This is a genomic window from Achromobacter pulmonis (genome assembly GCF_021733725.1).
Taxonomy (GTDB): Bacteria; Pseudomonadota; Gammaproteobacteria; order Burkholderiales; family Burkholderiaceae_B; genus Achromobacter; species Achromobacter pulmonis.
Map to the genome: position 1 here is coordinate 2,152,297 of NZ_JAIFOT010000001.1, position 110,741 is coordinate 2,263,037.

Genomic DNA, 110,741 nt, shown 5'->3' on the forward strand with positions numbered 1-110,741 from the left:
CGACGATATCGGGCGCCGTCAGGCCCGCCGCCGGTTCGTCCAACAGCAACAACTGCGGATCCAGCGCCAGCGCGCGGGCGATCTCCAGCAGGCGCTGCTTGCCGTAGGGCAGGTTGCGCGCTTCTTCGTTCGCCAGGTCCTCCAGCCCCACGAATTCCAGCAGTGCCAGGGCGCGGGCGCGGGCGCCTTGCTCTTCGCCTTTCCACTTGGATGTGCGCAGCGCGATCCCGGCCAGGCCGGTGGTGAAGGTGTGGTGCAGGCCCACCAGCACATTCTCCAGCGCGGTCATTTCGCCGAACAGCTGCACGTTCTGGAAGGTGCGGGCAATGCCCGTGGCGGCGATGTCGGCCGGCGCCAGGCCGACCAGCGACTTGCCCGAAAATTCCACCGCGCCGGCCGTGGGCACGTAGATGCCGGTAAGCACGTTCATCATGGTGCTCTTGCCCGAGCCGTTCGGCCCGATGAGGCCGTGGATGGTGCCGCGTTCGACCGTCAGGTCAACCTGGTTCAAGGCCTTGAGGCCGCCGAACTGCATCAGCACCCCCTTGGCCGCCAACAGCGTCTCGCCCTTGCCCTGGATTGCATCCGGGACCGCGTCGCGTTCGTTGATCAGGTCTTTCTTGACCGCCAGCACCGCGCGGCGGTTCGAGAAGAACAGGTTGCGCACAAAGCCGACAATGCCGTCCGGCAGGTAGTACACGACAAACAGGATCATGGCGCCGAAGATCGTCAGGCGCCAGTCGGTCACCGCATCCAGCCAGTACGAGAACACCGCCAGCAGGATGGTGCCGGCCACCGGAACCGCCACCCGGCGGGCGTCGGTGCGGCCCTTGGACATCGCGAGCACGCTGCCCACTGTCACCAAGATCGCCACGCCCAGCGCGATCAGGCGGAAGGTATCGATATCGTCCAGCATCTTGGGCAGCAGCACGATGATCGACGCGCCCAGCAACGCGCCGGTACGGCTCTTGCGCCCGCCCATGATGATGGCCAGCAGGAACAGGATGGTCAGCTCGAAGTTGTAGGTATTGGGCGAGATGTACTGCTCGGAATACGAATACAGCGCGCCCGCCAGGCCGGCGAAGCCGGCGCTGATGACGAAGGCGAATACCTTGTGCCGGTACACCGACACGCCCATGCAGTCAGAGGCGATCGGGCTGTCGCGCAGGGCTTCGAACGAACGGCCCAGGTGCGATTTCAGGATGCGGTGCACCACGATCAGCGACAGTACCAGCAACGCCGCCACCAGCCAGAAGTACTCGCTCTTGGTCAGGATGTGCCCGCCGATCGACGGCTTGGGGATCTTGATGCCGAGCGGGCCTTCGGTCATGAAGGTCATTTCGTTGATCAGGATCTGGATGATGGTGCCGAACGCCAGCGTCACCATGGCCAGATAGGGCCCGGTCACGCGCAGCGCCGGCAATGCCAGCACCACGCCAAACGCTGCGGCGATGACGATGGCCGCCGGCAGGGTTACCCAGATCGGCAGTTGCAGATGGAAGAACAAGACGCCGGCCACGTAGGAACCGATGCCGAACAGGCCCGCATGGCCGAGCGACACCTGCCCCGTATAACCCACCACGATATCGAGCCCGAACAGCAGGATCGCGTAAATCATGATGGTTTCGATCAGGTGCAGGTAGTACGTGTTGGTCACGCCCAGCGGCACGGCCGCCAGGCAGGCGACCGCCACGACGGAAAGCAGAAGGTGCAGGGGTTTCATCGGTTACACCTTCTTGATGGCGGTCTTGCCGAACAGGCCGGCGGGCTTGAACGTCAGTACGAGCAGCAGCAGGACCAGGCCCGGCACATCCTTGTACCCCGTGGAAATATAGAAACCGGTGGTGGTCTCGGCGATCCCCAGGATCAGTCCGCCCACCACCACGCCCATGCCGCTGGACAGGCCGCCGATGATGGCCACCGCGAAGGCCTTCAGGCCCAGCACCGCGCCCATGGTGGCGCCGGTCAACGTCAGCGGCGCCACCAGCACCCCCGCGAAGGCGGCGGTCAGTGACGACAGGGCATACGAAAACGTGATCACCATGCCGGTGTTGATCCCCATCAAGCCGGCGGCATCGCGGTCGTTGGCGGTGGCGACGAAGGCCTTGCCATAGATGGATTTGCGGTTGAACACTTCCACCAGCAGCATCATGGCCAGCGCGCCGAACACCACCAGCAGTTCCATCGGCAGCACATTGGCGCCCATCACCTGGATCGGCGCCTCGGGCAGCGGCGAGGGAAAGCGCAGGTCATCGCGGCCCCAGACGTTCTCGGCCACGTTTTTGAAGATGATGCCCAGCGCGATGGTGGCCATGATCCAGCCGAATTCCGATCGCGTTTTGATGGCCGGCCGCACGCCGACCCGCTCGACCAGCGCGCCTTGCGCGAAGCCGAAGACGCAGACAATGGGAATCATCACCCAGTAGTTCACGCCCAGTCCGACCAGTGTGAGTCCGACCATGGCGCCCAGCATCAGGGCTTCGCCCTGGCCGAAGTTGAGGGTGCCGGAGGTGGCGAAAGTGAGCTGGTATCCGAACGCGATGACGGCATAGATCATGCCCAGCGCGATACCGCTATAGATAAGCTGTAGAAGAATCATGGTGTGTGTCGTGAGGCGCTGTGTTCCGTCCCAACCCCCTTGGGCAGAACGCTGTTGTCGGGCGACGGCGTGCCGGTGTCCCGCGCGCGGAGACACCGGCTGCGGCAGGGCCGCCGCCGCGCGCTTGCTTCGGACGAACTCAGTTGGCCTTGACCACGCGGCCGCCCTTGACCTCGCCAATCAGCACTTGCTTGGTGGTGATGGCGTCGTGGTTGTCGTGGGTGAACGGCTTGTCGTAGGTCATCACGACACCTTCGACCGGCGTTTGCAGGTTCTCGAGCGCCTCGCGGATCTTCGGGCCGTCGGTGGAGTTGGCCTGCTTGATGGCCGCGGCCAGCAGGAACACCGAGTCATAGCCCTGGGCCGCCGAAACCGGCGAGTCGATGCGGTCGTTCTTGGGCTTGAATTTGGCCAGATAAGCGTCGATGAAGGCCTTGCGCTTGGGCGTGTCGGGGTCCTGGATGAAGGTCTGCGGCATGCGCGCGCCTTCGCCGTTGGCGCCGGAATTGTCGATGTAGTTGGCCATCGACAGGGTCCAGCTGCCGATGATCGGCACCTTCCAGCCCAGCTTGGCCATGCCGTTGGCGATCTGCGCCAGTTCGGGGCCGATGCCGTAGGTCAGCACGGCTTCGGCGCCGGCGGACTTGGCCTTGAGCAGTTGGGCCGTCATGTCGACGTCCTTGATGTTGAACTTTTCGACGGCCACCGGCTTGATACCCTTGGCGTCGAGCGCCTTTTCCAGGTCCTCGCGGCCCAGCTGGCCATAGTTGGTGGAATCGGCCAGGATCGCCACCTTCTTGAAGCCACGGCGGGTGACGGCTTCCTCGACGATCATCGGCGCCTGGATGCTGTCGTTGGCCGAGTTGCGGAACACGTAGTTGTCTTTGTATTCCGGCGCCTTGAACTGATGGGTGATGACGCTGCCGGTGGCCACGTTGTTGAACACCGGAATCTTGGCATCCTGGTAGAAACGCTGCGAGGCCAGCGCCACGCCCGTGTTGATGTAGCCGACCGTGGCGGTGACTTGTTCCTTGTTGATCAGTTCCTGGGCGATCTGCACACCGCGCTCGTTCTTGGCTTCGTCATCGCGCTCCACCGCGACCAGTTGCCGGCCAAGCACGCCGCCGCTCTTGTTGATTTCCTCGATTGCCAGGCGCACGCCATCGCGCATGCTCACGCCCATGGAGGAAGAACCGCCGGTATAGGGGCCGGTAACGCCGATCTTGATGGGGTCGGCGGCGTAACCCGCGGCCGAGACAGCAAAAGCAAGGGTTCCTGCAAGCAGCTTCAAACGAAAATCCATGGATGTCTCCGTTGTAATTAGTAGAACTGCGTGGAAAACCGTGTGCCGGCGCCAGGCGGCAAGGCAAAGTGGATGGCGCGCTCCTGTGTTGCGTGTTGTGACTGTCTGCTTAATCGCTTACGCGAATCTGACCCGACGGGGTTATTCCGTGTAAATACCTAGTACGCGCGCACGGGTTACAAAATCGGATGCTGCGACGCAGCATAGGTCGGCAACCCGGGGCAAGGACGCTTGCGCGCGCCGGCCGGCGCGTGCGCGACCGCGTTCGGCGCATGCTAGCCACGGCGGCGCCACGGTGCGCGGAATTTCCTTCCGGATGGGGCTGGAAATTTATTCCGGGTGGGCCGCCAGGCCGCGTGGCCATTGGGCGGCGCGTTGGCAGACGCCGGTCAGCCATAGGGAAAACGCTTGCACCGCGCCGCCGGGCGGGCGCGAGGTTTCGGTGCACAGGTAGTACTGCGATTCTCCGGCGGTCTCGATATCGAGCACGCGCAGCAATTTGCCTTCGTCCAGCCATTCGGCCGCCAGGGTGCGGCGGGTCAGCGCGATGCCCTGGCCGGCGCGGGCGGCCGCCAGCATCATGCCCAGGTCCACCAGCCAGACGCCGCGCGTCGGCTCCGGCCAATCCAGTCCGGCGGCCGCCAGCCAGGGGCGCCATGGTTCCATCGGGCAACGCAGCAGGGCGGCGCGCGCCAGGTCTCGCGGTTGCCGGAACGGCCCGTGGGCGTCACGGTACGCTGGCGAACAGACCGCGAAAACCGGGTCGGCGGTCAAGGGGCGGGTGTGCAGCCCGGGGTAGCGGCCACTGCCGAAACGGATCCAGACATCGGCATTCGGCGGCATGATGTCCAGGTATGGAATGGACAGCATGATTTCCAGCTCGACCTCGGGATGGGCGGCCGTGAAGCCCGGCAGGGCGGGGATCAGCACCTGGCGCGCGAAGGTGGGGGTGGACACCACGCGCAGCGGTTCCGGCTTGGGCTCGCCGCGCTTGTGCAGCGAGGCGTCCGACAGCAGGGCCAGGGCGGTGCGCACCTGTTCCAGGTATTCGCGTCCGGCCGCGCTCAGGGTGATGCCGCGGCTGCTGCGGATGAACAGGGTGACGTCGAGTTGCGCTTCCAGCGCGGCGATGCGCTTGCCGATGGCGCTGGCGGTGACGAACAGTTCTTCGCTGGCGCGCTCGAACGAACCGAGCCGGGCGGCGGCTTCGAACGCCTGGATGGCGGCCAGCGGCGGCAGGCGCACGTCTTTGGAGGGAGAAGGTCCGCGCATGATCGTCTGGCGGGCCGGCCATGCGCCCGACGAAGAAGTGGCAACCCGGCGATTATAAAAGTGTGGGACCAGAAAGTCTGTCCCCGTATTCCGGCGGCATTTGGGAGATGAGACCCGGGAGGGCCGTCAGACGCCCTTGAGCGCCAGGCTGACGGCCAGGCCGGCCATCACCACGGCGATGACGCCATCCAGCACGCGCCAGGCCGAGGCGCTGGCGAAGAAGCGCGCGAACAGCCGCGAACCGATGCCCAGCACGGCCAGCCACAGCAGGCTGGCGGTGAGGGCGCCGGCGGCGAACGCCATGCGGGCGTCGTCAAAGCCATGGGCCAGCGATCCCACCACCACCATGTCGAGCCAGAAGTGCGGGTTGAGCAACGAGAAGCCCAGCGCGCCCAACATCGCGGCGCGGCGCGATGGCACCACGGCGCGCGCGGCGGCCAGGCCGCCGGTGGCGGTCCAGGCGCGGCGCGCCGACTGCAATGCATACCAGGACAGGAATGCCACGCCGAACCACAGCACGGCCGTGGTCAGCCACGGAAACCAGGAAGTCAGGGCCTGCAGGCCCGACACGCTGGCGAAGATGAAAACCGCGTCGATCAGCGCGCAGATCGCGACCACCGACAGCAGGTGGGCGCGCATCAATCCCTGGCGCAGAATGAATGCGCTCTGCGCGCCAACGACGGCGAACAGGCCCAGCCCGGTGGCCGTGCCGCTGGCCCAGGCGGTAAGGAAGAGGGGGGATGACAACGTGGTGAACATGACGGCGAACCTTGTGACTGCAACGCCTTGTGGTGGCGCTTGGATAGCGGGCCGGCAGCGTTGCGCATGCCGGCAATGCAATATTCTCGCTTGCCATGCATATGAAATACAGCTAATTTTCCTTCACTATATTAAGTAAAACTAATTTCATGAAAATCGATCACGGCAACCTGCGCGCCCTCGCCGCGGTGGTGCGCGAAGGCAGTTTCGAGCGGGCGGCATTGGCCTTGAGCGTGACGCCCTCCGCGGTGTCGCAGCGAATCAAGGCGCTGGAAGATCGCATGGGGCGTCTGCTGGTCCAGCGCACTGTGCCGGCGGCGGCCACCACCGACGGCCAGGTGCTGGTGCAACTGGCCGAGCAGACCGCGCTGCTGGAGCACGATGCCTTGAACCGGCTGGGGGTGGCGGACGACGACGTGCCGCATGCCAGCATCCCCATCGCGGTCAACCACGACAGCCTGGAAACCTGGTTCGTCGACGCGGCCCTGCAATTCTCCAGCCGTACCCGCGCCACGCTCGACATGCAGTCCGAGGACCAGGACCACACCGCGGCATTGCTGCGCAATGGCGCGGTGCTGGGAGCGGTGACGACGCTGGCCGATCCGGTGCAGGGGTGCCGCATCCATGCGCTGGGCAGCATGCGCTACGTGGCGACCTGCACGCCGGCTTTCCACAAGCGCTATTTCGCCCAGGGCGTGAATGCGCAGACGCTGGCACAGGCGCCGGTGTTGGTGTTCAACCGCAAGGACGCGTTGCAGGCGCGGTTCGCGCACAAGATTTCCGACCCGGCGCCGTGGCAGCCGCCGGTCTGGTGGGTGCCGTCCACCCGCGCCTTTGTGCAGGCGACGCTCGGCGGACTGGGGTGGACCATGAATCCGCTGCCGCTGGTGCAGGAACATCTTGACGCAGGTCAGTTGATGCTGCTGCGGGGCCGCGCGTGGGAGGACGTGCCGTTGTACTGGCAGCATTGGCGGGTAAACTCCGAAGCGATGGAAGCTTTGACCGACTCGGTTCTGTCAGCCGCCCGCAGCCTGGTCCGGCGGCGTTAACCCCATAGGAGAACACCCCCCATGAACATCCGCAAGTTCGCCGCTGTCGCCGTCCTGGGCCTGTGCGCAGCCGGTTCGGCCTGGGCCAAGGATTACAAGGTAGGCGATGTCGAGGTCGACGATCTCTGGGTGCGCGCGTCCGCCCCGGGGCAATCCAACGGCGCGGGCTATATGGACATCGACAACGATGCCAAGACGCCTGATCGCCTGTTGTCGGTCACCTCCGAGGCCGCCGAACGCGTCGAGTTGCATACCGTGGAGACGGCCAACGGCGTGGCCAAGATGCGCCAGGTCGAAGGCGGCATCGCGCTGCCGGCCAGTGGCGAGGTCAAACTGGCCCCGGGCGGCTACCACGTCATGTTCATCAAGCTGAAGGCGCCGTTTGCCGAGGGCGCCACCGTGCCGGCCACGCTCAAGTTCGAGAAGGCGGGCGAGGTGGCGGTGCAGTTCAAGGTCAAGCCGGCCTCGCACAACCCCGGCATGAGCCACGAGCACGGCGCGATGAAGCACTGATCGCGCCGGACTGTTCGGCAATGAAGAAAGGCGGCGGGCGATTCGAGCCTGCCGCCTTTTTTGTCGCGGTGCGCCGGCGCCTGGCGCGCCGGCCTGGCGATCAGTACAGGCCTTGCTGGCGCATTGCGTCGGCGACCTTGACGAAACCGGCGATGTTGGCGCCGTCCAGGTAGTTGACGTATTCGCGCTCGCTGTGGCCGTGGCGCACGCAATTCTCGTGGATGTCGCGCATGATGGCGTGCAGGCGCGTGTCCACCTCCTCGCGGGTCCATGACAGGCGGGCCGAGTTCTGGGCCATTTCCAGGCCCGATACGGCCACGCCGCCGGCGTTGCTGGCCTTGCCCGGCGCGTACAGCACGCGGGCGGCGATGAAGGCCTTGGCGGCCTCCAGGGTGGCGGGCATGTTGGCGCCTTCGGCCACGCATTGCACGCCGTTCTTGATCAGCGTTTCCGCGTCGGCCAGTTCCAGCTCGTTCTGGGTGGCGCAGGGCAGGGCCACGTCCACCGGCACGTGCCAGGGGCGCTTGCCGGGCTCATAGACCAGACCGAATTGGCGGGCGTAGGCGTCCAGGCGGCCGCGCAGATCGTTCTTGACGTGCATCAGCGCCACCAGCTTCTCGTGGTTGAAGCCGGCCTCGTCCACCACCGTGCCGTTCGAGTCGGACACCGTCACGACCTTGGCGCCCAGCGCCATGGCCTTCTCGATGGCGTACTGGGCCACGTTGCCCGAGCCCGAGACCGACACGCGCAGGCCGTCGAACGACTTGCCGACACGCTTGAGCATTTCCTCGGCGAAGTAGACGGTGCCGTAGCCGGTGGCCTCGGGGCGGATCAGGCTGCCGCCGAAGGTCAGGCCCTTGCCGGTGAAGACGCTGGCGGTGGAGTTCGACAGCTTTTTCATCATGCCGGCCATGAAGCCGACTTCACGCGCGCCCACGCCGATGTCGCCGGCCGGCACGTCGGTGTCCGGGCCCAGGTGGCGGTACAGCTCGATCATCAGGGCCTGGCAGAAGCGCATGACTTCCGCATCGGACTTGCCCTTGGGGTCGAAGTCGGAGCCGCCCTTGCCGCCGCCCATGGGCAGCGTGGTCAGCGAGTTCTTGAGGGTCTGCTCGAACGCCAGGAACTTCAGGATCGACAGGTTCACCGAGGGGTGGAAACGCATGCCGCCCTTGAACGGGCCGATGGCCGAGCTGTGCTGGATGCGGAAAGCGCGGTTGACCTGCGCCTGGCCCTTGTCGTCGGTCCAGCACACGCGGAACTGGATCACGCGTTCCGGTTCCACCAGGCGCTCGAGCAGGGCGTGCTCGGCGTAGTGGGGGTGCTTTTCGATGAAAGGCCACAGGCTCAGCATCACCTCTTGGACGGCTTGCATGAATTCCGGTTGCTGCGGATCGCGCACGGCGACGCTACGCAGGAAGTCGTCCAGACGCTGCACTTTCAACATGATCTCCTTGGGGGCGCTTCGAATGAGTGCGGAGATGCGCCGTATTGGGGCGTTGTTTCTCCGTTTTGGTGCGAGTTGCACCGGCTTGGTGCGGGATTGTAGGGCTATTTTGTTGCCCTGCGCAAAGCGGGAAAGTGCGCCATCACCTTGATATCAAAGCACTTTTTTATTGTTTTATCGGGGACGTATGGTGTTTGGGGTGGCGCGCCGGGAACCTTGTCTGTCATGGGGCGCCGCGGGAGGCATTGAATTCACAGGGAAATTTTATGTGTCCCCAATATTATTCAATCCTGGCGGGCAGCGCGCAATCGCCATCTCATAGGGGAATCCCGCGCATGAGTGAAGCATGGTCTTATTCTGACGGAGCCATTTCCTATTATGTGTCCCTAATTATATTTTGATCCGGATCAGGCACGGGCGGCGCAATGATGATTCCGCCGCCGCGGCTTTTCAGAGTGTGGCGTCGTAGTCGATGGTCAACGGCGCGTGGTCGGAAAAGCGTTCGTCCTTGTAGATGGCAACGCTGCGGGCGCGGGCCGCGATCCCGGGCGTGGCGATCTGGTAGTCGATGCGCCACCCTACGTTCTTGGCCCAGGCCTGGCCGCGATTGCTCCACCAGGTGTATTGGTCGGGACGGTCGTCGATGGCGCGGAACACGTCGACGAAGCCGCGCTTGTCGAACACGTCGGTCAGCCAGGCGCGTTCCTCGGGCAGGAAGCCGGAATTCTTCAGGTTGCCCTTCCAGTTCTTCAGGTCGATTTCCTTGTGCGCGATGTTCCAGTCGCCACAGATGATGAATTCGCGGCCGGTCTTCTTGTGTTCGCGCATCAGCTCGTCGATCCAGGGGCCGAAGCGGTCCAGGAAGCGGTACTTGGCCTGTTGGCGCTCGTCGCCGCTGGAGCCGGAGGGCAGGTAGGCGCTGATGACGGACAGGTTCTTCCAGTCGGCGCGGATGATGCGGCCTTCGGGGTCGAACTCTTCGCAGCCCAGGCCGATGCTGACGCGTTCGGCCGCATCGCGCAGGTAGATGCCGACACCGCTGTAACCCTTCTTCTCGGCGTGATGGAAATGGCCGGTATAGCCCGGCGGGTGGCGCAATTCGTCGGTCAGGTCGCCGTCCGAAATCTTGATTTCCTGCAGGCAGAGCACGTCGGCCGCGTGTTTTTCCATCCAGGGTTGCAGGCCCTTGCGGAAGGCGGACCGGATGCCATTGAGGTTGATCGACGTGATGCGCAGCAAAGCGGGACTCCTGTAGAGCGGCCAGGAACGGCCGGAACCATGCCAGGAATTTAACCGACTCGACGACGTTGTCCGGGAATGGCCCCGACACCGGATAAAATGCCGGGGTTTGTCACCTCCCGGATCCTGCCCGCATGTCTGCCGCCCACACCGCCTCCGCCACCTCGCTCGATTTCGTCCGCTTCGCCCTGAACGAAGGCGTGTTGCGCTTCGGCAGCTTCAAGGTCAAGTCCGGCCGCATCAGTCCGTACTTCTTCAATGCGGGCCTGTTCAACAGCGGCGCGTCGGTGGGCAAACTGGCCGGCTTCTACGCCCAGGCGTTGCTGGATTCCGGCGTGGCCTTCGACATGCTGTTCGGCCCGGCCTACAAGGGCATCCCGCTGGCCACCGCCACCGCCGTCGCGCTGGCCAATCATCCGGCCATGCAGGGGCGCAACGACGTGCCGTTCGCCTACAACCGCAAGGAAGCCAAGGACCACGGCGAAGGCGGCACCCTGGTGGGCGCGCCCCTCAAGGGCAAGGTCGTCATCATCGACGACGTGATCACGGCGGGCACTTCGGTGCGCGAGTCGGTGGAGATCATCCGCAACGCCGGCGCCGAGCCGGCCGCCGTGCTGATCGCCATGGACCGCATGGAGCGCGCCGGCGCCGATGACGCGCTGTCGCCGCATTCGGCGGTACAGGACGTGGCCAAGACCTACGGCATCCCGGTGGTGGCGATCGCGTCGCTGGCGGACATCATGGCGCTGCTGCAGGACGACGCCGCATTTGCCGAACACCGCGACGCAGTGCAGGCGTACCGGACGAAGTACGGGGTGAAGTAAACCCGGACCGGTGTGACCTGGCCTGCCGGCTTCCGTATCGGGCCGCCGGGGACTCCAGCCTGCTGGCCGGCGCTTCAGGGCCGATGACGACGACATCGCAGGCATATGCCGCTTGCGCCAGGCGCTTGTCGAAGGTGGCCAGTGCGGCAGCGTGCCAAAGCGCAAGTTCCAGGTACGACGCGTCATACACCCTGAGGGCGTGTTCCCGGGCAAGGGCGACACAGGGCGGCAGCCAGGTGGCGGCAGGGCGGCTTTCGTTGACCACCGGCGCCATCTTCAACCGCGTCGAGAATTTTTTTAGCATGTCTGGCGTGGCTTGCCGCAACCGTTCGATGCGTAAGGCTCCCTGGGCGACTTCCAGCTTCCAGATCAATGGGACAAGCGCGGGCTTGTCAATCAGGCCTTCCAGTATCGTGAGCGCTTGCCCACTGGGGTCTGGCTGGGCAATTGCAGCCAGCTCAAGGCAACCGACGCATCGAGCACGAGCGTCATTCGCGTATCCCCTTCACGGCATACCACCAGGTGGCGTCGTCCACATACGGGATGCCCTTGAATTGCTTGAGTTCCTCGATCACGCGGTGCGCCTCTTCGGTCAGCAGCGGGTTGACCCGCCAGAACTGGGCATACGCCCTGCCGTCCCGGGTGATGACGACGCGGGTCCAGGTATGGGCCGCTTCAATGAGTTCATCCAGTCGCTCGGCGACCTGTTCTTGCGGAACGGATAGATAGGGGGTGGTCATGGCCAAGTCTCCGGCGCAAAATCGACCAGACCATTCTTGGCCAAACAAAAAGCCGCGGCAAGATGCCGCGGCCTTCGGTTCGGTCTGATACTGCGCCGGCCCCCGTGACAGCGGGCCGGCCGGGGATCAGCTGTCCAGCTTCTGCTTGAGCAGGTCGTTGACCTGCTGCGGGTTGGCCTTGCCGCGCGCCGCCTTCATGATCTGGCCCACCAGCGAGTTGAACGCCTTCTGCTTGCCGGCGCGGTATTCCTCGACGATGGCCGGATTGGCCGCCAGCACGTCGTCGATCATGGCGCCGATGGCGCCGCTGTCGCTGATCTGCTTGAGGCCGCGGGCCTCGATGATGGCGTCGGGCTGGCCGCCGTTCTCGCCGGCCCACATGGCGCCGAACACTTCGCGCGCGATCTTGTTGGAGATGGTGCCGTCGATGATGCGGTTGATCAGCGCGGCCAGGGCCGGGGCCTGCACCGGGGATTCGGCGATGGCCTTTTCTTCCTTGTTCAGGGTGGCGGCCACTTCGCCCATGATCCAGTTGGCGGCGAGCTTGGCCTGGCCGGCCGGCAGCGCGTGCGCCACGGCCTCGAAGTAGGCGGCCAGATCGCGGCTGACGGTCAGCTGGGCGGCGTCGTAGGCCGGCAGGCCGTACTCGGATTCGAAGCGGGCGCGCTGCGCGGCCGGCAGCTCGGGCATGGCGGCGCGGACTTCGTCGACCCATGCGCGCGAGATCACCAGCGTGGGCAGGTCGGGATCGGGGAAGTAGCGGTAGTCGTGCGCGTCTTCCTTGCTGCGCATGCTGCGGGTTTCGTCGCGGTCGGCGTCGTACAGGCGGGTTTCCTGCACCACGGTGCCGCCGTCCTCGATCAGTTCGATCTGGCGCCGCGCTTCATAGGTGATGGCGCGTTCCAGGAAGCGGAACGAGTTGACGTTCTTGATCTCGGTGCGGGTGCCGAATTCCTTCTGGCCGACCGGGCGCACCGACACGTTGGCGTCGCAGCGGAACGAACCTTCCTGCATGTTGCCGTCGCAGATGCCGAGCCACACCACCAGGCTGTGCAGGGCGCGGGCGTAGGCCACGGCCTCGGCGGCCGAGCGCATTTCCGGTTCGGTGACGATTTCCAGCAGCGGCGTGCCCGCGCGGTTCAGGTCGATGCCGCTGGCCGGCGCGCCATTGGCCAGGGTGAAGTCGTCGTGCAGCGACTTGCCGGCGTCTTCTTCCAGGTGGGCGCGCGTCAGGTTGACGGTTTTTTCTTCCTCGCCCACGAAGAACGACAGCGAGCCGCCCACCACCACCGGCAGCTCGTACTGGCTGATCTGGTAGCCCTTGGGCAGGTCGGGGTAGAAGTAGTTCTTGCGCGCGAACACCGAGCGCGGCGCGATCTCGGCGCCGACCGCCAGGCCGAAGCGGATGGCGCGTTCGGCGGCGCCGCGGTTCATGACCGGCAGGCTGCCCGGCAGCGCCAGGTCGACTTCGTTGGCATGCGTGTTGGGCGCGGCGCCGAATTCAGTGCTGCTGCCCGAAAAGATCTTGGAGTCGGTGGAAAGCTGCGTATGCGTTTCCAGGCCGATGACGATTTCCCAGTTCATGCTTAGGCGTCCTGCTGGGCCGGCGTGGCCTTGTGCCACGTCGTGACTTGTTGGTAGCGGTCGGCGATGGCCAGGAGGCGGCCTTCGTCGAAGTAGTTGCCGATGATCTGCAGGCCGACGGGGCGGCGGCCTGCGCCGCCGGGCCGCCCCAAGGCGCTGGCAGCCCCCTCGGGGGGCGTCTGTCCCGCGTCCGCGCCGGTGCCGAAGCCGCACGGAACCGACATGGCGGGTAGGCCGGCCAGGCTGACGCCCAGCGTGTAGACGTCGGCCAGCCAGTCGGCGGTGGGGTCGTCGCGGTTGTCGCCGATGTTCTTGGCCACCGTCGGGGTCACCGGGCCCATGATGACGTCGCATTGGCCGGCGAAGGCGCGCTGGAAGTCCTGGGCGATCATGCGGCGCAGGCGCTGGGCCTGCAGATAGTAGGCGTCGTAGTAGCCGTGAGACAGCACGTAGGTGCCGATCAGGATGCGGCGCTTGACCTCGTCGCCGAAGCCTTCGGCGCGCGAGCGGCTGATCATCTCGTTCAGGTCGCCGTACTGCGCGGCGCGGTGGCCGTAGCGCACGCCGTCGTACCGCGCCAGGTTGCTGGAGGCTTCGGCGGGAGCGATGACGTAGTAGGCGGGGATGGCCAGCTCGGTGCGCGGCAGCGACACCGGCACGCGCACCGCGCCCAGGGCCTCGAACTGTTCCAGGGCGGCCTGCACCGCGGCGGCCACGTCGGGCGCCAGGCCGGCGCCGAAGTATTCCTCGGGCACGCCGATGCGCAGGCCCTTCAGGGGCTGGCTGCCGACGGCGTCGAACTTGCCCTGCGCGGCGTCGAAGTCGCGCCGCACGCGGCCCGGTTCGTTGACGGCGGCATCGCATTTTTCCAGGCTGGTGGCGTCGCGCGGATCGAAGCCGCTGATGACGTCCAGCAGTTCGAGCAGGTCGCGGCTGCTGGGGGCCAGCGGGCCGGCCTGGTCCAGGCTGGAGCCGAAGGCCACCATGCCATAGCGCGACACGGTGCCGTAGGTCGGCTTGATGCCGCTGACGCCGCACAGCGCGGCGGGCTGGCGTACCGAGCCGCCGGTGTCGGTGCCGGTGGCGGCGGCCACCAGGCGGGCGGCCACGGCGGCGGCCGAGCCGCCCGAGGAGCCGCCGGGCACGGCGGTGGGGTCCCAGGGGTTGCGGACCACGCCGTAGGCCGAGTTCTCGTTGCCCGAGCCCATGGCGAACTCGTCGCAGTTGAGCTTGCCCAGCGACACGGCGCCGGCAGCCTGCAGGCGCTCGACCACGGTGGCGTCGAACGGGCTGACGTAGCCGTCCAGCATCTTGCTGCCGGCGGTGGTGCGCCAGCCGCGGGTGACGAAGGCGTCCTTGTGGGCAATGGGCACGCCGGCCAGGGGGCCGGCGGTGCCGGCGGCCAGCGCGGCGTCGGCGGCGCGCGCCTGGGCCAGCGTCAATTCGGCATCAATATGTAAGAAGGCGTTCAGGCCGCGGGCCGCCTCGGCGGCCGCCAGCGAGCTTTGCGCCAGTTCGACGGCGCTGACCTGGCGTTGGGCGAGGGCCGCGCGCAGGGCGGCGATCCCCTCGAATTGGGTGTGCAGGGCGGGTTGGGTCATGGCTTAGTCGAGAACCTTGGGGACCAGGAAAAGACCGTCCTGGGCGTCGGGGGCGTTGGCCAGCAGTTCGGCGCGGCGGGCCTCCGAGGCGGTTTCGGTGACGGCGTCCTGGCGCAGGCGCAGCACGATGTCCTCATGGGCGGACAGCGGGTGGGCCAGGGGTTCGACGCCCTGGGTATCGACGGCCTGCAGCCGTTCGATCAGGTGGAGGATGCCATTGAGTTCGGCCTGCGCGTGGGCGCGCTGGTCCGGGGTCAGTTCGATTCTGGCCAGCCTGGCAATGCGGGCCACATCTGTGTCATTGAGCGCCATGGGGATTGCAAATATCGAGAAGCGGAGGCCGAGGGGAGGGACTGGGCAGTATGCACATGCCAAACCCGTTACAAAGCTTGAATAGCCTGCATTTATGCGCTATTTCCGGGGAAATTATAAGTTATGATTCACGGTTTAATCGCCGTGATGACAGGCGCACCCAGGGTTTCCCGGGTGGCACGCCCCGCGGCATGACCCCAATTCCCCCCAGAATTTAGCTGAGCTCCCATGTTCGGATTCCTGCGCAGTTATTTTTCCAGCGATATGGCGATCGACCTCGGTACCGCCAATACGCTGATCTACGTCCGCGGCAAGGGCATCGTGCTCGATGAGCCCTCCGTGGTCGCGATCCGTCATGAAGGCGGGCCTCACGGCAAGAAGATCATCCAGGCCGTCGGCCACGAAGCCAAGCAGATGCTCGGCCGCGTGCCCGGCAACATCGAGGCCATCCGGCCCATGAAGGACGGCGTCATCGCCGACTTCACGGTGACCGAGCAGATGCTCAAGCAGTTCATTCGCATGGTGCATCCCCGCAACATGCTGGCGCCCAGCCCGCGCATCATTGTGTGCGTGCCCTGCGGTTCGACCCAGGTCGAACGCCGCGCCATCCGCGAATCGGCGCTCGGCGCCGGCGCCTCGCACGTGTTCCTGATCGAGGAACCCATGGCCGCGGCCATCGGCGCCGGCCTGGCCGTCTCCGACGCCAGCGGCTCCATGGTCGTCGACATCGGCGGCGGCACCACCGAAGTGGCGGTCATTTCGCTGGGCGGCATGGTCTACAAGGGTTCGGTGCGCGTCGGCGGCGACAAGTTCGACGAGGCCATCGTCAACTACATCCGCCGCAACTACGGCATGCTGATCGGCGAGCCCACCGCCGAGCTCATCAAGAAGGAAATCGGCTCGGCCTTCCCGGGTTCCGAAGTCCGCGAGATCGAAGTCAAGGGCCGCAATCTGGCCGAAGGCGTGCCGCGCAGCTTCACGGTTTCGTCCAACGAGATCCTGGAATCGCTGACCGATCCGCTCAACCAGATCGTCTCGGCCGTCAAGATCGCCCTGGAACAGACCCCGCCCGAGCTCGGCGCCGACATCACCGACAAGGGCATCGCCCTGACCGGCGGTGGCGCGCTGCTGCGCGACCTCGACCGCCTGCTGCAGGAAGAAACCGGCTTGCCGGTGGTGGTCGCCGATGATCCCCTGACCTGCGTCGTGCGTGGTTGCGGCGAGGCGCTGGAACACCTTGAGAAACTGGGCGCCATCTTCATCAACGACTAATCCCGCCCGCCAGCCCGGAGCCCCGCTTTTCCACGGCTCCGGCCGCTGCGGGAGCAGCGGGCGCGGGTGCCCGGGCTGAGATTCATGCAACGACAAGGGACTCCTCCCCTATTCAGGCGCGGCCCTCCGGCAGAGGTGCGGCTGGTCATCCTGGTCGTCCTGGCATTGGCTTTGATCATCATGGATTCGCAGTGGCGCATGCTGGAACCGGCGCGCCGGGCGATGTCCGTGGCGTTGTATCCCTTCCAGCGCGCCGTCATGGCGCCGCGCGATCTGGTCCAGCAGGTCAACGAATGGGTCAATGCCGCCAATCTCATCCGCAGTGAAAACGAAGCCTTGCAGCGCCAGCGCATCGAGCTGGCCCAGGTGGCCACGCACGCCGCGCAGCTGGCCGCCGAAAACGCCCAATTGCGCCGCCTGCTGGGCGTGACCGACACCGTGGCGCAATCGGCCGTGGTGGTCGAGGTGCTGTACGAGCCCTCCAATGCGTTCAACCAGCGGCTGGTGTTCAACAAGGGCAGCAAGGCCGGCCTGGCGCCCGGTATGCCGGTGATCGACGAAGGCGGCGTGGTGGGCCAGATCGTGCGGGTGACGCCGATGACGGCCGAGGCCGCCCTGGTCACCGACGAGCAGGTTTCGATCCCGGTGCAATTGCTGCGCAATGGCTTGCGCCTGATCGCCTTTGGCGGGAACTCTCCTGGCAAGATGGAGGTCCGTTATCTGGCCGCCAATGCCGACATCAAGGAAGGCGATACCATTGTCACCAGTGGTGTCGGTGGGTTGTTCCCGGCCGGCTTGCCGGTGGCCAAGGTGACCTCGGTCGAACGCGATACCGCTTCGGGCTTCGCGCGCGCCGTCTGCGAGCCGCTGGCCCACCCTGAACGCTATCGCCACTTCCTGGTCCTGCAGGTGGATGTGGAACGCGCCGAATCCAACCGTCAGGAGGTCGATTCCGGTGGATCGGACTAACCAACAAGCCTCCGGGCAACCCCGCCGCCGCCTGGGGACGCCCAGCAATGTGCAGCCGGAGCGCCTGTCGGGCCCGGCGCACGGGGTGTTCGTCTGGGGCAGCATCCTGCTGGTGTGGCTGGCGTCGCTGCTGCCGTGGCGCCTGTGGCAGGGCGCGCCCGATGTGCTGATCCTGATCATCGCCTTCTGGTGCGTGCATGAACCGCGCCGTGTCGGCCTGTTCACCGCATTCTGCTTCGGCTTGCTGATGGACGTGCACGATGCTGGCCTGCTGGGCGAACACGCGCTGTCCTACACCCTGGTCGCCTATGGCGCCGTGGTGCTGCATCGCCGCCTGCAACGCTTCGATCTCTGGAGCCAGGCAATGCATATGTTGCCGGTCTTCCTGATCGCGCGGTTGCTGACCCAGGTCATCCATGCCTGGCTGGCCGGCAAGTGGCCGGGCTGGGATTGGGGCGTCAGCGTGGCCATCACCGCCGCCCTGTGGCCGCTGGCGGGCTGGGTGCTGCATTTGCCGCAGCGCGCCGACGACGACGCCGAATCTTCCTCCGCCTGACGGCGGCGCCGCGTCCCATGTTCGAATTCAAGAAAACCGGTCAGCAGCAGAAGCAGCGCTTCCGCCTGCGCGCCTGGGTGGGCGGCATCTTCGCGCTGGCCTGCTTCGGCGTGCTGGTGGGCCGGTTCTGGTATCTGCAGGTCGACCGCTACGAAGGCCTGTCCGAGCGCGCCGACCGCAACCGTATCGCGGTGGTGCCGATCCCGCCGCGCCGCGGCGAGATCCTCGACCGCAACGGCGCGGTGCTGGCCCGCAATTACCGCACCTACACGCTGGAAGTGGTGCCGGCGCAGGCCGGCAACATGAACGCCCTGTTCGAGCGCCTGACCCAGGTGGTCTATATCAGCCCGGCCGACCAGCGCCGCTTCAAGCGGCGCGCGGCCGAATCCAGCCGCTATGCCAGCCTGCAACTGCGCAACAATCTCAATGATACCGAGGCGGCCTGGTTCGCCGCCCACGCCTTCCAGTTCCCCGGCGTCGAGTTGCGCGCGCGTTGGGTGCGCGAGTACCCGCAAGGGCAGTCCGCCGCCCACGTGGTCGGCTATATCGGCCGCATCGCCGAGGGCGATATCGAGGAACTCGAGCGCGGCGGCCAGTTGGGCAACTATCGTGGCACCGACGTCATCGGCAAGAAAGGCATCGAGAAAACCTGGGAAGAAGCGCTGCATGGCCGCACCGGTCTCGAAGAAGTCGAAGTGACGGCCGGTGGCCGGCCGATGCGTACCTTGCGCCGCATCGACCCGGTGCCCGGATCGGACATCATGCTGTCGATCGACATGGGCCTGCAGAAAGTGGCTGAGGACGCCTTCGAAGGCCAGCGCGGCGCGTTGGTGGCGATCGATCCCGATACCGGCGAGGTGCTGGCCTTCGTGTCGCAGCCGTCGTTCGACCCGAACCTGTTCGTCGATGGCATCGACGTGGACAACTGGCGCATGCTGAACGAGTCGCCGGACCATCCGTTGATCAATCGGCCGCTGTACGGCACCTATCCGATCGGTTCGACCTACAAGCCCTTCGTCGGCCTGGCGGCGCTGGAGCTGGGCAAGCGCCGCGCCACGGACCGCATCTCCGACCCGGGCTATTTCGAGTTCGGCGGCCAGAAGTTCCGCAACGCCGGTGGCGCCGCCTATGGCATGACCGACATGCACAAGGCCATTGTGGTGTCCTCGGACACCTACTTCTATTCGCTCGGCCCCGAGATCGGCGTGAACGCGCTGCACGATTTCACCAAGCAGTTCGGCTTCGGCCAGATCACCGGCATCGACCTCGAGGGCGAAAAGCGCGGCGTGTTGCCGTCCACCGAATGGAAGCGCGCAGCCTACAAGGACAAGGAACGCCAGCGCTGGTACGCCGGCGAGACCATTTCGGTGGCGGTGGGCCAGGGCTACAACGCCTTCACCCTGTTGCAGTTGGCGCAGGGCACCTCGACCCTGGCCAACAACGGCCTCTACCGCCGTCCGCACCTGGTGCATGCGGTGCGCGATCCGCGCTCCGGCGTGGCCAACCCCACCGAGTCCACGCCCGACTACCGCATTCCGCTCAAGCAGGCCAACGTCGACGTCATCAAGAACGCCATGGCCGATGTGGTCCGGGTCGGCACCGCGCGTCGCGCCTTCGCCAACGCGCCCTACCAGGCCGCCGGCAAGACCGGCACGGCCCAGGTGTTCAGCCTGCGCGGCGGTCACTACCGCGCCAGCGCCATCGACGAGCGCTTGCGCGACCATGCGCTGTTCATGGGTTTCGCGCCGCTAGAGCATCCCCGCATCGCCGTCGCGCTGATCGTCGAAAATGCCGGCTGGGGCGCCAGCGTGGCCGCGCCGGTGGCGCGCAAGGTATTCGACTATTGGCTGGCCAAGGAGCGTCAGGACAAGAGCGCGGGGCCGGACCACAACCCGGCCCTGGCCTCTGTCGAAACCATAACTTCCGACGTGGTGCGCCAACGATGAAGCGTCTCGGCCTGATCCTGCTGCGCGTCTTCACCGCCTTCGACTGGCCGCTGCTGGCCATTTTGCTGATGTTTGCCGCGCTCGGCCTGACCGTCATGCATTCGGCGGTGGGCGGCACCGACTGGCGCTTCGCCGAGCAGTCGCGCAACTTCATCATCGCTTTCTTCGCCATGTGGATGATGGCGCTGATTCCGCCCAAGTGGCTGATGAAACTGGCGCTGCCATTCTATGTGGTGGGGGTGGTGCTGCTGCTGGGCGTGGAGTTCTTCGGCGAAACCAGCAAGGGCGCGACGCGCTGGCTCAACCTGGGCGTGACCCGCATCCAGCCTTCCGAGATGATGAAGATCGCCGTGCCCATGATGCTGGCCTGGTACTTCCAGCGCCACGAGGGCGCGGTGCGCATCCGCGACTTCCTGGCCGCCGCCGCGATGCTGGCGGCGCCTTTTGGCCTGATCGTGCTGCAGCCCGACCTGGGCACCGCGCTGCTGGTGTTCGGCGCCGGCTTCTTCGTCATCTACTTCGCCGGCCTGTCGTTCAAGCTGCTGGTCCCGGTGATGTTGGCCGGCGTCATCGCCATCGGCACGCTGGTCTACTACGAAGACCAGTTGTGCGAGCCGGACGTCAGCTGGGTGGTACTGCACGATTACCAGAAGCACCGCGTCTGCACCCTGCTAAACCCCAGCTCCGACCCGCTCGGCAAGGGCTTTCACACGATCCAGTCGATGATCGCGGTGGGTTCGGGCGGCGTCTACGGCAAGGGCTATATGAAGGGCACGCAGACCCACCTGGACTTCATCCCCGAACGCACCACCGACTTCATTTTCGCCGTCTACGCCGAGGAGTTCGGCCTGTACGGCGGCATCGCCATCCTGGTGCTGTATGGCCTGATGATGGCGCGCGGCCTGACCATCGCCTCGCGCGCCTCATCACAGTTCGGGCGATTACTGTCCGGGGCGCTGACGATGATGCTGTTCATCTACGTGTTCGTGAATGTGGGGATGGTGACGGGGATCCTGCCGGTCGTCGGCGTGCCGCTACCGTTCATGAGTTATGGCGGCACGGCGTTGTTCACCATGGGGATCGCGTTCGGGATCATGATGAGCATCAGCCGGCATCGGTCGGTCAAGAGCTGAGCTTTTTTCTTCGTAGGCCGCCCGGGGCGGTGTTCGCTGTGCGCCAATTTCTCGACGCCACACATCGCGTATGCCCAAAAAGGCCGCCCGCGCGGCCGGCTTTGGGCGGGCCCCGCAAGATCCTCCTATTCCCCTCCGCTGCTGGCCAAAACGCCAAGCACACAGTCCGCCCCTGCAACGGTGAAACCGAGATGACGTGAGCCCGTTGCGTTGGCGGCCGGGGACGGCGGGGCGTGTAGATGCGCCCGAGGGAAACCGTAGGGAGCCGAAGGCGTACGAGGTTGACGCAGGGGCAGTCCGGAGCGAAGGCTCCGGACCGCAATCGTAGCCCCGCCGTCCCCGGCCGCCAACGCAACGGGCGGCTCAAGAACCCTCAAGCCGCCCGCAAACACAAACACCCGACAAACCCTCAAGGCAACGCGTCAGCCACCCCAAGGTCCACAGCCAACTTCTTCAACCCCTCCCAGATAGGCGGAGCGAATTCCAGCGAGTCGGCGTTCAGCTCCCGATTGCGAGCCTCGTACTCGCCCGGGTACTGAACCCCATCCACGCCCGGTTGCGGCGGGCAGGCATGCAGGTAGTCGATGAACGCGCCCACTTCCATCGAGCGCCAGTCCGTATTGAAGTCCACCTGCGGATCCAGCAGCAGCGCGAACATGTTGTTCGTCGCCACCCCGTTACGGGGGTGCTCCGGCTGGATCGTGCCGCCGCCGGACAGCACGCCCGCCAGCAGCTCGGCCACCAGGCCCATCGCGTAACCCTTGTGGCCGCCGAACGGCAGCAGCGCGCCCGGCGGATCGGTGAACAGCGCGCCCGGGTCCGTGGTCGGATTGCCATGCGCATCGATCAGCGACCCCGGCGGCGCCTGCTCGCCCTTGGCCGCCAACACGCGAGCCCGGTTGACCGCGATCGAGCTGGTCGCCATGTCGACGATGAACGGCGGGCGGCCGCCCGGCAGCGGGCCGGCGAAGCACAGCGGATTGGTCGTCAGGCAGGCGCGCGCGCCGCCGAACGGCGCCACCGTGGGCGCGCGGTTGACCACGTTGGTGAACGCCAGCAGGATCAGGCCGTTGGCCGCCACCATCTCGCCATAATGGCCCATGCGGCCCAGGTGATGGCTGCGGCGCAGCGTCACGATGCACTGGCCGTGCTGCTGCGTGCGCTCGATGGCCTTCTCGATCACGACTTTGCCGACGTACTGGCCCAGGCCGTTATGGCCGTCGTAGGCCAGCATGGCGCCGCGGTCGTTGAGCAGTTCGGGGCGGCCGTCGGCCTGGGCCAGGCCTTCGCCCAGCACGCGCCGGTAGTTGGTCAGGATCGACAGGCCGTGGCTGGTGTAGCCGACCCGGTCGGACTCCACCAGATGCTCGGCCACGTCCCGGGCGATGTCTTGCGGCACGCCTTGCGCCATCAGCACGCGGCGGCCGTATTCGTTGGCTTGGGCAATGGAGATCTTCATGGCGCGGCCTCTTTACAGCCAGCCCAGCCAGCGCCAGTAGGTCATGCCCATCAGCATCATCAACGCGTAGCCGATGATGGTGACCAGGATCCCGACCTTGGCGAACTGCTTGGCGTTGAAGGTTTCCGTGCCCAGGCACACCATGTTCTGCGGCGCGTTGATCGGCAGGATGAAGCCATAGCTCACCACGAAACCCAGCAGCATGGTCATGCCCAGGCGGCTGAAGTCGCCGGGCAGCGTGGCCAGCACCGAGATCAGGATCGGCAGCATGGCCGAGGTCAGCGCGGTGGCGCTGGCAAAACCCAGGTGGATGATGATCAGGAAGGCCGACAGGATGGCGAAGATCGCCAGCGGGCCGAGATGGTCCAGCCCCGTGTGCGCCACCACCTGGTTGCCGAGCCACTGGCCGGCCTGCGTGGTCAGCAACGCGGTGCCCAGGCTGATGCCGACGCCGAACACGATTACCGTGCCCCATGGGATGCGCGACTGCACGTCTTTCCATGTCATCACGCCAAAGCGCGGCAGCAGCAGCAGCACCAGGCCGAAGTAGGTGGTGGACGTGGTGTCGAACTTGTGCAACTTGCCTTCGGTGGACCAGAACAGCAGCAGCATGACGGACACGGCCATCAGGCGCTTTTGCGCACTGGACATGGGGCCCAGTTCCAGCAGCGACTTCTCGACCGCTTCCTTGCCCCCGGCGATGCTGTCGCTTTCCGGCGGCAGCAGCTTGAGCACGATGATGATCAGCACGGCCGACATGATCAGCGACCAGGGGGCGCCGGCGATCAGCCAGTCCGACCAGGCCACGCGCTGGCCCAGCATCTTTTCCATGAAGCCGACCGTCAGCAGGTTCTGCGCGGCGGCCGTCTGGATGCCGACGTTCCAGATACTGGTGGCCTGCGCGACGATGATCATGATGCCGGCGGCGATGTTAGAGCGCCGGTCCACGCCGAAGGCCGCGATCACGCCCATCATGATGGGCACCACGGCGGCGCTGCGGGCGGTGGCGCTGGGAACCACCAGACTCAACACGATGGTCACGGCGATACATCCGACCAGGATACGGCGCGTGCTGGTGCCGACCTTGGACAGCGTCACCAGCGCGATGCGCCGGTCCAGCCCGGTGAAGGTCATGGCCGCGGCGATGAACAGGGCGCCGGTCACCAGCGCCAGCGCCGAATTGGAGAAACCCGTCAGCGCCATGCTGATGGCGGCCGAGGTGCCATAGACGACCTGTGGGTCCTTGATGGTGGGCGCGGTGCCCAGCAGGAAGGCCATCAGCGTCGTGATCATGATGGCGCTGGCTTCATAGGAAACGGCTTCCGTGATCCACACCACCACCGCGAACGCCAGGATGGCCAGCATGCGATGGCCGGCAACCGGCAGATCGGCCGGCAGTGGCAGCATCAGCACGCCGATCATGACGAGGAAGCCGGCCACCAGACCGATCGGAATTTTTGTTTTCTTGGGGGCTTGCGAGGCAGGGACAGCGGTTTCCGCGGTCATATCCATCTCCGGTTGAGGTCAAACTGACGGTACGCCGCTCTCAAGCCTGGGGCTCAATCAAAGCGAAGTACCGGCGCTACAGAATGATCGTGACGGCAGTAAGGAAAACCCGTATTGATGCGTGTCAATCCGAGGGGGAATCGTGCTTGTCGGAAACCTGTCAAGGGGATTATGCTCGTCGGCCCTCGATACTCGCAACCCTGCGAATGTTGCGTAAAAACAAACAAATAAGCGAACGGCAGGGATTCTTGAGGATTAATTCGCTCGTGTTAATAAGCAAATCGGCCGCCTGCCGGCATCAACCCAGGGCCAGGCGCAGCTGTTCGTCCAGATGCAGCGTGGGGGCGACGCGCCATCCGCTCTGGGCGTAGCGCAGCCAGCGTCCCAGCACCAGGTGGGTCAGCAGGCTTGCATGCGCGGCCACATTGGCTTCGGGCGGCAGGCCGCCGTCGGTGACGGCGATGCGCAGCGACTGCTTCAAGGATGCCTCGATGCGGTCATTGATGTGATTGATCCGTTCCTGCAGGCGGTTGTCCTCGGTGACCAGGGCGTCGCCTGTCAGGACCCGCGTCATGCCGCGGTTGCGTTCCGAGAACGTCAACAGCATCGCCACCGTCTGGTGGGCCTGTGACAGGCCATAGGGTTCGGCGCTGGCGATCTGATTCACAAGCGTGAAGATGCTGGTTTCGATGAATTCGATCAGCCCTTCGAACATCTGCGCCTTGCTGGCGAAATGGCGATAGAGAGCCGCTTCCGAGACCGCCAGGCGCGCGGCCAGCGCCGCCGTGGTGATGCGCGAGGCGTGCGGCTGCTCCAGCATCTCGGCCAGGGTCTGCAGAATCTGGGTCTTGCGCTCGCCGGGTTTGCTCGCCATGGACGGGTCTGGTGTTACGCAGGCTGACGGTGGAAGTGGGAAACGCGCCGGCGCTCAACCCCGCAGGGGGCGCCGGCGCAGCAGCAGATCACTGACGGAGTTTACCCGCAAGTCGACGTAGGCCGGCCGCTGCGAGCGGCCCCGGGCGAAGGGCGTGCCGGGATGGAATACATGCACGGTGCGCAGCCCCGCGCGGCGGGCGCCGCGCAGGTTGGCGAGCGTGTCTTCGACCAGCACCGCCTGGCGCGCCGGCACGCCTTCGCGCGCCAGCACGTGGCGCAGCAGCGCGGGCGAGGGCTTGGGGCGGAATTCGCCATGCAGGCGCATGTGCTCGATCGCCCACAGACTGTCGAACTGGCGCAGGATGCCCAGGCGCCGCAGCACGGCGCGCGCGTAATGCAGCGGCGCGTTGGTCAGCAGCACCTTGCGGCCGGGCAGTTGCCGCAGCTTGTAGGCCAGCGCCTTCTCGGCGCGCACCAGCGGGCCGACGTCGAAGTCATGGCTGCGGTGCAGGAAGGCGTGCGGGTCGATGCCGTGGTGGCGCACCATGCCGATCATCGTTGCGCCATAGCGCTGCCAGTACTGCTTGCGCACGGCGTTGGCGGTGTCGATGTCCACATCCAGCGCCTCGGCCACGGCCATGGTCATGCCGTGGTCGATCTGCGGAAAGATGGCGTGGGAAGTGTCGTGGAGCGTGTTGTCCAGATCAAACAGCCACAGGCGCCCGGGGGCGCCCGTGGCCGTGCGGCGCGAGCGGCGCTGGCGCACCGCCGGCCGCAGCAGGGTGCGCAGCGCCCGCATCAGTGCGAACTGATCATCGTGCCGACGCCTTGGTCGGTCAAGATTTCCAGCAGCAGGCAGTGCGGCACGCGGCCGTCGACGATGTGCACCGAGTTGACGCCGTTCTTGGCGGCGTCCAGGGCGGACGAAATCTTGGGCAACATGCCGCCCGAGATGGTGCCGTCGGCGAACAGTTCGTCGATGGTCTGGGCCGACAGGCTGCGCAGCAGCTTGCCGCCCTTGTCCAGCACGCCCGGGGTGTTGGTCAGCATCAGCAGCTTTTCGGCGCCCAGGACTTCGGCCATCTTGCCGGCGACGACGTCGGCATTGATGTTGTAGGCGGTGCCGTCCTCGCCGTAGCCGATGGGCGAGATGACCGGGATGAACTGGTCATCCTGCAGGGCCTTGACCACCGCCGGCTCGACCAGGGTGATGTCGCCGACGAAACCGATGTCGATCGGCTCGGCGGGATTGTCCTTGTTGGCCATCAGCTTTTTCTGGGCCTGGATCAGTCCACCGTCCTTGCCGGTCAGGCCCACGGCCTTGCCACCGACTTCGTTGATCATCATGACGATGTCCTGCTGGACCTGGCCGCCCAGCACCCATTCGACCACTTCCATGGTCTCGGCATCGGTGACGCGCATGCCCTGGATGAACGTGCCTTGCTTGCCGATGCGGCGCAGCGCATCGTCGATCTGCGGACCGCCGCCGTGCACCACGACCGGGTTCAGACCCACCAGCTTGAGCAACACCACGTCATGCGCGAAGCTGCGCTGCAGGCGCTCTTCCGTCATGGCGTTGCCGCCGTACTTGACCACGATGGTTTTGCCGTGGAATCGTCGGATATAAGGCAGCGCTTCGGAGAGCACGGCGGCTTTGACAGCGGGAGACGAGACGGCAGCAGGGTCGGGGGTGTCGGTCATGGCAGCGAAGTCGGCAATAAGTAGGTATGAGAGTTAGAGGTTGAAAGCCCGCGCCGATGATGGCGCCTAGGCATTGCCCCCCATGGGGGCGTGGGGTCCGGCAGTAAAAAATGCCTGCACAGGAACGCGTTGGCAACGCGGTAGCGCAAGCATACGACGGATTGTAGTACCCGCAGGTTGCTTATGCTTTAAACCCATGTCTTTATGCCCGACAAATAACCGGCATTCGGGTAAATTGGGGGCGTTTTCGCAACGGAGCGCCCCTCACGAGGGGGCCTCTCCCTCCCGGCTGGGCATATGCCCCTAATTTCTACTTATAAAAGAGGCAACTCATGCGTTTGAATTTCGTCCGTTCCGCCCTGGTGGCGTCGGCCTTGCTGGTGGCGGCCACCGCCGCCCATGCCGAAAAAATCGTCGTCGGCGCCACCCAGGTCCCGCATGCGGAGATCCTGGAAGTGGTCAAGCCGCAGCTGGCCAAGGAAGGGGTGGAGCTCGACATCAAGGTGTTCAACGACTACGTGCAGCCCAACCTGCAACTGGTCGACAAGCAGCTCGACGCCAACTTCTTCCAGCACAAGCCGTACCTGGACACCTTCAACAAGGACCGCAAGGCCACGCTGGTGCCGGTCGCCCTGGTGCACGTCGAGCCTTTCGGCGGCTACTCCAAGAAGATCAAGAGCCTGTCCGAACTGAAGGACGGCGCCATCGTCGCCATTCCCAACGACCCGTCCAACGGCGGCCGCGCACTGGTGCTGCTGCAGAAGCAGGGCATCATCAAGCTGAAGGACCCGGCCAACATCCTGGCGACCGCTGCCGACGTGACCGACAACCCCAAGAAACTGAAATTCCGCGAACTCGAGGCCGCCATGCTGCCGCGCTCGCTGGACGACGTCGACCTGGCCCTGATCAACACCAACTACGCGCTGGAAGCCGGCCTGGTGCCGACCAAGGACGCGCTGTTCATCGAGGGCTCGGATTCGCCGTACGCCAACATCCTGGTGACCCGCTCGGACAACAAGGACGCGCCGGGGATCAAGAAGCTGGTCAACGCGCTGCATTCGCCCGAGGTGAAGAAGTTCATCGTCGAGAAATACAAGGGCGCCGTGGTGCCGGCGTTCTGATCTCGACCCGGCCCTGACCCTTTGCCTGAACCGCCCGCGCATGCGGGCGGTTTCTTTTTTGGGTGGCGGTTGGGGGCGAGGCGCCGTACCGAGCAGTCACGCGTGGTGGGAGGTGCCCAATGAAAAACCGCCCGGCGAGCGGGCGGTTCATGGCGGGAACCGGGCTCAGCCCGCGGCCAGCGCCTTTTCGACGGTGGCGTGGAATTGCGCCACGTCGTACTCGCCCAGGTAGCGCTTGATGATGCGTCCCTGCTTGTCGATGAGGAATGCCGTGGGTGTCAGGCGGATGTCGCCGAAGGCGCGGGCGATGTCGCCCTTGGTGTCCAGCGCCACCGGGAACGGCAGCTTGCGGCTTTCGGCGAAGTTCAGCACGTAGTTGGGCGGATCGTAGTCCATGGCCACCGCGATCGCCTCGTAGCCCTTGCCCGCGTACTCGTTGTAGGCGGAGATGGTCTCGGGCATCTGCTTGACGCAGGTGACGCAGCTGGTGGCCCAGAACTTCACCAGTACCACCTTGCCGCGCAAGTCCTGCATGGAGAAGGTCTTGCCTTCCAGCGTGGTGAAGGTGACGTTCGGCGCGGTCTGCGCCGGGCGCATGACGAACCAGGCGCCGATACCGACCGCCACCAGGACGGCCAGGGCTACGATGGCTTTTTTCATTTGATGGGCATGGCCTCTACGGCACTGCCACCGCTGTTGGGCGCGCTGCTGTGGTCGGCAGCGCCCGCGCCGCTTTCGATGGGGGCCTTGGTTTCCGTGGTGGTCGATTGGCCGCCGCTGTTCGACAGGCGAATCGCTTCTTCACGACTGATGATTTCAAACAGTTTAACCACCTTTGTCACGCCGCTCAGGTCCGCCACCGCGTTGGCGGCGTAGTCACTCTCGGCCTGCGTCACCTTGCCCATCAGGTAGACCACGCTGTGGTCAGTAGTGACGGCGATGGTGCCGGAGGGCACGTACTTGGTATTGAGCAGCGCGGTCTTGGCCTTGGAGGTGAGCCAGGTGTCGTTCGAGCGCACGCCGAAGGACGCGATCGGCCCCACGTTGAGCTGGTTGATCACCTGCTTGACGTTCTCGACGCCCTGCGCGATGGCGGTGGCCTGGGACTTGGCTTCCTCGGTGGGCACGTCGCCGGTCAGCAGCAAGTGGCCGCTGTAGGCCATGGCGTTGACGCGCGCCGTGTCGCCCAGTTTCTGCGAGATCTGGCTCTGGGCCTTGAAGGCCATGTTCTGGTCTTCGAGCTGGATGCCCGAGGTACGCCTGTCGGTCACCACCACCGCGGTGGTGGCGGCCGCGCCGCCCACGATCAGGGGGGCGCAGGCGGACAGCGACAGCGTGGCGCCGGACAGCGCCGCGGCGAGCAGCAGGGGGCGGGCGGCCGTGCGGACGTCAGAAATCATTCGGTGTCTCCAAGCAGAAGAGCGTCAATGCCGTCGCAAAGCGCATGCAGTAGCAGTATATGGACTTCCTGGATGCGCATGGTGCGATCACTGGGAACACAGAGATGGACGTCCATCGGCGTGATGAGTTCCCCCATGACGCCGCCGCCCTTGCCGGTCAGGGCCAGCACGTGCATCTCGCGGCTGGCGGCCGCTTCCATGGCGCGCACCACGTTGGGCGAATTGCCGCTGGTGGAAATGGCCACCAGCACGTCGCCGGCCTGGCCGAAGGCGTTCACCTGGCGTTCGAAGACTTCGTCGAAGCCGTAATCGTTGCCGACGGCGGTCAGGATCGAGGTGTCGGTGTTCAGGGCGATGCCGGCCAGGGGCAGGCGTTCGCGTTCGAAACGGCCCACCAGTTCGGCGATGAAATGCTGCGCGTCGGCGGCCGAACCGCCGTTGCCGCAAGCCAGAATCTTGCCGTTGTTGGCCAGGGCGCCGAACAGCACATCCACCGCGATCGCCAGCGGCTCGGCCAGCACGTTCATGCTTTGTTCGTACGTGGCCATGGCATCGCGGAAGTGCGACGTCATTCGAGAGGTCATATCCATGGGCGCGATTATCTCACGGGCCAGCCAGGATCAAGCCACCTCGAAGGCCGCGCGCAGCCACTGGACCTGGCCGCCGTCGAATACCACGGCGTCGAAGCGGGCGGCTGGCGTGGTGCCGCGCCAGTAGTGCCCGGCCAGCCGCGGCAACCAGTGCGCGGCGGCGCGCGCCAGCCGGGCCTGTTTGGCGCGGCCGATGCTGGCGGCCGCGCCGCCGTAAGTGTCGGCCTGACGCGAGCGCACCTCGACGAACACCAAGACATCGCCATCGCGCATGACCAGGTCGATCTCGCCAGCGGGGCAGGCCAGATTGCGGGCCAGCAGCACCAGGCCGGCCCCGCGCAGCAGGCGCAGCGCGGCATCTTCGTGGCTGTCGCCGACGCGTTGGCGTGGCGAGCGCCTGGGGGCGGCGCGGTCGGGCGGGCTAGGCCGCTGCGATGCGCGGCGCCGGCGCCTGGCGGCCCGGCGCCGCGCGGCCAGGGCGAGTTCGAAAGCAAAGGTGTCATTCGTCATGGCGGTCCCGAAGCGCGCAGCGATGGCGGCTACACTGGCATGGTTTTCCGCGTAAGTAGGCAGCAATGAATCAAAATGTCTCACCCCCGGTGGCCGGCGACGCCTGGGCCCGTGTCGCTGAACGCGTGGCCGGGCAGCATTGGCCCGCCTCGACGCTATACGTGGTGGCCACGCCGATCGGCAATCTGGGCGACCTGGGATTGCGCGCCTGGCATGCGTTGCTGCGCGCCGACGTGATCGCGGCGGAAGACACCCGCGCCAGTCGCACGCTGCTGGACGCCTGGGGCATCGGCACGCCGCTGATGGCGGCCCATCGGCACAATGAGGCCGCGGCGGCGCAGGCCATCTGCGAACGGCTGGCACAGGGCCAGCGGGTGGCGCTGGTGTCCGACGCCGGCGCGCCGGCGGTCAGCGATCCGGGCGCCCGCGTGGTGCGCGCGGTGCGCGAAGCCGGCTTCACGGTGGTGCCGGTGCCCGGTCCCAGCGCGGTGATCGCCGCGCTGATGGGCAGCGGCGTCACCACCGACGAGAATCCGGCCTATGCCTTTGCCGGCTTTCCGCCCCCCAAGGCCACGGCGCGTCAGCGCTGGCTGCGCACCTGGTGCGCGCTGCCTGCGCCAGTGGTGATGTTCGAATCGCCGCACCGCCTGGCGGCCACGCTGGCCGATCTGCTGGAAGTCTGCGGTCCGGCCCGCCTGTTGACCGTGGCGCGCGAACTGACCAAGCGCTTCGAGGAAATCGCCACTTTCCCGCTGGGCGAGGCCGCGGCCTGGCTGGCGGCGGACACCCATCGGGAGCAGGGGGAATTCGTGTTGATCGCGCACGCCCAGGACGGGCGCGAGGCGGACGAAGACGCCGATCCGCGCGCCGACGCCTTGCTCGATGCGCTGCTGGAAACGCTGTCGGTGCGAGACGCCTCGAAGGTCGCGGCCAAGGTCACCGGCCTGTCGCGCGATGTCCTGTACAACCGGGCCCTGGCCCGCAAGCATTCGTAATGCCCATGAACCATACCGCAGCGGCCCGCAAGCATCACGGCGAAGCGGGGGAACCGATCGTCTACCGGGACATGGTCACGCCCCTGGGCGAAATGCGCCTGGTCGCCAGCGGCAAGGGCCTGCGTGGCGCCTGGTTCACCGACCAGGCGTCGTTGCCGCCGGCCGAAGGCTGGACCCGCGCGGAATCCGATCCGATCCTGGAACAGGCGCGGCGCGAGCTGGAGGATTGGTTCGCCGGCCGGCGCCGCGATTTCGAGGTGCCGCTGGACCCGGTCGGCACGCCGTTCCAGCACGAGGTTTGGCGCGCGCTGTGCCAACTCGATCTCGGCCAGCTCGCCAGCTACGGCGAACTGGCGCGCGCCGTGGGGCGTCCCAAGGGCGCCCAGGCCATTGGCGGCGCGGTCGGCCGCAACCCGGTCATCATCATCATTCCGTGCCACCGCATCATCGGCGCCGACACTTCGCTGACCGGCTTCGGCGGCGGCCTGCCGCGCAAGCAGGCCCTGCTCAGGCACGAAGGCAGCCAATACCTGAGCCGCAATCCGCGCGCGCGCCGGGTCTGTGACGGGCAGGCGCAACTGCCATTCGAGCAACCGGCGTTCGACTGGCCGCCGGCCTGATCGGCCGCGGCGCTATTGCGCGGCGATGCTGGGCATGATGCCGATACGGTCCGACACCACCTGCACCGCGTCCAGCGCGCTCTGACGATCCGGATAGGGTCCGATCTTGACCCGGTACAGGTTGTTGGATTGTTCGACGGCCGCCGGGGGCGCGCCAACCATGCCCAATTGGCTGTTGATGCGGCTGACCAGCGACTGCGCATTGGCGGGCTGGCTGAACGCGCCCACCTGCAGGTAGACGCTGCCGGGCTGGCGCACGGGCGCGGCGCCGGGCGTCGGGGCCGGCTGTTGCGCCAGCGGCTGGGGCGCCAGCGCCACCGGGACGGCGGCGACGGGCGTGGCCACGGGCGTGGAACCGGTCGCCGATGCGGGGGCGGGGGCAGGGGCTCCCTGCGAGGCCAGGCGGCGAATGTCGTCCTGCGTGATGCTTTCGACCACCACCTGCCCGCTGCCCGGTCCGATGATGCCCAGCTTGTAGGCCGCCACGTAGGAAAGGTCCATGATGCGGTCGCTGTGGAACGGACCCCGGTCATTGACCCGCACGATGATGGTCTTGCCATTGACCAGGCTGGTGACGCGCGCGTAGCTGGGAATCGGCAGTGTGGTGTGCGCCGCCGTCATCGCGTACATGTCGTAGGGTTCGCCGATCGAGGTCGAGTTGCCGTGGAATTTCTTGCCGTACCACGAGGCGATGCCCTGGCGCTTGTAGGGCCGGCCGCTGGTATCGGGCACATAGCGCTGGCCGAACACCACATACGGACGATTGGCGCCGCTGGCGTACGGCTCGATGCGCGGCACCGCGTCCGGCACCTGGTCCAGGTTGGACGGCGGATTGGCGTCCGGGCCGTCGTCCTTGTAGTATCCGCCGCCCTTCTTGCGTCCCCCGGTGGAAGAGCAGCCGGCCACGGCAATGGCCAGCAACAGCATCATCAGGATATGGAGCGGACGGGACAGGGTCATGCGGATTCGTCGGGCAGTTGGGTGCGATGGCGCACCAGCAGCGGATCGTGGTCGGCAAAGCGCTTGGCCAGCTGTTCGACCACATAGACCGAACGGTGCTGGCCGCCGGTGCAGCCGATGGCGACCGTGAGGTAGTTGCGGGTGTCCTGCGTGTATTGCGGCAACCAGCGGTGCAGGAAGCCGGTGATATCGTCGATCATCAGGCCGACCTGCTCATAGCCGGACAGCCAGGTGGCGACCGGCTCGTCGCGGCCCGTCAGGGGGCGCAGGTTGCGGTCGTAATAGGGGTTGGGCAGGCAGCGCACGTCGAACACCAGGTCGGCGTCGCGCGGCACGCCGCGCTTGTACGCGAACGATTCGAAGGTCAGCACCAGCGGCGCGCGGTCGGCCTGGATCAGGTCGCGGATCCAGGCGCGCAACTGGCCGGGCGTGAGTTCGGAGGTGTCGATGACATGTTCCTGCTCGCGCAGCGGCGCCAGCAGTTCGCGTTCGAGCGCGATGCAGTCGGTCAGGGAAGGCGTGGTGCCGCCGCGTTGCAGGCGGTCGGTCAGCGGGTGGCGGCGACGCGATTCGGAATAGCGCTGCACCAGGGTATCGGTACTGGCGTCCAGGAACACCACGCGCAGGCTGGTCCCCATGGCGCGCAGCGCCGTGACCACGTCGGGCAGTTCGGCCAGCTCGCCGGGCGAGCGTACGTCGATGGCCACCGCCACGCGCTCCAGGCCGTCGTCGCGGGCATTGGCGATGAACTCGGCCAGGAACCGCACGGGCAGGTTGTCGACGCAGGTATAGCTGGCGTCCTCGAGCATGCGCAGGGCAACCGACTTGCCTGAGCCTGAGATGCCGGTAACGAGGACGACTTTCAACATGGACATGATTGTGGCACGCTTTTCCAGGAGGATGCCGGGGGTTGGCATCTGATATGGCCGTAAACTGCGAATCTGCGCCTGTACTGCCTGGCGGGGTTCGGCTTAAGCTTGGGCACCCGCACACGACCGATTCACCTACGCGCCCCGCCGCCATGCGGCGCCGGGGTTGGAATTCGACTTAGTGTTAACTGGCCCTAGATGTTAGCCCTCATTTGCTTTCGTCGTGTTTCACTGCCGCGGTTTTGGGTGAAAACCCGCCTCGTGGCCGCCACCGTTGTTGCCTTTTCGGCAGCGCCCGCGCTGGCCCAGGACGCGCCGCGGGTCTTGCAGCCAGGGACCATGGTCGCCCGGGTGGCCGCCTGTACCGCCTGTCATGGCGAGCAGGGCCGCGCCGGCGCTGACGGTTATTACCCGCGCCTGGCGGGCAAGCCGCAGGAATACCTCTACCACCAATTGCTCAATTTCCGCGACGGCCGGCGCCAGTACCGGCCCATGGCGCACCTGTTGGCGGGCCTGCCGGATACCTACCTGCACGAAATGGCCGCCTATTTCGCCGACCAGCACGTGCCGTATCCGCCGCCGCTGCGCGCCGAGGTTTCCGCCGCCACGCTCGAAGCCGGCCGCCAACTGGCGCTGTCCGGCGATGCCGCCCGCGGCCTGCCGGCCTGTACGGCCTGTCATGGCACTGCGCTGGGCGGGCTGCTACCCGCCATTCCCGGCCTCCTGGGCCTGCCACGCGACTACATCGGCTCGCAGATCGGCAGCTGGAAGAATGGCCTGCGGCGCGCCGCCGCGCCCGACTGCATGGCCGATATCGCCAACAAGCTCACTCCCGCGGACATCGGCGCCCTGGCGGCCTGGCTGTCGTCGCAGCCGGTAACTGCCACCTATGCGCCCGAGCCGGCCGGCGCCCTGCGCCTGCCCGCCGAGTGCGGCAGCCAGGCGCAGCGCTGAGAGGGCCGCCGGATGAAACTGATGAAGCGTATTCTGGGCGTCCTGTTGGCGCTGGCCGTGATCACGCTGGTCGCGTTGTACTGGCTCGGCACGCGCGACGACGCCAGCACCGGCCCGGCCGCGGCGCCGGCCGACCCGCAGCAACGCATCGAGCGCGGGCGTTACCTGGCACAGGCCGGCAATTGCGCGGCCTGCCATACGGCGCGCGGCGGCCAGGCGTATGCGGGCGGCACGCCGATCCCGACGCCGTTCGGCACGATCTACGGTCCCAACATCACGCCCGACGAGCGGACCGGCATCGGCGCCTGGAGCGCGGATGATTTCTGGCAGGCGCTGCACAACGGCAAGTCGCGCGATGGCACGCTGCTGTATCCGGCCTTCCCGTACACCGAATACACCCGCGTCACGCGCGCGGACGCCGACGCGTTGTACGCCTATCTGCGCACGGTGACGCCGGTCAACCAGCCCAGCCGCGCGCCGGAACTGGAATTTCCCTACGATCAACGCATCCTGCTGGCGGCGTGGCGCGCCCTGTATTTCCGGCCGGGCGTGCAGCCACCCGATCCGGACCAATCGACCCAGTGGAACCGCGGCCGCTACCTGGTCGAAGGCCTGGGCCACTGCGCCGCCTGCCATGCGCCGCGCAACAGTCTGGGGGCCACGCGCGCGGCCGATGGCCTGGCCGGCGGCATCATCCCGACGCTGGACTGGTATGCGCCGCCGCTCACCAATGATCCGCAAACGGGCCTGGGACGCTGGTCGGCCGAGGACATCGCCGCGCTGTTGCGCACCGGCATCGCGGCGCATTCCAGCGCCAGCGGGCCGATGGCCGAGGTGGTGCTGGGCAGCACGCAGCACCTGAGCGATGCCGACGCGCTGGCGATGGGCGTGTATCTGAAGTCGCTGCCGGCAAGCCCGGCGGCGGCCGGGACTCGCGCCGCGGTGGCGCCCGCTGCCATGGAACTGGGCGGCCGGATTTACCGCCAGCAGTGCGCGCAATGCCACCAGCCGGCGGGCGAGGGCAGCCCGGGCGCGTGGCCGGCCCTGGCCGGCAATCCGACCGTGACGGCGCCGTCGCCGCTGAACGCGATCCGCATGGTGCTCGATGGCGGCTTCGCGCCGGCCACCGCGGCCAATCCGCGGCCCCACGGCATGCCGCCTTTCGGCCAGTCGCTCAACGACAACGACATTGCCATGCTGGTGTCCTACATCCGCAACAGCTGGGGCAATCAGGCAGGCGGCGTGACGCCGCTGGAGGTCAAGCGCGCCCGCGCGGCCTCCACCCGCAACTGATCAGGACAGGGGCCTGCCGGTGCCGCAGGCCGCGTGCGCCATCTCGCCCAGGGCGCGGATGGCGTCGGCCTGGGACGCGCTCCAGGGATGGCCGTAGTTCAGCCGCAGGGCATTGCCAAACTGGCCGCTGGCCGAAAATATCGGGCCCGGCGCGACGCTGATGCCGCGGGCCAGGGCCTGCCGGTGCAAGGCCAGCGCATCCACTGCCGCCGGCATGTCCAGCCACAGGAAAAAACCGCCCTGCGGACGGGTGACGCGCGTGCCCGCGGGAAACCCTTGCGCAATCGCGTTGGCCATCAGGTCCTGCTGCGCCTGCAGCGTTTCGCGCAGCCGCCGCAGGTGACGGTCGTAGCCGCCCTGTTCCAGGTACTCGGCGAGGGCGCCCTGGGCCGGGCCGGACGCCGACAGTGTCGAGGACAGTTTCAGACGCTGCACGCGCTGCGTGTAGCGGCCGGCGCTGGCCCAGCCGATGCGGTAGCCGGGCGCCAGACATTTGGAGAATGACGAGCAGTGCAGCACCAGGCCGTGCTGGTCATACGCCTTGGCGGGCACCGGCCGGGCCGCGCCGAAATACAGCTCGCCGTAGACGTCATCCTCGATCAGCGGGATTTCGTGGCGCGCCAGCAGCTCGACCAGCTGGCGCTTCTTGTCGTCGGGCATCAGGCTGCCCAGCGGGTTCTGGAATTGCGTCATCAGCCAGCAGGCCTTGGGCCGGTGGCGCTTGATCGCGCTTTCCATCGCGTCCAGGTCGACACCAGTGCGCGGATGCGTCGGTACTTCCAGGGCCTTTAGGCCCTGGCGTTCCAGCGCCTGCAATGCGCCGTAGAAGGTGGGGGCCTCGACGATGACTGTATCGCCGGGTCGGGCCACCGCTTGCAGGCACAGGTTCAGCGTTTCCAGCGCGCCGTTGGTGACCACGATATCCTGGGCCGGCACGTTGATGCCGGCGATCAGGTAGCGCAGCGCGATCTGCCGGCGCAGCGCCGGATTGCCGGGCGACAGGTCTTCCATCGTGTCCAGCGGGTCCTGGCGCTTGAGGTGCGCCGCCATGGCCTGGGCCAGGCGCGGCAGCGGAAACAGCAGGGGCGAGGGAAAGGCCGATCCCAGTGGCGTGACGTCGCGGTTGCGCACCGACCCGAGGATGTCGAAGATGCGTTCGCTGATCGCCAGCTCAGTCGATTCGCCATCCGGGTGGGAGGTGTCCGGCTCCGGCGGCAGGCTGTCGCCGCGCGTATTGACGTAGTAGCCGGAACGGGGGCGGGCGCGGATCAGGCCGCGTGCTTCCAGCAGGTAGTAGGCCTGGAACACCGTCGACGGGCTGACGCCGCGGGTGGCGCAGGCCTCGCGCACCGAGGGCAGCTTGTCGCCCACGCGCAGCACGCCGTCGCGGATCGACCTGGCGATCTCGTCGGCGAGTTTCTCGTACAGGCTCACGGTGCCGCGGGGCGACGCGCGTTCACTTGCTGCTTTGCAGGATCGCCATCGCCTGGCGCTCCATGAACTCGCCCAGGGTGTCGATGCCGCGCAGCTTCAGGATGGTATTGCGCACGGCGGCTTCGACCAGCACCGCCAGGTTGCGGCCGGCGGCTACCTGCAGCATGACCTTGCGCACCGGCAGGCCCAGCATGTCCTGGGTGATGTCCTGCAGCGGCAGGCGTTCGAATTTGTCCTGCGCGGTCGCGCGCACCAGGTGCACGATCAGCTTCAGGCGCATCTTGCGGCGCACCGAGGTCTCGCCGAAGATGGTGCGGATGTCGAGCAGGCCCAGGCCGCGCACTTCCAGCAGGTTCTGCAGCAGTTGCGGGCAGTGGCCTTCGATCATGTTGGGCGCGGTGCGCGAGAACTCGACCGCGTCATCGGCCACCAGGCCGTGGCCGCGCGAGATCAGTTCCAGCGCCAGTTCGCTCTTGCCCAGGCCGGACTCGCCGGTGATCAGCACGCCCAGGCCGAGCACGTCCAGGAACACGCCGTGCACCGTGGTGGTGGGCGCGAGCTTCTTGCCCAGGTAGATGCGCAGCAGGTCGATCAGCTGCGCCGCCGCCACCGGGGTGGACAGCAGCGGCACCTGATGCTGGTCGCATTGGTCCACCAGGTCTTGCGGCGGCGTCAGGCCATCGGCCAGCAGGATGGCCGGCACGCCGCCGATCAGCAGCTCGTCCATGTGGTGCATGCGGCGGCGCAGGTCGAAGCGGGTGTAGTACGCCAGTTCTTCCTGGCCAAACACCTGGATGCGTGACGGGTGGATCAGGTTCAGGTGGCCCACCAGGTCGGCGGCCGCCATGCCGTCATCGGGAATCGCGCGGTCCGCGGCGCCCTGGCCGGAAATCCAGTTGAAGGGGATTTTGTCGGCGTTGTCGTCGACGAGTTCCTGCACCGTAAGCATGGCAGCGTTTCCGCGAGGGGTCAGAGTTGGCCGGTGGTCAGCATCTTGTGCACGACGGCCGGGTCGGGCTCGGTGGCCAGGGCCTCGCGCAGGGCCTTGTTGGACATGAGTTGCGCCAGTTCGGCCAGGATGTCCAGGTGTTGTTGGGTGGCGGTCTCGGGCACCAGCAGACAAAGCAGCATCGAGACGGGCTGGCCGTCCGGCGCGTCGAAGGCGATCGGCTGCGCCAACCGGATGAAGGCGGCCAGCGCCTGCTCCAGGCCCTTGACGCGGCCATGCGGCACCGCCACGCCTTGTCCCAATGCGGTCGAGCCCAGGCGTTCCCGTGCAAACAGGCTGTCGAACACGAGCGCGCGCGCCAGGCCGTGGTTGTTTTCAAAGAGGAGGCCGGCCTGTTCGAACGCGCGCTTCTTGCTCGTGGCGAGCATATCGAGGACGACGTTGCCGGCGGGAAGGATGCGCGACAAATGATTCATCGGATCATTATAGGGTTATATGATGCACTGCAAAAAACTCCGGTCGGAGGCGCTGCCTGGCGGTCCGCACCCTCCTGGATCAGTCCGCCGCTCCCGGCACGAGAGCGACAGCATAGACCGATAGTGCCCGATTGTGGGCATTCTTCGTGCGTAGGCAGGTATACCGGCGCGATATGGCATCGCCGGGAACAGGGGAATTCGGGGTTTGCGTGTCGCCGCGCGGCAGGGGCCGGGGCTATGGGGGACAAAGCGGGGTGTTTGCCGATGCCCCGGCTGGACTGTGCGTCTAGCGGGACACCGGGACTTAGGCAGGATTCAGGAATCGCTGTTTCTGGGCTCGCACGGCGAGCGGGACATGAAGCGCGGTGTTACTGGGTTGGCGAAAGGCTCGCCGCTTGCCGCTTCACGGACTCTGCCGAGTGGCTTCTTACCTTGTCCTTGTGCTTGATGACCTGACGGTCGACTTTGTCAGCAAGAAGGTCTATCGCTGCGTAGAGATTTTCATCGGTTGCTTCACAATGAATGTCCTTGCCGCTAAGACGCATGGTGATTTCGGCTCTGTGCCGCAGGGGCTCTACTGAGAGCATGACCTGGGTATCGATGACGTGATCGAAATGCCGCAGCACTCGCGCCAGTTTGTTCATGACATATTCCCGGATGGCCGGGGTGACGTCGAGGTGACGACCGCAGATGCTCAGGTTCATAGTGTGCTCTCCTTCTAAAAGAGGAAAAAACGTTGCGCGGAAGGCGCGGTTGGGGTCGTTAGGCGTTCTCCTTGTTTGAGAGGTTCGTTTGATACTAGTGTATAGACTCGGGCCGATAAAACAAGCTGACCTAGCGCAAGTTCATGGCATTTTCATGGCAGCCGCCCAGGGGCGCGCCCGGGCCCTGCGTGGGGGCCCTGGGAGTTTCCCCAATCCGGGGGGGTTACATGCGGAAGTGTTCGCCCAGGTAGACGCGCCGCACGGCCGGATCGCCGACGATTTCGTCGGGATGACCGTCGGTCAGCACCTTGCCTTCGCTGATGATGTAGGCGCGGTCGCAGATGCCCAGCGTCTCGCGCACGTTGTGGTCGGTGATCAGCACGCCGATGCCGCGGCCCTTCAGGAAGCGCACGATGCGCTGGATCTCGATCACGGCGATGGGGTCGACCCCGGCGAACGGTTCGTCCAGAAGGATGAAGCGCGGGCTGGTGGCCAGGGCGCGCGCGATTTCGACGCGGCGGCGTTCGCCGCCCGACAGCGAAATGGCGGCGTTGCTGCGGATATGGCCGATCTGCAGCTCTTCGAGCAGCAGCTCCATTTGTTCATTGATTTTGGGCGTGGACAGCGCGCGGCCGTCCGGTCCCAGTTGCAGCTCAAGCACCGCGCGGATGTTCTGCTCGACTGTCAGGCGCCGGAACACCGAGGCGTCCTGGGGCAGGTACGACAGCCCCATGCGGGCGCGCTTGTGGATCGGCATGGCGGTAATGACCGAACCGTCGATCTCGATGCGTCCGGCGTCGGCCGGCACCAGGCCGACGATCATGTAGAAGCTGGTGGTCTTGCCGGCGCCATTGGGGCCGAGCAGGCCGACCACTTCGCCGCTGGAGACGGACAGGGACACGTCCTGCACCACCGTGCGGCCGTTATAGGTCTTGCGCAAGCCGGTTGCGCGCAGGCTGCCCTGCTTGACGCCCGAAGGGGCGGAGGTCACGGGACTCTGCACTGAAGGTTGGTTCATCGTGGCTGCGTATGGGTGGCGTGGGAGGCGCTTCAGCGCCCCTTCTTCGATGCTTGTTGCTTGCGGCACTCGGCGATGGCGGCGTCGGCCTTGGCGCGCGGTTCGGCCACCGAGCGCACCCGGCCGCCGGCGGCCGACGAGTTCGGGCCGCCCTGGGCTTCGTAGGTGCCGCTCTTCTCGTTGTAGCGCACGCGGTCGCCACGGATGGTGTCGAAAGGCTTGCCACAGACATACCGCACCACCACCGCCTGGCCGATCAGGTCGAAGGTGCTCTTGGTGCCGTCATATTCGGCGCGCAGGCCTTTGCCTTCGATCAGTTCGAAGTTCTCCGGGCGTTCCTGGCGGATGGTCACCACCTTGCCCTTGTTGGCGGTGGCGGTGCCGTACTGGTTGCCGGCCGCGTCCTCGTGCATTTCCAGCGTGTCGGAGGTCAGCGTCATCAGGCCGCGCGTCATGTTGACGTTGCCGGTGAACACGCTTTGCTTCTTGACGTCGTCGTAGTGCAGCGTATCCGACAGGATCGTGGTGGTGGGCTCCTCGGCGGGCGCGGCCTTGCTCGCGCCGGCGGCCGGCTGGGGATCGGCCGCGAGCGCCGGCGCCATCGCCGATGCCATCAGCAGCACCGCGCCCAGCAGGCGCGTGGTGGGGGCAATGCGAATCCGGAGGTCGGTCATGGTTTTTTCTGGTCAGAGGAGTTGGCAGGCGTTTCGGCGGGGCGGCGCGACTTGTTTTCCGTGCCGGCGATTTGCACGTCGGTGGCGGCCGATACCTGCAATTGGCGTGTCTTGTTGTTGTAACGCATGCCCTTGCCGTTCATGCGCGAGCGGCCCTTGATGACCTCGGCGGGCAGGTCGGTGTAGACCACGTCGTCGTCGGGCAGCAGGATCAGTTGCTGGCTGCGCACGTCCAGGACGTCGTTGTTGGCGTCGGGCTGGCGGTGCACATGGGCGTCGCCGTTCATGATGATGCGCTTGCCGCCTTGTTCCATGACGGCCGTCTTGGACACGCCCACGGTGATCGGGCTGGCCTCGCGCTGGCCGATGGCCCGCGGCTGGGTGATGTGATAGGAGTCGTCGTCGGGAAAGTGCTCGGCGTATTCGCCTTCCAGCCGGTTGATGGGACGGCCGGTGGCATCGGTGCGCAGCATCACGAAATTGCGCGACCAGGCGTCCATTTCGTGCGTGACGCGGCGCGGCGGATCCGTCTGGATGGCGCGCTGCGCGTAATCGGCGGCCCAGTACGTGCTGGCGACGAGCACCAGCAGCAGGAACAGCGCGATGAGGGAAGGAAAACGGTCTTTCATCGGGTCTGGGTAGGGTGGCGGCGCTTACTGGATGGCGCCCGGGCCGAGCAGCCCCGGCGCGGCCAGGAAACTGCCCAGCCGGCCCTGGGACGCCAGCAGCAGGTCGCAGCATTCGCGCACCGCGCCGTTGCCGCCGGGGTGCGTGGCGATCCAGTGGGCCGCCTGGCTGACGTAGCCCGGGGCATTCGGCACGCTGGCGGCGAAGCCTGCGCGTTGCATGGCCGGCAGGTCGATGATGTCATCGCCCATGTAGCCGGTCTGGTTCAGTTGGACCGCGCTGCGCTGCGCAAGTTCGGCCAGGGCCGCGCCTTTGTCGCGCACGCCCTGCATGACCTCGGAAATCCCCAGTTCGGCGGCGCGGCGCGCCACGATGGGGCCGGAGCGGCCGGTCATCAGGGCGACCTTCAGGCCGCCTTCCATCAGCAGGCGCAGGCCGTGGCCGTCCAGCGAATGGAAGCGCTTCTGCACTTCACCGGTTTCGCCATAGTACAAGCCGCCGTCGGTCAGCACGCCGTCCACGTCGAAGACCATCAGGCGCACGGCGGCGGCGCGTTCGCGGATGGCCGGCGCGATGCGGGCCAGGACCAGTGCTTCGGCGGGGTGGGTGATCGAGGAAGGAAGGGTCATAGTCATACCACTTTGGCAGCCATCAGGTCGTGCATGTGCAGGGCGCCGAGCAGGGCGCCATCGGCGTCCAGCACCAGCATGTGATTGAGCCGCAGTTCGTCCATCTGGCGGGCGGCCTCGACGGCCAGCGCGTCCGGGTTGATGCTGCGCGGCGAGCGCGTCATGCCGGCCTCGACCGTCAGGCTGCGGATGTCGCCGTAGCGTGCGATCAGGCGGCGCAGGTCGCCGTCGGTGAAGATGCCCACCGGGCGGCGGCGCGGATCGCAGACCACGGTCATGCCCATGCCCTTGGCGGACATGACTTCGAGCGCCTGCGAGACCGGCGTGCCCAGCGCCACCACAGGCAGGGCGTCGCCCTCGCGCATGACGTTACGCACATGGGTCAGCAGGCGGCGGCCGAGCGCGCCGCCGGGATGCGAGCGGGCGAAGTCCTGCGGGCCGAAGCCACGCGCTTCCAGGCAGGCCACGGCCAGCGCGTCGCCCAGGGCCAGCGCGGTGGTGGTGCTGGCGGTGGGCGCGAGGTTCAGCGGGCAGGCTTCCTGGGACACGCTGGCATCCAGGTGGACGTCGGCCTGCTGGGCCAGTTCGGACTGCGGGTTGCCGGTAATGGCCACCAGGCCGGCGCCCATGCGGCGCGCCACCGGCAGGATGGTGAGGAGTTCCTGGCCGGAGCCCGAGTACGAAATGGCGATCAGGACGTCGTCGCGGGTAATCATGCCCAGGTCGCCATGCACCGCTTCGGCGGCATGCATGAAGAAGGCGGGCGTGCCGGTCGAGGCCAGGGTCGCGGCGATCTTGCGGGCGATATGGCCGGTCTTGCCGATGCCGCTGACCACCACCCGGCCGCGGCAGGCCAGCAGCATGGCGACGACCCGCGCGAAGCCGTCGTCCAGCCGCGCGGACAGGTCCAGGATGCCCTGGCTTTCGATTTGCAGCGTCCTGCGGGCGGATGCCAGCGCGGTCTCGGACGATGTGGTGGGATGGTCGGTCATCAGGGGATTTTAATATCAGGTTGCGGGTTTGCCCCGGGCTGGGGGGTATGGCATCCTGGCGGCTCTTTCATCCGGCTATCAATCTTTCCTTTCCAGGCCCGCTCCATGTCCAGCATTCCCAGCCCCGTCCTTGGCACGCCCCTGTCCCCCCTGGCCACCCGAGTCATGCTGCTAGGCTCGGGCGAATTGGGCAAAGAGGTCATCATTGCCCTGCAGCGGCTGGGCGTAGAGGTCATAGCGGTGGATCGATATGCCGACGCGCCGGGCCACCAGGTGGCGCATCGCGCGCATGTCGTGTCGATGACCGACCCGGCGGCGCTGGAAAAGCTCATCCGCGAGGAGCGGCCGCACGTTATTGTCCCCGAAATCGAGGCCATTGCCACCGGTTTGCTGGTGGAACTGGAGGCGGCCGGCGTGGCGCGGGTCACGCCGACCGCCCGGGCGGCGCAACTGACCATGAACCGCGAAGGCATCCGGCGCCTGGCGGCCGAGACCCTGGGCCTGCCCACCTCGCCCTACGCCTTTGTCGATACCGAGGACGAACTGCGCCAGGCTATCGACGCCGGCATCGGGTATCCCTGCGTCATCAAGCCGGTCATGTCCTCATCGGGCAAGGGCCAGTCCGTGATCAAGACCGCGGACGACGTGGCCTCGGCCTGGCGCTACGCCCAGGAAGGCGGCCGGGTGGGGGGCGGCCGCGCCATCGTCGAGGGTTTCATCCGCTTCGATTACGAAATCACTCTGCTGACCGTGCGCGCGCGCGGCGCCGACGGCCAGATCGAGACACACTATTGCGAGCCGATCGGCCACAAGCAGGTCGACGGCGATTACGTCGAAAGCTGGCAACCGCACCCGATGTCGCCCGCCGCGCTGGAGCGGGCCCGCGAGATCGCGCTGGCGGTCACCGCCGAGCTGGGCGGGTTGGGCATCTTCGGCGTCGAGTTGTTCGTGGCCGGCGACCAGGTCTGGTTCTCGGAAGTCAGCCCGCGCCCGCACGATACCGGCATGGTCACCATGATCACCCAAGCCCAGAACGAGTTCGAGCTGCATGCCCGTGCCCTGCTGGGCATGCCGGTGGATACCGCGCTGCGCCAGCCCGGCGCCAGCAGCGTCATCTACGGCGGGGTCGATGCCAAGGCCGTGTCGTTCCATAACGTGGCGCAGGCGCTGGCCGAACCCGGCACCGACATCCGCCTGTTCGGCAAGCCCGAATCCTTCGTCAAGCGCCGCATGGGCGTGGGACTGGCGGTCGCCGAAGACGTGGCCGCCGCGCGCGCCAAGGCCAAGCGCGTGTCCGCCGCCGTGACCGTCAAGGCCGGCTGACGCGCACGCCGGCCCGGGCCGCGACGCCCCGGTAGCCCACCGGCCTCCAAACCACCCGCCTGCCGGCGGGTGTTTTTTCGTCGTTTGCACGCAACGGACCAGGACTGATTGCGCGGCTGGAACGCCGGAATTGTCATCGCTTGCGGCTATACCCCTATTGCGGGTGTGGTTTGTGTTTTCGCACAGTTTGTTCGATAATTTCAGGAATTTCTGAAATCAGCGTAACTATTTTTTGCCGTCGATGTTTTAGCGGGCCTGGATTGATCATGGTGCTTACCCCTCAAACCGAACGTTTCGTCCTGCACTTTGGCGAAATGGGCAGCCGTTGGGGCGTCAATCGCACCGTCGGCCAGATCTACGCCCTGCTGTTCCTGGCGCCCGAGCCCCTGCCGGCCGAGGACATCGCCGAAACACTGGGCTTTTCCCGCTCCAATGTCAGCCTGGGCCTGAAGGAATTGCAGTCCTGGCGGCTGGTGAAGCTGGTGCACCAGGTCGGCGACCGCCGCGACTACTTCGAGACCCCCAAGGATGTCTGGGAGATCTTCCGCATCCTGATGGAAGAGAAGCGCAAGCGCGAAATCGATCCCACCCTGACCCTGCTGCGCGACACCCTGCTCGAGCCCCCGGCCGGGCCCGATGGCGCCTACGCGCAACAGCGCATGACCGAAATGCTGGAGCTCATCGAACTGTCCACCGGATGGTTCGATGAGGTTCAACGTCTGCCGCCGGAAACCCTGCAGAACCTGATGAAACTGGGTTCGAAAGTGCAGAAGGTGCTGGGCTTCGCCGGCAAGTTGCGGGGCAAAGGCTGATCGCCGATCTGTCCCGAATTTTTCAGGAAACCTCTATGAAGCTGTATACAACGCCCTTATCATGGCGCCAGAGACGGCCTGGGCACCATGCCGGTTGCTGTGGCCACTCACTTGCCTGGGAGCGCTCCCATGATTGATCTCGACGTCGTCAACCTGTCGCGATTCCAGTTTGCCGCGACCGCGCTTTACCACTTCCTCTTCGTCCCTCTCACGCTTGGCCTGTCGTTCATCCTGGCCATCATGGAAAGCGTGTACGTCATGACTGGCCGCCCCATCTGGAAGCGGATGACCATGTTCTGGGGCACCCTGTTCGGCATCAACTTCGCACTGGGCGTGGCCACGGGCGTGGTCATGGAGTTCCAGTTCGGCATGAACTGGTCGTACTACAGCCACTACGTGGGCGACATCTTCGGCGCGCCGCTGGCGCTCGAAGGGCTGATGGCCTTCTTCCTGGAAGCCACCTTCGTCGGCCTGTTCTTCTTCGGCTGGAACCGCATGTCCAAGGTCAGCCACCTGGTGGTGACCTGGCTGGTGGCGTTCGGCACCAACTTCTCGGCGCTGTGGATCCTGATCGCCAACGGCTGGATGCAGAACCCGGTGGGCGCGGTGTTCAACCCGGACACCATGCGCATGGAAATGACCGACTTCGCCGCGGTCATCTTCAACCCGGTGGCGCAGGCCAAGTTCGTGCACACGGTCAGCGCGGGCTATGTGGCCGGCGCCATGTTCGTCATGTCGATCAGCGCCTGGTACTTGCTCAAGGGCCGCCACACCGACCTGGCCAAGCGCTCGATGGCGGTGGCCGCCAGCTTTGGCCTCGCCTCGGCCCTGTCCGTGGTGGTGCTGGGCGACGAGAGCGGCTATCTCACGACCGAACACCAGAAGATGAAGATCGCGGCCATGGAATCCATGTGGCATACCGAGCCGGCGCCCGCGTCCTTCAACCTGATCGCGCTGCCCAACCAGGCCGAACGCAAGAACGACTTCGCCATCGAGATTCCCTACGTCATGGGTATCATCGGCACGCGGTCGCTGACCACGCCGCTGCTGGGGATCAACGACCTGATCCTGCGCGCCGAGAACCGTATCCGCGATGGCATGGTGGCGTACGACGCCTTGCAGAAGATCCGCGCCAATCCCAAGGACGTCGACGCGCGCATGGTGTTCGATCGCACGTGGCCCGATCTCGGCTACGCGCTGCTGGTCAAGCGCTACCAGCCCGACATGAGCAAGGTCACCGAGGACGACATCAAGAAGGCGGCGGTGGATACCGTGCCGAACGTGGCACCGCTGTTCTGGGCGTTCCGCGTCATGGTGGCCGTGGGCATGTACCTGATCCTGTTCTTCGGCGTGGCGTTCTGGCTGGCCTCGCGTGGCCGCCTCGACGGCCGTCGCGGCCTGCTGAAGGTGGCGCTGTGGAGTCTGCCGATGCCATGGATCGCCATCGAGAGCGGCTGGTTCGTCGCCGAGTATGGCCGCCAGCCCTGGGTGATCGAGGGCGTGCTGCCGACGTACTACGCGGCCTCGGGCCTGACGGTCGCCGACCTGGCCATCAGCCTGGCGATCTTCCTGGTGCTGTACACGACACTGCTGATCATCGGCGTGAAGGTGATGCTGCATGCCGTGAGGAAGGGCCCTAAGTCTGACACGCCGGCGCCCGCCAGCGCCGCCGCCGATCCAGTCCACGCCGCCGTGCGCGCCTGAGGGGAGAGAAGCAATGGATACCCTTATTCCTTTCGACTACGCCACCTTGCGGGTGGTCTGGTGGGTGCTGCTTGGCGCGTTGCTGATCGGCTTCGCCATCATGGACGGGTTCGATCTGGGCGTGGCCGCGTTGTTGCCGGTGGTCGCCAAGACCGACGCTGAACGCCGCGTCGTGATCAACGTCGTCGGCCCGGTCTGGGAAGGCAACCAGGTGTGGCTGATCACCGCGGGCGGCGCCATCTTCGCCGCCTGGCCGCTGTTGTATGCCGCGTCCTTCTCGGGCTTCTATCTGGCGATGATGCTGGCGTTGATCGCATTGATCCTGCGCCCGGTCGGCTTCAAGTACCGCAGCAAGATGGAAGGCTCGCGCTGGCGCAACAGCTGGGACGGCGTGCTGTGCTTCTCGGGCGTGGTGGCTTCGCTGGTGTTCGGCGTGGCCGTGGGCAACATCATCCTGGGCGTGCCGTTCACCTTTGACGAAAACGCGCTGCGCATGGTGTACCAGGGCCATTTCTACCAGCTGTTCACGCCATTCGCGTTGCTGTGCGGCGTGCTCAGCGTGGTGATGCTGGCGATGCACGGCGCCGTGCTGCTGGCCTGGCGCACCGAGGATCCGGTGTCGTCGCGGGCCCGCAATTGGGGCCGCCTGTGCGCATTGCTGACGCTGGTGCTGTTCGTCGCGGGCGGCTTCTGGGTGACGGCTTTGGACGGCCATGTCATCACCAGCGCCGTGGACGCGCAGGGGCCGTCGGATCCGATGCTCAAGAGTGTCGCCGTGCAGGCCGGCGCCTGGATGGCCAACTATGCCAAGTGGCCGCTGATGTGGATCGCGCCCGCGCTGGGCGTGGCCGGCGCCGTGCTGGTGCTGCTGCTGTTGACGCTGCGTGCCAACGTGCTGTCGTTCCTGGCCTCGGCGGTCTCGATCGCCGGCGTCATCCTGACGGTCGGCTTCTCGCTGTTCCCGTTCCTGATGCCGTCGTCGAGCAACCCGCAGGCCGGCCTGACGGTCTGGGATGCCTCGTCCAGCCACTTGACGTTGTGGATCATGGTGATCGCCGTGGTCGTCTTCCTGCCCATCGTGACGGTGTACACCGCCTGGGTGTACCGCGTCATGCGCGGCAAGGTGACCCACGCATCCGTGGGCGACACGCCCAACTCGTACTGACAAAGGAGCCTTCACCATGTGGTATTTCTCATGGATACTCGGCCTGGGACTGGCGTGTGCATTCGCCATCCTCAATGCAATGTGGTTCGAGCTGCGCGAAGGTCACTCGCATGACCCGCGCGCCAGCCGCAGCGACGAGTGAGCGGCCCCGCCAGCAGCCTGGAGCATGATCCCTCGGCCAGCCTGGGCAAGCCACCGCGCGAACAGTCGCGCTGGCTGCGGGCGCTGGCCGGGGCGGCCCGGCTGCCGCTGATGCTGGCGGGCGCGGCGCCGCTGCTGGCGGGCGCGCTGCTGGTGGTCCAGGCGTGGCTGCTGGCCAGCGTGCTGGATGCCGCCATCGTGCGGCAGGTGCCGCGCCAGGAGCTGCTCGGCCAGATCCTGGCCATCGCCGCGCTGATGCTGGCGCGCGCCTGCATCACCTGGGCCGGCGAGCGCGCCGGGGCGGATGCCGCCGAGCGTATCAAGCGCCATGTGCGCCAGGCCTTGTTCGCGCGCCTGCTGCATAAGGGGCCGGACTGGAGCCGCAGGCAGGCTTCCGGCGAAATCGCCAGCGCGCTGGTGGATCAGGTCGAGGCGCTCGACGGCTTTTTTTCCAAATATCTGCCGACCATGGCCGCGGCGGCGCTGCTGCCCGTGGCCTTCTCTGTATTGCTGTTGCCGGTGGACGTGGTCGCGGGACTGGTGCTGCTGATCACCGCGCCGCTGATTCCGTTGTTCATGGCCCTGGTGGGCTGGGGCGCCCAGGGCGCCAGCCGCCGTCATCTGCAGGCCTTCGCGCGCCTGTCGGGATTTTTCGCCGACCGCTTGCGCGGCCTGTCCACCCTGAAACTATATGGACGCGCCGAAGCCGAGGCGGCCTCGGTCGCCGCCGCCAGTGACGCGTTGCGCCAGCGGACCCTGTCCGTGCTGCGCATCGCCTTCCTGTCGTCGGCGGTGCTGGAGTTCTTCGCCGCGCTGGGGGTGGCTGGAGTGGCGGTGTATATCGGCCTGAGCTATCTGGGTTTTCTCGACTTGCGCTGGTCGCCGTTCACATTGCAGGCCGGCCTGTTCTGCCTGCTGATGGCGCCGGAAGTCTATGCGCCGCTGCGCCAGTTCGCGGCGCACTATCACGACCGGGCCGCGGCGCTGGCCGCGGTCTCGCAGATCGCCAAGCTGTTCGACGGCCTGCCGCAGGAAGCGATTGACGCGCCCGTGACCGGGGCGGCGCAGGCTTGCGCCACCGGCGGCGTGAACCTGGCGGTGGCGGGCTTGACCATGCGCGCTCCCGGTCGCCCGCAACCCGTATTGGCCGAGGCCAGTCTGGCCTTGGCGCCGGGCGAGCATGTGGCGCTGATGGGCCCCAGCGGCGTAGGCAAGACGACCCTGATCGAGGCGATCGCGCGTCTGCGTACCGCCCAGGGAGACATCACCATCGATGGGGTAGCGCTGGGCCAGTGGGACGAAGCCGCCCTGCGCGCGCGGGTGGCGTTGATCGGCCAGCGGCCACAATTGCTGGCCGGATCGATCGCCGACAACATCCGGCTGGGCCGTCCGGACGCTTCCGACGAGGCCGTGCGCGAGGCCGCCCGCCGCGCCTGTGTGCTGGAGTTCGCTGCCGGTCTGCCGCAAGGGTTGGATACGCCGCTGGGTAGTCGCGGTCACGGTTTGTCCGGCGGTCAGGCGCAGCGTGTCGCCCTGGCGCGGCTGTTCCTGCGCGATCCGGGACTGATCCTGTTGGACGAGCCCACCGCCCATCTGGACGAGGCAACGCAGGCGCGTGTGCTGGACGAGATCCTGGCGTTCGCCGCCGGCCGCACGCTGCTGCTGGCCACCCACTCGCCCGCAGTCGCGGCGCGCTTCCAGCGGGTGTTGCGCGTGGCCGATGCAAAAGTGAAAGACGCATGAAGAATCTGTTGTTGCTGCTGCCCTTGTACGCGCGCCGCAAAGGGGGATTGCTGCTCGCCCTTTTCTGCGCCCTGGCGACCGTGGCGGCGGGCGTGGGTCTGCTGGGCGTGTCGGGCTGGTTCCTGACGGGCGCGGCGCTGGCTGGCGCCGGCGCCGCCTTCAACCTGTTCGCGCCGTCCGCGCTGGTGCGCGGCCTGTCATTCCTGCGGATCGTGTCGCGCTACGCCGACCGCGTGGTGGGCCATGCCGCCACCTTGCGGCTATTGGCGGACCTGCGCGCGGTGGTGTTCTCGGCCCTGATACGGCTGACGCCGCGCCAGCTGGCGCGCTATCGCAGCGGCGATCTGGTGGCGCGCATGACGGGCGACGTCGACGCGTTGGACACGGTCTTCCTGTTCGTGCTGGCGCCTTTGGCCACCGCCTTGTTGGCCGGCGCGGCCTTGACGGCGGTGCTGGGATATTGGGTGCCGGCGGCGGCGCTGGTTTTCGTGCTGGCCCTGTTGTGCGCCTGCGTGCTGGTGCCGTTTTGGCTGCTGCGCGCCGCGCGCAAGCCCGGCGCGGCCGCACAGGAGAGCGCGGCCGGGCTGCGGGCGGCCGCGCTGGATGCGGTCGATGGCCATGCCGACATGGTGGCGCTGCACGCCCAGGCCCAGACCCATGCGCATTTCGAGCGCTTGTGCGAGGCCAGCGCGCAGGCGCGCGGCAGCCAGGCGCGCGTGGCGGCCAGGGGCCAGTGGTTCCTGCAGGCGGCGGCTGGCGCGTCGGTACTGGGGATGCTCTGGTTTGGCCTGGGCCAGTACGAAGCGGGCGCGTTGGCGGGACCGCTGCTGGTGGGGCTGCTGCTGGCGGTGATCGGCATCTTCGAAGTGGCCGGTCCCATCATGCGCGGGGCCTCGCGCATGGGCTCGGCCCTGTCGGCCGCCGCGCGCATCCGCGACGTGACGCAGTGCGACCCCGATATGCGCGATCCGGCCGTGCCCAGCCCCTTGCCGCAGCATGGCGCGCTGGAACTGGTGGGCGTGGATTTTGCCTACCCGGCGCGCGCTTCGGCGCCGCCGGAGCCCTTGCTGCGCCAGGTGCATCTGCGCGTGGCGCCGGGTGAGCGGGTGGCGATCCTGGGGCCGAGCGGCGTCGGCAAGTCCACCTTGCTGCACCTGCTGCTGCGCCTGGAGGATCCGCTGGCCGGACAGGTACGCTATGCCGGGGTCGATGCCCGCGCTTGCGCGCAGGCGGACTGGCATCGGCGTATCGCGCTGTTGTCGCAGGATGCGCCAGTTTTCCTGGGCACGCTGCGCACCAATCTGCTTATCGGCGAGCCGCAAGCCGATGATGCGGCGCTGTGGCGCGCGCTCGACGCGGCCCGCCTGGGCGAATTCGTGCGCGGCCTGCCGGATGGCCTGGACACCTGGGCCGGCGAAACGGGGTCGCTGTTGTCGGCGGGCCAGGCCCGCCGTCTCTGCCTGGCGCGCGCGCTGTTGTCGCCGGCTGCGGTCATCGTGCTGGACGAGCCTACCGCCGGGCTGGATGCGGCGGCCGAGGCGGCATTCCTGGCTGACCTGGGGCAGGCGGTGCGCGGACGCACGGTGGTGCTGGCCACGCACGCGGCCTTGCCGGCCGGCGCGGTGGACCGCTGTTGCATGCTGCGCGGTGGACAACTGCATGACATGTCATCGCCCGTGGCAATCCTGGCTTAAGCGCGGTGGCGCGGTTATAGTTCGCCTTGCTTCAATTCTCCAGGGCCGTCTTCCATGCAGACCGACAACGCCGAGTACATCCGGCGCACCATCCGCAGCGTTCCAGACTGGCCCCAACCCGGTGTCATTTTTCGTGACATCACGCCAGTGCTGCAGGATCCACGCGCGTTCCGGGTATTGATCGATCTCTTCGTCTACCGCTACATGCGCCAGCGCCTGGATCTGGTCGCGGGCGTTGACGCGCGCGGCTTCATCATCGGCAGTGTGCTGGCCTATGAGTTGAACCTGGGCTTCGTGCCGGTGCGCAAGAAGGGCAAGTTGCCGTACCGCACGGTGGCCGAGGAATATTCGCTGGAATATGGCAATGCGGCCGTCGAGATGCATACCGATTCGGTGCGCACCGGACAGCGCGTGCTGCTGGTCGACGACCTGATCGCCACCGGCGGCACGATGCTGGCGGCCATCAAGCTGCTGCAGCGCCTGGGCGCAAATGTGGTCGAGGCGGCCGCCATCATCGATCTGCCCGAGCTGGGCGGTTCGGCCAAGATCGCGGCCACTGGCACGCCGCTGTACACCGTCTGTCAGTACGACAGCGCATCGGTGTAAGCCTGCGGCGTTCCCGCGCTCAGGCGTCGGATAACCGGGGCTGGATGAAGTCCAGGAACGCCTTGGTCTTGGCCGGCAGCATGCGCGATGGCAGCAGCGCGAACAGGGGCAGGGGCGTCAGGCTCCAATCGGGCAGCACGCGCACCAGTCCGGCCTGCTGGATGGCCCGTTCCATTGCGTCGAACACCAGCAGCGGCGTAATCCCCAGGCCTTGCCCGGCCAGACGGCCGAGCATGCCGACGTTGTTGGCGGACAGCCGTCCCGACACCTGCACCCGTTCGACCTTGTCGCCCGAATGCAGCATCCAGAAGGAGGATTCGTCGCGCATGGTCGGGCGCAGGCATTCGTGGTGGCTCAGGTCGGCCGGCACGCGCGGCTCGCCGTGGCGCGCCAGGTAGTCGGGCGAGGCGTACAACTGGTGTGCCATCAGCACGATCTTGCGCGAGATCAGGCTGGAGTCGGGTTGCTGGCCGAAGCGCAGGATCAGGTCGAACGGATTGCTGATGGGGTCGATCGGCCGCATGCTCAGATCGAAATCGCACTCGATATCGGGGTGCTGTTCGCGGAACTCGCGGATCACGGCGGGCAGGAACAATTGCGCCAGGCTCGTCGGCAGCGAAATGCGCAGGCGGCCCTTGGGCTGCACCGCCATGTCCAGCAACTGGTCGTGGGCGATGCGAGCCTCTTCGACGATGTGGCGGCAGCGCTCGAAGTAGATGGCGCCGGCCTCGGTCAGGTCGATCTTGCGCGTGCTGCGGTTCAGCAGCCGCATGCCCACGCTGCGCTCGAGTTCGCTGACGCGGCGCGAGAGCGTGGATGTCGGAATATTCAAGGCTTCGGCGGCGTGGCTGAAGTTCTTGCGCTTGGCGACCTCGACGAAAAGCGCGATGTCGTTAAGCTGGATATCCATGAGGCCCTCAAATCAAATTTCCATTTCTGGCAAGGTCATATGATAAGTGGATTTATTGTCCCGGCAGTGGAAATGTCTATTTAGCCGGGACAAGCAAATTCCGCCTCTCCGCCAAGTGCGCCCCGCTATTGCCGATACGTCTTGCGATTGTCCCGGCTATGCAAATATGTTCACCAAAATAAGGGTTTTTACTGAGTCCTGATCGCCAGATACTTCATCTCAGCAATCGAATTGTCACATTGCCGCTGCCGCCCTGGCCGCGGACGGTGTGCCAGGTTTAGGATGGAGTCATCACAATGAAAGCCCTTGCTACAGCACTTATGGTTACCGCGACCCTGGCGGGCATGTCCGCCGCCCACGCCGATGGCAAGACCCGCGAACAGGTGCGCCAGGAACTGCAGGCGGCCAAGGCCGCAGGCCAAGTCACCTTCGGCGAACTGGACTACCCGCCCGCCATCGCCCAGCAGACCAGCCTGACGCGCGAGCAAGTGCGCCAGGAACTGCAAGCCGCCCAGGCGGCCGGCCAGGTCACTTCCGGCGAATTGGATTACCCGCCGCCCGCCGCCGCGCCGCGCGCCGCCGGCAAGACCCGCGAGCAGGTGCGCGAAGAACTGGCCCGGGCCAAGGCCAATGGCGAATACACCTTTGGCGAGCTGGACTATCCGCCCCAAACCCGCTGAACGACCGTCAGGCACAAGCACAACCCCTTGCTCGCCAAGGGGTTTTTTGCAGGAGCGGGCGGCGCGCCGGACCGCGCGGCCTGTGGCGTCAATGCCGCAAAACTGTACGGCCGGCACAACAGGTGATGTCGGCACGGCCGTGGCCGCGGCGCCGGACCTGACGCCCGGCGCCGCAATTGCGAGCAAGAATTCACATTTGATATCAAGGCGTTAAAGCGCCTTCGCGCGGGCCTCGCGCTTCATGTGGCGGGCATTATCCCACCCATGGAAAGTTGTTCGTCGAAATCCGGATTACTTCAAATTGTTCCTGGGCCGACACTAGATTCAGTGCAGACGCCGCGCGCTCTTCTGGCCGCGGCGCGCAGGGCGCGGCGGCTTTGCCGCGTGGCTGCGGAAATGCCTTTATCTCGCCATTTTGGGGACTTTTATGAAGAAGACGCTATTGGCTGTCGCGCTGCTGACCGGCTTTGCCGGTGCCGCGCACGCTGCCGACTCCGTGACGCTTTACGGCCTGATCGACGCCGGCATCGGTTACGAGCAGGTGAAATTCAACGGCAATTCGCAAAGCCGACTCGGCGGCGTGCAGGGCGTGAGCAGCGGCTCGCGCTTCGGCCTGCGCGGCACCGAAGACCTGGGTGACGGCCTGCGTGCCGTATTCAACCTGGAGGGCGGCTTCGGTCCCATGAACGGCCAGTCGTTGCAGAGCGGCCGTCTCTGGGGTCGCCAGGCCACGGTGGGCCTGGACAGTGACTCGTGGGGCCGCCTGGAATTCGGCCGTCAGACCAACCTGGCGTCGAAGTACTTCGGCTCGATCGACCCGTTCTCGACCAGCTACAACACCGCCAACCTGGGTACCACGTTCAGCAGCGCCAACACCATGCGCCTGGACAACATGGTGCTGTACCAGACCCCGAGCATGGACGGCTTCAAGGTGGGCGTGGGCTATTCGTTCAGCGCCGATGACAGCGTCACCGACGACAAGCAGAAGGGCTTCGCCACCGGCAACAACAACCGCGTCCTGACCGCGGGCGTGCAATACGTGAACGGCCCGTTGAACCTGGCCGCCGCCTACGACCGCTTCAACCCGTCCAACGACACCACGGGCGGCAAGTCCAGCTCGCGCATCCAGGAATACATCATCGGCGGCACCTACGATTTCGAGGTGGTGAAGGTGGCGGCGGCGTTCAGCCAGACCCGCGACGGCTGGTTCATCGGCCAGAACATGGGCACTACGCCGGACGGCATGCAGAAGCTGGGCACATTCAAACTGGCCGACGGCTTCCGCGCCAACTCCTACATGATCGGCGCCACCGTGCCGCTGGGCCGTCACGCGGTGTTCGGTTCCTGGCAGCGCGCCACGCCGAACAATGACAAGCTCACCGGCGACGACGCGACGTTCAACGTCTACAGCCTGGGCTATACGTACGACTTCACCAAGCGCACCAACCTGTACGCCTATGCTTCTTACGGCGACAACTACGCGTTCCAGCGCGATGCGCGCGACACCGCGTTCGCCGTGGGTGTGCGTCACCGGTTCTAAGCGACAGACCCGGCCTGGCCGCGCCTTGCTGAATGCGCGGCACATCTCCGTGAGCCGCCGAGTGACAGCGAACCCCCCCTACAGGTCGCGGCCGGGCGGGTCTTGAGCAAAGAAGGGCAGGGCCTCCGTATGGAGGCCCTCTCGTTTTGCGCCGCGGGCTTACAGGAACAGCTTGTAGGCCGGGTTGTCGGTCTCGTTCCAGTGCGGATAGCCGAGATCGGCCACAAAGTGGCGGAACTGTTTCTTGTCGGCCGGCGGCACCTGGATGCCGATCAGGATGCGGCCGTAGTCGGCGCCCTGGTTGCGGTAGTGGAACAGGCTGATGTTCCAGTCCGGGTTCATGGCGTTCAGGAAACGCATCAGCGCGCCCGGGCGCTCCGGGAATTCGAAGCGGTAGAGCAGTTCGTCGCGCGCCTGCGCCGAGCGCCCGCCGACCATGTGGCGCAAGTGGGTCTTGGCCATTTCGTCGTGGGTCAGGTCGAGCGTGTCGAAGCCGTGGCGGCGGAAGTGGTTGGCGATCTTCGCGGGCTCGGCCGGCGACGACACCTGCAGGCCGACGAACACGTGGGCGCGGTCCGAATCGGAGATGCGGTAGTTGAATTCGGTCACGCTGCGTTCGCCGACCAGCTCGCAGAAGCGGCGGAAGCTGCCGCGCTGTTCCGGCATGGTGACGGCGAAGACGGCTTCGCGCATTTCACCGACCTCGGCGCGTTCGGCCACGAAGCGCAGGCGGTCGAAGTTCATGTTGGCGCCGCAGGCGATGGCGACCAGCGTCTTGTCCTTGAGCTTGTGCTCGGCGGCGTATTGCTTGGCCCCGGCCACGGCCATGGCGCCGGCGGGCTCCAGCACGCTGCGGGTGTCCTGGAACACGTCCTTGATGGCGGCGCAGATCGAATCGGTGTCCACCACCACGAAATCATCCACGTACTTGCGGGTGAGCCTGAAGGTTTCGGCGCCCACCAGCTTGACGGCGGTGCCGTCGGAGAACAGCCCGACGTCGTTCAACTGCACCCGGCGTCCGGCGCGCACGCTGCGCAGCATGGCGTCGGAATCCTCGGTCTGCACACCGATGATCTTGATCTCGGGGCGCAACTGCTTGATGTAGGCGGCCACGCCGGCGATCAGGCCGCCGCCGCCGATCGCCACGAAGATGGCGTCGATCGGGCCGGGGTGCTGGCGCAGGATCTCCATGCCCACGGTGCCCTGGCCGGCGATCACGTCGGGATCGTCGAAGGGATGCACGAAGGTCAGCTTTTCCTTCTTTTCCAGCGTTTGCGCGTGGGCGTAGGCATCGGAGAAGCTCTCGCCGGCCAGCACGACTTCACCGCCAAGGCGGCGCACCGCGTCGATCTTGACCTGCGGGCTGGTGGTGGGCATGACGATGACCGCGCGGCAGCCGAGCCGCGAAGCCGCCAGCGCCACGCCCTGGGCGTGGTTGCCGGCCGAGGCCGCGATGACACCGCGGTTGCGCGCGGCCGGGGCCAGGTTGGCCATCTTGTTGTAAGCCCCGCGCAGCTTGAAGCTGAAGACGGCCTGGGTGTCCTCGCGCTTGAGCAGGATCGTGTTCGCCACGCGCTGCGACAGCAGCGGCGCGGCTTCGAGCGGCGATTCGACCGCGACGTCGTAGACCTTGGAGGTCAGGATGCGTTTCAGATAATCGGTGGACATGGACTGCGCTGGGGTAGGAGCGGAAAAGTGGGCGGCGCGGCAGGCGCGCGCCAGCATGGCGTGATCGCGATTATTGCAGGGAAAGCCGCGGCCGCCGATGGGGTGCCGGCGCTTTCGCCATGGACCGGACGCGCGCGGGGAGGGCGGCGGGCGCGGCTACACTCGCAGCCATCATGGAAGAAAGCCTCTTATCCGCGGTCCACTGGCTGTTGGGCCTGCTGGCGCTGCCCTCGGTGGGCCTGCCCGCCATTTTCGTTGTGTCGCTGGTGTCCGCCACGCTGCTGCCGCTAGGCTCCGAGCCGGCGGTGTTCGGCTACCTCAAGCTGTCGCCGGACATGTTCTGGCCCGCCATCCTGGTGGCGACCGCCGGCAATACCGTGGGAGGGGCCATCAGCTACGCCATGGGCCTGGGCGCGGAAAAAGCCGTCGAGCGCTGGAAGGAGCACCATCCCCATGCCCCGGCCGAGCGCCGCATGCGCGGCCGCTGGCACCACCGCGCCCATGACTGGATCCATCGGATGGGGCCGCCCGCGTTGCTGCTGTCTTGGCTGCCGGCCGTGGGCGATCCGCTGTGTGCGGTGGCTGGCTGGCTGCGGTTGCCGTTCTGGCCGTGCGTGGCCTACATGGCCATTGGCAAATTCCTGCGCTACTTGGTCATGACGGCCGGCCTGTTATGGCTTTTTCCCGGCCAGGTCTAGCGCTGACGTCCCACTTAATTGGGGACGCATAAACGCCGGATTGTCAGGGTTTTGGACGTTTCCCTGGGGGTATTCAGGGGCAGTTCCGGCCAATGGCATAAAATAATTTTTTAAGGGCCCCCTCTTGCCGCCATGAACGCCCCTCTCGCCAGCCACATCTTGAACGGGGCGATGCCGCCCGCAGCACCCGCGCGACTGCGCGAAATCCCCTACAACTACACGTCGTTTTCCGATCGGGAAATCGTCGGCCGTCTGCTGGGCGATGACGCCTGGAGCCTGCTGACCGACCTGCGCGGCGAGCGCCGCACCGGACGCTCCGCCCGCATGTTGTACGAGGTGCTGGGCGACATCTGGGTGGTGCGCCGCAACCCCTACCTGCAGGACGACCTGCTGGACAATCCCAAGCGCCGCAAGCAACTGATCGACGCGCTGCACCATCGCCTGGGCGAGATCGACCGCCGCCGCGAGCCGGGCGCCCCGGCCGAGGCCGGCCATGATCCGCACCGTGATGAAAAAGTGCTCAGTCTGCTGGGACGGGCGCGTTCTGCCATTGCCGCCTTCGAGGGCGAGTTCGACCAGACCGCCATGCTGCGCAAGCAGGCGCAGAAGGTGCTGGGCCGCATCACCGCGCGCGACAACATCAAGTTCGACGGCCTGTCGCGCGTCTCGCACGTGACCGACGCCACCGACTGGCGCGTGGAGTACCCGTTCGTGGTGCTGACGCCGGATACCGAGGACGAGATCGCCGCGCTGGTCACCGCCTGTATCGAGCTGGGCCTGACCATCGTGCCGCGCGGCGGCGGCACCGGCTATACCGGCGGCGCGATTCCGCTGACCTGGAAGTCGGCCGTCATCAATACCGAGAAATTCGACAAGCTCGGCAAGGTCGAGTCCTGTATTTTACCGGGCCTGACCGAGCCCGTGGCCGTCATCCATGCCGGCGCCGGCGTGGTGACCAAGCGCGTATCGGAAGCGGCCGAAGCGGCCGGTTTCGTGTTCGCGGTGGACCCGACCTCGGCCGAGGCCTCGTGCGTGGGCGGCAACATCGCCATGAACGCCGGCGGCAAGAAGGCCGTGCTGTGGGGCACCGCGCTCGACAACCTGGCCTGGTGGCGCATGGTCGATCCGGACGGCAACTGGCTCGAAGTGACGCGCCTGGACCACAACATGGGCAAGATCCACGACGTGGACGTGGCCCGCTTTGAACTCAAGTGGTTCGACGGCCGCGGCAAGCCGGGCGAACGCCTGCTCAAGACCGAGACCCTGGAGATCGCCGGCCGCGTGTTCCGCAAGGAAGGCCTGGGCAAGGACGTCACCGATAAGTTCCTGGCCGGCCTGCCGGGTATCCAGAAGGAAGGCTGCGACGGCCTGATCACCTCGGCACGCTGGGTGCTGCACCGCATGCCCAAGCACACCCGCACGGTCTGCATGGAGTTCTTCGGCCAGGCGCGCGACGCGATTCCGTCGATCGTCGAGGTCAAGGGCTACCTGGACGGCGAGGGCCGCGCCCGTGGCGCCATCCTGGCCGGCCTGGAGCACCTGGACGAACGCTATCTGCGCGCGGTCGGCTACGCCACCAAGAGCAAGCGCGGTTCGCTGCCCAAGATGGTGCTGATCGGCGACATCGTCGGCGATGACGAAGACGCCGTCGCCGTGGCCGCCAGCGAAGTGGTGCGGCTGGCCAACACGCGCCACGGCGAAGGCTTCGTGGCGGTGAGCGCCGAGGCCCGCAAGAAATTCTGGCTGGACCGTTCGCGCACCGCCGCGATCGCGCGCCACACCAACGCCTTCAAGATCAACGAAGACGTGGTGATCCCGCTGCCGCGCATGGGCGAGTACACCGACCATATCGAGCGCATCAACATCGAGCTGTCGACCCGCAACAAGCTGCGGCTGCTGGACGCGCTGGACGATTACCTCTGTACGCCGTTGCCCGTCGGCAAGGCCGAAGACGCCGCCGACGACGATGAAGCCCGCGCCGAGGTGCTGGCCGAGCGCACGCGCCAGGCCATCGAGTTGCTGGCCGCGGCGCGCCAACGCTGGCAGTGGCTGCTGGACAACCTGGACCTGCCGCTGGCCGAGGCCATGCCGCATCTGGACGGGCTGGGCATGGCGCATCTGCGCCCCACGCTGGCCGAGCGTCTGGCGACGCAGCCGCAGGCGCGCGTGTTCGACGTGGTGCAGGACCGCACCATCCGCGTGTCGTGGAAGACCGAAGTGCTGGCCGGTCTGCAGGCCGCGTTCTCGGGCGCGGCGCGCAAGCCGATCCTGGACGAACTGGTCGCCATCCACGGCCGCGTGCTCAAGAGCCGCGTGTTCGTGGCGCTGCACATGCACGCCGGCGACGGCAACGTGCACACCAACATCCCGGTCAACTCGGACGACTACGGCATGCTGCAGGAGGCCCACCAGGCCGTCGAGCGCATCATGCAGATCGCGCGCGACCTGGACGGCGTGATCTCGGGCGAGCACGGCATCGGCCTGACCAAGTACGAGTTCCTGACCGAAGCCGAACTGGCGCCGTTCCAGGCCTACAAGCGCCGCGTCGATCCCAATGGCCACTTCAACGCGGGCAAGCTGATGCCGGGCGCGGACCTGCGCCATGCCTGGACGCCCAGCTTCAACCTGATGGGCCACGAGTCGCTGATCATGCAGCAGAGCGACATCGGCGCCATTTCGGATTCGATCAAGGACTGCCTGCGCTGCGGCAAGTGCAAACCGGTGTGCGCCACCCACGTGCCGCGCGCCAATCTGCTGTATTCGCCGCGCAACAAGATCCTGGCGACCTCGCTGCTGGTCGAGGCCTTCCTGTATGAAGAGCAGACCCGCCGCGGCGTCAGCCTGAAGCACTGGGAAGAATTCGAGGACGTGGCCGACCACTGTACCGTCTGCCACAAGTGCTACAACCCCTGTCCGGTCGATATCGACTTTGGCGACGTGTCGATGAACATGCGCGCCGTGCTGCGCCGCATGGGCCGCAAGTCGTTCAATCCGGGCACGGCCAGCGCCATGTTCTTCCTGAACGCCAAGGACCCGGCCACCATCAACGCCACCCGCAAGGCGATGGTGGGCGTGGGCTACAAGGTGCAGCGGGCCGCGCATGACCTGCTGTCGGGCCTGGTGAAGAAGCAGACCTCGGCGCCGCCGGCCACGGTCGGCAAGCCGCCGCTGCGCGAGCAGGTGGTGCACTTCGTCAACAAGAAGATGCCGGGCGGGCTGCCCAAGCAGACCGCGCGCAAGCTGCTGGACATCGAGGACGCGAACTACGTGCCGATCATCCGCGATCCCAAGGCCACCACGGCCGACACGGAAGCGGTGTTCTACTTCCCGGGCTGTGGGTCGGAGCGGTTGTTCTCGCAGGTCGGCCTGGCCACGCAGGCGATGCTGTGGCATGCCGGCGTGCAGACTGTGCTGCCGCCGGGCTACCTGTGCTGCGGCTATCCGCAGCGCGGCAACGGCATGACCGACAAGGCCGAGCAGATCATCACCGACAACCGGGTGCTGTTCCATCGCGTTGCCAACACGCTCAACTACCTGGACATCAAGACCGTGGTGGTCAGCTGTGGCACCTGCTACGACCAGTTGGCCGGCTACGAGTTCGAGAAGATCTTCCCGGGCTGCCGCCTGATCGACATCCACGAATACCTGCTGGAAAAGGGGATCAAGCTGGAAGGGGCCAAAGGCGTGCGCTACATGTACCACGACCCCTGTCACACGCCGATGAAGCTGCAGGACCCGATGAAGACCGTGCGGTCGCTGGTGGGCGATGGCGCTGTCAAGAGCGATCGCTGCTGCGGCGAATCGGGCACGCTGGCGGTCAGCCGGCCGGACATCTCGACGCAGGTGCGCTTTCGCAAGCAGGAAGAACTGCTCAAGGGCGACGCCGCGTTGCGCAGCGACGGCTTCACGGGTGACATCAAGGTGCTGACCTCGTGCCCGTCGTGCCTGCAGGGCCTGTCGCGCTACGAGGGCGACACCGGCATGGACGCCGATTACATCGTGGTCGAAATGGCGCGCCACATCCTGGGCGAAGGCTGGATGGAAGACTACGTGCGCCGCGCCAACGCGGGCGGCATCGAGCGCGTGCTGGTGTAGGACGCTGCCTTCGCGGATAGGCAGGGCGGAACGCCCGGCGGTGACGCCGGGCGTTTTGTTTGGGGCGCGCCGGGGGCCGCAGGCCACGCAGAGCTTGTGTTGCAATTTTATTGCAAATAATATTGCGTCTCAGTTTTGAATAGAGGCGATGCATTGCCCATGTCTGTTTTTCCCCGTAGTTCCCTCCTGGCCGCGCTCCTGGCGGCCATGGCCAGCCTGCCGGCCCACGCCGCGCGTCAACCCATCGGCGAGGCCCCCCTGTCCGGCGACACCGAGTTCCACTGCCGCTTCGGCCAGGACAACAGCACCGAGTGCGTGAGCACCTACCGCTACACCATCCTGACCCTGGCCGGACGCGAGCTGGTTTCGCGCATCGACCGCAGCTATGCCGAAAACGACAGCCTGAAGGTCGAGCGCGCCGAGCTGATCCAGCCCGGCGAGAAGCCGGTTCCGCTGTCGGCCACGCAGATCGATACGCGCATGGCGCCCAATCCGGATCAGGGCTTTCTGCGGCAGAAGCAGACGTCGCTGGCCTTTCCCAACCTGCGGGTGGGCAGCACCATCGTCTACACCCTGCGCGAACGCTTTGCCGGCGTGCCGTCGGCCACACAATTCCACTACCTGCTCGACCTGCAGCCGCGCGCCGTGCGCCAGGAGCGCTTCCGGGCCGAGTTCAGCGCCGACCGCCCGATGGTCTGGCGCGGCCAGGCCATGGATGACTACCGCATCGAGGCAACGCCCGACGCCAAGCACATCACGGTGACGCTGAAGGCCCCGCCGTACTACTACGCCTACGTCAACGAGTCGGACCGCGGTTATCTGCGGCAGGCGCCGCGCCTGGAAATCGGCAGTTCCGACGCGCTGCAGGATTACTTCGGGCCGTTCGCCAAGCGCTACAACGCGATCCTGTCGGCCGCGCTGCCGCCGAACGCCGCCGCGGCGGTCGCGGCGCAGCGCGGCCAGCCCGGGCCGCAGGCGGTGGCCGGCCTGATGCGCCATTTGCACGAACACTACCGCTACCTGGGCGACTGGCGCAGCAGCGAGCGCGGCCAGATTCCGTTCGCGCTCGACGAGATCGAGCGCCGGGGCTATGGCGACTGCAAGGATCTGGCCGTGTTGCTGGTGGCCATGCTGCGTGCGGCCGGCATCGAGGCCGAACCCGCGCTGGTGGCGCGCGGCACCCTGGCGCCGGCGGTCCTGCTGCCCGGGCTGGCGGCGCCCAATCACGCCATCGTGCGGGCCCGGGTGCAGGGCGCGACCTGGTGGCTGGACCCCACCAATCCCGTGTTCGTGCCGGGCTTCACTATGCCCGACATTCAGCAGCGCTGGGCGTTCGTCATGGACCGCCAGGGCAATGTGCGGCGCGAGGATATCCCGCTGGAAAGTCCCGGCGTCGGCGTCGCGGTGACGCGCAACGAACGTTTCGGCGAAGGCGGCCAGGCCCGGGTGCGCGCCTCGGTCGAGCTCGGGCGCATGGTGGCGGCGCAAGTCAGCGTGGGTGATCGGCAGAACGGCGCGACGGCGATGGACCAGGCCCTATGCCGCGGCTTTGCCGCCGAGAACCAGGACTGCCAGCTGCAACGCGCCGCCAGCGATTTCGTGGTGCCCGCCGCGTATCGCATCGACGCCACGCTGCGCGATCTGCGTGCGCTGGAACGGGTGGGCGGGCAATATCTGTACGCGCAATCGCACTTGGGCGATGAGTGGGAGTCTTTTGCGCGCTATCGCCAGACCGGCCAGTTGGCGGATATCTACCTGGGCACGCCCGAAACCGCGTCCTACGACGTGACGTTGGCGGGCGGCCGGGTCGACGCGCCGGCGCTGCATTGCCAGGTGCGGTCGCCCTGGATCGACGTGGACCTGGACGGCAAGCCCGCCGCATCGGGTTACCAATACCGGTATCGCAGCGTGCGCAAGGTCAGCTGGTTCAGCCACGACGATATCGTGTCCGAGGCGTTCGGCCAGGCCATCGAACAGGGCCGGCGGTGCGTGGAGTCGCTGCGCCTGGCGGTTCGGCTGCCGGGCAAGTGACCGGCCCAGCGGGCGGCCGGCGCGGCCGCCAAACAAAAACGCGGCCCCGTGGGGGGCCGCGTTTTTCATGGGCAGGGCGGGCTCATTCGAGCTTGATGTTGGCCTTCTTGATCACTTCGGCCCAGGTGGCGCGTTCCTTGTCGGCATAAGCCTTGAAGTCCTGCGCCGACATCGGCATCGGGATCACGCCCATGTCCAGCATCTTCTGCGAAACGGCCGGCGACTTCAGCGTGGCGTCGAGTTCGGCGGACAGCTTCTTGACCACCGGCTCGGGCAGGCCGGCGGGAGCCACCAGGCCTTGCCAGGCGTAGGCGGTGAAGTCGGACACGCCCTGTTCGGCCATGGTGGGCGTGTCGGGCAGCACGGCGACGCGCTCGGGTGTGGCCGCGCCCAGCACGCGCAGTTTGCCGGCCTTGACGTTGGGCAGGCCGGCGGCCAGGTCGATGAACATCACGTCCACCTGTCCGCCCAGCAGGTCCTGGATCGCGGGCGCCGCGCCCTTGTAGGGCACGTGCAGCAGGTTGGCGCCGGTGCGCTGTTTGAACAGCTCCAGCGCCAGATGGTGCGGCGAGCCGGCGCCTGCCGAGGCGGCGGTCAGCTTGCCGGGTTCCTTCTTGGCGGCCTGGATCACGTCAGCGACCGTCTTGTAGGGCGAATTGACGTTCACCGCCAGCAGCAGCGGGAACTTGGCGATGCCGCCGATGTAGGTGAACTTGGCCGGGTCATAGGCCAGCTTGGCGTACAGCGTCGGGTTGTAGGCCAGCGTGCCGGAGTCGGCGGTGCCGATGACGTAGCCGGTAGGGTCGGCCTGCGAGATCGCGGTGGCGCCGATGATGGTGGCGGCGCCAGGGCGGTTCTCGACCACGATGGTCTGGCCCAGCGGCTTTTCCATGCCGCTGGCGACGGTGCGCGCGACCACGTCGGCGCCGCCGCCGGCCGGGTAGGGCACGATCCAGCGGATGGGCTGGGCGGGCCAGGATTGGGCTGCGGCCGTGGTGGCGGCGAGCGACAGGGCGGCAAGCGCCAACAGGCGCCGGGCGTGCTTGTGCATGGAATGTCTCCTCATTTTTTTGCGACGCTATTATGCCCCGGGCGCGCGGCAATATGCGCCTGTTTCGCGCCCCGGAATCAGCGACTTATTGCGGATCGGGGTAGCTGCGGGCGCCGAAGATGGCGGTGCCGATGCGCACTTCGGTCGAGCCTTCCTCGATCGCCAGCTCGAAATCGCCGCTCATGCCCATCGACAGCCGTTCCAGCGATACGCCGGGGAGGCCTTCCTGGCGCAGTTGGTCGCGCAGCTCGCGCAGGGCGCGGAAGCAGGCGCGGACCGCCAGCGCATCGGGGGAATTCACGGCCATGGTCATCAGGCCCTGCACGCGCAACGTGGGGAAGTCCGCCGCGATGCGGCGCAGAAAGGCGGCGACATCGCCGGGCGCCATGCCGTACTTGCTGGGCTCGGTGGAGGTCTTGACCTGCACCAGCACGTCCAGGGTCCGACCCTCGTTGACCAGGCGACGGTGCAGCGCCTCGGCCAGATCCAGGCGGTCGAGCGATTGCAGTTCGGTGGCGTCGCGGGCGGCGTCCTTGGCTTTGTTGGTCTGCAGGTGGCCGATCAGCACCCATTGCAGGCCCTGGCCGGCCAGGGCCGCGGCCTTCTGGCGCAATTCCTGGGTCTTGTTCTCGCCGAAGCGGTTCAGGCCCAGCGCCATGGCCTCGCGGATGGCGTCGACCTCGAATGTCTTGCTGACGGGCAGCAGGGTCACGCTGTCCGGCGTCCGGCCGGCGCGTGCGCAGGCCTGGGCGATGCGTTGCCGGATCCGGGCCAGGCGGGTGGCCATGGTGTCTACTTCGGTCATGCGGCTCTCTTGGGAAAGGGATGTCCCATAGTGTAGGACGCGCGCGCACCGTTTCGCCACACCGGGGCCGCGCCCGGCGCCATCTTCGTTGACCCTGTCCAAAGCGCAGGCTTAGAATTTCAGCACATTTGTTTAGATTTCAATGTTCTAGCCCCGCCGGCGTGGTCCCGATGGATCGTGCGGCTTCCTTCCCCTTCTCGTTGTTCCCCTCCGCCATGTCCAGCGCCGCGCCCGAGTACGCTTTTGCCACGCCCTTCCTGAATCCCCCCGCTTCTCCGATCCGTTCGCTCATGCCCTACGCGTTGCGCCCGGGCACGATCTCGCTGGCGGGCGGCTATCCCGCCCAGGAACTGTTCGACGTGGATGGCCTGTCGATTGCTTCGACCCAGGTGCTGGCGCGCCTGGGCGCCTGCCTGCAGTATTCGAACATCGATGGCCAGGCCAGCCTGCGCCATGAACTGGCCCGCTTGTCGGCGGCGCGCGGCCTGCAGTGCAACGCGGATACCGAGCTGGCCGTCACCGGCGGTTCGCAGCAGGCGCTGGCACTGTTGAGCCGGGTGATGCTGCAACCGGGCGACCACGCCATCATCGAATCGCCCGCTTTCCCCAATTCCGTGCAGGCGCTGCGCTACACCGGCGCCACCGTGCACACCGTGGCATCGGGCCCTGACGGCATCGACATCGACGCGCTCGACGAGCTGGCCTCCCGCGTCAAGCCCAAGATCGTGTGTGTGGTGGCGTCGTTTTCCAATCCCTGCGGCGCCACCCTTTCGCGCCAGCGCCGTTTGCGCCTGCTGGACCTGGCGGTCAAGCACCGTTTCCTGATTGTCGAGGACGACCCCTACAGCGAGCTGCGCTTCGCCGGCGAAGCGGTGCCGCCGATCATGGCGCTGGCCGAGGGCGAGGCCCGCCACTGGGCCGTGTATCTGGCCAGCATGTCCAAGACCATGGCGCCGGCCCTGCGCATCGGCTGGCTGGTGGCGCCGGCCGAGATCCGCCGCCGCTGTGTCGGCGCCAAGGCCGCCGACGATATGGCCTCGTCCGCCTGGATCCAGGAAGTGGTCGCGCAATACCTGGCCAACGGCCGCTATGAAGAGCACGTGCCGCGTATCCGGGCGGCCTATGGCCAGCGCTGCGACGCCATGGCCACGGCCCTGGCGCGCGAGCTGGACGGCCGCATCACCTTCAGCAAGCCCGAGGGCGGCATGTTCTTCTGGGCGCGCCTGACCGGCGAGGTGGACGCCACCCGCCTGTTGCCCTACGCCATCGAGCACGAGGTGGTCTACGTGCCCGGCAAGGCGTTCTACGCCGACCCGGCGCGGGCCGACCTGCATGCCATGCGCATGTCGTTCGCCACCATGAACGGAAGCCAGATCGCCCAGGGCATGGAGCGCCTGAGCCGCGCGCTGGATGCCTGCGAGGCCAACGAACCGGTGTCGATCTCGCTGGCGGCGTGATATACCCAAATGCATGCTGGTTATTTGGCGGACGCGCCGCGGGCCGATAAGCTTCTCGCCTTGACGCGCTCGCGCGTCCCGGAACAACAGGAAAACGAGTCATGAACATTGCAAAAGGGTTGGCGGGCGCGGCGATGCTGTTTGCCGTGGCACAAGGGGCGCAGGCGGCAACGCTGGACGTGGTGCGCCAGCGCGGCGCGGTCGCCTGCGGCACCACCACCGGCTTTGCCGGTTTTTCCGCGCCCGACGCGCAGGGCAAGTGGCAGGGGCTGGACGTTGACCTGTGCCGCGCCATCGCCGCGGCCGTGTTCGGCGATGCCGACAAGATCAAGGTGGTGCCGCTCAATTCACAGCAGCGCTTCACCGCGCTGCAGTCCGGCGAAGTCGACGTGCTGACCCGCAACACCACCGTGACGCAGCAGCGCGACACGGCGCTGGGCCTGATCCATGCCGGCATCAATTTCTACGATGGCCAGGGCTTCCTGGTGCCCAAGTCGCTGGGCGTCAAGAGCGCCAAGGAGATCAACGGCGCGACCATTTGCCTGCAGACCGGCACCTCCAACGAGAACACGCTGGCCGACTGGGCGCGCGCCAACAACGTCACCTACAAGCCGGTGGTGATCGAGACCTTCAACGAAGTGGTCAACGCCTTCGCCGCGGGCCGCTGCGACGTGTTCTCGACCGATGCCTCGGGCCTGGCCTCGATCCGCATCTCCAAGCTGCAGAATCCCGATGACTACGTGGTGCTGCCCGAGATCATCTCGAAGGAACCGCTGGGTCCGTTCGTGCGCCAGGGCGACGACGCCTGGCTGAACATCGTGCGCTGGTCGCTGTCGGCCATGATCGAGGCCGAGGAGTACGGCGTGACCTCCCGCAACGTCGATGAGCAGACCAAGAGCAACAACCCCAACATCAAGCGCATCCTGGGCGTGACGCCTGGCGCTGGCGCCAACCTGGGGCTGGACGAGAAGTGGGCCTACAACATCATCAAGCAGGTCGGCAATTACGGCGAGAGTTTCGAGCGCAATGTCGGCCAGGGCAGCCCGCTGAAGATCAAGCGCGGCCTGAATGCGCAATGGACGCAGGGCGGTTTGATGTACGCGCTGCCGATCCGCTGAGCGCGGCGCGAGCAGGCCCCCGGGGGCCGCGGCCGCGCAAAAAAAACCGATGCCGCGGCATCGGTTTTTTTTGCCTGGCCCGGATCGTCAGCGGCGTTGATATACCTGGGCGATGCGGGTGAACGCCGCGCGCAGTTCGCGCGTGCCGCCCTGGAAGATCACCGGCCGGCCGCGGCGCGTGAAGACCACCAGCCGCTTGGAGAAAATCATCGGCACGAAGCGGGCCTCGCGCACGTCTTCCCAGGCGACCTCGCGGCGCGAGAACCAGGTCTGGCGCAGGCCGTGTTCGTCGATGGTGGTGATGGAGGTCTGCATATGCCACGACACGAACAGCAGGCCGATGAAGCACAGGCCCGCCACCACGGCCATGGAACTGTCCAGCGGCTGGCCCGGGGCGCGGATGCTGCTGGTGACGACCTGCACGCCTAGCACGGCCAGGATGACCCAGGTCAGGATGCGCACCCAATCGGGCCAGGCCTGCCCCGACAGGGGCAGCGGGCCGATGGCGCGCAACAGGGCGGCGTGATCCTCGGGCGAGGGGGGCGGGACGGGGGACGTCATGCGGCGGCGGGATTCCGGTAGCGTGGCGAGAAGACGTGCGCCGGGTGGCCCCGGCGCTCACGCGAAACGCGCGCAGCCATTCTACGGGTTTTCCGCGTCAGGCGGCCCGCTTGGCGGCAATGGCGTTGCCGGCCCGGCTGGAGCCCTTGCGGTTCAGGTTGGCCGACATCCATTGGCCGATGTCGACCACCGCGTCGAAGTCCACGCCGGTGTCGATGTCCAGGCCGCGCAGCATGTACAGCACGTCTTCGGTGGCGACGTTGCCGGTCGCGCCCTTGGCGTAGGGGCAGCCCCCCAGGCCGGACACCGAGGCGTGGAAGATCGAGATGCCGGTTTCGAGCGAGGCCAGGATGTTGGCCAGCGCCTGGCCATAGGTATCGTGGAAGTGGCCCGAGACGCGCGCCGGATCGACCACGCGGGTGACCGCGGCCATCACGTCGCGCACGCGCTGCGGCGTGCCCACGCCGATGGTGTCGGCCACGTCGATCTCGTCGACCTGCATGGCCAGGTAGCGCTGGGCCACGTCGACCACGGCTTCGATCGGCACTTCTCCCTGGTACGGACAGCCCAGCGCGCAACTGATGCTGCCGCGCACGCGGATGCCGGCCTCGCGCGCGGCCTGCACCACGGGCTCGAAGCGCGCAATGGATTCGGCGATGGAGCAGTTGATGTTCTTTTGCGAGAAGGCTTCGCTGGCCGCGCCGAAGATGACGATTTCGTCCGCGCGGGCCGCCAGGGCGCCCTCGAAGCCCTTCATGTTGGGCGTGAGCACCGAGTAGATCGTGCCGGGGCGGCGCTGGATGCGCGCCATGACGTCGGCGCCGTCGGCCATCTGCGGCACCCACTTGGGCGACACGAACGAGGCCGCCTCGACGTTGGGAAAGCCGGCGGCCGCGAGGCGGTCGATCAGTTCCACCTTGATGTCGGTGGGCACGAATTCCTTTTCGTTCTGCAGGCCGTCGCGGGGCGAAACCTCGACGATCTTGACGCGTGTGGGCAATGCCATGTCTCTTCCTGTATCGGTATCGGCGGGCGGCCGCGGCGGCGGCCCGGTGCCAGAGACAATATTAGCGCCATCGCCAAGGGCGCTGTCCGTGGCTTGCCGCGAGGGCGTCCGCGCGCCGGCCACGACGCCGCCTCGTCCGGGCGCGGCGCCGTTACTTCAGGCGCTGGAAGCGGCCGTCGTCCAGGCGCGCGACGCACGCGGCCAGTTCGAGTTCGAGCAATTGCGCCTGCAGCGTGGCGGTGTCCAGACCGCAGCGCGCCTGCAGCGCGTCCAGGTGCAGGGGGTCGAAGCCGAGCGCGTCGAGCACCGGATGAACGGGGGCCGTGTCTGCGGCCGGCGCCTGGGCGCGGCGGGCGCCTGGCTGCGGTCCGCCGCCCAGCTCGTCGGTGATGTCGGCGGCGGTTTCCACCAGCTTGGCGCCCTGGCGGATCAGCGCATGGCAACCGCGCGACAGCGGCGAATGGATCGAGCCGGGAATGGCGAACACCTCGCGCCCGCTTTCGCCCGCCAGCCGCGCGGTGATCAGCGAGCCGCTCTGCCTGGCCGCCTCCACTACCAGCACGCCCCGGGCCAGCCCGGCCACGATGCGATTGCGCTTGGGGAAGTGCTGCGGCAGGGCGCCCGTGCCCAGCGGCAGTTCCGACACCAGCGCGCCGTGCGCGGCGATGCGATGCGCCAGATCGCGGTGGCGCGCGGGATAGATGCGGTCGATGCCGGTGCCCATGACGGCGACGGTGCCGGCGCCCTCAGGGCCGGCCTCCAGCGCGCCTTCATGGGCCGCCGCGTCGATACCCAGGGCCAGGCCGCTGATCACGCGCCAGCCATGGCCGGCCAGGTGGCGGGCGAAGGCGCGGGCGTTTTCCTGGCCGCCGGGCGTGGCGTTGCGCGCGCCCACCACCGCCAACGCCGGCCCCTGCAGATAGGCCGGGTCGCCGGTCACGTAGAGCAGGATGGGGGGATCGGCGATCGTCAGCAGGTTTTGCGGATAGCCCGGGTCGGACAGCGTCAGGACGTGGTGGCCGGGCGCCTCGACCCATTGCAGCGCGCTGTCGACCTGGGCCGCCATATCGGCCGGCATGGGCGCGGCCAGCTGGCGTGCCAGCGCCTCCGGCAGTTGGCGCGCCAGGGCCGTGGCGCGCTGGGCGTAGATCTGTTCGGGTAGGCCCAGGGCGCCCAGCAGCGTGCAGGCGGTGGCAGAACCGATACCCGGTTCCAGGGACAGGCGCAGCCAGGCGGACAATTCAGCGGCGGTGTGGGTGAGCGGCATGGGCAAGGGCGCCGGGGGGGCCGGCGCGGCAAAGGCAGGGGGCGAAGCGCGCACAGGCGCGCCGGACGTCCGAGAGTGTCGCACGGCGGCCGGGCGGGACCACGCGGGGCGGACCGAATCGTCCCGGCCGCCGCCGGCCAAAACGGGGTCGGGCCGGTCTTCGATAATCCCTGGGTTAGCCGAAAACTATTAGAAATCAAGACTCTAATGAATTAAACTCTTACTCGGACACCAATTACCGACGATCCCTTTTCAATGGCTTTACTCCCTATTCTTCGCTACCCGGATCCGCGCTTGCACAAAAAGGCCAAGCCGGTCGCCGAGGTCGATGACCGCATCCGTCAACTGGTGCGCGACATGGCCGAAACCATGTACGACGCGCCGGGCGTGGGCCTGGCCGCGACCCAGGTCGACGTGCACGAGCGCGTGGTCGTCATCGACGTCTCCGAAGAAAGCAACCAGCTGCTGGTGCTGATCAATCCCGAGATCACCTGGCGCAGCGACGATTACAAGATCTACGAGGAAGGCTGCCTGTCGGTTCCCGGCATCTACGACGAAGTCGAGCGCGCCTCGCGCATCCGCTGCAAAGCCCTGGACATCGACGGCAAGCCGTTCGAGTTCGATGCCGACGGCCTGCTGGCGGTGTGCGTGCAGCACGAGCTCGACCACCTGGAGGGCAAGGTATTCGTCGAATACCTGTCCAACCTGAAGCAGAACCGTATCAAGACCAAGCTGAAAAAGGCCGAGCGCGAAGCGCTGCGCGCCTGACGCCCGTCTCCTTCTTCCCGGTCCGATCCCCATGCGCCTCGTTTTTGCCGGCACGCCGGAATTCGCCCGTATCGCCTTCGACGCCCTGCGGGCGGCGGGGCACGATATTCCCCTGGTCATGACCCAGCCCGACCGTCCGGCCGGGCGCGGGCTCAAGCTGACGCCCAGCCCCGTCAAGCAGGCGGCGCTGGACGCCGGCATCGAGGTGGCCCAGCCGCGCAGCCTGCGGCTGGATGGCCGTTATCCCGATGAAGCTGCCGAGGCGCGCGCCTTGCTCGAACGCGTGGCGCCCGATGTGATGGTGGTCGCCGCCTATGGCCTGATCCTGCCGCAGTGGGTGCTCGACCTGCCGCGCCTGGGCTGCCTGAACATCCACGCCAGCCTGCTGCCGCGCTGGCGCGGCGCGGCGCCGATCCAGCGCGCCATCGAGGCGGGTGATGACCGCAGCGGGGTCACCATCATGCAGATGGATGCGGGCCTGGATACCGGCGACATGCTGCTCGAACGCATCGTGCCGATCGGCGCCGACGCCAATGCCGCGCAATTGCACGACGCGCTGGCGCAGGCCGGCGGCGAGGCGATCGTGGCGGCCCTGGCCGCGCTGGCCCAGGGCGGCCTGACGCCCACTCCGCAGCCCGAGGAAGGCGTGACCTATGCCGCCAAGCTGGACAAGGCCGAGGCCGCGCTCGATTGCAGCCAGCCGGCCGAATTGCTGTCGCGCCGCGTGCGCGCCTTCAATCCGGTGCCGGGCGCCAGCATTCGCCTGCCCGGTTTGGCCGATCCCGTGAAGGTGTGGCGCGCGCAGGCCTTGCCGCAGCCTGCCACCGCGGCGCCGGGCAGCGTGCTGCGCGCGGATGCCGAAGGCATCGACATCGCGACCGGCGAGGGCGTGCTGCGCTTGCTGGAGCTGCAGAAGGCCGGCGGCAAGCGCCAGCCGGTGGACGTATTCGTGCGCGGCTGGCAGCCGGCCTGACGCCGTACACGGCCGCGTCGTGGCGGGCCGCCCTTTGTCAGGGACGCCCGGCCAGCAGGTCCAGGTAGGCGCCCGCCAACAACTGGTCCGGCGCGACCTGCAGGCTGGCGAGCAGTTCGTGAGCCTCGGCCATGCCGGCCTCGACGCTTGCGCCGTCGCGCAGCACGACCTCCAGTTCCAGGAATTCCCCCAGCCCTTCGACCCGGTCCAGGTGGATGCGGGTGCGCCCGGCCATGAACAGCAGGCGCTGCTTGCGCACGCGGCCGATCACGCCGTGGGCCAGCGCCAGCGTTTCGCGCAGGGTGTCGGGCGCCGCTGTCGGCGAGATGACGTAGAAGCTTTCCTTGGGTCCGGTATCGTCGGCGCGGCGGTAGAAGATCAGTTCGCCCGTGCCGTCGCCGAAGTCGCGCAGCTTGAGGCGGCCGTTGGCGCAGGCGAAGAAGGTGTCGTCCTGGGCGATGCCCACGGGCGCGGCGCCCGATAGCGCCGCCGCCAGCGGTTCGAGGGCGGCCAGGCTGGCGACCCGGGCCTTGATCTCGACATTGCGCGCCATTCTGTTTCCTCGGAGGGCGGCCGCTCAGGCCAGCACGGCGGGCAGGTCGGCGACCTGCATGATCAATTCGTCGGGGGCGCGCTCGCGCAGCGCGTCCACGTGGTTGTAGCCCCAGGCCACCGAGCCCACCTGCACGCCGGCCTTGCGGGCCGCGTCGATGTCGCGTATTTCGTCGCCGATCAGCAGGAAGCGCGCCGCGGGCGTGCCATGGCGTTGCAGCAGGCGTTCAATCTTGGCGGCCTTGCCGAACAGGTCGGTGCCGCATTCATAGTCGTCGAACAGCGCGGCGGTTTCCGGTCCGAGCACCCGCTGCACGTTTTCGAGCGAATTGGAGCTGACCACGGCCAGGCGCAGGCCGTCCGCCTTCATGCGCGCCAGCGCCTGCGGAATGCCGTCGAACATATGGACGCCGGGATCGATCTCCTGCATCAGCGTGCGCGCGTGCGCCAGGATGGCGGGCAGCTTCCACAGCGGGATGCCCAGGAATTTCAGGATTTCGGTGGCGTCGCGGTGGCGCAATTGCTCGCGCTCGGCGGCGTCGATCTTGCGAAAACCGTATTTGTCGGCAACGGTGTTCAGGATGGAATTGAACCAGGGCATGGTGTCCGCCAAGGTTCCGTCGAAATCGAAGGCTGCGAGGTCGTATTTCAAGTAAACAATCCGATGCCGGGCTACATGGGGTGAAGCAGATACTGCACCACGGGCGCCAGGTCTTCAAGCGGCGGGGCGCCGGCGACGACGCGCCGCGCGTTGGTCCAGGGATAATCCAGCCCCAGCAGCCAGCCGAAGACGGCGTCGGTGTCGCTAGCCGGCAGCGTCACCATGGTCTCGATGGTGATGGTCAGGTGCGTGGCGCGGTAGGGGTCGGGCTGGAAGGTCCAGTCATAGCGGCCACAGCCCACCCGCACGTTGCCCGTGGCCTTCTCGGTCATGCCGACAATCCAGTCACAGGAATAATCGGACAGATGCGCATCGGACGCGGGCCGCGCCAGGTAGAAGGTGTAGACGTTGTCGTAGGTCTGGCCGAACTTGCGCACCAGCGTGTCGGTGATCGCGGCCAGGCCGTGGGACTCGGGCGGGAACGCGATGGCCTGCGTACGCAGCGCCATCTTCAGCACCGCTTCCGGCGCGAAAGCACGCGCCATGTAGTGCGGGCGGTTTTCGTCCTTGGCGTGGAAGTAATCGCGCAATACGGACTCGGTGCTGGCGGGAGACGACGAACCGGAGGACATTGCGGAGCTTTCCTTGGAAGTGGGTTAAGGGGCGCGGTGCTCGGGCTTGACCGGCTCGAACCACTTGGAGACGTTGGGCGGCTCGTAGATGGCGTAGCGGTCCAGCAGCGTGGCCGGATCGCTTTCCACCACCAGCATGTCGCGGTGCTGGGGGCGCATGAAGGCTTCCTCGACCGCGTGATCGACGAACTGCATCAGCGCGTCGTAATAGCCGGCGATGTTGAGCAGGCCGCAGGGCTTGCTGTGCATGCCGAGCTGGGCCCAGGTCCAGACCTCGAAGAACTCTTCCAGCGTGCCGGCGCCGCCAGGCAGCGCGATGAAGCCGTCGGCTTTTTCCATCATCATGGCCTTGCGCTCGTGCATGTTCTGCACCAGGTGCAGTTCGGTCAGGCCGCGATGGGCCTGTTCCTTCTTCTGCAGCAGTTCCGGGATCACGCCGATCACGCGGCCGCCGCCGGCCAGCACCTCGTTGGCGATCACGCCCATGATGCCGACGACCGAGCCGCCGTAGACCAGGCCGAGGCCGCGCTTGACCAGTTCGCGCGCCAGCACGCGGGCCTGTTCGAGGTATTCGGGGCGCGCACCGGGATTGGAGCCGCAATAGACGCAGATGTTCTTCAGGGTCATATGACGTTATTCATTGCCGAGCCCGTTACAGATTGCGTCACGGGCCTTTCGGGAAGCCGATAGTTTACGAGAAGCGCCGTGCGGGGTTTGGCGTTTCGCCTGAAAGCCCGATCCGGGGCCGTGGGCAATGTTTGGACACAGCATCTTTTCGCATGGCCGGTAGACTGGGTTGTTCGGAACGACTGGAAGTCCAGCGTCGTATTGCCAACCCACAAGGAGCTAACGATATGGAAAACACGACCCGTAACCGCGAACAGGCGAGCCGCCCCTTCGACATGGATGTGAAGGCGATCCGCGCCAAGGCGCGCCAGGACATCGAATCCGGTGCCGTCACCGATACCTATCGCGCCGACCGTCAGACCGTGCTCAAGCTGCTGAACGAGGCGTTGGCCACCGAGATCGTCTGTGTGCTGCGCTACAAGCGCCACTTCTTCATGGCCCGCGGCCTGAACGCCGAGCCGGTGGCGGCGGAATTCGCCGAGCACGCCACCCAGGAGCAGGACCACGCCGACAAGCTGGCCGAGCGCATCGTGCAACTCGGCGGCGAACCCAACCTGTCGCCCAAGGGCCTGCTGGACCGCAGCCACTCCGAGTACATCGAAGGCGCCACGCTCGAAGAGATGATCAAGGAAAACCTGATCGCCGAGCGCATCGCCATCGACAGCTACCGGCAGATGATCGACTACATCGGCGAACAGGATTCCACCACGCGCCGCCTGCTCGAGGAGATCCTGGCGGTCGAGGAAGAGCACGCCGACGATATGTCGGATTTCCTGGCCAAGCATTGAGGCCCTGACAACCCCGGCCGGCCGCGCTCAGGTCCGGCGCGCGGCGGCCGCATCATGGCGGCGCGCCGCCGCATCCAGTTGCCCGTGGTGCCGTTCCGCCCAGCGATCCAGGGCCTCCAGCGCCACATTCAGCGATCTCCCCAATTCCGTCAGGTGATAGCGCACGTGCGGCGGCACCGTGCGCAGGTCCTCGCGCCGCACCAGCCCGTGGCGCTCCAGGTCGCGCAGCGTCTGCGTCATCATTTTCTGCGAGATGCCGTCGAGCCTGCGCAGCAGTTCGTTGTTGCGCAGCGGCCCCTGGGCCAACGCCGGCAGCACCAGCGGCACCCATTTGCCGGAGATCACTTCGAGCGCGCGGCGCGACGGGCAGGCGGCGTCGAAGACGTCGGCCGGGGAAGCGGAAGAGACAGCCATGGTGAGCCTTTCATAGTTACCAAAAGGTGCGTACTTGTGCCTTGGTAACTATAGGCCCTAAGCTGGCCGCATTCCAATATCGAAGGGAGGCCACGATGGCCTGGTGGATCCTGCTGGCCGCGAGCGCGGTGGAAATCGTGATGGCGCTGGCGTTGAAGTACGCCGACGGCTGGACGCGGTTCTGGCCCAGCATCATCGGCATCGCCGCGGCCCTGGGCAGCATCTTCCTGCTGACGCTGGCGATGCGGCACCTGCCCGCCGGCACCGCCTACGCGGTGTGGACCGGCATCGGTTCGGTGGGCATCGCGGTGCTGGGGATCGTGCTGTTCGGCGATTCGCCGTCGGTCGCGCGGCTGGCGTGCATCGCGCTGATCGTGGGCGGCGTGGCCGGTTTGAAATTGCTGGAAGCGTGAGGGCAGCCGGCGGCGGGCGCCGCCGGCCTGCATGACGCTCAGACCGTTTCGGCCCAGAGGTCGTATTCGTCGGCGTCGGTGACGCGGGCGCGCACCAGGTCGCCGGCCTTGAGCGGGCGCTCCGAGCTGACGTAGACGCAGCCGTCGATTTCCGGCGCATCGCCGCTGCTGCGGCCGACGGCGCCGTCTTCATCCACTTCGTCGATCAGCACGTCGATGTCGCGGCCGACTTTCCGCGCCAGGCGGGCGGTCGAAATCGACTGCTGCATTTCCATGAAGCGTTCCCAGCGTTCCTGCTTGACCTCGTCCGGCACCGGGTTGTCGAGCAGGTTGGCGGGCGCGCCTTCCACCGGCGAATACTGGAAGCAGCCGACGCGGTCGAGCTGGGCTTCCTGCATCCAGTCCAGCAGGTACTGGAAGTCTTCCTCGGTCTCGCCGGGGAAGCCGACGATGAAGGTCGAGCGGATGGTCAGGTCAGGGCAGATCTCGCGCCATTTCTTGATGCGCGCCAGCGTCTTGTCCTCGAACGCCGGGCGCTTCATGGCCTTGAGGATGCGCGGGCTGGCATGCTGGAACGGGATGTCCAGGTAGGGCAGGATCTTGCCCTCGGCCATCAGCGGAATCACTTCGTCCACGTGCGGGTACGGGTAGACGTAGTGCAGGCGCGTCCAGACGCCCATTTCGGACAAGGCCGTACAGAGCTCGGTCATGCGGGTGCGCACCGGGCGGCCGTTCCAGAAGCCGCTGCGGTACTTGACGTCCACGCCGTAGGCGCTGGTGTCCTGCGAGATCACCAGCAGTTCCTTGACGCCGGCCTTGACCAGGCGTTCGGCCTCGCTCAGCACGTCGCCCACCGGGCGGCTGACCAGGTCGCCGCGCATCGACGGGATGATGCAGAAGCTGCAGCGATGATTGCAGCCTTCCGAGATCTTCAGGTAGGCGTAGTGGCGCGGGGTCAGCTTGATGCCCTGCGGCGGCACCAGGTCCAGGTAGGGGTTGTGGTCCTTCTTGGGCGGGGCGGCATTGTGCACGGCGCGCACCACTTCCTCGTACTGCTGCGGGCCGGTCACGGCCAGCACGCTGGGGTGCACGTTGCGGATCACCGATTCCTCGACGCCCATGCAGCCGGTGACGATGACCTTGCCATTCTCGGCCAGCGCCTCGCCGATGGCTTCCAGCGACTCGGCCTTGGCGCTGTCGATGAAACCACAGGTGTTCACCACCACGACGTCGGCGTCGTTGTACTCGGGCGTGACTTGATACCCTTCGGTGCGCAGTTGGGTCAGGATGCGTTCGGAGTCGACCAGGGCTTTGGGACAGCCCAGGCTGACAAAGCCGACTTTGGGGGAAGACATGGAATACCTCGGTGGGCGCGAGCCGGCGCCAATGATCAAATACTGCGCAATTTTAGCGCGGCAGGGCGGGGGGCCGTTATTTTAGCGGGTCGCCGGGGCAAACCGCCGGACGTTGTGTGTCCCCAATACTTCCCGTGCCGTCCGGCGTGCCGTCCGGCGCGCAGGCCGTGCGCTCAGGGGCCGCTGCGGCGGTACAGCGCCAGGGTGCCGGCCAGTCCGATCATGACCGAACCGCAGGCCCGGTTCAGCCAGCGCAGGCCCGAGCCGCGAAAGGCTCGCACCAGTTGCGCCCCCAGGGTGGCGTAGGCCAGCATGGTGGCGATGTTCATCAGCGCCAGCACGGCGGCCGCGGTGGCGTATTGCGGCAGCAGGGGCGCCTGGGTGTTGATGAACTGGGGCAGGAAGGCGGACATGAACAGCAGCAATTTCGGGTTGGTCAGCGCCACCACGAAGCTGCGCAGGCACAGCTTGAGGCCCTTCGGCCGGGCGGCGCCGGGGTCGGCGGCCGGTAGCACCAGCGCGGCGTTCGAGCGCAGCATCTTCCAGCCCAGGTAGGCCAGATAGGCGGCGCCCGCCCACTTGATGACATGGAAGGCCACCTCGGAAGCGGCCAGCACCACGCCCAGGCCGGAGGCCACCGCGCCCACCAGGATGAAGTCGGCCAGCACCGCGCCGCCCATGCCCCAGCAGGCGGCGCGCACGCCATGGCGCGAGCCATTGCTCATGGCGAGCAGCACGGTGGGGCCGGGCGTCACGATGGCGACGGCCGAGGCCAGGATGAACAACAGCAGCGTAGTGGTGGACATGGCGGGCTCCGTGGCAAGCGGCCAGTGTGACGCGCCCGGTCCGGTTCGTCCAGCGTCGGACGCGGGTGGCGCCAGGGCCGGCGGGCCGCGCCGGGCTACCATAGCGGTCTTATCCTCTTATTTGCTGCCATGTCCACGCGTTCCGACCCCCCTCATCTGGCCCCGCCGCTGTCCGCCATCCTGCTTTCCAGCGCGCAGGTGGTGCAGGACGTCCTGGACGGCCGCTCGCTGACCGAGGCGCTGGCCGACGTCGACGGCGGGCTGCGTCCCGCCACGCAGGCCGTATCGTTTCACGCCATGCGCTACCTGGGTTGGGCCGATGCCGTCGGGCGCGAGCTGGTGCAGCGTTATCCGAATGTGCTGTTCGAATCGCTGCTGCTGGTGTCGCTGACTCTGCTCAAGGCCGAGGGCGAGGCCGCCGCGGCGTTGCCGGGCATGCCGGTATACGCCCCGCACACGGTGGTGGACCAGGCCGTCACGGCGACGGCCAAGCACCGCAGCCTGGCGGCGTTCAAGGGTCTGCTCAATGCCTGCCTGCGTCGCTTCCTGCGCGAGCGGGCGGCCCTTGACGCCGCGGTGGCCGACAGCCCCGAGGCCGAATGGAACCACCCCGGCTGGTGGGTCAAGCTCTTGCGCGTGGCCTATCCGCAGCAATGGCAGGACGTCCTGCGGGCGGCCAATTTGCCGGCGCCGCTGACGCTGCGCGTCAATCGCCGCCGCGCCAGCCGCGAGCAGGTGCTGGCGGCGTTCCAGGACGCCGGCCTGGCGGCCGAAGCGGTGGGCGCGTCCGGCCTGGTGCTGGCCACGCCGCGTCCGGTGACCCAGTTGCCGGGCTTTGCCGAGGGCTGGTGGTCGGTGCAGGACGCCGGCGCCCAGTTGGCCGCCGAGCTGCTGGCGCCCCAGGACGGCATGCGGGTGCTGGACGCCTGCGCCGCGCCCGGCGGCAAGACCGCCCACCTGCTGGAATTGGCCGACATCGACCTGCTGGCGCTGGATGCCGACGCCGACCGCCTGGCCCGCGTCGGCCAGAACCTGGACCGGCTCGGCCTGGCCGGCGAGCGGGTGCGCCTGCGCGCCGCCGACGCCGCCGACCTGGACGCCTGGTGGGACGGCCAACCGTTCGACGCGGTGCTGGCGGACGTGCCGTGCACCGCCTCGGGCATCGTGCGGCGCCACCCCGACATCCGCTGGCTGCGCCGCGAGAACGACCTGCGCCGCACCGCGACGGTGCAGGCCCGCATCCTGGATGCGCTCTGGCGCACCGTGGCGCCGGGCGGCCGCCTGCTGTATGTCACCTGCTCGGTATTCCCGATCGAAGGCACGCGCCAGGCGCTTGAGTTCCTGCAGCGCCATCCCGACGCCACGCGGCTGGAAGCGCCGGGCCAACTGCTGCCAGTTGCGGTCGATGCAACACCCGCGGCACAGCACGACGGCTTTTTCTACGCCTTGTTTGCCAAGCAGTCCTGAATCGCCAAGAATAGGGGCAAGACAGGGTTTCGGTGTCGTATGTCCATCATTTCACGCTTATTTCTGGGGTTATTGTTCGCATCCGCCGCGCTGTCTTTGGCGCCGGCCGGTCAGGCACACGGGTCCGAACCGAAGGTGGTGCGTGTCGAACCCGTCGTGCGTGGCGACAAGCTTGAAATCGACGCCGACATCGAATTCGAACTGAATCAGCAATTGCGCGATGCCGCCCAACGCGGCGTGCCGCTGTATTTCACCGCCGACCTGACCATCACGCGCGAACGCTGGTGGTGGTTCGACAAGTCGCTGGTGGACACTTCCCGCACCTGGCGGGTGATCTACAACGCGCTGACCCGCCAGTGGCGCGCCGGCGTCGGCGAGTTGACGTTCCCGGTGGCGTCACTGGACGACGCCATGAGCGTCATCCGCCATGTCCGCAACTGGCAGGTGGCGGATGCCGATGATTTCGACGAGGGCGTGGTGTATGGCGGCCAGTTCCGGCTGCGGCTGGATACGTCGTTGCTGCCGCGCCCATTCCAGGTCAACGCCCTGAACAGCAGCTCGTGGATCCAGGGCACTCCCTGGACCGATTTCTCGTTCACGCTGGGTGACAAGGAGAAAGACCCCTCATGAGGCTGTTGCTTCGGCTGGCCTTGATGGTTGGCGCCGTGAGCGGCCTGGCGTTGCTGGGCTTGCTGGCGTGGTCCACCGGCAATGCCTCGCGCTTTGCGCGCTACTACGACATATTGCTGATTCTCAACGGCATCTTCGCCCTGGCGCTGTTCGTCTGGGTGGTGGCGCTGACGGTGCGGCTGGCGCGGCAGATCCGCCGCCGGCAATTCGGCGCCCGGCTCACCGCCAGGTTCTCGCTGGCGTTCGCCCTGATCGGCGTGGTGCCTGGCGCCTTGATCTACATCGTCTCGGTGCAGTTCATGTCGCGCTCGATCGAATCCTGGTTCAACGTGCGGGTCGACAGCGCGCTGGAGGCCGGCCTGAACCTGGGCCGGGCCGCGCTCGATTCGCAACTGGCCGACCTGGACGCGCGGGCGCGCTCGATGGCCGCGGAGCTGAACCGCAACTCCGATACCGGCGTAACGCTGGCGCTGACCCGCCTGCGCGAGGCCAACGGCGTGCAGGAAGCCATGGTCTTCACCGGCAGCGGCCGCATGGTGGCGTTTTCCACCAGCCAGTACGGCCAGTTGCTGCCGGCCATGCCGCCGTCCACCGTGATGAACCAGCTGCGGCTGTCGCGCGGCTACTCGGCGGCCGAGGCCGACGATCCGGTCAAGCCCGGGATGGACGGCGGGTTGCATCTGCGCGTGGTGATCCCGCTGACCGGCCCGGACCGCTATGACAACCTGCTGGGCGCGGCTTCCGAGCCGCGCTGGCTGCAACTGCTGCAGCCGGTGCCGGAGCAGATCGCGCACAACGCCAACCTGGTGCAGCAGGGCTTTCGCGACTACCAGGAGCTGGCGCTGTCGCGGCTGGGCCTGCGCAAGCTCTATGGCATCACGCTGACGCTGGCGCTGCTGCTGGCCGCGTTCGGCGCCATCGCCGTGGCGTTGTCGTTGTCCAAGCGGCTGGTGCGGCCGCTGCTCAGCCTGGCCGGCGGCACCCAGGCCGTGGGCGTGGGCGACTACCGGCCGCTGCCCGAGCCGCCGGAGCGCGACGAAGTCGGCCAGCTGACCCGCTCCTTCAATGCCATGACGCGCCAGCTCGACGAGGCCCGCCGCATGGTCGAGAGCAATCGCCAGCAACTCGAACGCTCCAACGTCTATCTGGAGAGCGTGCTGTCGAACCTGTCCTCCGGGGTGCTGGTGTTTGACGAGGCGTTCCGCGTCACCACCGTCAACCAGGGCGCGCAGACCATCCTGCAGGCCGACCTGCGCTCGGTGATCGGGCGGCCGCTGGAGACCGTGGACGGCATGCTCGAATTCGCCAACATCGTGCGGCAGGCGTTTTCCACCCACGCGGCGGTGGGCTCCGAGCGCCAGCACTGGCAGCAGCAGTTCGAGATCGCGCCCAAGCAGGGCGACACGCCCAACGGACCGCAGGCGCTCACGCTGCTGGCGCGCGGCACCCACCTGCGGGTGGACGGCCGCGGCAACGGCTACCTGGTGGTGTTCGACGACATCACCGAAGTCATTTCGGCCAACCGCACGGTAGCCTGGGGCGAGGTGGCGCGCCGCCTGGCCCATGAAATCAAGAACCCGCTGACGCCGATCCAGCTGTCCGCCGAGCGCCTGGCGATGAAGCTGGAAGGCAAGCTGCCGCCGGCCGAGGCGCAGATCGTCGAGCGTTCCACCAACACCATCGTCAACCAGGTGGCCTCGCTCAAGCAGATGGTGGACGATTTCCGCGAATACGCCCGCACGCCGCCCGCGGTGATGCAGCGCATCGACTTCAACGCGCTGGTGGCCGACGTGCTGTCGCTGTATGGGTGGGAGCCGGATGGCGGCACCTCGGTGCGATCGGCGCCCGGCCAGGCGCTGAACCTGGACGTCAATCTGGGCGCGGGGCTGCCGGCCATCGAAGGCGACCCGACCCAGTTGCGGCAGGTGATCCACAACCTGTTGTCCAATGCCCGCGATGCGATCGCCGAGCAGGGCGGCAAGGGCCGGGTCAGTGTCACGACCCAGCTGATGCGCAGCGAGCAGCCCGACCGCGCCGACCAGCAGGCCCTGCGTTTCACGGTTGCCGATACGGGCCCGGGCTTCCCGCCGCAGGTCATGCAGCGCGCCTTCGAGCCCTACGTCACCACCAAGTCCCACGGGACTGGGTTAGGATTGGCAATCGTGCGCAAGATAGTGGAAGAGCACGGCGGTCGGATCGACCTTGCCAATCGCAAGGAAGGAGGCGCGCGGATTTCCATCTTGTTGACCCGGCTTGCGCCCGGGGCCGATACTATGGACGCGACCGCGCAAGAAAAGGATAATGCGGCTACGCAATAGGTGGATGCTTTATGGCCAGAATTCTGGTGGTTGACGACGAAGTCGGTATTCGCGAGCTTTTGTCGGAAATCCTTTACGACGAAGGACACACGGTCGAATTGGCCGAAAACGCGGCGCAGGCGCGCGCCGCGCGCCTTCGCATGCGTCCCGATCTGGTGCTGCTGGACATCTGGATGCCGGACACGGATGGCGTCAGCCTGCTCAAGGAATGGGGCTCGCAGGGGCTGCTGGACATGCCCGTCATCATGATGAGCGGCCACGCCACCATCGACACGGCGGTCGAGGCCACCCGCATCGGCGCCATGGATTTCCTCGAAAAGCCGATCACGCTGCAACGCCTGCTCAAGACCGTGGCCGCCGGCCTGGCCCGCGGCCGGGTGCCGCATCCGGTGCCCGTGGCGGCGCCGGCGACGGCCAGCGCCGCCGTGGCGCTCGAAGACGAGCTCGACCCGCCGACGCTGTCGGCCGCGCCCGTCAACGAGATCCCCGTCACCGCCAATGGCCAGTTGGGCAGCATCTCGCTGGACCAGCCGCTGCGTGAGGCGCGTGACGAGTTCGAGCGCATCTATTTCGAATATCACCTGGTCCGCGAAAGCCATAGCATGACCCGGGTATCCGAACGCACCGGCCTCGAGCGCACCCATCTCTATCGCAAGCTCAAGCAATTGGGCATCGAGTCCGCGCGCAAGCGAGGCGCATGAAGATCCTGATCATCGGCGCTGGTCGTGTCGGCACCAGCGTGGCTGAAAACCTGGTGTCCGAGCAGAACGACATCACGGTGATCGATTCCGATCCCTCCCAGCTCCAATACCTGCAAGAACACTTCGACCTGCGCGTCGTCCATGGCGACGGTTCGCAGGTGTCGGTGCTGGAAGGCGCCGGCGCGGCCGACACCGACCTGCTGATAGCCTGCGCCGCGTCCGACGCCGCCAACATGGTGGCCTGCAAGATCGCCCGCCAGCTGTTCAACATCCCGCGCCGCATCGCGCGCATCCGCTCGGGCGAGTTCTCCGAATACCCGGAACTGATGAGCGAAGAAGGCTTCTGCATCGACGCCATCATCAGTCCCGAGCGCAGCGTCACCACCTACCTGCAGAGCCTGATCGAATTCCCAGAGGCGCTGCAGGTGGTCGAATTCGCCGAGGGCAGGGTCAGCGTGGTGACCGTGCGGGTGGGGCATGGCAGCCCCATGGCGCACCATCCCGTCGACAAGCTGCGCGAGGTCTGGCCCGACGTCACCGCCCGCGTGATCGACGTGCTGCGTGGCGGCCGGCCGCTGCGGGCCGGGGCCGGCACCGTGCTCGCGCCGGGCGACGAGGCGGTGCTGGTGGTGGACACGCGCCACGCGCGCCGCGCCGTGCGGCAGTTGCGCGAAGCCGAAAAGGCCGTGCGCCGCGTGATGATCGCCGGCGGCGGCAACATCGGCCTGCGGCTGGCGCGCGCGCTGGCCGAGGAAAACTACAGCGTGCGCATCATCGAGCGCGACCTCAAGCGCTGCGAGTACCTGGCCACGCAATTGCCCGACAGCGTGCTGGTGCTGCACGGCAGCGGCACCGACGAGGCCCTGCTGGAACGCGAGAACATCGAAGACATGGACACCTGGCTGGCCCTGACCAGCGACGACGAGGACAACATCATGTCGTCGCTGCTGGCCAAGCGGCTGGGCGCGCGCAAGGTGATCGCGCTGATCAATCGCCAGGCCTATGGCGAACTGATGCAGGGCAGCCATATCGACATCGCGGTGTCGCCGTCGCAGGCCACCATGAGCGAACTGCTGCGCCACGTGCGGCGCGGCGACGTGGCGGCGGTGCACCGGCTGCGCCAGGGCGTGGCCGAGGCCCTGGAGGCCATCGCCCATGGCGATCGCTCCACTTCCAAGGTGGTGGGCCGCAAGGTGGGCGAGATCAGCCTGCCCAAGGGCGCCAGCATCGGCGCGCTGGTGCGCGAGGACGAGATCATCCTGCCGGATGCCGATACCGTGATCGAGACCGACGACCACGTCATCGTCTTCGTGCCCTCGCGCAAGCAGATGCCGCGCGTGGAAAAACTGTTCCAAGTGTCGGCGTCGTTCTTCTGATGAGCCCGCGCTTCCCGCATCCCGACGGACCGGCGGCGGCCGGGGAGGCCGCATGAGGCGCGTCCTGGCGACCCTGCACATCCTGGGCCTGACCATGGTGATGTTCGCCCTCACCATGCTGATCCCGCTGGGGGTGGCCTATGTCGGGGCCGACGCCGCGCGCGGCGCGTTCCTGCACGGCTTCCTGCTGTCCATCGGCATAGGCGTTGCCCTGGCGGCGCTGACCCGGCGTGCCCGCAGCGAATTGCGCGCGCGCGACGGTTTCGTGCTGGTGTCGGCGGTGTGGGCCGGCCTGCCCCTGCTGGCGGCGATTCCCCTGCTGATCTACTTCCACCGCGCCGGCCTGCCGCTGTCGTTCACCGCGGCCTACTTCGAAGCGATGTCGGGGCTGACGACCACGGGCGCCACCGTGCTGGCCAACCTGGACGCGCTGCCCCCCTCGATCAACCTGTGGCGCGCCACCCTGGTGTGGGTCGGCGGCATGGGCATCCTGGTGCTGGCAGTGGCCATTCTGCCGCTGCTGGGCGTGGGCGGCCACCAGGTGGTGCGGGCCGAGACGCCCGGCCCCATGAAGGACGAACGCCTGACGCCGCGCATCGCCAGTACCGCCAAGGCGCTCTACGCGGTGTATTTCGCGTTTTCGATCCTGTGCTTCCTGGCGTACCGCGCGGTCGGCCTGTCGTGGTTCGAGGCATGGTGCCACATGGCCACCACCATGGGCCTGGGCGGCTTTTCGACCTGGGACGACGGCTTCGCGCACTTCGATTCGGTGGCGGTCGAAATGGTGGCCATGGTGTTCATGCTGATCGCCGGCATCAACTTCGCGACCCATTTCAATGCGCTGCGCCTGCGCAGCGTGCGCGCCTACCTGCAATGCCCGCAGGCCATTCCCTATCTGGTGATCGTGGTGGGCGTGGGGCTGGTGATTTCGGGCTTCCTGTACGTCAAGGGCGTGTACCCGGACCCGCTGCAGGCGTTGCGGTATGGCATGTTCAACACCATCTCCATGGGCACCACCACCGGTTACGCGAACACCGACTTCGCCCAATGGCCCTTGTTCGCGCCGTTGACCATGCTGCTGCTGTCCGGGTTCGCCACGTCGGCCGGCTCCACGGGCGGCGGGATCAAGATGATCCGCGCCATTCTGCTGGTCAAGCAGGCGCGCAACGAGCTGGTAACAATGTTGCATCCGCATGCGGTCAGCCCGGTGCGCATCGGCGGCCGCGCGGTCGAGGCGCGGACCATGTCCTCGGTGCTGGCGTTCATGCTGATCTATGGGCTGTCCATCGCGGTCTTCACCAGCCTGCTGCTGTTGTCGGGGCTGGACCCCATTACTGCTTTTTCCGCCGTGTTCGCCAGCATCAACAACACCGGGCCCGGTTTGGGGCCGGTCGGCCCCATGGGCAACTTCGCGGTGTTGTCGGACTTCCAGATCTGGGTGTGCACCTTTGCCATGCTCATTGGCCGTCTCGAATTGCTGACGGTGCTGGTGCTGTTCACGCCCGCTTTCTGGCGCAAATAGGCGCCAGGGCCGGCCCGCCGGCCACCGTGTCGGGGGCCGCGGCGCCCGGCGCGGGCCGCCTTCGGCAGCGGGTCATCCGCCCTGGGGAAAACCCGGATCAGGGTTTTCCCGTCCCTCGTCGCAAGCCTTGTCCAGCCTGTTCTTGCGCCCTTCGCGGGCCGCCAGGCCGCGCCGTTCCTGCGTTGTGAGTGCTCGCTCACCTTGTGCCATCGGGTAAAACGGATTGCGTCGGAATGTTGCGCACAAATGTCACGATTTTCAATCGTTTTGCCACAAACATGCGGCTATTATGCGTTCACAAGCCGCCGTCTAGCGCCCCCCGGGAAGTTGCCGGGCTTCAAGGTCGAACGGCGCACCCCCTCATCAAAATATCCAAAGGAGTCCGAGATGGAACAGATCCCGTTCATTTCGTCGGCCCCCAACACCCTGGGCATCGAACTCGAGCTGCAACTGATCGACCCCCGCAGTTTCGACCTGACCGCAGCCTCTGACGAGCTGCTGGCCCAAATGGCCAACCACCCCATCGCCGACCGCGTCAAACCGGAAATCACGCGGTCCATGATTGAACTGAATTCCTCGGTGCACGAGCACCCGATGGGCCTGCTGGCCGAGATGCGCGAGATGCGCGACGCGCTGGTCGAGGCGGCCGATGCCGTCGGCGTCTCGGTGGCGGGCGGCGGCGCCCACCCGTTCATGCGCTGGCAGGAGCGCTCCATCTCGGATACGCCGCGCTTCCAGTACCTCGCCGAAATGTATGGATACCTGGCGCGTCAATTTACGGTGTTCGGCCAGCACATCCACCTGGGCGTGAGAAGCGGCGACGAATCCATCAAACTGTTGCGCCGGCTGTCGCCCTATGTGCCGCACTTCATCGCGTTGTCGGCCTCCTCGCCGTACTGCGAGGGAGTCGATACCCTGTTCTCGTGCTCGCGCCTGAACGCGGTCAACAGCTTTCCGCTGGCCGGCCACATGCCGGCCGAGGTCAAGGACTGGTACCAGTTCGAGGCGCACCTGGCGCAGTTGCGCGCCTATGGCCTGGCCGAGAGCATCAAGGATCTGTACTGGGATATCCGCCCCAAGCCGGAATTCGGCACGGTCGAGATCCGCGTCTGCGATACCCCCCTGACCGTGGAGCGGGCGTGCCAGATTGCCGCGTTCGCCCAGGCGCTGTCGGTGCTGCTGATGCGCGAGGACGATCCCAGCGACAAGGCCTGGCTGTCCTATCGCAGCAACCACTTCCAGGCCTGCCGCTTCGGCCTGCAGGGCAGCTATGTCACGCCGGATGGCCAGCGCCTGCGCCTGATGGACCACCTGCGCGCGCTGTTCCAGCGCCTGATGCCGGTGGCCGAGGAGCTCGGCACGGGCGACATGATCGCCACGCTGCGCGACGACGCCATGCGTAGCGGCAACGACGCGCGCTGGCTGCGCAACCAGTTCCATCGCCTGCGCGACCTGCCGCTGGTGGTGGAATCGATGGCGCATGCCTGGCGCGGCGAAGCGCCCCAGGTGGCCGCGCCGGCCGAGCCGACCGCGGTGCTGCGGCGGCGTATCCGCGCCACGTCCGAGCCCATGCAGCCCTTGTCGGCGGCGGAACCGGGCGTGACGCCGGCGTTGCCCGAACGCCTGCACTGATCGCGGCCCCGCGCCCCGGCCGGGCGTTCCGCGCAGGCGGGCCGCCGGCCGGGGCGCGGTTGTTCAGGGCGTGCCGCGCTGGCGGCCGCCGATGGCGCTGACCGACAGGCGGGTTTCCCCGGCGCTGCCGCGATGCGTGGCGGCGCGCCAGGCATGGCCATAGGCCACTTCGATGCTCAGGGCGATGACGCCATCGGGACGGCGCTGGGCCTCCAGCGCCGCGCACAGCCGGGCCCGCCAGTCGCGTCCCACCAGGCCGCCCCGGCGGCCTGCCGCGGGGTTGCCGCCCAGCGCGCGCACGTCCTGCAGCAGTTTTTCCGGGGTGCGATAGGTCAGGGTGAGGATTTCCTGATCCATGACCGGATCGGCGAAGCCGTTTTCCACCAGCAGGTCGCCGAAGTCGTGCATGTCGACGAAGGCCGGCGTGGCGGTGCGCAGGCCGGCATCGTCGAGCGCCTGGCGCAGCTCGCGCAGCGTGGCCGGCCCCAGACAGGAGAACATCGCCAGGCCGCCGACCTTGAGGATGCGGCGCCATTCGGCCAGCACGGCGTGCGGCTCGCGGTGCCAGTGCAAGGCCAGGTTGGACCACACCAGTTCCAGCGATTCGGGGTCCAGGCCGGTGGCGGCCAGGTCGGCGTTGACGTAGCGGTTGGCCGCGCCGCGCCGCGTCAGCTTGCCGATCCAGGCGCCAAGGCCGGCGGGCGCATGGCGCTTGCGCGCGATGTCGAGCAGGCTTTCGCAGTTGTCCAGGCCGATATAACCGGCTTCGGCATAGCGCTCGCGCAGCAGGGCCAGGTTGTCGCCGGCGCCACAGCCGGCATCCAGCATGGCCTGCGGCTGCAGGCGGATGTACTGCAGCCGGCCAAGCATGCGGCGGGCGACTTCGCCATACAGGAACTGGGCTTGCGCCAGATCGCCGCGCCGGGCGAATTGGCGGGGCACGTCGGCGGCGACGAGCGGAAGCGAGGGGGGGCTGGCGGGTGCGGGCAGGGACATTTCGGTCGCGCCCGGGCCGGTGCCGCGGGCGGAACATGATTTCATGGGGGATGACCCACATTATTGCCGATCCCGGCCGGGGGCGCCGATTGTCCCTACAGGCGATGGGGCGGTGGCTGCTGGCCCGTGTCCCTTGCGATTGCCCGCTATGCGGCGCCCGCGTCGGCGGGGCCAGGTTGTGCGAGGGCTGCGAGGTCGATCTTGCCGCCGCGTCGCAGGCGCCGCGAGAGCCGCGCTGCCCGCGGTGTGCCGTGCGGTTGTCGCCGGACGCCCCGTACTGCGCCAGTTGCCTGGCACGGCCGCCGGCCTTCGCGCGCACTGTCGCCGCCTTCGATTACGAAGCACCCGCCGATACGCTGATCCGTCAGCTCAAGACCCAGTTGCGGCTGAGCGCGGCGCCCGTATTGGCGCGCCTGCTGGCGCATGCGGTGTGGAGCGAGCCGCTGCCGCAGGCCAGGCTGCTGCTGGTGCCGGTGCCGGCCAGTCGCGCCTCGTTGCGCCGGCGGGGCCTGAATCCGGCGGCCGAGATCGCCCGCAGCCTGGCGGCGCTCCTGGATTGGCCGCTGCTGCGCGGGGCCTTGCGGCGGCGGCGCGAAACGCCCCGGCAGACCACCCTGGGACGCCGGGCGCGGCAACAGGGCGCGCAAGGGGTATTCCATTGCCGCGCGGATCTGTCGGGCCGCCATGTCGGCCTGGTCGATGATGTCATGACCACGGCCAGTACGGCGGATGCCGCGGCGCGCGCCCTGCTGGCAGCGGGCGCGGCGAGCGTGACGGTGCTGGTGGCGGCGCGCACGCCGCCTGCCGCGTGAGCCATGGCGCCGGCTCCCCGTGCGCCGGACCGGCCGGCCAAATCGGCGACAATCGCTGCTGCGCGGCCGTTCCCGGCCGCCCGCCCTTCAACGTCTTGCAGCCCGCGCCATGTTCCACGTCATCCTCGTCTGCCCCGAGATTCCGCCCAACACGGGCAATGCGATCCGCCTTTGCGCCAACACCGGCGCGCAATTGCATCTGGTGCGCCCGCTGGGGTTCGAACTGGACGATGCGCGCATGCGGCGGGCGGGGCTGGACTACCACGAGTGGCAGCCGGTGCGGGTGCACGATTCCCTGCCGCAGGCGCTGGCGGATACGGGCGCGGCGCCATCGCATATCTATGCACTGACGACGCACGCGCAGCGCAGCGTGGGAGATGTGCGCTTCGAGGCGGGGGATGTGTTCGTGTTCGGACGCGAGAGCGCCGGGCTTTCGGACGAGCATCATGCGATGTTCGCGCCCCAACAGCGGCTGCGGCTGCCAATGCGCGCGGGGCAGCGCAGCTTGAATTTGTCCAATGCCGTGGCGGTCACGGTCTTCGAGGCCTGGCGCCAGCTTGGGTATGAAGGCGGCGTCTAAGCCCCGGGCGCTGCCAGCTTGACGGACCGCGCGGCGCGGGGCCGGCCGAGGCCCGCCCGCGCCGCTTGCGGCATCAGTCGAGTGACAGGTTGAGCTTCTGGATGACCTGGTCCCAGCGTGCTTTTTCGTCCTGGATGCGGACGGTCAGGGCTTCGGGGGTGGAGGGCGCGGGGGTGAAGTACTGCAGCGCCATCTGCTTGCGCACCGCGTCGCTGGTGATGATGCGGGTCAGCTCGCTGTTCAGGCGCTCGATGATGGGCATCGGTGTCTCGGCGGGAGCCAGGATGGCGTTCCAGGAGATGGCTTCGAAGCCCGGATAACCCTGCGAGGCCATGGTGGGGATGCCGGGCAGGGTGTCGCTCGGTTGCAGGCTGGTCACGGCCAGCACCTTGACCTTGCCGTCGCGCGTCTGGGGCATGGCGATGGCCGGGACCATGAAGCCGGCCTGGATGTCGCCGCCAATGATGGCGCTGATGACCTGCGGGAAGCCGGCATAGGGGATGTGCGCCATGTCGATGCCGGCGCGTTCCTTGAACATTTCCATGGCCAGGTGGGCCGAGCTGCCCGGGCCGACCGAGCCGTAGTTCAGCGAGCTGCCGTGTTCCTTCACCATGCGGACGAAGTCCTGCACCGAGTTCACGTTCTTCAGGTTGCCGGGTACGGTCAGCACGTTGGGGCTGGTGCCCACCAGCGTGACCGGCGCCAGGTCTTGCAGCGGGTCGTAGCCCAGCGTCTTCTTGTAGAGCGTGGGGGCGGTGACCAGCGGGCCGTTGATCGTGTAGAGCAGGGTGTAGCCATCGGGCTTGGCCTGGGCCACGATGCGGGTGCCGATATTGCCGCCGGCGCCCGGCTTGTTGTCGACGACGATGGGCTGGCCCAGCGCCTGCGACAGCGGTTCCGAGATGGTGCGCGCCAGGATGTCGGGCGAGGAGCCGGGCGGGAACGGCACCACCAGGTGAATGGGCCGGTCGGGCCAGTCGGCGTGGGCGGCGGCGGGCAGGATGGCGGCCAGGCTCAGGCACAGGCCGCGCAGCAGGCGGCCGACCCGGAACTTGCGGGTATGCGTCATGAAGGATGTCTCCTGGATGTCGGGCGTGGTGTTGTTATGGGGAGGGAAAGAAGTGGATTCGCTGGCGCGCCGGGCTTCAGCCGTCGCTGGCGTGTTCGTCGCGGGCGTTGCGCGCCAGCAGCGCGGACACGGCCGTCATGGGCGCCACGCCTTCGAACAGCACGGCGCACACGGCCTCGGTGATGGGCAGCTCGACGTTGAGGGCGCGGGCGCGGTCGCGCGCGGCGCGGGCGCAACGCACGCCTTCGGCGGTGATGCCGCTGGCCAGGATGTCGGCCAGCTTGCGGCCGGCGCCGATTTCCAGGCCGACGCGGCGATTGCGCGACAGTTCGCCGGTCGCGGTCAGCACCAGGTCGCCCAGGCCGGTCAGGCCGGCGAAGGTCTCGGCCCGCGCCCCGAGCGCGACGCCGAAACGGGTCATCTCGGCCAGGCCGCGAGTGATGAGCGCGGCGCGGGCATTGGTGCCCAGCGCCAGGCCATCGCCGATGCCGCAGGCCACGGCGATGACATTCTTGAGGGCGCCACCGACTTCGACGCCCGTCAGGTCGTCGCTGGCGTAGACGCGCAGCGCGGCGCCGTGCAGGGCCTGGGTGGTGGCCGAGCGCAAGCCGGCATGGTCGCTGGCGACGGTCAGCGCCACCGGCAGGCCCTGCGCGACTTCGCGGGCGAAAGAGGGGCCGGACAGCACGCCGCCGATGGCGCCGGGAAAGGCCTGGCGCACGATTTCATGCGGCAGCCGCGCGGTATCGGCTTCAAAGCCCTTGCAAGTCCAGACGATGGGGGTGTCCTGCAGGCCCAGGGCGGGCAGGCGGCGGGCGAGTTCGGCACAGGTGGCGGCCAGGCCGGCCACGGGTACGCCCAGGATGATCAGGCTGCTCGCGCCATCCTGCTTGAGGCTGCGCAGCGTTGCGTCCAGATCGGCGGAAAGGGTCAGGGCCTGCGGCAAGGCGATGCCGGGCAGGTAGCGCGTGTTTTCGTGGCGGGCGGCCATGTCGGCGGCCTGCGCCGGATCGCGCGCCCAGAGGACGGTGGGGTGGCGGCGGCTCGCGGCCGCCGCCAACGCGGTGCCCCAGCTGCCCGCGCCCAGGACGGCGATGCGCAGGCCGGGCGGAATGGGCTGGTTCATGGGGCGTCGCGGTCTGCCTTACTGGCGGGTGGCGCTGGCGGGCAGGATGATGCCCGAATCGCCGCCATTGCCGTTGGCGTTGCCTTGCTGTTGTTGCAGTTCGGCCAGGCGTTGCTCGTACAGGGCCTGGAAGTTGACTTCGGTCAGGTGCAGCGGCGGCATCGAGGTGCGGGTGATGGCATCGGCGATGTTGGCGCGCAGGTACGGGTACAGCATCGTCGGGCAGACGATGCCCAGCAGCGGGTCGAGCTGTTCTTCGGGGATGTTGGCGGCTTCGAAGATGCCGGCCTGGGTGCCTTCGACCAGGTACACGACCTTGTCGTTGACGCGGGTGGTGACGGTGACGGTGACGGTGGTTTCGAACACGGTTTCGGCCAGCCGCTGGCCGCCCACGGTGATGCTCACTTCAACCTGGGGCGCTTCTTGCTCCAGGAAGATGTGGGGCGCGTTCGGCATTTCCAGCGAAAGGTCTTTCAGGTAGACGCGCTGCAGATTGAACGAGGGCGCGTCGTTGCCGCCTTCTTGCTGGGTGTTTTGGTCTTGATCAGCCATGAGTGTTTCCGTTGGTGGGAGGGGCAAAAAGGGGCGGTCGGCCAGGCATCATGCCGGGATTTCAGCCGTTGAGCAGGGGCGTCAGGCCGCCGGAGCGGTCCAGCGCCATCAGGTCGTCGCAACCGCCGACGTGGGTCTCGCCGATGAAGATCTGCGGTACCGTGCGACGGCCGGTGCGCTCGATCATGCGGTCGCGCTGGCCGGGTTCGCGGTCAATCTGGATGATTTCCAGGTCGGTCACGCCACGCTGCTCGAGCAGCGCCTTGGCGCGGGCGCAATAAGGACAATAGTCCTTGCTGTACATGACAACTTTGTTCATAGGCGCTCCAGGCGGATTCTATGGGTAGGTGGGGGCGCGCCGCGCCGCTTCAACCCTTCTGGGTGACCGGCAGGCTGGCGGCCAGCCAGGCGCGCATGCCGCCTTCGAGCGGCACGGCGTCGGCAAACCCCTGCGCGCGCAGCTTGGCGGCGGCGCGGGCGGATTCGCGGCCATTGTCGCAAACCACGACCAGCGGCTTGTTCTTGGGCAGCGAAGCGGCTTTTTGTTCCAGGTCGGCGGCGGGCACGCTGCGCGCCTGGGCGATGTGGCCGGCCTGGAACTGCTCGGCGGGCCGCACGTCGATCCATACGGCCTGGCGCTGGTTGACCATCTGGATGGCCTCGCCGGTGCTGACGGCCGAGCCGGTGCGGCCCTTGCGCAGGGCCGGAATCGCCAGCATGACCCCGGAAACGATGGTTACGGCGACAATGAAGATGTTGTTCTTATCGAGCAAGAATTGCAGAAGGTCCACGGGGCATCCTGAAGAGCGGCGTCTAGCCTGGTAACGGCGAAGCCTCAAGCGCCACGCCGGGAAATCGACGGGTGCGCCGGGGCAAAATCAAGGGCAAAATCGCTCAATTATAAAATGAGCGCATTCCGCAACTTTAACCCGCGTTACACGCCTGCCAAACCATGCACAAACTCGTTCTGATGCGCCACGGCGAAAGCCAGTGGAATCTGGAAAACCGTTTCACCGGCTGGACTGACGTCGACCTGACCGAAACCGGCCGTGAACAGGCCCGCAAGGCGGGCGAACTGCTCAAGAAAGAAGGCTATACCTTCGACCTGGCCTACACGTCGGTGCTCAAGCGCGCCATCCGCACCCTGTGGATCGCGCTGGACGCCATGGACGCCATGTACACCCCGGTGGGCGTGAACTGGCGCCTGAACGAGCGCCACTACGGCGCCCTGCAGGGCCTGAACAAGGCCGAGACCGCCGCCAAGTACGGCGACGAGCAGGTCCTGATCTGGCGCCGCGCCTACGCCATCGCGCCCGAGCCCCTGTCGCTGGACGACGAGCGCCACCCGCGTTTCGATAGCCGCTATGCCAAGATCCCGGCCGACCAGTTGCCGGCCACCGAGTGCCTGAAGGACACCGTGGCGCGCGTGCTGCCGTTCTGGAACGAGTCGATCGCCCCGGCCATCCGCGCCGGCCGCAAGGTGCTCATCGCCGCCCACGGCAACAGCCTGCGCGCCCTGATCAAGCACCTGGACAACGTCTCGGACGACGACATCGTCAACCTGAACATCCCCACCGGCCAGCCGCTGGTGTATGAACTGGATGATGACCTGTGTCCCATCCGCCACTATTATCTGGGCGATGCCGCCGAGATTGAGGCGGCCATGGCCGCGGTCGCGGCCCAAGGCAAGGCAAAGAAGGACTGATACATGGCGCGCATGGCGGGATGGTTGGTGGCGGTGGTGCTGGCTGGCGGAGCGCTGCCGGCGGGCGCCGCGCCCAACAATCTCGCCGACCGCCAGTCCGAGGCCGAAAGGCAGCAGGCCCAGCTGCGCGACCGTATCGAGAATCTGCAAAAAGACATCGATACGCGCGAAGCGGCCCGCAAGGAGGCCGCCGACGCCCTGAAGCAGTCGGAATCGGCGATTTCCCGGATCAACCTGCGCCTGAAGGAACTGGCCGAGGCCAACCGCCAGGCAAGCGCCGACCTGGCGGGCCTGGAAAAGCAGATCACGGCGCAGCAGGCGGTGCTGGCCAAGCGCCGGATCGAATTGGCCGACCAGCTGCGTACCCAGTACACCAGCGGGCTGTCGCCCTGGACCGCGCTGCTGTCCGGCGACGATCCCCAGGTGCTGGGCCGCAACCTCGGCTACCTGGATTATGTCTCCCAGGCCCGCGCCCGCGCCGTCGAGGCGCTGCGGGCCGATATCGATCGCCTGGCGGCGCTGCAGGGGCGTGCCGATGCCCGCCGCGCCGAGCTTGAAAAGCTGGTGGCCGAGACCTCCGAACAGAAGGCCGCGCTGGTGGCCCAGCAGAAGGAACGCGCGACGCTGCTGGCGCGCCTGGAAGGGCAGATCGCCGCCCAGCGCGCCGAAGCCAGCAAGCTGGGGCGCGACGACCAGCGCCTGTCGCGCCTGATCACCGACCTGGACGCGGCCATCGCCAAACAGGTCGAAGAAGCCCGCAAGGCCGAAGAAGCGCGCCGCCGCGCCGAGGAAGCGCGCCGCGCCGAGGAAGCCCGGCGCGCCGAAGCGGCGCGCAAGCAGGCCGAGGCCGACCGCCGCGCCGAAGCGGCCCGCCGCCAGGCCGAGGCCGAGCGCAAGGCCGCCGATAAGGCCGTGGCCGATTCGGCCCGCCGCGACCGCGAGGCGCGCGAGGCCGCCGCGGCGCGCGAACAGGTTGAAGCCGCTTCGCGCCAGGGCCGCGGACCGGTGGTGGTGGCCGATCCCGACGCCGCTGGCCTGCGCCCGGCCGACAGCCGCCATCCCCGTCTGACCGGGCCGGCCGAGACGCCGCCCCCGGTAAAACCCGCGGACGCCCCAAAAAAGGCGGAACCCGACGACCAGGGAACCACTCCAACCCGTACGGCATCGGCCCAGCGTCCGGTGCCGGTCGGCGGTGGCAATGGCTTGCGCCATGGTTTGGCCGCGCCGGTGCGCGGGCCGGTGCAGGGCCGTTTCGGCGTGGACCGCCCGGATGGCGGTGTCTGGCGGGGCGTGGTGCTGCGCGCCCCCGAAGGCACGCCCGTGAAAGTGGTGGCCCCCGGCACAGTGGTCTATGCCGATTGGCTGAGGGGTTTTGGCAATCTCATCATTGTGGATCATGGCCAGCAATACCTGACCGTCTATGCTTACAACCAAAGTCTGCTCAAACGGGTGGGCGATTCCGTCGCGGCGGGAGATACTATTGCCACCGTAGGCGCAACCGGCGGCCAAGTGGAATCCGGCCTATACTTTGAAATTCGCCATCGCGGCGCTCCTGTGGACCCAGCCCAGTGGCTGGCCCAGTAAAGCCAAAAACCCTCAAGGGCGAAAACCATTCGGGAAGTGTGCATGAGCACTCGCAAGTTTCGCGGTTTCGGTCTGATTGCCATCGGTGCGGTGGCAGGTGTCCTGCTCAGCGTGGGCGTCACCGCTGTCGCCCAGCGCGGCAGCCCCTTGCCGCTGGATGAACTCAGGCAGTTGAGCAACGTCTTCGCGGCCATCAAGAACAACTACGTCGAGTCGGTCGATGACAAGACGCTGATCGACAACGCCATATCCGGCATGGTGTCGAATCTGGACCCGCACTCCGCCTACCTGGATGCCGACGCTTTCCGCGAAATGCAGACGGCCACGCAGGGTGAATTCGGCGGGCTGGGGATCGAGGTCGGCGCCGAGGACGGCTTCGTCAAGGTCATCTCGCCGATCGAAGACACGCCGGCCGCGCGCGCCGGCGTCATGGCGGGCGATCTCATCATCAAGATCGACGACACGCCCACCAAGGGCATGTCGTTGAACGACGCCGTCAAGCTCATGCGCGGCGCGCCCAAGTCTCCCATCACGCTGACCATCATGCGCGCCGACCGGCCCCAGCCGATCGTGCTCAAGATCGTGCGTGACATCATCAAGGTGCGCAGCGTGCGCAGCAAGATGCTGGATAACGGCGTGGCCTACGTGCGCATCGCCCAGTTCCAGGAAAAGACCGGGGTCGATCTGGCCAAGCAGCTCAAGGACCTGGGCGCCAAGGAAACGCCCAAGGGCCTGGTGCTCGACCTGCGCAATGACCCGGGCGGCCTGCTGACCAGCGCCATCGGCGTGTCCGGCGCGTTCCTGCCGGCCGACACCCTGGTGGTGTCGACCGACGGCCGCACGCCCGACGCCCGTCACAAGTACCTGGCCACTCCGTCCGAATACGCCCGTGGCGAAAGCAACTACCTGGCGGGCCTGCCGGCCTGGACCAAGACCGTGCCGATGGTGGTGCTGGTCAACGTCGGCTCGGCCTCGGCCTCCGAGATCGTGGCCGGCGCGCTGCAGGACCACAAGCGCGCCAAGGTGCTGGGCAACCGTACCTTCGGCAAGGGCTCGGTGCAGGTGATCCTGCCGCTGTCGGAAACCACCGCGGTCAAGCTCACCACGTCGCGCTATTTCACGCCCAGCGGCCGTTCGATCCAGGCCACCGGCATCGAGCCCGACTATGTCGTGGCCGACACCGCCGACGGCGACCTGTTCCGCCTGCCGCGCGAAGCCGACCTGCAACGCCACCTGTCGAATCCGGGCACGACCAACGAGATCAAGTCCAACACCAACCAGGACAACGTCGACATCCCGACCAAGATCTTCGAGTTCGGCGGCAAGGACGACTTCCAACTGCAGCAGGCGTTGAACCTGTTGGCCGGCAAACCGGTGCAGAAGGGCTCGGCCCGCGCGCAGGCCAAGGCCGACGCCAAGCCCGGCACCGGTCCGACCCAGCGCCTGAAGATCACGCCGACCGGAGTCGAGCCCAGCAAGAGCAAATGAACGACGAGCAACTGCTGCGCTACGCCCGCCATATCCTGCTCGACGAGTTGGGCATCGAAGGGCAGGAAAGGCTGCTGGCGGCGCGTGTGCTTGTCGTGGGGGCGGGTGGACTGGGTTCGCCCGCCGCGCTCTACCTGGCTACCGCCGGCGTCGGCGACATCACGCTGGCCGATGACGACGTCGTCGAGCTGAGCAACCTGCAACGCCAGATCCTGCACACCACCGCCAGCGTCGGCCGGCCCAAGGCCGAGTCCGGCCGCGACATGCTGGCCGCCTTCAATCCCCAGACCCGCGTGCATGCCCGCGTCGAACGGTTGCAGGGCCAGGCCCTGTCCGACGCCGTGGCGCAAGCCGACCTGGTGCTGGACTGCACCGACAACTTCGCCACGCGTCACGCCATCAACCGCGCCTGCGTGCAGCACCGCAAGCCGCTGGTGTCGGGCGCGGCCATCCGCTTTGACGGCCAGGTCAGCGTCTACGACCTGCGCGACCCGGACGCGCCGTGCTATCACTGCCTGTTTCCCGAGGCGGACGACGTTGAAGAGGCCAATTGCGCCACCATGGGCGTGTTCGCGCCGGTGGTCGGCATCATTGGCAGCATGCAGGCCGCCGAGGCTCTCAAGCTGTTGTCCGGTGTGGGCGAAAGCCTGTCGGGCCGGCTCTTGTGGCTGGACGTGCGCACCATGCAATGGCGCAGCGTTAACGTGCAGCGCGACCCCGAATGCGCCGTATGCGGCGCGCGTGACCGCTGAGTCACGCTATCCCGTCCTTGAAAAATCGCCGGTTATTGCCCTCGCGGACAATATTAAAGGCCTGAAATACCTGCTATAACGCCAGCCAGTCGGCCGCGCCATGGCGGGCAGCTTTGGATGGGGCGGAGTGGATAGAGGACTGAGATTCAGCCTGCCGACATGGCGGCTGACCCGCTGGTTGACGGATTCCGGGCAGGATACGCCGGCGGATATCCGCGCCGCATTGATCGCCAGTCTGTTCGGCACCCTGCCGATTTTTGCCGGCGGCGTCATCAATACCCTGATGATCGCGGGCGTCGTGGCCTGGCGCCGTCCCGAGCCGCTCTACATATCCTGGCTGCTCCTTGAGATCCTGCTGGCCGTCGTGCGCGTCATGGTTCTGCGGTCGGCCTTGCGCAACGCCGCGCGCGGCGCCAAGACCCATACCGACATCTACATCGTGCTGGCCCTGCTGTGGGCCTGCAGCGTCGGCTACGGCGTGCTCGTCACCTTCCTCAACCAGGACTGGCTGGCCGCCACGCTGGCGGGCGTGTCCTGCGGCGCCATGGCGGGCGGCATCTGCTTTCGTAACTACGGCGCGCCGCGGCTGGTGGCCGCCATGATCTTCCTGAGCCTGGGGCCGATGGGCCTGGGCGCGCTGTTCTCCGGGGAATACGTCACCGCCATCGTGTTCATCCAGATTCCGTTCTACCTGGTCAGCATGAGCATCGCGTCGCAACGGCTGCGGCGCATCCTGGTGTCCACCATGCTGGCCGAACGCGAGAACGAGCGCCGCGCCAGCCTGGACGTGCTGACCGGCCTGGCCAACCGCGCCGGGCTGGAAGCGGCGCTCGATCGCATTTGCACGGGCGCCCGCGCGCATGACAGCGCTGCCGCGCTGTTCTACATCGACATGGATGACTTCAAGATCATCAATGACACCCACGGCCACGCGGCCGGCGATCATGTCCTGAAGACGATCGCGCAGCGCATGCGCGGCATGTTGCGGGTCGATGATGTCGCCGCCCGTATCGGCGGCGATGAGTTCATCGTGCTGGCCACCGGCATCGACGCCACGGCCGCGCTGCGCCTGGGCAACCATCTGTTGCGCGATGTCGGCCAGCCGATCGTGCTGACCGATGGCTCGCGCGTCAGCGTCGGGCTGTCGATCGGCATCGCCATCATTTCCGGCGCCAACCGCAAGGCCCAGGCCATCCTGGATTCAGCCGATGCCGCGTTGTACCGCGCCAAGGCGCGTGGCGGGCGCTGCTGCTCCGTTGCCGGCATGCCGGACGGCGAGGGCGCGCGCACGACCGGCGACGCCGAAGCGGCGGCCTGAGCGGCGGCCTGAGCGGCGGCCTGAGCGGCGGCCTGAGCGGCGGGGGGGCGACAGCGCCTGCGCGGGGTTCCTTGCTCAAAGTTATCAGATAACCTGAAAGGTTTCGGCTATACTTGGCCGCTATGCTGACCAAGAGCCTGACCCTGACCGAACAGGTCGCCCGCCAGATCGCGGGCGACATCGCCCATGGCGTCTACCCCGTGGGCGCCAAGTTGCCGTCCGGCCGCATTCTGGCTGACCAGTATGGCGTCAGTGCCGCGGTCATCCGCGAAGTGACCGAGCGCCTGCGCGCCCAGGGGCTGATCCAGAGCCGCCAGGGGTCGGGCAGCGTGGTGCTGGCGCGCACCGGCGCGCAGGGCTTTCAGGTGCCCGCCGATATCGCCGTCAGCCGCGAGCAGCTGGCCAACGTCTACGAACTGCGCATGGAGCTGGAGGGCGGCGCGGCCGCGCTGGCGGCCGAGCGCCGCAGCGCCGCCGACCTGGACGCCATGGCGCGTGCGCTGGCCGACCTGGAGCGCCACCAGCATCATCCGGAGCAGGGCGTCGAGCACGACATCGCCTTTCACCTGGCGGTGGCGGCCGCGACCCACAATCCGTTCTACCAGGACCTGCTGCAATACCTGAACCTGCAATTGCGCCTGGCCGTCACCACCGCGCGCGCCCACAGCCGCCAGTTGGCCGGCATGACGGACGCCGTACACCACGAGCACGTTGCCGTGTTCGACGCGATCCGCGACCGCGATGCGACCCGCGCGCGGCGCATGGCCGAACGCCATCTGCGGCAGGCGGCCAATCGCCTGCGCCTCGATTCCCTTTTTCCCGCTTCCAGGCAGACATCATGAGCACAACCGACATCGCCCAGCGCCTGGTCCAGGCCCTGGGTCCGGATACCGTTTTCACCGGCCACGAGGACATCGCCCCCTGGCTGTCCGATTGGCGCGGCCTGTACAACGGCCACGCGCAGGCGGTGGTCCGCCCGCGCACCACCGCCGACGTGGCCGCCTGCCTGGCGCTGTGCAACGACGCCGGCGTGCCGGTGGTGCCGCGTGGCGGCAATACCGGCCTGTGCGGGGGCGCAACGCCTGACGCCGCCGCCGCCAACGTCGTGCTCAGCCTGGACCGCATGAACGCGGTGCGCGCCATCGACACGGTTGCCAACACCCTGGTCGCGGAAGCCGGCTGCATCCTCGGCAATCTGCGCCGCGCCGCCCAGGACGCCGGCCGCCTGCTGCCGCTGAGCCTGGCGGCGGAAGACTCCAGCCAGATCGGTGGCAACGTCGCCACCAACGCCGGGGGCGTCAATGTGGTGCGCTACGGCATGGCGCGCGAACTGGTGCTGGGTCTGGAAGCGGTGCTGCCCAGCGGCGAAGTCTTCAACGGCCTGCGCACGCTGCGCAAGGACAACACCGGCTACGATCTCAAGCAATTGCTGATCGGTTCGGAAGGCACCCTCGGCGTCATCACCGCCGTGGCGCTGCGCCTGTTTCCGCGCACCGACGTGCGCTCGGTGGTGCTGGCCGCCGTCGAATCGCCGACCCAGGCCCTGCAACTGTTCGAGATTCTGTTCGAACAATGCGGCGCGCGCCTGCAGGCCTTCGAGTACTTCTCCGGCGATTGCCTCGACCTGGTCCTGGCCCATGCCACCGGCGTGCAGGAGCCGTTCGGGCAGCGCTATCCCGCCTACGTGCTGGTCGAGCTGGCTGACACCGCCGACGAAGCCGCCTTGAACGCGCTGCTGGAAAACGTGATCGGCACTGCGCTGGAGCGCGGCCTGTGCCTGGACGCCGTCGTGTCCGCATCGCTGGCGCAGTTGCAGGCGCTGTGGAAACTGCGCGAGGAGATTTCCGAGGCCCAGCGCGCCGACGGCCCACATCTCAAGCATGACGTGTCGCTGCCGATCGAGCGCATTCCCGACTTCATGGTCTCGGCCGAAGCGCGCGTGCGCGCGCTGTATCCGGACATCCGCCCCTTCATCTTCGGCCACTTCGGCGACGGCAACCTGCACTACAACCTGTCGCGTCCCGCCAGCGCCGAGCGCGGCTGGGTGGCCGAGCACGGCGCCGCGATCACGGACGCGGTGCTGGACGAGGTCAACCGCTACGGCGGCAGCATCAGCGCCGAACATGGCATCGGGCAGCTCAAGCGCGACCATTTCCTGCACAGCAAGGACCCGCTCGAACTGCGATTGATGCGGGAGATCAAGCGGGTGGTGGACCCCAAGGGGATCATGAATCCAGGCAAGCTGCTGTAGGCCGCGTCCCGCCCCCCAAGCCCGCGATACAAGATCGGACTAACTCTGCAAAAAAAAAGCAGATAAGGAAAAAGGCCTGGAGCGGTCGCTCCAGGCCTTGTCTGTTACCACCGATTCGCCGGAGCGCCGCCATGCGCGGCGGCCCGGCGTCCGGGCAATCGGTTCGGAAGATTACTGCCGGTGATAGACCTCGGCGCCCTTCTTCACGAACTCGATCGACTTCTCCTGCATGCCTTTCTGCAGCGCTTCCTTTTCGCTCACGCCCTGCGACGCCGCATAATCGCGCACGTCCTGGGTGATCTTCATGCTGCAGAAATGCGGCCCGCACATCGAGCAGAAGTGCGCCACTTTCATCGAGTCCTTCGGCAGGGTCTCGTCGTGGAATTCCTTGGCCGTATCCGGATCCAGGCCCAGGTTGAACTGGTCGTCCCAGCGGAACTCGAAACGTGCCTTCGACAGCGCGTTGTCGCGGATCGCCGCGCCCGGGTGGCCCTTGGCCAGGTCCGCCGCATGCGCCGCGATCTTGTACGTGATGATGCCGTCCTTCACGTCTTTCTTGTTCGGCAGCCCCAGGTGCTCCTTGGGCGTCACATAACAGAGCATCGCCGTGCCGTACCAGCCGATCAGCGCCGCGCCGATACCCGAGGTGATGTGGTCGTAGCCCGGCGCGATGTCGGTCGTCAGGGGCCCCAGCGTGTAGAACGGCGCCTCGTGGCAGTGTTCCAGCTGCAGCTCCATGTTCTCCTTGATCATCTGCATCGGCACGTGGCCCGGGCCTTCGATCATCACCTGCACATCGTGCTTCCAGGCCACCTGCGTCAGCTCGCCCAGCGTCTTGAGCTCGGCGAACTGGGCCTCGTCGTTGGCGTCATAGCCCGAACCCGGACGCAGGCCGTCGCCCAGCGAGAAGCTGACGTCGTAGGCCTTCATGATTTCGCAGATTTCCTCGAAGCGCTCGTACAGGAAGCTTTCCTTGTGATGCGCCAGACACCACTTGGCCATGATCGAGCCGCCGCGCGAGACGATGCCCGTCATGCGGTCCGCCGTCATCGGAATGAACGGCAGGCGCACGCCGGCGTGGATCGTGAAGTAGTCCACGCCCTGTTCGGCCTGCTCGATCAGCGTGTCGCGGAAGATCTCCCAGGTCAGGTCCTCGGCCTTGCCGTCGACCTTTTCCAGCGCCTGGTAGATCGGCACCGTGCCGATCGGCACCGGCGAATTGCGGATGATCCATTCACGGGTTTCGTGGATGTGCTTGCCGGTCGACAGGTCCATGACCGTGTCGCCGCCCCAGCGGATCGCCCAGGTCATCTTCTCGACTTCCTCGCCAATGCCCGAACTGACGGCCGAGTTGCCGATGTTGGCGTTGATCTTGACCAGGAAATTGCGGCCGATCGCCATCGGCTCGACTTCCGGGTGGTTGATGTTGGCGGGGATGATGGCGCGGCCGCGCGCGATCTCGTCGCGCACGAATTCCGGCGTGATGGCGGCGGGAATGGCGGCGCCGAACGACTGGCCCGGATGCTGGCGCAGCAGGCGCTTGACCATCTTCTCGCCGTCCGGGCCGCTGTCGCGCAGCGTCTGCAGATAATGCTCGCGGCGCAGGCTTTCGCGGATCGCCACGTATTCCATTTCGGGCGTGATGATGCCGCGGCGCGCATAGTGCATCTGCGAGACGTTGGCGCCGGCCACGGCGCGGCGCGGCGGGCGTTGCAGGTCGAAGCGCATGGCCGTCAGCTTGGGATCGGTCAGGCGCTGCTTGCCGTACTCGCTGGTCGGGCCCGACAGCACCTCGGTATCGCCGCGTTCGTCGATCCAGGCGCGGCGCACTTCCGGCAGGCCGCGGCGGATGTCGATCTTGGCATCGGGGTCGGTGTACGGGCCGCTGCAATCGTAGACGGTCAGCGGCGGGTTCTTTTCGCCACCGAACATGGTGGGCGTGTCGTCCTGCTCGATCTCGCGGAACGGCACGCGGATGTCGGGACGGGAACCGACCTCGTAGACCCGGCGGGATTTGGGCAACGGGGCGACCGCGGCCGCGTCGACTTCGGCGGTGGCGGCCAGGAATTTGGGATTGGCGTTCATGGAAAGCTCCAAGCGAATGGTTTGGAGCCGATCGGGAATGGACTCCCGCCATGCGGGCATGGCGGGAATACGGCTCCCAGCATCGGCATTATCCGTACTGGTACGAAGGGACTCTCTCAACACGTCGGGCCGGTTCGGCGCGACGAGTACCCCTGCGCGAAAGCGAAGTATAGAGCCTGCCTGGCCGCCACGCGAATGGCGATCGATGCTGCGGCGCGGCAGCGCAATTCCGTGTGCGCCGCCATGCCGGCCGGCAATGGTAGTACCGGTTTACATTTGGAATCAGTCTGGGGAGACACTGCCATACAGGTTCTGTACACTTTTTCACGTCAGCCTGCGGTCAGCCCGCCGGCCCCAGTCCACTCAAGAAGGAAACGTGTATGCAACTGACCCTACGCAAATTGGCGCCCGCCCTGGTTGTCATGACCCTTGCGCTCGCGGGTTGCAAGACCGCCCCGACCAAGTCCGGCGCCGCTGCCACGCCCGACGCCAGCGGTCAGCAGCAGCCGTCCAGCCAACAGCCGGCCACCGCGTCGGTGGTCGAGTTCTACGTGGCCCAGACCCAGGCTGGCCCCGGCCTGGTGGAAGTCAGCCTGCCCGACGGCAAGATCTACATGCAGCAGCAGCCGGTGCTGACGCGCGCCGACCTGACCGAGGCCGCCGCGCTGGTAGATCGCCAGGGCGCCAACTTCGTCGGCCTGCGCTTTTCCGAAGCCGGCGCGCGCAAGCTGAACGAAATCAGCAGCAAGAACGTCGGCAACATGCTGGCGCTGGTCATCGATCGTGAACTGATCGCCGCGCCGCGCATCGGCGAGCCGCTCAATCGCGGCGTGCTGGCCTTCGGAGTGCCCTCGGCGAAGGCCGCCTCGGACATCGCCGCCAAGATCCGCGGTGACAGCGCCCCGGCCGCCGGCGCCACGCCGGCCCCGGCGCCGGCCAAGCCCTGAGCGGCGCAGGCAACAGCAAAAAGCCCGGCATGCCGGGCTTTTTTTATCTCTATCGCGGGCGCGGCGGTATCAGGATTTGCGGCCCCGCGGCTTGATGCCGCGGCGCGCCAGCGCCGATTCAATAAAGGTCAGGGCCAGGGCTTCCAGCGTCACCCGGTCGTCGGCGGTGAGCGTGTCGAACTGCGCGGGCGAGATATTGGGAAAGGGCCATGGCGCCAGTGGGCGCGAACGCCGCGTCATCGTGCGGGGCGGCGGCTCGGCCACGCCCGTGGCCGGCAGCGTATCGCTCAGGTCGTAGCTTTCCATGGGCAATTCCATGGGGCCCTTGCCGGTCTCCAGCCATTCGAGTTCCACCTTCAGCACCTGCGCCAGCTTGCGCAGTGAACGGCTCGAATGGCGCAGTCCGCTCTCATAGCTGCCGATCGCGCTTTGCGATAGGCGGGCCATGCGCGCGAGCGTTTTCTGCGTGTAGCCACGCAGAAGACGGGCGTGCTTCAGTCGGTCTGAAAAAGTTTTCACGCGTCGATTGAAGCTTGCGCCTTAGGCACTTTGGTGGATATAAATATTACTTAAGTGATAACTTCAGAAAGGCTATCCCATGCAGGAAAGAGGTTACGTCCTGGTTGTGCAACTTGGTGGAATGGCGTGCAATAAATTCGTGCACACCTTACGCCAATTCCAGTGGGAAGTCGGCTTGTGCCGGTCGCCGGATGGCGTGCTGGCGCGGCTGCGCAACGAGCCCGCCGATGTCGTCGTGCTGCGCGGCTCGGATGACGGGCTGCCCGACCTGATCGCCGCGCTGCGCCGCACCGCACCGGGGTGCTCGGTGGTCTGGCAATCGCTCGACGACTCGCCGCAGGCGCGCATCGCGGCGCTCGATGCCGGCGCCCATGTGTGCGTGCCGCCGCTGGCCAGCATTCCCGAATGGGATGCCGTGCTGCGCAACCTGATCCGCTGCCAGCATCCCACCACCGACAACCTGCCGCGCTGGCGCGTGGATGGCCGCGCGCGCATGCTGGCCGGGCCTTCGGGCGAGCGCATGCCTCTCACCAACACCGAGCGCGCCTTTTTCGTCAGCCTGTTGAACGCGCCGCATCAATGCCTGCCGCGCGAAGGCTTCTTCCCCGATGCCATGCGCGACCCGATGGACAGCGCGCGGCGCGTCGACGTGCTGGTCTCGCGCCTGCGCTCCAAGGCGCGCAGGCTCAACATCGACCTGCCGGTGCTGGCGGTGCGCGGGTGGGGCTATATGTTGATGCCGCAGGATGGCGCCGGCCTGGACGCGGCCGGGGCGGACTGAAGCCGGTCTGCGTCAGAGCACGACCAGGTTGTCGCGGTGCATCAGCTCGGGGTCGGTCATGCTGCCCAGGATGCGCGCGATTTGCGAAGACGGCTGGCGCAGGATGCGGCGGGTATCCGCCGATGAATAATTGATCAGGCCGCGTGCGCATTCGCGGCCCTGGCCGTCGACGCAGGCAACCACGTCGCCGCGGCCGAATTCGCCTTCCACCTCGATCACGCCGATCGGCAGCAGGCTCTTGCCTTCGCGCAGCAGCGCCTGCACGGCGCCGTCGTCCAGCACGACGCGGCCGCGCAGGCGCAGGTGGTCGGCCAGCCATTGCTTGCGCGCCGACCACACCGGCAGGGTGGCCTGCAACTCGCTGCCGATGCATTCGCCCTGCGCCAGGCGCGTCAGTACGTCGCGTTCGCGGCCTGACGCGATGATGGTGTGCGCGCCGCTGCGCGCGGCGCGCTTGGCAGCCAGCACCTTGGTCAGCATGCCGCCGGTGCCGATGCCGCTGCCGGCGCCGCCGGCCATCGCTTCCAGCGCCGGGTCGCCGGCCTGGGCGTGCGCCATGAACCTGGCGCCGGGATTCTTGCGCGGGTCGGCATCGTACAGGCCGCGCTGGTCGGTCAGGATGATGAGCGTGTCGGCTTCGATCAGGTTGGTGACCAGCGCACCCAGCGTGTCGTTGTCGCCCAGCCGGATCTCGTCGGTGACCACGGTGTCGTTTTCGTTCACGATGGGCACTACGCCCAGGCGCAGCAGCGCGAACAGCGTGCTGCGCGCGTTCAGGTAGCGGTGGCGGTCGGCCAGGTCTTCGTGGGTCAGCAGGATCTGCGCGGTGCGCAGGCCGTATTCGGCGAATGCCGCCTCGTAGGCCTGGCACAGGCCCATCTGGCCCACCGCGGCGGCGGCCTGCAGTTCGTGCATGACCGACGGGCGCTTGCGCCAGCCCAGGCGGGCCATGCCTTCGGCGATGGCGCCGCTCGATACCAGCACCACCTGCTTGCCCTGCTTGTGCAGCGCGGCGATCTGGGCAGCCCAGTGCGCCACGGCGGCGCGATCCAGGCCGCGGCCTTCATTGGTGACCAGCGACGAGCCGACTTTGGCGACGAGGCGCTGGGCGTTGGCGACAACGGAAACGGCGGGTGATTCGGCAGACATGATGGCGGCGGGCTGCGGCGCGAGAAAAGGCGTAATCGAACGAGACTGCGATTATGGCTTATTCGTCGCCGCGCGGCGCGGCCGGCTTCTTGTCGGCATCGCCGCGGGTGTCGTCAAAGCGCGGGTCTTCGGCGACGTAGGTGCCGTCGGCCTGATCCTGCGCCAGCTGTTCCTTTTCGCGTTCGGCGTCGAGGTAGTCCTGCAGCGCATAGATCAGGTCCTGGGTGCCTTCGCCGGACAGGCCGGAGATGCCGAATACCGGACCCTTCCAGTCGTACAGATCGAGGAAACGGCGCTTGGTGTCTTCGGGGTCGGGCACCATGTCGAGCTTGTTCAGCACCAGCCAGCGCGGCTTGTCGGCCAGCTCGGGGTCGTAGCGGCGCAGTTCCTCGACGATGGCGCGGGCGTCGATCACGGCCTGTTCCACGGGATCGGCATCCGGATCGGGCGTGGATACATCCACCAGGTGCAGCAGCACGCGGGTGCGCGCCAGATGGCGCAGGAACAGGTGGCCCAGGCCGGCGCCTTCGGAGGCGCCTTCGATCAGGCCGGGGATGTCGGCCACGACGAAGCTGCGCGACGGCGAGGTGCGCACCACGCCCAGGTTGGGGTGCAGCGTGGTGAACGGGTAGTCGGCGATCTTCGGCTTGGCGTTGGAGATGCGGGTGATCAGCGTGGACTTGCCGGCGTTGGGCAGGCCCAGCAGGCCGACGTCGGCCAGCACCTTCAGTTCCATGCGCAGATAGCGGTGTTCGCCTTCCTTGCCGGGCGTCCATTGGCGCGGGGCGCGGTTGACGCTGGACTTGAAGTGCATGTTGCCCATGCCGCCCTGGCCGCCGGCCGCCAGCACGACTTTCTGGTCGTGGCGGTTCAGGTCGAACAGGACTTCGCCGGTGTCGGCGTCATGGATGACGGTGCCGACGGGCACGCGCAGCGTGATGTCCGGGGCGGCGGCGCCGTACTGGTCCGAGCCGCGGCCGTTTTCGCCGTTCTTGGCGCGGTGCAGGCGCGCATAGCGGAAGTCGATCAGCGTGTTGATGTTGCGGTCGGCCACCGCGTAGATGCTGCCGCCGCGGCCGCCGTCGCCGCCGTCCGGGCCGCCCTTGGGGATGAATTTTTCGCGGCGAAAGCTCGCCACGCCATTGCCGCCTTTGCCGGCGACGACTTCGATGGTGGCTTCGTCTACGAATTTCATGATGTCTGCGCGTGTCTGTATTAGAGGGCCGTGCCGCCGTGACGGGGCATTGCCGGGAGGGCAGGGCGGAACATTCCGCTCATTCTGCCTGAAAACCGTCCGGGCCTCGCGGCCGGCGGGCTCGCCACCGGGTGGCGAAGGACACTGCGCATTGGCAGTGGCCGGGAAGGAAAAAAGCCCTGCCGCATGCGACAGGGCTTTGCCGTTCTGGCCGGCGGCGGATCGCTGAGGCGACCGCGCCGCTGGCCGGACCGTGCTGCGTCGAGAATTACTCGGCGGCGACGATCGAAACGGTTTGCTTGTTCAACGCGCCCTTGAAGCCGAATTGAACCTTGCCGTCGATCAGCGCGAACAGGGTGTGGTCCTTGCCCATGCCGACGTTCACGCCAGCGTGGAAACGGGTGCCGCGCTGACGCACGATGATCGAACCAGCGGGAATCAGTTCACCGCCGAAAGCCTTGACGCCCAGACGCTTCGATTCTGAGTCGCGTCCGTTTCGCGTAGAGCCGCCGCCCTTTTTCTGTGCCATTTTTAGCTCCTGCTAATGTGGTGCCGAGTCGCGTCTCAAGCCGTGATGGCTTCGATGCGGATTTCGGTGTAGTTCTGACGGTGGCCCTGATGCTTCTGATAGTGCTTGCGACGGCGCATCTTGAAGATCTTGACCTTGTCGTGGCGGCCTTGCGCAAGAACCGTTGCCTTGATCACGG

The 110,741-nt window shown here is 67.1% G+C and carries 107 protein-coding genes (2 of these 107 only partly in view); 50 read left to right on the forward strand and 57 right to left on the reverse strand.

Annotated elements, in window-relative coordinates; genetic code table 11:
- The 5 genes from K2W61_RS09940 to K2W61_RS09960 form a co-directional block, all read right to left on the reverse strand.
- Positions 1-1,723, reverse strand: the 5' portion of a protein-coding gene (locus tag K2W61_RS09940) for a branched-chain amino acid ABC transporter ATP-binding protein/permease (protein WP_236755531.1). 200 nt of this gene lie to the left of the window's left edge; 1,723 of the gene's 1,923 nt are visible here — the first part of the coding sequence; it begins with the start codon at positions 1,721-1,723; its stop codon lies beyond the left edge, outside the window.
- A 3-nt stretch (positions 1,724-1,726) separates the two neighbouring features.
- Positions 1,727-2,599 (reverse strand): branched-chain amino acid ABC transporter permease, encoded by an 873-nt coding sequence (locus K2W61_RS09945; RefSeq protein ID WP_175135042.1) that lies wholly within the window; start codon positions 2,597-2,599, stop codon positions 1,727-1,729.
- Between the two features lie 139 nt (positions 2,600-2,738).
- Complete coding sequence (locus K2W61_RS09950; RefSeq protein WP_175135043.1) at positions 2,739-3,902, reverse strand: ABC transporter substrate-binding protein; 1,164 nt, start codon at positions 3,900-3,902, stop codon at positions 2,739-2,741.
- A 330-nt stretch (positions 3,903-4,232) separates the two neighbouring features.
- Positions 4,233-5,174 (reverse strand): LysR substrate-binding domain-containing protein, encoded by a 942-nt coding sequence (locus K2W61_RS09955; protein ID WP_236755532.1) that lies wholly within the window; start codon positions 5,172-5,174, stop codon positions 4,233-4,235.
- 126 nt (positions 5,175-5,300) lie between these two features.
- Positions 5,301-5,933 (reverse strand): LysE/ArgO family amino acid transporter, encoded by a 633-nt coding sequence (locus K2W61_RS09960; protein ID WP_175135045.1) that lies wholly within the window; start codon positions 5,931-5,933, stop codon positions 5,301-5,303.
- Between the two features lie 149 nt (positions 5,934-6,082).
- On the opposite strand from K2W61_RS09960, the gene K2W61_RS09965 reads away from it, so the two are divergent.
- Both K2W61_RS09965 and K2W61_RS09970 read left to right on the forward strand, forming a co-directional pair.
- Positions 6,083-6,982 carry a LysR family transcriptional regulator ArgP gene (locus K2W61_RS09965; protein ID WP_175135046.1) on the forward strand — a complete coding sequence of 300 codons (900 nt, stop codon included), beginning with the start codon at positions 6,083-6,085 and terminating at the stop codon, positions 6,980-6,982.
- A gap of 21 nt (positions 6,983-7,003) precedes the next feature.
- The gene (locus K2W61_RS09970) at positions 7,004-7,495 is read left to right on the forward strand and encodes a copper chaperone PCu(A)C (protein ID WP_175135047.1); all 492 of its coding nucleotides are present in this window, start codon (positions 7,004-7,006) and stop codon (positions 7,493-7,495) included.
- Positions 7,496-7,595: 100 nt separating this feature from the next.
- On the opposite strand, the gene gdhA is transcribed toward K2W61_RS09970, so the two are convergent.
- Both gdhA and K2W61_RS09980 read right to left on the reverse strand, forming a co-directional pair.
- Entirely contained in the window at positions 7,596-8,942 is a 1,347-nt protein-coding gene (gene gdhA, locus K2W61_RS09975) for an NADP-specific glutamate dehydrogenase (protein WP_175135048.1), read from the reverse strand.
- A 450-nt stretch (positions 8,943-9,392) separates the two neighbouring features.
- Complete coding sequence (locus tag K2W61_RS09980) at positions 9,393-10,181, reverse strand: exodeoxyribonuclease III (RefSeq protein ID WP_175141309.1); 789 nt, start codon at positions 10,179-10,181, stop codon at positions 9,393-9,395.
- Between the two features lie 134 nt (positions 10,182-10,315).
- On the opposite strand from K2W61_RS09980, the gene pyrE reads away from it, so the two are divergent.
- Positions 10,316-11,005: an orotate phosphoribosyltransferase gene (pyrE, locus tag K2W61_RS09985; RefSeq protein ID WP_175135050.1), complete on the forward strand. Its 690-nt coding sequence runs from the start codon at positions 10,316-10,318 to the stop codon at positions 11,003-11,005.
- Between the two features lie 488 nt (positions 11,006-11,493).
- On the opposite strand, the gene K2W61_RS09990 is transcribed toward pyrE, so the two are convergent.
- From K2W61_RS09990 to gatC, 4 genes are all read right to left on the reverse strand, one after another.
- Positions 11,494-11,745 carry a hypothetical protein gene (locus tag K2W61_RS09990; RefSeq protein WP_236755533.1) on the reverse strand — a complete coding sequence of 84 codons (252 nt, stop codon included), beginning with the start codon at positions 11,743-11,745 and terminating at the stop codon, positions 11,494-11,496.
- Between the two features lie 126 nt (positions 11,746-11,871).
- A complete protein-coding gene (gene gatB, locus K2W61_RS09995) occupies positions 11,872-13,329 on the reverse strand; it encodes an Asp-tRNA(Asn)/Glu-tRNA(Gln) amidotransferase subunit GatB (protein WP_175135052.1) in 1,458 nt (485 codons plus the stop codon).
- 2 nt (positions 13,330-13,331) lie between these two features.
- Positions 13,332-14,930 (reverse strand): Asp-tRNA(Asn)/Glu-tRNA(Gln) amidotransferase subunit GatA, encoded by a 1,599-nt coding sequence (gene gatA / locus K2W61_RS10000; protein WP_236755534.1) that lies wholly within the window; start codon positions 14,928-14,930, stop codon positions 13,332-13,334.
- Positions 14,931-14,933: 3 nt separating this feature from the next.
- Complete coding sequence (gene gatC, locus K2W61_RS10005; protein WP_175135054.1) at positions 14,934-15,242, reverse strand: Asp-tRNA(Asn)/Glu-tRNA(Gln) amidotransferase subunit GatC; 309 nt, start codon at positions 15,240-15,242, stop codon at positions 14,934-14,936.
- Positions 15,243-15,470: 228 nt separating this feature from the next.
- On the opposite strand from gatC, the gene K2W61_RS10010 reads away from it, so the two are divergent.
- The 5 genes from K2W61_RS10010 to rodA all read left to right on the forward strand — a co-directional run bounded on the left by K2W61_RS10010 (position 15,471) and on the right by rodA (position 21,118).
- Complete coding sequence (locus tag K2W61_RS10010) at positions 15,471-16,514, forward strand: rod shape-determining protein (protein WP_006216320.1); 1,044 nt, start codon at positions 15,471-15,473, stop codon at positions 16,512-16,514.
- Between the two features lie 84 nt (positions 16,515-16,598).
- Complete coding sequence (gene mreC / locus K2W61_RS10015; protein WP_175135055.1) at positions 16,599-17,483, forward strand: rod shape-determining protein MreC; 885 nt, start codon at positions 16,599-16,601, stop codon at positions 17,481-17,483.
- Complete coding sequence (mreD, locus tag K2W61_RS10020; protein ID WP_175135056.1) at positions 17,470-18,039, forward strand: rod shape-determining protein MreD; 570 nt, start codon at positions 17,470-17,472, stop codon at positions 18,037-18,039. Before mreC ends, mreD begins: the two co-directional genes overlap by 14 nt.
- A gap of 17 nt (positions 18,040-18,056) precedes the next feature.
- On the forward strand, positions 18,057-19,985 hold the full coding sequence (gene mrdA, locus K2W61_RS10025) for a penicillin-binding protein 2 (RefSeq protein ID WP_175135057.1): 1,929 nt from the start codon (positions 18,057-18,059) through the stop codon (positions 19,983-19,985).
- A complete protein-coding gene (gene rodA, locus K2W61_RS10030; RefSeq protein ID WP_175135058.1) occupies positions 19,982-21,118 on the forward strand; it encodes a rod shape-determining protein RodA in 1,137 nt (378 codons plus the stop codon). Before mrdA ends, rodA begins: the two co-directional genes overlap by 4 nt.
- Before the next feature lie 409 nt (positions 21,119-21,527).
- Here the strand turns inward: rodA and K2W61_RS10035 are convergent, their stop codons facing one another.
- The 5 genes from K2W61_RS10035 to argB form a co-directional block, all read right to left on the reverse strand.
- Positions 21,528-22,577, reverse strand: coding sequence for an Ldh family oxidoreductase (locus tag K2W61_RS10035; RefSeq protein ID WP_236755535.1), 1,050 nt, complete (start codon positions 22,575-22,577; stop codon positions 21,528-21,530).
- A gap of 12 nt (positions 22,578-22,589) precedes the next feature.
- On the reverse strand, positions 22,590-24,083 hold the full coding sequence (locus K2W61_RS10040) for a DASS family sodium-coupled anion symporter (protein ID WP_175135060.1): 1,494 nt from the start codon (positions 24,081-24,083) through the stop codon (positions 22,590-22,592).
- A 298-nt stretch (positions 24,084-24,381) separates the two neighbouring features.
- Positions 24,382-24,957: a nucleoid occlusion factor SlmA gene (gene slmA, locus K2W61_RS10045; RefSeq protein ID WP_236755536.1), complete on the reverse strand. Its 576-nt coding sequence runs from the start codon at positions 24,955-24,957 to the stop codon at positions 24,382-24,384.
- Between the two features lie 54 nt (positions 24,958-25,011).
- Positions 25,012-25,758, reverse strand: a complete 747-nt coding sequence (locus K2W61_RS10050; protein ID WP_175135062.1) for a pyrimidine 5'-nucleotidase — start codon at positions 25,756-25,758, stop codon at positions 25,012-25,014.
- Positions 25,758-26,660 carry an acetylglutamate kinase gene (gene argB / locus K2W61_RS10055; protein WP_175135063.1) on the reverse strand — a complete coding sequence of 301 codons (903 nt, stop codon included), beginning with the start codon at positions 26,658-26,660 and terminating at the stop codon, positions 25,758-25,760. Before argB ends, K2W61_RS10050 begins: the two co-directional genes overlap by 1 nt.
- 332 nt (positions 26,661-26,992) lie before the next feature.
- Between argB and K2W61_RS10060 the strand changes: the two genes are divergently transcribed.
- The gene (locus K2W61_RS10060; protein WP_175141308.1) at positions 26,993-27,781 is read left to right on the forward strand and encodes a MetQ/NlpA family ABC transporter substrate-binding protein; all 789 of its coding nucleotides are present in this window, start codon (positions 26,993-26,995) and stop codon (positions 27,779-27,781) included.
- A gap of 165 nt (positions 27,782-27,946) precedes the next feature.
- Here the strand turns inward: K2W61_RS10060 and K2W61_RS10065 are convergent, their stop codons facing one another.
- Genes K2W61_RS10065 through K2W61_RS10080 form a run of 4 tightly spaced genes read right to left on the reverse strand, consistent with a single transcriptional unit; the run spans position 27,947 to position 30,281 of the window.
- Complete coding sequence (locus K2W61_RS10065; protein WP_175141307.1) at positions 27,947-28,441, reverse strand: peroxiredoxin family protein; 495 nt, start codon at positions 28,439-28,441, stop codon at positions 27,947-27,949.
- The gene (locus tag K2W61_RS10070) at positions 28,438-29,181 is read right to left on the reverse strand and encodes a BON domain-containing protein (RefSeq protein WP_175135066.1); all 744 of its coding nucleotides are present in this window, start codon (positions 29,179-29,181) and stop codon (positions 28,438-28,440) included. Before K2W61_RS10070 ends, K2W61_RS10065 begins: the two co-directional genes overlap by 4 nt.
- Positions 29,178-29,771: a phosphoheptose isomerase gene (locus tag K2W61_RS10075; protein ID WP_006389868.1), complete on the reverse strand. Its 594-nt coding sequence runs from the start codon at positions 29,769-29,771 to the stop codon at positions 29,178-29,180. The genes K2W61_RS10070 and K2W61_RS10075 overlap by 4 nt, the downstream gene beginning before the upstream one ends.
- Positions 29,772-29,801: 30 nt before the next feature.
- Positions 29,802-30,281: a YraN family protein gene (locus K2W61_RS10080; protein ID WP_175141306.1), complete on the reverse strand. Its 480-nt coding sequence runs from the start codon at positions 30,279-30,281 to the stop codon at positions 29,802-29,804.
- Positions 30,282-30,346: 65 nt separating this feature from the next.
- On the opposite strand from K2W61_RS10080, the gene rsmI reads away from it, so the two are divergent.
- Both rsmI and K2W61_RS10090 read left to right on the forward strand, forming a co-directional pair.
- Positions 30,347-31,276 carry a 16S rRNA (cytidine(1402)-2'-O)-methyltransferase gene (gene rsmI / locus K2W61_RS10085; RefSeq protein WP_175132875.1) on the forward strand — a complete coding sequence of 310 codons (930 nt, stop codon included), beginning with the start codon at positions 30,347-30,349 and terminating at the stop codon, positions 31,274-31,276.
- Positions 31,277-31,281: 5 nt separating this feature from the next.
- Complete coding sequence (locus K2W61_RS10090) at positions 31,282-31,896, forward strand: methylated-DNA--[protein]-cysteine S-methyltransferase (RefSeq protein WP_236755537.1); 615 nt, start codon at positions 31,282-31,284, stop codon at positions 31,894-31,896.
- 12 nt (positions 31,897-31,908) lie between these two features.
- Here the strand turns inward: K2W61_RS10090 and K2W61_RS10095 are convergent, their stop codons facing one another.
- Positions 31,909-32,856 (reverse strand): septal ring lytic transglycosylase RlpA family protein, encoded by a 948-nt coding sequence (locus K2W61_RS10095; RefSeq protein WP_175132873.1) that lies wholly within the window; start codon positions 32,854-32,856, stop codon positions 31,909-31,911.
- On the reverse strand, positions 32,853-33,725 hold the full coding sequence (rapZ, locus tag K2W61_RS10100) for an RNase adapter RapZ (protein WP_175132880.1): 873 nt from the start codon (positions 33,723-33,725) through the stop codon (positions 32,853-32,855). The genes K2W61_RS10095 and rapZ overlap by 4 nt, the downstream gene beginning before the upstream one ends.
- Before the next feature lie 339 nt (positions 33,726-34,064).
- On the opposite strand from rapZ, the gene K2W61_RS10105 reads away from it, so the two are divergent.
- Entirely contained in the window at positions 34,065-34,679 is a 615-nt protein-coding gene (locus K2W61_RS10105) for a c-type cytochrome (protein ID WP_236756969.1), read from the forward strand.
- A gap of 12 nt (positions 34,680-34,691) precedes the next feature.
- Complete coding sequence (locus K2W61_RS10110; RefSeq protein ID WP_175132871.1) at positions 34,692-35,972, forward strand: cytochrome c; 1,281 nt, start codon at positions 34,692-34,694, stop codon at positions 35,970-35,972.
- On the opposite strand, the gene K2W61_RS10115 is transcribed toward K2W61_RS10110, so the two are convergent.
- The 9 genes from K2W61_RS10115 to K2W61_RS10155 form a co-directional block, all read right to left on the reverse strand.
- Positions 35,973-37,406, reverse strand: coding sequence for an aminotransferase-like domain-containing protein (locus K2W61_RS10115; protein WP_236755538.1), 1,434 nt, complete (start codon positions 37,404-37,406; stop codon positions 35,973-35,975).
- Between the two features lie 22 nt (positions 37,407-37,428).
- Entirely contained in the window at positions 37,429-38,355 is a 927-nt protein-coding gene (gene hprK / locus K2W61_RS10120) for an HPr(Ser) kinase/phosphatase (RefSeq protein ID WP_006216298.1), read from the reverse strand.
- Between the two features lie 20 nt (positions 38,356-38,375).
- Positions 38,376-38,831, reverse strand: coding sequence for a PTS sugar transporter subunit IIA (locus tag K2W61_RS10125; protein WP_175141303.1), 456 nt, complete (start codon positions 38,829-38,831; stop codon positions 38,376-38,378).
- Positions 38,832-39,199: 368 nt separating this feature from the next.
- Positions 39,200-39,535 carry a ribosome hibernation-promoting factor, HPF/YfiA family gene (gene hpf / locus K2W61_RS10130; RefSeq protein WP_006389882.1) on the reverse strand — a complete coding sequence of 112 codons (336 nt, stop codon included), beginning with the start codon at positions 39,533-39,535 and terminating at the stop codon, positions 39,200-39,202.
- Between the two features lie 223 nt (positions 39,536-39,758).
- Positions 39,759-40,553: an LPS export ABC transporter ATP-binding protein gene (gene lptB / locus K2W61_RS10135; RefSeq protein ID WP_175141302.1), complete on the reverse strand. Its 795-nt coding sequence runs from the start codon at positions 40,551-40,553 to the stop codon at positions 39,759-39,761.
- A gap of 32 nt (positions 40,554-40,585) precedes the next feature.
- Entirely contained in the window at positions 40,586-41,227 is a 642-nt protein-coding gene (lptA, locus tag K2W61_RS10140; RefSeq protein WP_175132868.1) for a lipopolysaccharide transport periplasmic protein LptA, read from the reverse strand.
- Positions 41,224-41,856: an LPS export ABC transporter periplasmic protein LptC gene (lptC, locus tag K2W61_RS10145; RefSeq protein WP_175132867.1), complete on the reverse strand. Its 633-nt coding sequence runs from the start codon at positions 41,854-41,856 to the stop codon at positions 41,224-41,226. The genes lptA and lptC overlap by 4 nt, the downstream gene beginning before the upstream one ends.
- A 24-nt stretch (positions 41,857-41,880) precedes the next feature.
- Positions 41,881-42,483, reverse strand: coding sequence for a KdsC family phosphatase (locus tag K2W61_RS10150; RefSeq protein ID WP_419761598.1), 603 nt, complete (start codon positions 42,481-42,483; stop codon positions 41,881-41,883).
- A gap of 2 nt (positions 42,484-42,485) precedes the next feature.
- On the reverse strand, positions 42,486-43,475 hold the full coding sequence (locus tag K2W61_RS10155) for a KpsF/GutQ family sugar-phosphate isomerase (RefSeq protein ID WP_175132865.1): 990 nt from the start codon (positions 43,473-43,475) through the stop codon (positions 42,486-42,488).
- Between the two features lie 105 nt (positions 43,476-43,580).
- On the opposite strand from K2W61_RS10155, the gene purT reads away from it, so the two are divergent.
- The 8 genes from purT to K2W61_RS10195 all read left to right on the forward strand — a co-directional run bounded on the left by purT (position 43,581) and on the right by K2W61_RS10195 (position 52,663).
- Positions 43,581-44,798 (forward strand): formate-dependent phosphoribosylglycinamide formyltransferase, encoded by a 1,218-nt coding sequence (purT, locus tag K2W61_RS10160; RefSeq protein WP_236755539.1) that lies wholly within the window; start codon positions 43,581-43,583, stop codon positions 44,796-44,798.
- A 266-nt stretch (positions 44,799-45,064) separates the two neighbouring features.
- A complete protein-coding gene (locus tag K2W61_RS10165; protein ID WP_175132863.1) occupies positions 45,065-45,610 on the forward strand; it encodes a GbsR/MarR family transcriptional regulator in 546 nt (181 codons plus the stop codon).
- A 129-nt stretch (positions 45,611-45,739) separates the two neighbouring features.
- Positions 45,740-47,314, forward strand: a complete 1,575-nt coding sequence (locus tag K2W61_RS10170; RefSeq protein ID WP_175132862.1) for a cytochrome ubiquinol oxidase subunit I — start codon at positions 45,740-45,742, stop codon at positions 47,312-47,314.
- Positions 47,315-47,327: 13 nt separating this feature from the next.
- The gene (gene cydB / locus K2W61_RS10175) at positions 47,328-48,479 is read left to right on the forward strand and encodes a cytochrome d ubiquinol oxidase subunit II (protein WP_175132861.1); all 1,152 of its coding nucleotides are present in this window, start codon (positions 47,328-47,330) and stop codon (positions 48,477-48,479) included.
- A 16-nt stretch (positions 48,480-48,495) separates the two neighbouring features.
- Entirely contained in the window at positions 48,496-48,621 is a 126-nt protein-coding gene (gene cydX / locus K2W61_RS10180; protein WP_006224717.1) for a cytochrome bd-I oxidase subunit CydX, read from the forward strand.
- Positions 48,618-50,363: a thiol reductant ABC exporter subunit CydD gene (gene cydD, locus K2W61_RS10185; RefSeq protein ID WP_175132860.1), complete on the forward strand. Its 1,746-nt coding sequence runs from the start codon at positions 48,618-48,620 to the stop codon at positions 50,361-50,363. Before cydX ends, cydD begins: the two co-directional genes overlap by 4 nt.
- The gene (cydC, locus tag K2W61_RS10190; RefSeq protein ID WP_236755541.1) at positions 50,360-52,057 is read left to right on the forward strand and encodes a thiol reductant ABC exporter subunit CydC; all 1,698 of its coding nucleotides are present in this window, start codon (positions 50,360-50,362) and stop codon (positions 52,055-52,057) included. Before cydD ends, cydC begins: the two co-directional genes overlap by 4 nt.
- 54 nt (positions 52,058-52,111) lie before the next feature.
- On the forward strand, positions 52,112-52,663 hold the full coding sequence (locus K2W61_RS10195) for an adenine phosphoribosyltransferase (protein ID WP_006391794.1): 552 nt from the start codon (positions 52,112-52,114) through the stop codon (positions 52,661-52,663).
- Between the two features lie 19 nt (positions 52,664-52,682).
- Here K2W61_RS10195 and K2W61_RS10200 read toward each other — a convergent pair whose 3' ends face one another.
- A complete protein-coding gene (locus tag K2W61_RS10200; RefSeq protein ID WP_049076849.1) occupies positions 52,683-53,573 on the reverse strand; it encodes a LysR family transcriptional regulator in 891 nt (296 codons plus the stop codon).
- A 296-nt stretch (positions 53,574-53,869) separates the two neighbouring features.
- Here K2W61_RS10200 and K2W61_RS10205 point away from each other — a divergent pair, with 296 nt between their 5' ends.
- Complete coding sequence (locus K2W61_RS10205; RefSeq protein WP_236755543.1) at positions 53,870-54,253, forward strand: DUF4148 domain-containing protein; 384 nt, start codon at positions 53,870-53,872, stop codon at positions 54,251-54,253.
- A 427-nt stretch (positions 54,254-54,680) separates the two neighbouring features.
- Entirely contained in the window at positions 54,681-55,793 is a 1,113-nt protein-coding gene (locus tag K2W61_RS10210) for a porin (protein WP_175132857.1), read from the forward strand.
- 159 nt (positions 55,794-55,952) lie between these two features.
- Here K2W61_RS10210 and ilvA read toward each other — a convergent pair whose 3' ends face one another.
- A complete protein-coding gene (gene ilvA / locus K2W61_RS10215) occupies positions 55,953-57,518 on the reverse strand; it encodes a threonine ammonia-lyase, biosynthetic (protein ID WP_175132856.1) in 1,566 nt (521 codons plus the stop codon).
- A gap of 116 nt (positions 57,519-57,634) precedes the next feature.
- On the opposite strand from ilvA, the gene K2W61_RS10220 reads away from it, so the two are divergent.
- From K2W61_RS10220 to K2W61_RS10230, 3 genes are all read left to right on the forward strand, one after another.
- Complete coding sequence (locus tag K2W61_RS10220) at positions 57,635-58,159, forward strand: YqaA family protein (RefSeq protein WP_175141296.1); 525 nt, start codon at positions 57,635-57,637, stop codon at positions 58,157-58,159.
- 132 nt (positions 58,160-58,291) lie between these two features.
- A complete protein-coding gene (locus tag K2W61_RS10225; protein WP_236755545.1) occupies positions 58,292-62,254 on the forward strand; it encodes a DUF3683 domain-containing protein in 3,963 nt (1,320 codons plus the stop codon).
- Positions 62,255-62,413: 159 nt separating this feature from the next.
- Positions 62,414-64,285, forward strand: a complete 1,872-nt coding sequence (locus K2W61_RS10230) for a DUF3857 domain-containing transglutaminase family protein (protein WP_236755546.1) — start codon at positions 62,414-62,416, stop codon at positions 64,283-64,285.
- Positions 64,286-64,367: 82 nt separating this feature from the next.
- On the opposite strand, the gene K2W61_RS10235 is transcribed toward K2W61_RS10230, so the two are convergent.
- Both K2W61_RS10235 and K2W61_RS10240 read right to left on the reverse strand, forming a co-directional pair.
- Positions 64,368-65,336: a Bug family tripartite tricarboxylate transporter substrate binding protein gene (locus tag K2W61_RS10235; RefSeq protein WP_175132852.1), complete on the reverse strand. Its 969-nt coding sequence runs from the start codon at positions 65,334-65,336 to the stop codon at positions 64,368-64,370.
- Between the two features lie 85 nt (positions 65,337-65,421).
- Positions 65,422-66,141 (reverse strand): YggS family pyridoxal phosphate-dependent enzyme, encoded by a 720-nt coding sequence (locus K2W61_RS10240; protein WP_175141293.1) that lies wholly within the window; start codon positions 66,139-66,141, stop codon positions 65,422-65,424.
- 215 nt (positions 66,142-66,356) lie between these two features.
- On the opposite strand from K2W61_RS10240, the gene K2W61_RS10245 reads away from it, so the two are divergent.
- Positions 66,357-67,598: an aminotransferase-like domain-containing protein gene (locus K2W61_RS10245; protein ID WP_236756970.1), complete on the forward strand. Its 1,242-nt coding sequence runs from the start codon at positions 66,357-66,359 to the stop codon at positions 67,596-67,598.
- 101 nt (positions 67,599-67,699) lie between these two features.
- On the forward strand, positions 67,700-68,716 hold the full coding sequence (locus tag K2W61_RS10250) for an amino acid ABC transporter substrate-binding protein (RefSeq protein WP_175141292.1): 1,017 nt from the start codon (positions 67,700-67,702) through the stop codon (positions 68,714-68,716).
- Between the two features lie 87 nt (positions 68,717-68,803).
- Here the strand turns inward: K2W61_RS10250 and K2W61_RS10255 are convergent, their stop codons facing one another.
- The 3 genes from K2W61_RS10255 to dprA form a co-directional block, all read right to left on the reverse strand.
- The gene (locus K2W61_RS10255) at positions 68,804-69,277 is read right to left on the reverse strand and encodes a hypothetical protein (RefSeq protein ID WP_236755547.1); all 474 of its coding nucleotides are present in this window, start codon (positions 69,275-69,277) and stop codon (positions 68,804-68,806) included.
- Between the two features lie 97 nt (positions 69,278-69,374).
- A complete protein-coding gene (locus tag K2W61_RS10260) occupies positions 69,375-70,283 on the reverse strand; it encodes a hydroxymethylglutaryl-CoA lyase (protein ID WP_175132848.1) in 909 nt (302 codons plus the stop codon).
- A gap of 151 nt (positions 70,284-70,434) precedes the next feature.
- Positions 70,435-71,550: a DNA-processing protein DprA gene (dprA, locus tag K2W61_RS10265; RefSeq protein WP_236755548.1), complete on the reverse strand. Its 1,116-nt coding sequence runs from the start codon at positions 71,548-71,550 to the stop codon at positions 70,435-70,437.
- Between the two features lie 255 nt (positions 71,551-71,805).
- Between dprA and def the strand changes: the two genes are divergently transcribed.
- Together def and fmt are read left to right on the forward strand one after the other, a co-directional pair.
- Positions 71,806-72,318, forward strand: coding sequence for a peptide deformylase (gene def / locus K2W61_RS10270; RefSeq protein ID WP_006389914.1), 513 nt, complete (start codon positions 71,806-71,808; stop codon positions 72,316-72,318).
- A 31-nt stretch (positions 72,319-72,349) separates the two neighbouring features.
- Positions 72,350-73,291: a methionyl-tRNA formyltransferase gene (gene fmt, locus K2W61_RS10275; RefSeq protein WP_236755549.1), complete on the forward strand. Its 942-nt coding sequence runs from the start codon at positions 72,350-72,352 to the stop codon at positions 73,289-73,291.
- A 37-nt stretch (positions 73,292-73,328) separates the two neighbouring features.
- Here the strand turns inward: fmt and K2W61_RS10280 are convergent, their stop codons facing one another.
- From K2W61_RS10280 to K2W61_RS10295, 4 genes are read right to left on the reverse strand one after another with little or no spacing between them, the layout of a single operon-like run.
- The gene (locus K2W61_RS10280) at positions 73,329-73,844 is read right to left on the reverse strand and encodes a class IV adenylate cyclase (protein ID WP_236755551.1); all 516 of its coding nucleotides are present in this window, start codon (positions 73,842-73,844) and stop codon (positions 73,329-73,331) included.
- A gap of 24 nt (positions 73,845-73,868) precedes the next feature.
- Entirely contained in the window at positions 73,869-74,495 is a 627-nt protein-coding gene (locus K2W61_RS10285; RefSeq protein ID WP_175132843.1) for an HAD hydrolase-like protein, read from the reverse strand.
- A gap of 20 nt (positions 74,496-74,515) precedes the next feature.
- Positions 74,516-75,076, reverse strand: a complete 561-nt coding sequence (locus K2W61_RS10290; protein WP_175141291.1) for a hypothetical protein — start codon at positions 75,074-75,076, stop codon at positions 74,516-74,518.
- Between the two features lie 24 nt (positions 75,077-75,100).
- A complete protein-coding gene (locus K2W61_RS10295) occupies positions 75,101-75,703 on the reverse strand; it encodes an LOG family protein (RefSeq protein WP_175132842.1) in 603 nt (200 codons plus the stop codon).
- A gap of 200 nt (positions 75,704-75,903) precedes the next feature.
- Here K2W61_RS10295 and K2W61_RS10300 point away from each other — a divergent pair, with 200 nt between their 5' ends.
- Positions 75,904-76,491 (forward strand): ferritin-like domain-containing protein, encoded by a 588-nt coding sequence (locus K2W61_RS10300; RefSeq protein WP_419761642.1) that lies wholly within the window; start codon positions 75,904-75,906, stop codon positions 76,489-76,491.
- A gap of 27 nt (positions 76,492-76,518) precedes the next feature.
- On the opposite strand, the gene K2W61_RS10305 is transcribed toward K2W61_RS10300, so the two are convergent.
- A complete protein-coding gene (locus K2W61_RS10305) occupies positions 76,519-76,905 on the reverse strand; it encodes a winged helix-turn-helix transcriptional regulator (protein WP_175132840.1) in 387 nt (128 codons plus the stop codon).
- Positions 76,906-77,000: 95 nt separating this feature from the next.
- On the opposite strand from K2W61_RS10305, the gene K2W61_RS10310 reads away from it, so the two are divergent.
- Positions 77,001-77,318, forward strand: a complete 318-nt coding sequence (locus K2W61_RS10310) for a DMT family transporter (RefSeq protein WP_175132839.1) — start codon at positions 77,001-77,003, stop codon at positions 77,316-77,318.
- Positions 77,319-77,356: 38 nt separating this feature from the next.
- Here the strand turns inward: K2W61_RS10310 and rimO are convergent, their stop codons facing one another.
- Complete coding sequence (gene rimO, locus K2W61_RS10315) at positions 77,357-78,673, reverse strand: 30S ribosomal protein S12 methylthiotransferase RimO (protein WP_175141290.1); 1,317 nt, start codon at positions 78,671-78,673, stop codon at positions 77,357-77,359.
- A 173-nt stretch (positions 78,674-78,846) separates the two neighbouring features.
- Entirely contained in the window at positions 78,847-79,479 is a 633-nt protein-coding gene (locus K2W61_RS10320; RefSeq protein WP_175132832.1) for a LysE family translocator, read from the reverse strand.
- 129 nt (positions 79,480-79,608) lie between these two features.
- Here K2W61_RS10320 and rsmB point away from each other — a divergent pair, with 129 nt between their 5' ends.
- From rsmB to K2W61_RS10355, 7 genes are all read left to right on the forward strand, one after another.
- Positions 79,609-80,946, forward strand: a complete 1,338-nt coding sequence (rsmB, locus tag K2W61_RS10325; RefSeq protein WP_236755552.1) for a 16S rRNA (cytosine(967)-C(5))-methyltransferase RsmB — start codon at positions 79,609-79,611, stop codon at positions 80,944-80,946.
- A 39-nt stretch (positions 80,947-80,985) separates the two neighbouring features.
- Positions 80,986-81,576 (forward strand): DUF4390 domain-containing protein, encoded by a 591-nt coding sequence (locus K2W61_RS10330; protein ID WP_175141288.1) that lies wholly within the window; start codon positions 80,986-80,988, stop codon positions 81,574-81,576.
- Positions 81,573-83,894, forward strand: coding sequence for a sensor histidine kinase (locus tag K2W61_RS10335; protein WP_175141287.1), 2,322 nt, complete (start codon positions 81,573-81,575; stop codon positions 83,892-83,894). The genes K2W61_RS10330 and K2W61_RS10335 overlap by 4 nt, the downstream gene beginning before the upstream one ends.
- 11 nt (positions 83,895-83,905) lie before the next feature.
- Entirely contained in the window at positions 83,906-84,595 is a 690-nt protein-coding gene (locus K2W61_RS10340) for a response regulator (RefSeq protein ID WP_175132828.1), read from the forward strand.
- On the forward strand, positions 84,592-85,971 hold the full coding sequence (gene trkA, locus K2W61_RS10345) for a Trk system potassium transporter TrkA (protein WP_175141286.1): 1,380 nt from the start codon (positions 84,592-84,594) through the stop codon (positions 85,969-85,971). Before K2W61_RS10340 ends, trkA begins: the two co-directional genes overlap by 4 nt.
- 52 nt (positions 85,972-86,023) lie before the next feature.
- The gene (locus K2W61_RS10350; protein ID WP_175132827.1) at positions 86,024-87,493 is read left to right on the forward strand and encodes a TrkH family potassium uptake protein; all 1,470 of its coding nucleotides are present in this window, start codon (positions 86,024-86,026) and stop codon (positions 87,491-87,493) included.
- Between the two features lie 387 nt (positions 87,494-87,880).
- Positions 87,881-89,125, forward strand: coding sequence for a YbdK family carboxylate-amine ligase (locus K2W61_RS10355; RefSeq protein ID WP_175132826.1), 1,245 nt, complete (start codon positions 87,881-87,883; stop codon positions 89,123-89,125).
- Between the two features lie 63 nt (positions 89,126-89,188).
- On the opposite strand, the gene K2W61_RS10360 is transcribed toward K2W61_RS10355, so the two are convergent.
- A complete protein-coding gene (locus tag K2W61_RS10360; protein ID WP_175132825.1) occupies positions 89,189-90,121 on the reverse strand; it encodes a methyltransferase domain-containing protein in 933 nt (310 codons plus the stop codon).
- A gap of 251 nt (positions 90,122-90,372) precedes the next feature.
- On the opposite strand from K2W61_RS10360, the gene K2W61_RS10365 reads away from it, so the two are divergent.
- Together K2W61_RS10365 and K2W61_RS10370 are read left to right on the forward strand one after the other, a co-directional pair.
- The gene (locus K2W61_RS10365; RefSeq protein ID WP_419761599.1) at positions 90,373-90,933 is read left to right on the forward strand and encodes a ComF family protein; all 561 of its coding nucleotides are present in this window, start codon (positions 90,373-90,375) and stop codon (positions 90,931-90,933) included.
- Between the two features lie 109 nt (positions 90,934-91,042).
- Positions 91,043-91,513, forward strand: a complete 471-nt coding sequence (locus K2W61_RS10370) for a tRNA (cytidine(34)-2'-O)-methyltransferase (RefSeq protein ID WP_175132824.1) — start codon at positions 91,043-91,045, stop codon at positions 91,511-91,513.
- Positions 91,514-91,586: 73 nt separating this feature from the next.
- Here K2W61_RS10370 and K2W61_RS10375 read toward each other — a convergent pair whose 3' ends face one another.
- From K2W61_RS10375 to K2W61_RS10395, 5 genes are all read right to left on the reverse strand, one after another.
- The gene (locus K2W61_RS10375; protein WP_175132823.1) at positions 91,587-92,582 is read right to left on the reverse strand and encodes a Bug family tripartite tricarboxylate transporter substrate binding protein; all 996 of its coding nucleotides are present in this window, start codon (positions 92,580-92,582) and stop codon (positions 91,587-91,589) included.
- 76 nt (positions 92,583-92,658) lie between these two features.
- Positions 92,659-93,708, reverse strand: coding sequence for an NAD(P)H-dependent glycerol-3-phosphate dehydrogenase (locus K2W61_RS10380; protein WP_175132822.1), 1,050 nt, complete (start codon positions 93,706-93,708; stop codon positions 92,659-92,661).
- Between the two features lie 18 nt (positions 93,709-93,726).
- The gene (gene secB / locus K2W61_RS10385) at positions 93,727-94,260 is read right to left on the reverse strand and encodes a protein-export chaperone SecB (RefSeq protein ID WP_175132821.1); all 534 of its coding nucleotides are present in this window, start codon (positions 94,258-94,260) and stop codon (positions 93,727-93,729) included.
- 61 nt (positions 94,261-94,321) lie between these two features.
- Positions 94,322-94,579: a glutaredoxin 3 gene (gene grxC, locus K2W61_RS10390; protein WP_175132820.1), complete on the reverse strand. Its 258-nt coding sequence runs from the start codon at positions 94,577-94,579 to the stop codon at positions 94,322-94,324.
- A 49-nt stretch (positions 94,580-94,628) separates the two neighbouring features.
- On the reverse strand, positions 94,629-95,051 hold the full coding sequence (locus K2W61_RS10395; RefSeq protein WP_175132819.1) for a rhodanese-like domain-containing protein: 423 nt from the start codon (positions 95,049-95,051) through the stop codon (positions 94,629-94,631).
- 161 nt (positions 95,052-95,212) lie between these two features.
- Here K2W61_RS10395 and gpmA point away from each other — a divergent pair, with 161 nt between their 5' ends.
- From gpmA to K2W61_RS10430, 7 genes are all read left to right on the forward strand, one after another.
- A complete protein-coding gene (gpmA, locus tag K2W61_RS10400; RefSeq protein ID WP_175141283.1) occupies positions 95,213-95,965 on the forward strand; it encodes a 2,3-diphosphoglycerate-dependent phosphoglycerate mutase in 753 nt (250 codons plus the stop codon).
- Between the two features lie 3 nt (positions 95,966-95,968).
- Complete coding sequence (locus tag K2W61_RS10405) at positions 95,969-97,549, forward strand: murein hydrolase activator EnvC family protein (protein WP_175132817.1); 1,581 nt, start codon at positions 95,969-95,971, stop codon at positions 97,547-97,549.
- A 42-nt stretch (positions 97,550-97,591) separates the two neighbouring features.
- Positions 97,592-99,037, forward strand: a complete 1,446-nt coding sequence (locus K2W61_RS10410; RefSeq protein WP_175132816.1) for a S41 family peptidase — start codon at positions 97,592-97,594, stop codon at positions 99,035-99,037.
- Positions 99,034-99,789 (forward strand): HesA/MoeB/ThiF family protein, encoded by a 756-nt coding sequence (locus tag K2W61_RS10415; protein ID WP_175132815.1) that lies wholly within the window; start codon positions 99,034-99,036, stop codon positions 99,787-99,789. Before K2W61_RS10410 ends, K2W61_RS10415 begins: the two co-directional genes overlap by 4 nt.
- Before the next feature lie 127 nt (positions 99,790-99,916).
- Positions 99,917-101,107: a GGDEF domain-containing protein gene (locus tag K2W61_RS10420; protein WP_175132814.1), complete on the forward strand. Its 1,191-nt coding sequence runs from the start codon at positions 99,917-99,919 to the stop codon at positions 101,105-101,107.
- Positions 101,108-101,229: 122 nt separating this feature from the next.
- Positions 101,230-101,949 (forward strand): FadR/GntR family transcriptional regulator, encoded by a 720-nt coding sequence (locus K2W61_RS10425; protein WP_175141282.1) that lies wholly within the window; start codon positions 101,230-101,232, stop codon positions 101,947-101,949.
- Positions 101,946-103,358, forward strand: a complete 1,413-nt coding sequence (locus K2W61_RS10430) for an FAD-binding oxidoreductase (RefSeq protein ID WP_236755553.1) — start codon at positions 101,946-101,948, stop codon at positions 103,356-103,358. Before K2W61_RS10425 ends, K2W61_RS10430 begins: the two co-directional genes overlap by 4 nt.
- A 171-nt stretch (positions 103,359-103,529) precedes the next feature.
- Here K2W61_RS10430 and thiC read toward each other — a convergent pair whose 3' ends face one another.
- Positions 103,530-105,443 (reverse strand): phosphomethylpyrimidine synthase ThiC, encoded by a 1,914-nt coding sequence (gene thiC / locus K2W61_RS10435; protein ID WP_175141280.1) that lies wholly within the window; start codon positions 105,441-105,443, stop codon positions 103,530-103,532.
- A 380-nt stretch (positions 105,444-105,823) separates the two neighbouring features.
- On the opposite strand from thiC, the gene K2W61_RS10440 reads away from it, so the two are divergent.
- Positions 105,824-106,390, forward strand: coding sequence for a SecDF P1 head subdomain-containing protein (locus K2W61_RS10440; RefSeq protein WP_175132810.1), 567 nt, complete (start codon positions 105,824-105,826; stop codon positions 106,388-106,390).
- Positions 106,391-106,459: 69 nt separating this feature from the next.
- Here K2W61_RS10440 and K2W61_RS10445 read toward each other — a convergent pair whose 3' ends face one another.
- Positions 106,460-106,909 (reverse strand): helix-turn-helix domain-containing protein, encoded by a 450-nt coding sequence (locus tag K2W61_RS10445; protein WP_175132809.1) that lies wholly within the window; start codon positions 106,907-106,909, stop codon positions 106,460-106,462.
- 139 nt (positions 106,910-107,048) lie between these two features.
- Between K2W61_RS10445 and K2W61_RS10450 the strand changes: the two genes are divergently transcribed.
- The gene (locus K2W61_RS10450; RefSeq protein ID WP_236755554.1) at positions 107,049-107,690 is read left to right on the forward strand and encodes a winged helix-turn-helix domain-containing protein; all 642 of its coding nucleotides are present in this window, start codon (positions 107,049-107,051) and stop codon (positions 107,688-107,690) included.
- A gap of 12 nt (positions 107,691-107,702) precedes the next feature.
- Here the strand turns inward: K2W61_RS10450 and proB are convergent, their stop codons facing one another.
- The 4 genes from proB to rplU form a co-directional block, all read right to left on the reverse strand.
- Positions 107,703-108,839: a glutamate 5-kinase gene (gene proB, locus K2W61_RS10455; protein WP_236755555.1), complete on the reverse strand. Its 1,137-nt coding sequence runs from the start codon at positions 108,837-108,839 to the stop codon at positions 107,703-107,705.
- A gap of 58 nt (positions 108,840-108,897) precedes the next feature.
- The gene (gene obgE, locus K2W61_RS10460) at positions 108,898-110,034 is read right to left on the reverse strand and encodes a GTPase ObgE (RefSeq protein WP_175132806.1); all 1,137 of its coding nucleotides are present in this window, start codon (positions 110,032-110,034) and stop codon (positions 108,898-108,900) included.
- A 268-nt stretch (positions 110,035-110,302) separates the two neighbouring features.
- On the reverse strand, positions 110,303-110,563 hold the full coding sequence (gene rpmA / locus K2W61_RS10465; RefSeq protein ID WP_006216229.1) for a 50S ribosomal protein L27: 261 nt from the start codon (positions 110,561-110,563) through the stop codon (positions 110,303-110,305).
- Positions 110,564-110,598: 35 nt separating this feature from the next.
- A protein-coding gene (gene rplU / locus K2W61_RS10470) for a 50S ribosomal protein L21 (RefSeq protein ID WP_175132805.1) crosses the window boundary here: on the reverse strand, positions 110,599-110,741 show its 3' portion. The gene runs 169 nt beyond the window's last position; 143 of the gene's 312 nt are visible here — the last part of the coding sequence; its start codon lies off the right edge, out of view; its stop codon occupies positions 110,599-110,601.

Excerpts from the sequence above, each read along its gene's own strand:
- K2W61_RS09945 (WP_175135042.1), bottom strand. The coding sequence starts at position 2,599 with ATGATTCTTCTACAGCTTATCTATAGCGGTATCGCGCTGGGCATGATC.
- K2W61_RS09950 (WP_175135043.1), bottom strand. The coding sequence starts at position 3,902 with ATGGATTTTCGTTTGAAGCTGCTTGCAGGAACCCTTGCTTTTGCTGTC.
- K2W61_RS09955 (WP_236755532.1), bottom strand. The coding sequence starts at position 5,174 with ATGCGCGGACCTTCTCCCTCCAAAGACGTGCGCCTGCCGCCGCTGGCC.
- K2W61_RS09960 (WP_175135045.1), bottom strand. The coding sequence starts at position 5,933 with ATGTTCACCACGTTGTCATCCCCCCTCTTCCTTACCGCCTGGGCCAGC.
- K2W61_RS09965 (WP_175135046.1), top strand. The coding sequence starts at position 6,083 with ATGAAAATCGATCACGGCAACCTGCGCGCCCTCGCCGCGGTGGTGCGC.
- K2W61_RS09970 (WP_175135047.1), top strand. The coding sequence starts at position 7,004 with ATGAACATCCGCAAGTTCGCCGCTGTCGCCGTCCTGGGCCTGTGCGCA.
- gdhA (WP_175135048.1), bottom strand. The coding sequence starts at position 8,942 with ATGTTGAAAGTGCAGCGTCTGGACGACTTCCTGCGTAGCGTCGCCGTG.
- pyrE (WP_175135050.1), top strand. The coding sequence starts at position 10,316 with ATGTCTGCCGCCCACACCGCCTCCGCCACCTCGCTCGATTTCGTCCGC.
- K2W61_RS09990 (WP_236755533.1), bottom strand. The coding sequence starts at position 11,745 with ATGACCACCCCCTATCTATCCGTTCCGCAAGAACAGGTCGCCGAGCGA.
- gatB (WP_175135052.1), bottom strand. The coding sequence starts at position 13,329 with ATGAACTGGGAAATCGTCATCGGCCTGGAAACGCATACGCAGCTTTCC.
- gatA (WP_236755534.1), bottom strand. The coding sequence starts at position 14,930 with ATGACCCAACCCGCCCTGCACACCCAATTCGAGGGGATCGCCGCCCTG.
- gatC (WP_175135054.1), bottom strand. The coding sequence starts at position 15,242 with ATGGCGCTCAATGACACAGATGTGGCCCGCATTGCCAGGCTGGCCAGA.
- K2W61_RS10010 (WP_006216320.1), top strand. The coding sequence starts at position 15,471 with ATGTTCGGATTCCTGCGCAGTTATTTTTCCAGCGATATGGCGATCGAC.
- mreC (WP_175135055.1), top strand. The coding sequence starts at position 16,599 with ATGCAACGACAAGGGACTCCTCCCCTATTCAGGCGCGGCCCTCCGGCA.
- mrdA (WP_175135057.1), top strand. The coding sequence starts at position 18,057 with ATGTTCGAATTCAAGAAAACCGGTCAGCAGCAGAAGCAGCGCTTCCGC.
- rodA (WP_175135058.1), top strand. The coding sequence starts at position 19,982 with ATGAAGCGTCTCGGCCTGATCCTGCTGCGCGTCTTCACCGCCTTCGAC.
- K2W61_RS10035 (WP_236755535.1), bottom strand. The coding sequence starts at position 22,577 with ATGAAGATCTCCATTGCCCAAGCCAACGAATACGGCCGCCGCGTGCTG.
- K2W61_RS10040 (WP_175135060.1), bottom strand. The coding sequence starts at position 24,083 with ATGACCGCGGAAACCGCTGTCCCTGCCTCGCAAGCCCCCAAGAAAACA.
- slmA (WP_236755536.1), bottom strand. The coding sequence starts at position 24,957 with ATGGCGAGCAAACCCGGCGAGCGCAAGACCCAGATTCTGCAGACCCTG.
- K2W61_RS10050 (WP_175135062.1), bottom strand. The coding sequence starts at position 25,758 with ATGCGGGCGCTGCGCACCCTGCTGCGGCCGGCGGTGCGCCAGCGCCGC.
- argB (WP_175135063.1), bottom strand. The coding sequence starts at position 26,660 with ATGACCGACACCCCCGACCCTGCTGCCGTCTCGTCTCCCGCTGTCAAA.
- K2W61_RS10060 (WP_175141308.1), top strand. The coding sequence starts at position 26,993 with ATGCGTTTGAATTTCGTCCGTTCCGCCCTGGTGGCGTCGGCCTTGCTG.
- K2W61_RS10065 (WP_175141307.1), bottom strand. The coding sequence starts at position 28,441 with ATGAAAAAAGCCATCGTAGCCCTGGCCGTCCTGGTGGCGGTCGGTATC.
- K2W61_RS10070 (WP_175135066.1), bottom strand. The coding sequence starts at position 29,181 with ATGATTTCTGACGTCCGCACGGCCGCCCGCCCCCTGCTGCTCGCCGCG.
- K2W61_RS10075 (WP_006389868.1), bottom strand. The coding sequence starts at position 29,771 with ATGGATATGACCTCTCGAATGACGTCGCACTTCCGCGATGCCATGGCC.
- K2W61_RS10080 (WP_175141306.1), bottom strand. The coding sequence starts at position 30,281 with ATGACGAATGACACCTTTGCTTTCGAACTCGCCCTGGCCGCGCGGCGC.
- rsmI (WP_175132875.1), top strand. The coding sequence starts at position 30,347 with ATGAATCAAAATGTCTCACCCCCGGTGGCCGGCGACGCCTGGGCCCGT.
- K2W61_RS10090 (WP_236755537.1), top strand. The coding sequence starts at position 31,282 with ATGAACCATACCGCAGCGGCCCGCAAGCATCACGGCGAAGCGGGGGAA.
- K2W61_RS10095 (WP_175132873.1), bottom strand. The coding sequence starts at position 32,856 with ATGACCCTGTCCCGTCCGCTCCATATCCTGATGATGCTGTTGCTGGCC.
- rapZ (WP_175132880.1), bottom strand. The coding sequence starts at position 33,725 with ATGTTGAAAGTCGTCCTCGTTACCGGCATCTCAGGCTCAGGCAAGTCG.
- K2W61_RS10105 (WP_236756969.1), top strand. The coding sequence starts at position 34,065 with ATGGTCGCCCGGGTGGCCGCCTGTACCGCCTGTCATGGCGAGCAGGGC.
- K2W61_RS10110 (WP_175132871.1), top strand. The coding sequence starts at position 34,692 with ATGAAACTGATGAAGCGTATTCTGGGCGTCCTGTTGGCGCTGGCCGTG.
- hprK (WP_006216298.1), bottom strand. The coding sequence starts at position 38,355 with ATGCTTACGGTGCAGGAACTCGTCGACGACAACGCCGACAAAATCCCC.
- K2W61_RS10125 (WP_175141303.1), bottom strand. The coding sequence starts at position 38,831 with ATGAATCATTTGTCGCGCATCCTTCCCGCCGGCAACGTCGTCCTCGAT.
- hpf (WP_006389882.1), bottom strand. The coding sequence starts at position 39,535 with ATGAACCTGAGCATCTGCGGTCGTCACCTCGACGTCACCCCGGCCATC.
- lptB (WP_175141302.1), bottom strand. The coding sequence starts at position 40,553 with ATGAACCAACCTTCAGTGCAGAGTCCCGTGACCTCCGCCCCTTCGGGC.
- lptA (WP_175132868.1), bottom strand. The coding sequence starts at position 41,227 with ATGACCGACCTCCGGATTCGCATTGCCCCCACCACGCGCCTGCTGGGC.
- lptC (WP_175132867.1), bottom strand. The coding sequence starts at position 41,856 with ATGAAAGACCGTTTTCCTTCCCTCATCGCGCTGTTCCTGCTGCTGGTG.
- K2W61_RS10150 (WP_419761598.1), bottom strand. The coding sequence starts at position 42,483 with ATGACCCTTCCTTCCTCGATCACCCACCCCGCCGAAGCACTGGTCCTG.
- K2W61_RS10155 (WP_175132865.1), bottom strand. The coding sequence starts at position 43,475 with ATGACCGACCATCCCACCACATCGTCCGAGACCGCGCTGGCATCCGCC.
- purT (WP_236755539.1), top strand. The coding sequence starts at position 43,581 with ATGTCCAGCATTCCCAGCCCCGTCCTTGGCACGCCCCTGTCCCCCCTG.
- K2W61_RS10165 (WP_175132863.1), top strand. The coding sequence starts at position 45,065 with ATGGTGCTTACCCCTCAAACCGAACGTTTCGTCCTGCACTTTGGCGAA.
- K2W61_RS10170 (WP_175132862.1), top strand. The coding sequence starts at position 45,740 with ATGATTGATCTCGACGTCGTCAACCTGTCGCGATTCCAGTTTGCCGCG.
- cydB (WP_175132861.1), top strand. The coding sequence starts at position 47,328 with ATGGATACCCTTATTCCTTTCGACTACGCCACCTTGCGGGTGGTCTGG.
- cydX (WP_006224717.1), top strand. The coding sequence starts at position 48,496 with ATGTGGTATTTCTCATGGATACTCGGCCTGGGACTGGCGTGTGCATTC.
- cydC (WP_236755541.1), top strand. The coding sequence starts at position 50,360 with ATGAAGAATCTGTTGTTGCTGCTGCCCTTGTACGCGCGCCGCAAAGGG.
- K2W61_RS10195 (WP_006391794.1), top strand. The coding sequence starts at position 52,112 with ATGCAGACCGACAACGCCGAGTACATCCGGCGCACCATCCGCAGCGTT.
- K2W61_RS10200 (WP_049076849.1), bottom strand. The coding sequence starts at position 53,573 with ATGGATATCCAGCTTAACGACATCGCGCTTTTCGTCGAGGTCGCCAAG.
- K2W61_RS10205 (WP_236755543.1), top strand. The coding sequence starts at position 53,870 with ATGAAAGCCCTTGCTACAGCACTTATGGTTACCGCGACCCTGGCGGGC.
- K2W61_RS10210 (WP_175132857.1), top strand. The coding sequence starts at position 54,681 with ATGAAGAAGACGCTATTGGCTGTCGCGCTGCTGACCGGCTTTGCCGGT.
- ilvA (WP_175132856.1), bottom strand. The coding sequence starts at position 57,518 with ATGCTGGCGCGCGCCTGCCGCGCCGCCCACTTTTCCGCTCCTACCCCA.
- K2W61_RS10220 (WP_175141296.1), top strand. The coding sequence starts at position 57,635 with ATGGAAGAAAGCCTCTTATCCGCGGTCCACTGGCTGTTGGGCCTGCTG.
- K2W61_RS10225 (WP_236755545.1), top strand. The coding sequence starts at position 58,292 with ATGAACGCCCCTCTCGCCAGCCACATCTTGAACGGGGCGATGCCGCCC.
- K2W61_RS10230 (WP_236755546.1), top strand. The coding sequence starts at position 62,414 with ATGTCTGTTTTTCCCCGTAGTTCCCTCCTGGCCGCGCTCCTGGCGGCC.
- K2W61_RS10235 (WP_175132852.1), bottom strand. The coding sequence starts at position 65,336 with ATGCACAAGCACGCCCGGCGCCTGTTGGCGCTTGCCGCCCTGTCGCTC.
- K2W61_RS10240 (WP_175141293.1), bottom strand. The coding sequence starts at position 66,141 with ATGACCGAAGTAGACACCATGGCCACCCGCCTGGCCCGGATCCGGCAA.
- K2W61_RS10245 (WP_236756970.1), top strand. The coding sequence starts at position 66,357 with ATGTCCAGCGCCGCGCCCGAGTACGCTTTTGCCACGCCCTTCCTGAAT.
- K2W61_RS10250 (WP_175141292.1), top strand. The coding sequence starts at position 67,700 with ATGAACATTGCAAAAGGGTTGGCGGGCGCGGCGATGCTGTTTGCCGTG.
- K2W61_RS10255 (WP_236755547.1), bottom strand. The coding sequence starts at position 69,277 with ATGACGTCCCCCGTCCCGCCCCCCTCGCCCGAGGATCACGCCGCCCTG.
- K2W61_RS10260 (WP_175132848.1), bottom strand. The coding sequence starts at position 70,283 with ATGGCATTGCCCACACGCGTCAAGATCGTCGAGGTTTCGCCCCGCGAC.
- dprA (WP_236755548.1), bottom strand. The coding sequence starts at position 71,550 with ATGCCGCTCACCCACACCGCCGCTGAATTGTCCGCCTGGCTGCGCCTG.
- def (WP_006389914.1), top strand. The coding sequence starts at position 71,806 with ATGGCTTTACTCCCTATTCTTCGCTACCCGGATCCGCGCTTGCACAAA.
- fmt (WP_236755549.1), top strand. The coding sequence starts at position 72,350 with ATGCGCCTCGTTTTTGCCGGCACGCCGGAATTCGCCCGTATCGCCTTC.
- K2W61_RS10280 (WP_236755551.1), bottom strand. The coding sequence starts at position 73,844 with ATGGCGCGCAATGTCGAGATCAAGGCCCGGGTCGCCAGCCTGGCCGCC.
- K2W61_RS10290 (WP_175141291.1), bottom strand. The coding sequence starts at position 75,076 with ATGTCCTCCGGTTCGTCGTCTCCCGCCAGCACCGAGTCCGTATTGCGC.
- K2W61_RS10295 (WP_175132842.1), bottom strand. The coding sequence starts at position 75,703 with ATGACCCTGAAGAACATCTGCGTCTATTGCGGCTCCAATCCCGGTGCG.
- K2W61_RS10305 (WP_175132840.1), bottom strand. The coding sequence starts at position 76,905 with ATGGCTGTCTCTTCCGCTTCCCCGGCCGACGTCTTCGACGCCGCCTGC.
- K2W61_RS10310 (WP_175132839.1), top strand. The coding sequence starts at position 77,001 with ATGGCCTGGTGGATCCTGCTGGCCGCGAGCGCGGTGGAAATCGTGATG.
- rimO (WP_175141290.1), bottom strand. The coding sequence starts at position 78,673 with ATGTCTTCCCCCAAAGTCGGCTTTGTCAGCCTGGGCTGTCCCAAAGCC.
- K2W61_RS10320 (WP_175132832.1), bottom strand. The coding sequence starts at position 79,479 with ATGTCCACCACTACGCTGCTGTTGTTCATCCTGGCCTCGGCCGTCGCC.
- rsmB (WP_236755552.1), top strand. The coding sequence starts at position 79,609 with ATGTCCACGCGTTCCGACCCCCCTCATCTGGCCCCGCCGCTGTCCGCC.
- K2W61_RS10330 (WP_175141288.1), top strand. The coding sequence starts at position 80,986 with ATGTCCATCATTTCACGCTTATTTCTGGGGTTATTGTTCGCATCCGCC.
- K2W61_RS10335 (WP_175141287.1), top strand. The coding sequence starts at position 81,573 with ATGAGGCTGTTGCTTCGGCTGGCCTTGATGGTTGGCGCCGTGAGCGGC.
- K2W61_RS10340 (WP_175132828.1), top strand. The coding sequence starts at position 83,906 with ATGGCCAGAATTCTGGTGGTTGACGACGAAGTCGGTATTCGCGAGCTT.
- trkA (WP_175141286.1), top strand. The coding sequence starts at position 84,592 with ATGAAGATCCTGATCATCGGCGCTGGTCGTGTCGGCACCAGCGTGGCT.
- K2W61_RS10350 (WP_175132827.1), top strand. The coding sequence starts at position 86,024 with ATGAGGCGCGTCCTGGCGACCCTGCACATCCTGGGCCTGACCATGGTG.
- K2W61_RS10355 (WP_175132826.1), top strand. The coding sequence starts at position 87,881 with ATGGAACAGATCCCGTTCATTTCGTCGGCCCCCAACACCCTGGGCATC.
- K2W61_RS10360 (WP_175132825.1), bottom strand. The coding sequence starts at position 90,121 with ATGTCCCTGCCCGCACCCGCCAGCCCCCCCTCGCTTCCGCTCGTCGCC.
- K2W61_RS10370 (WP_175132824.1), top strand. The coding sequence starts at position 91,043 with ATGTTCCACGTCATCCTCGTCTGCCCCGAGATTCCGCCCAACACGGGC.
- K2W61_RS10375 (WP_175132823.1), bottom strand. The coding sequence starts at position 92,582 with ATGACGCATACCCGCAAGTTCCGGGTCGGCCGCCTGCTGCGCGGCCTG.
- K2W61_RS10380 (WP_175132822.1), bottom strand. The coding sequence starts at position 93,708 with ATGAACCAGCCCATTCCGCCCGGCCTGCGCATCGCCGTCCTGGGCGCG.
- secB (WP_175132821.1), bottom strand. The coding sequence starts at position 94,260 with ATGGCTGATCAAGACCAAAACACCCAGCAAGAAGGCGGCAACGACGCG.
- grxC (WP_175132820.1), bottom strand. The coding sequence starts at position 94,579 with ATGAACAAAGTTGTCATGTACAGCAAGGACTATTGTCCTTATTGCGCC.
- gpmA (WP_175141283.1), top strand. The coding sequence starts at position 95,213 with ATGCACAAACTCGTTCTGATGCGCCACGGCGAAAGCCAGTGGAATCTG.
- K2W61_RS10405 (WP_175132817.1), top strand. The coding sequence starts at position 95,969 with ATGGCGCGCATGGCGGGATGGTTGGTGGCGGTGGTGCTGGCTGGCGGA.
- K2W61_RS10410 (WP_175132816.1), top strand. The coding sequence starts at position 97,592 with ATGAGCACTCGCAAGTTTCGCGGTTTCGGTCTGATTGCCATCGGTGCG.
- K2W61_RS10415 (WP_175132815.1), top strand. The coding sequence starts at position 99,034 with ATGAACGACGAGCAACTGCTGCGCTACGCCCGCCATATCCTGCTCGAC.
- K2W61_RS10425 (WP_175141282.1), top strand. The coding sequence starts at position 101,230 with ATGCTGACCAAGAGCCTGACCCTGACCGAACAGGTCGCCCGCCAGATC.
- K2W61_RS10430 (WP_236755553.1), top strand. The coding sequence starts at position 101,946 with ATGAGCACAACCGACATCGCCCAGCGCCTGGTCCAGGCCCTGGGTCCG.
- thiC (WP_175141280.1), bottom strand. The coding sequence starts at position 105,443 with ATGAACGCCAATCCCAAATTCCTGGCCGCCACCGCCGAAGTCGACGCG.
- K2W61_RS10440 (WP_175132810.1), top strand. The coding sequence starts at position 105,824 with ATGCAACTGACCCTACGCAAATTGGCGCCCGCCCTGGTTGTCATGACC.
- proB (WP_236755555.1), bottom strand. The coding sequence starts at position 108,839 with ATGTCTGCCGAATCACCCGCCGTTTCCGTTGTCGCCAACGCCCAGCGC.
- obgE (WP_175132806.1), bottom strand. The coding sequence starts at position 110,034 with ATGAAATTCGTAGACGAAGCCACCATCGAAGTCGTCGCCGGCAAAGGC.
- rpmA (WP_006216229.1), bottom strand. The coding sequence starts at position 110,563 with ATGGCACAGAAAAAGGGCGGCGGCTCTACGCGAAACGGACGCGACTCA.